Here is a 115,343-nt window from a genome sequence, read left to right as displayed (position 1 = left end):
TCGACCGGTAGGAGATCTGCCAGGCGTCGACGTTGATCGGGATGACCGAGAGCGCCGCGAGGTGGACGCGTCGGGCGGCGATCAGCTCGCCGGGTTCCTTGTCCGCGAACTTCGACGCCGGCGGCTGGTAGAAGTTCTTGTCGAACTCGGGGATCGCCGGCGGTACCGGGAACGGGAGCGCGGGCGCCACCGGGACGGCGCCCGCCGAACCGATACCGACCACGGTGCCCGCCAGCGTGGTGATCACGGACGTCACCGCGACCGCCACGGTCAGCAGGCGCACCGGCCACCGCGTGCTCGTCGGTCCTGACATGGCACCCCCTCTAATAGTGAGACGCCTGTGTCTCACACTTCGGGCGAACATACACGGGTGTGGGGCAGCGCACAACGGTGCACCGGGGTTCGGCGGAATCTCTACAGGTCGGCGAAGGCGACCAGGATGTCGGCGAGGACCGACACGATCTCGGGGATGGGAGCCGGCTGCGGCGAGACGCTCCAGCGGTGGACGATGCTGGTCAGGGCGCCCACGTAGGCGATCGCGAGGTGTTTGCGGCGCTCGTCGCGTGGCCGTCCGGCGAACTCCGCCATGGCCGCGACGAAGAAGTCGACCCACTCCTCGCGCCCGTCGAGCCGATGCTGCTCCACCCGCGGACTCACGCCCACGATCTGGACGAAGGACACCTCGGCGCGGCGGGGATCGGTGCCCACCGACTCCATGTACGCCGTCATCGCCGCCGTCGCGAGCTCACGCCGGTCGGTCGCCTCGACCCGTGAGAGGGCTTCGACGACGGCGTCACGCGCCGCGTGCTGGATCTCGTCGTACAGCGCGATCAGCAGTTCCTCGCGGTCGCTGAACTCCTCGTAGAACTGGCGGCGCGACAGTCCCGCGGCCCGGCAGATCGACGTCACCGAGGACTTCGAGTAGCCGGGACCGCTGAACTCGGCGAGGGCGGCGTCGAGGAACCTGCGCCTGCGTTCGGCCGCACGGTCGCTCACCGGCCGCCCGGCGTAGGTCCGCTCGGCCGTCATCGGGTGTCAGTCGGCCTTGGTCGCGCGCAACTCGTGGCCCTTCGACGTCAGGCAACGGCCCGACGCGAGGTCCCACTGCCAGCCGTGCAGGTTGCAGGTCAGCTTCTCGCCCTCGATCACGCCGAACTTGTCGAGATCGGCCTTCAGGTGCGGGCAGCGCCGCTGGATCTCCCAGCCGTCCTTGGTGATCGACGCAGAGTCGTCGTGTGCCTCGGCGAACCAACCGTCGGCGTAGGCGATGCGCTCGTCGGTCAGGCACTTGAAGAACGTGTAGAGGAACTCGTTGTAGCCGCCGATGCGCCACGTCGTGAAGCGCGTGGACAGGAAGATGGTGTTCACCCAGTCCGGCTCGTTGTCGCGCAGCACGGTGCGCACGAGCTCGGTGGCGATGCGGAAACCGTAGCGGTACTTGCCCTCGCCCTCCTTCGGCTCGCGCACGATGCGGTTGGGGAAGTCGAGTACCACGGTCTCGGTGTGCTCGCCGACCGGGCCGCCGCCCGGGGTCATCAGCAGGCCGACGGGATAGCCGATGCCGTCGCAGATCAGATCCGACTGCGCCATGATCGGCTCGAACAGCTCCTTGAGCTGCGGCAACAGCGGGTCGCCCGCGGCCGGCGCCCAGGTGGCCTTCTCCGCGGCGATGACCGGCGCGAACTTCTCCTTCATCCGCTCGAGGTAGGCGCGCTTGTTCTCGCCGAACACCTGCTCCGGCGGGAACGGATGGGTGACGCCGTCTAGCTGCGAACCGGTGAACTCGGCCACCGACCCGGAGATCATCATCAGGCCGCGGTGCTTCTCGCCGTCGTCGGTGCCGTGGATGCGCATCTGCTCCAGGAACGTCGCCTGATCCGGGAAGATCGACGTCTCGTCGGCGGTGTCGCACGACCCGAAGTCGTTGAGCCCGAACAGCTCCTCGTCGAGGAACATCGGCGGGCCGGCCGACGGGATGACCCAGGTGGCGCCGACCTGCTCGATGTAGGAGCGGGCGCGGTCCATGCCGCGCTGACGCTTCTGCGCGGCGAAGTTCGCCTTCGACCTGCGCGGGATGTCGTAGACCATCGGGTACCAGATGGCGCCCGAATACTGCAGCATGTGCACGTCGACGTGCCCGAAGTTCTCCTTCACGACGTCGAGGTCGATCGGGCGGGCGTCGTTCATGTTGAACGCGACGGTCTCACCGTCGTCGACGACGAGGGCGCTGTCGCCGAGCGGGCCGTCGGCCGGGGCGCGCAGCGCGATGATCATGATGTCGAGCGAGCCCTTCTCGTTCGACACCGTGGTCTTCACCGAGTCGGTCGTCTCGACGAACTTGGTGAAACCGAGCTTCTCGAGCTCGCGGCGCAGGTCCGGCACGGGGTAGTCCGGCAGCAGCACCGTCGCGTCCTTGTTGACGTTGTCGCGCAGGTTGCGCTCGTCGAAGTGATCGAGGTGCAGGTGCGACACGTACAGGTAGTCGCAGTCACCGAGCTTCTTCCAGTCGAGCTCGGAGTTGTCCGGGAACGGCACCCACGAGGCGAAGTAGGTCGGGTTGACCCACGGGTCGCAGAGGATCGATCCGGCGGCCGTCTGGATGTGGAAACCGGCATGACCGATGCTGGTGATCTGCACGAAAAGGGCCTTTCCTGGTGTGCGCGGGGCTGCGCGGCAAAGCACTACAGTCCTCCAATGTATCGATCCGCGCGCACCGGCCGCGTGGGCCATGAGTCCCGCCGGCCGCCGCGGGTGACGCCTCTCACCGTCCGGTGGATCGGACGGGGATCGGGCGGTTCAAGTTGAATCACCTGATGTCAACGGCTGCGACGCCCCGTGGTGCGACCATGACCACATGAGCTCTCCCAGGCTGTGGCGCGGGCAGACACTGGCCGACCGGTCCTCGGACCGGCGCGAACAGATGCTCGCCGTCGCCGAGGAGCTGCTCGGCACCGGTGGCACGGCCGCGGTCACGATGCGCGCAGTGGTACGCGAGGCCAACCTGAGCCCGCGGTACTTCTACGAGAGCTTCGAATCCACCCGCCAGCTCGTCACCGCCGTCTACGACCGGGTGACGCAGCAGCTCCTCGCCGAGATCGCGACCGTCGACCGTCCCGCCGACCCGCGGGGGAGCGTGCGTGCCCTGCTCGACGCGATGCGGCGGTTCTTCGCCGACGACCCGGGCCGCGCCCGCATCCTCCTGCGCGAACCCCTTGCCGACGACGTGCTGCGCGCCCACCGCGCCGCGACCGTGCCCGGGTTCGTCAAGGCGGTCCTCGCGATGGTCGCCGACGAGGACGCCTACGGCGCCAAGCGCCTCGCCGTGGTGTCGTCGGCCCTGACAGGTGCTCTCGTCGCGCTGTACCTCGACTTCGTCGACGGCCGTCTCGATCTGTCGCCGGACGAGCTCGCCGACGCGGCGGTGGACCTCGTGTTCGCCGTCACGGGAACGGCCGGGCCCGACGCCGACCGCTCCGGTACCGCTCATGGCTAAGCTCTTCGGCATGGAACCCGTCTACGACTCCGTGATCACCGCTGCCCGGTTGCTCTGGCTGGCCGAGGGTCTGAAGTTCAAGGTGTCCGGCGTCGAGCACGTCCCCGCCGACGGACCCGGCGTCGTGGCGATCAACCACACCGGGTACCTCGACTTCACCTACGCCGGCATCCCCGCCTTCCTGCAGGGCCGCCGCAAGGTGCGTTTCATGGCGAAGAAGGAGGTCTTCGACCACAAGATCTCCGGCCCGATCATGCGTGCGCTCAAGCACATCCCCGTCGACCGGGCCGCGGGCGCGGAGAGCTACCGGGCCGCGGTGGAGTACCTCGAGCGCGGCGAGCTCGTCGGTGTCTACCCGGAGGCGACGATCAGTCGCAGCTTCGAGCTCAAGGAGTTCAAGACCGGCGCCGCGCGCATGGCCCTCGAGTCGGGCGCGCCGATCATCCCGCACGTCATCTGGGGCGCTCAGCGGGTCTGGACGAAGGGGCATCCCAAGCGGCTCGGCCGCACCGGCTACAAGATCATGATCGGCGTCTGCGAGCCGCTGGAGCCGACCGGCGACCCCGAGACCCTCACCGCGCGGCTCCACGACGTCATGGAGGCCAAGCTCCACGAACTCCAGGACGCCTACGGCGAACACCCGAAGGGTGAGTTCTGGGTGCCCGCGCGCCTCGGCGGGTCGGCACCGACGCTGGAGGAGGCCAACCGCATGGACGCCGAGGAGCAGGCGGCGCGCGCCGCGAAGCGGGCCAAGGGCGAGGCGTCGAAGCCGAACGAGTAGCCGGTTGGCACTGTCCCGAGAGCCAGATCACCCGCCCCCGGGGTGGCCGTTAACCTGGTGCCATGAGTTCTGGGACGCGACGACGCAGGGAGCCGGTCTATCGCGCCCTGGAGATCATCGCGAACGGACTCGTCCGCGCGCAGGGTGTGGACCTGCGCTACACCGGGGTCCAGAACATCCCGGAGACCGGTGGCGCCGTGCTGGCGGTCAACCACACCAGCTACGTCGACTTCATCCCGGTGGGACTGGGCGCACACCGCGCCGGGCGCCGTGCCCGCTTCCTCATCAAGTCCGAGGTCATGGACCTCGCGATCATGCGGTTCCTGGTCAACCACACCGGCACCGTGCCGGTGAACCGTTCCCACGGCACCGACGCCTACCGGATCGCGGTCGCCCGGCTCCGTGAGGGCCGGCTCGTCGCGGTCTACCCCGAGGCGACGATCAGCCGCAGCTTCGAGCTCAAGGAGTTCAAGAGCGGCGCGGTCCGCATGGCGTCGGAGGCCGGCGTGCCGATAATCCCGACCATCGTGTGGGGCTCGCAGCGGCAGTGGACCAAGGGCGGCAAGCGCAACATGGGTCGCAGCCGCATCCCGATCCTCGTCCGGTTCGGCCTCCCGTTCACCGTCGAACCCGACGGGTCCCCGGAACGGGAGACGCTGCGTCTGCGCGACACGATGAACGCCATGCTGCACGAGGTCCAGGACGCCTACGGCGCCCACCCGGCCGGGGAGTTCTGGGTTCCCTCGCGGCTCGGGGGGTCGGCTCCCACCCCGCAGGAGGCCGCGGTGATCGAGGCCGAAGAAGCACTCCGCAAGGCCGAGGCCCGTGCCCGAAGGGCGGCCGAGATCCGCGCCCGCAGGGCCTCGTGAAGCACAGCTCGAACCGAAGGAAGCAGATGACATTCGGACCCCCCACCCTCATCGCGAGCGACGTGGACGGCACGCTGATCGACGATGAGAACCGGGTGACGCCGCGCACGCTGGCGGCGCTGGCGGGCGCGCGTGACGCAGGGGTCGAGTTCGTGCTCGCGACCGGACGTCCGCCGCGGTGGATCGCCGAGATCACCGACCAGTTCGCCGGCACCGACGCCCACGTCCGGTACGCGGTCTGCGCCAATGGCGCCATCCTCTACGACGCCGAGCACGACCGCGTGCTGTGGTCGGCGAACCTCGAACCCGACATCATGGTCAAGCTCGGCGAGATCGCCTACCGCGAGATCCCGGGTTGCGGTATCGCCGCCGAACGGGCCGGCCGGTCGGCACACGATGCCGCCACCCCGCCCTTCGTGGCGAGCGCCGGCTACGAGCACGCCTGGCTGAATCCCGACCACATCGAGGTCGGCGACGACGAGGTCTTCGGTGAGCCCGCGGTGAAACTCCTTGTGCGCAAACCCGACATGCCCAGCGGCGAGATGGCCGAGCGCCTGCGGCCGCATGTCGGCGACCTCGCGCAGGTGACCTTCTCGACCGACAACGGACTCATCGAGTTGTCGGTGCCGGGCACGCACAAGGCCTCCGGACTCGCACGGTTGTGTGCCGAGACCGGCCTGCCCGCCGACGGTCTGATCGCCTTCGGTGACATGCCCAACGACGTCGAGATGCTCACCTGGGCGAGCCACGGCGTCGCGATGGCCCACGGTCATCGGGCCGCGCTCGACGCCGCGGACGAGATCACGGTCGGTAACAACGACGACGGCGTCGCACGGGTCCTCGAGCGCTGGTTCTCCTGATCTGATCGGCTTCAGACCGGAGCGGGATCTCGGACCGCAGGCGATCTCAGGTCACAGGTGATCTCAGGCCGCGGGCGGTGCGGCCTCCGGGGCGGGGGCGTTCTCCGGCGGCGGCGCGCCCTCGGGCGCCCCGGGTTCTGTCGGCGCGGGTGCACCGGGCCCTGCCGGTGGTGTCGACTCCTGTTGCGGCACAGCGCCTCCCGCGAGCGCGCGGACCTGTGCCAGCGCGGCGTACCCGTGGACACCCGGACACGTGGTGCTGTTGTAGTCGCGGTGCCCGGAGATCATCGGCAGGTTCGACTCCGTTCCGGCCGGGAACTTGGTGCCCTCGAATCCCTCCGACCTCAACGTCGCGGTGCCCGCCGGGTTGAGGCCGGCCTTCGACAGGCGCCAGCGTAGGAAGCGCCCGGCCGACGCCAGTGCCGCGGCGGTGGGCGGGACCTCCTCGAGGTTGCCGATGAACGCCAGGCCGACGGTGTCCTTGTTGAATCCGCCGGTGTGCGTGCCCTCCACGTTGCGGTCGAGGCCGCCGAACGCGCCCTCGAAGATCTGTCCGTACTTGTCGACGAGCACGTTGTAGCCGATGTCGCACCAGTTGAGGCTCTGCGCGTGATACGCGTAGATGCCGCGCACGATCTCGATCGACTGCTGCGGGGTGTAGTCGTTGCTTCCCGCGGTGTGGTGCACGATCGCACCCTTCAGCTGCGGGGAGTAGACCGGCTGCGAGCAGCGGATGCCCTCGTCGGCGCCCCACTGCTGGCGCGCGATCACCTGCGGTCCGCCGGTGAGGCCGGTGAGCAGCGACGAGCCGAGCGACAGCAGGCCCTCCGGGCTGATCAGCGTCGCCTTGAGTGCGTTGAGCACGGTGTCGGCGAGTTTGGTCACGACCTCGCTGCCGGTACCGATCGCGAGTTGTGCGAGGTCGCCGCCCTGGGTCTCGGCCGCCGGGATCGCCAGACCGTCCTTGCTCGCCGCGACCTGGACCTCCTTCGCGTCACCGACCCACACCGGTTCGGTGCCGGACGGCTTGTCCGCGCTCGGTGCCGCGACGTCGACCTTCTCCAGCGGCGTCCATGGGCCCCACGTGCCGTCGGGGTTGCGCGCCCGCAGCCTGAGGTCGACGTCGACCGGCCGGTCCCAGGTGAAGGCGACCATCTTCAGCGGCCTGTCGCGGGCGAGGGGGGTGACCGCCGCGCCGACCTCTCGGCCGTCGCGCATCGTCGTGACCGGCGGGGTGGAGGCCGGGAGGTCGGCGCGCGGGGACGGCGACGAGGCCGTCGGCTCCGTGGGCGCCCCGGTGGTGGATGTCGGGATGGCCGGCGCCGTGCTGGTGGGCGCCGTGCTGGTGCGTGTGCTCGTGCCGGGCCCGGACGTCGCGCCCGGCGCCGGTGAGGTGTTCTCCGGGATCAGTCCCTTCGGCAGCGGCACCGTCAGGTCCGGCAGCGGGAACGCATCCGGCTCGATCGGCGGCAGCGTCATGCCCGCGGCCGCCAGGCCCGACGAGGCGAGGTCGACGATCGCGGCCGGCAGTTCACGCAGCGGCACCTGTTCGATCTCGGTGCGGGCCACCTTCTCTTTGCTGTCAACCTTGTGGCTGTCGACCTTGCTGCTGTCGACCTTGCTGCTGTCGACCTTGTTGTCGACGAGACGCGGGTTCGCGGCGTCGTCGCTGACGGCGATGACCGCGAACGGGCTCGCCACGACCGCGGCGGCGACGGCCGCCAGCGCGATCGACATCTTGGGTCTCGGGTAACGCACAGGTCTCCTCGCGGGGCTCGGTGTCGTCGTCATGGTGGAGGCCGAGTGATCTCCGGCCGAGAGCACATGCCGGGACATTGGGCACTCGTGATGCCATTGTTACCAATGGGGTAGTTGTTGCTGTTGGTGCTTATGAGGTCACAATCCGGCGCTCAACTCGTGATCGGGTTGTGATCGCCTCCGCTTGGTGATCGCAAGGAGTGTTCACTAATGTCACTCAAGTCCCAATCGTCACATCAGTCACGGAAGAGCGGGAACAGCGGTGTCGCCGCGGTTCCCGGACTGGTGTCGTCGCGACCGAAGGATGTGTTCAGTGGTGACCAAAGCCCGACCCAGGCGGCTCCTGCCGAGACGGCCGGCGACCGGTCAGCGCCCCGGGAGAACGCGTGATCGCGCGTTGACCTGGGCCGCGGCGGGGCTCGCTCCCGCACTGCTGGCAGGCGGACTCGTCGCCGCGAGTTCGCTCGACTCGGCCTCCGAGGTCGAGCTTTCGGTCGGGTCGACGGTGACGCTCATTGGGCACGGTCATGGCCACGGCCGCGGAATGGGGCAGTGGGGCGCGTACGGCTATGCCCGCAAGGGCTGGTCGGCGCAGCAGATCCTCCGCCACTTCTACGGTGGAACCACCGCGGGGAAGGTGGACAGGCCCGAGATCGATGTGACCCTCACGGGTCAGAGCTCGGTGAATGTGCACGCGGACGCCGGCATGCGAGTCGGTGGTCAGACGGTGGCTCCCGGACAGGCGGTCAGCCTGTCCGGGGGCACGGCATCGATCCGGAACGGATGCGGCGGCGCGGTGGTGCGCACGGTCCCGGCGACCTTCGTCGAGCCGTTGAGCATGGCCCCGAACCGTCCGCCCGCGGAGTTCCTCAAGTTCTGCGGCTCGGAGAAGGCCTACCGCGGTGCGCTCGGCGTCGAGGGCGGCCGGGTGGTCAATCGCATCCACATAGACGACTACGTCAAGGGCGTGATCCCGCGCGAGAGCCTGCCCGCATGGGCGGATTCCGGCGGCGCGGCCGCCCTGCAGGCCCAGGCCGTCGCGGCCCGGACCTACGCGCTCGCGGCCATCGCGGGCGGCAAGAAGATCGACGACACCCAGAACTCCCAGGTCTACGGCGGCGTCTCGGGCGAGGACCGGCGCACCAATGCCGCAGCCGACGCCACCGCCGGCCAGATCCTGCTCCAGAACGGGCAGCCGGCGTTCACCGAGTTCTCCGCCTCGACGGGCGGCTACTCGGCGGGTGGCCGCTTCCCGGCGGTCGTCGACGAGGGCGACACGGTCTCGCCCAACCACAACTGGACCGCCACCGTCTCGGCGGCGAGCATCGGCTCCGCCTTCGGCGTGGGCGCCCTGCGCAGCTTCGAGGTGATCGAGGCCAACGGTCTCGGCCCCGAACACGGACGCGCGCTGAAGGTGCGCGCGATCGGCTCCGGCGGCACGGCCGAGGTCTCCGGCGAGGAGGCCCGCACCAAGCTGCAACTCAAGTCCTCGTGGTTCTCGGTGCAGGGGCAGGCGAACCCGCCGCGCATCGTGAAGCCGCCGACCGGCCCCGCCGGCCCCGGCTTCGGCCTGGACTTCGGCAGCCTCAACCAGCTCGCCGAACAACTCGTGCCCGGCTCGTCGAAGCTCCTGGAGCTCGCAGCCCAGGCGATGAACGGCCGGTTCACCGAGCTCGGCGGCGTCACCGGTCCGCTCGGTGCCGCGCTCGGCGTCCCCACCCTGACGCCCGACGCGGCCGGTGTCACCCAGCTGTTCGAGAAGGGGATGATGTTCTTCACCCCGGCGACCGGCGCCAAGGTGTTGGTCGGGAAGGGCCTCGAGCGGTTCCAGCAGCGCGGCGGCATCCCGGTGCTCGGGTTCCCGAAGCGCGATTCGTTCCGTTGAGCCGGAGATCGGCGACGGGGTCTCCGCGGTCGCGGCGCGCGCTGACCGGAACGCGCTGAGCGAACCCGGGCATCCGGACCGCGGCGACGGTGCGGCACGTGCCGGACCAGGCCACCGTTCGTCGACCGGACTACCGACATGGCGCCCGCGACCGGAGCGGTCCGGCCGAGGCGGTCAGGTTTCGGGGCCGGCCTCGACGATCTGCCCCGCGACGTCGACCAGCTTCGTGTTGGTGTCCTGCGACAGCCGCGCCAGCAGCGCGAACGCTTCCGCGGCGTCGAGCTTGTAGCGCTCCATGATCATGCCCTTGGCCTGACCGATGAGGTCGCGCGAGTTCAGTGCGGCCCGCAGCTGCTGCTTCTCCTGCACCGCGCCGAACGCGGTGGCCGCGTGTGCGGCGAACAGCTCGCCGATGAGCCGGGCCTCGGTGGTGAATGCGCGCGGGCGCGTGCTGTGCAGGTTGAGCGCGCCGAACTCGTCTCCGTCGATGTAGAGACAGAAGCACGCCATCGATCGGATCCCGAGCCGCGCGGCCTGCTCGGCGAACCGCGGCCAGCGGGTTTCGAGGCGCATGTCGTCGACCCACACCGTCACGTCGTCGACGGCCGCCCGGATGCACGGGCCCTCGCCGAGTTCCTGCTGAAGCCGGTCGGCCTCGCCGCCGAGGTCACCGACCATCACCGGCGTCTCGATCCGTCCGTTCGCGACCAGTGTCACGGTCGCGAACTCGGCCTCGTCGATGGCGTCGACCGCGTACTTGGTCATCGCCCGGAGCACCGCTTCGGTGTCTTCGCTCTGCTTGCGCATCTCGCCGGCGATCCGCGTCATTTGTGCGCCGAAATCCGCCAACCCGGTCACTCCTGCCTCCTCGTGAGTACACGCCCGCACGACCCGGCAGCCCCGAGAGCGCAGAGTTCCTCGAGAGCGCAGAGAGCAGAGTGCAGGGAGATCACTCGTTCCAGTCGTCCAGTATGCCGGAGGTCATGTCTTCGGGGAGCCGACCAGACCCTCCCGTTGGGCCACGGACCGGCCGGGCCGGGCACGGAGCAGGTCGAGCCGGAAGTCGGTGTCGGAGTACGACGCCGAGACGACGAGGGACGACGACCGCAGGGCCTCGTGGACGGCGTCACCGGTCTGCGGGTACTCGTCCACAGGCCATCTCCAGTGCACCGCGACGATCTCTCCGTCCGGGGTCAGCGACCCCGGCAGCCTCCGGATGAGCTCGTGCAGCGCCTCGGCGTCGAGGTAGTAGAGCACCTCGCTGAGCACGATCAGGTCGAAGCGCTCGCCGTCGGGCCAGTCGTCGACGATGTCGCCCGGGCGCACCTCGGCGTGCGGGGCCGAAGCGAGCCGGCGGCGGGCCGAGACCACGGCGCGGGGACTGACATCGATGCAGAGCAACCGCTCACAGCGGGCGGCGAGTGCGGCGCTGAGGACGCCGATCGAGCAGCCCGGCTCGAAGACCGAGCCGTATCGGGGTGAGGGGAGGGCTGCGAGCGTCAGCGCGTATTTGCGCTGCTCGTACCAGCGGGAGGTGAAGCCCCACGGATCGTCGACTGCTTCGTACATCGCGTGGAAGTAACCGTCCGGCAGTCGTTTTCCGCTCATGTGAAGACGAACTCCCGATCCCGGAGCAACCGCTGGAGGATGTGGGGTCCGAGGACCACCGCGTCCTGGGGTGCGTCGGAGAGGGGATGGATCTGGGTGGTGAACTCCTCCACTGCGGCGCGCTTGCGCTGCAGGGCGTCGGCGTCGAGCCCGAACGTCCGGATGCGCTGCCACGGAACCGCCGGATCGTCTGGTACGGCCCAGTGCCACATCCAGATCGGGAACATCCACACCGGCACACCGCGCGCGTCGCCGACCCGCTGCGCACACCGACCCACCGCCTCGTGGTCCGGATGGCCGTCGTGCGACCACACGGCCGGCATCCCGGTCCGGGACCGCGGCGCCTCGTCCAGAATCCCGACGAGGATCGCCTCGATCTCCGGCTCCCGATCGGCCCGCCCGCCGTCGGGCAGACCGCACCACCGCGACGGTTCGAGGCCCAGAACCGCACTCGCGGCGTCCAATTCGCATCGACGACACGCGGCCAGCTCGCTCGGCGCGAGGGTCGGCGAATCGGGATGCGATGCCGACCCGTCGGAGATGCAGACGGCCACCACCTCGGTTCCCGCGCGCGCGGCCGCCGTCATCAGGGCTCCCGCGCCGAGTACCTCGTCGTCAGGATGTGCCGACACCACGACGAGGCGCTCGACGGGCAGGGGCAGGTCCACCTCCGGCCAGCCGCCCCGCCGGTCGAACCACTCCTGCCACCGGGTCTCCGACGTCCCGGTGTCGGCGGTCGGCGTCGCGGCGAACCGCGCCGACGAGCCGGTCGGGCATCCCCCGGCGGTCATCCGGGTTCCCCTGGTCCGGGGATGTCGTCGGCCAACGAGCCGAGGGTGACGAGGTCGGCGTCGGCGTGTGACTGACGGATGTACACGGTGAGGTCGGCGACCGCCTGCGCGTGATCGGGATCGGCGACCAGCGGCCGGGGGCCGAGCGCCCGCCCGACGCGGTCGACGACGGCGGTGGCGACCTGCTCGACGAACCATCGGACGGAGAAGGCCAGGCGGGCGGCCGGGGCGGTGGGGTCGGCGTCGACCTGCCGCGCCGCGGACTCGAGCTGTGCCCACCCGGCCGTCAACTGGGCGTCGACCGCACCCGCGTGCATGCGCAGGATAGGGTCGTCGGACGCGGCGACGGCGCGGTAGAGGGGCGCGCGACGCGCCGCGCCCCGCCGAACCAGCAGGCGGCCACCCCGATCCCGCCGTGCCAGAAGCCCGGGCGGTCGAGGTATGCGCCCACCTCACCGACGGGGTCGGCGGGTACCGCGTCGAACGTGACGGCGCCGGTGTCGGTGTCGCGCATGCCCCGGTGGTGCCAGCCCGAGGTGTCGGCGGAGATCCCGGGCCGGGTCAGGTCGACGGCGAACAGACGGATGCCGGCGCCGGTGTGTGCGGTGACCAGGGCATGGGTGCAGGTCGTGGACCCCGAACACCACGGCTTCACCCCGGACAGCTCCCATCGGCCACCGAGCTGCACGGCGTCCACCCTCGGGTGGGGCGACTCGGACGCCCACACGCCCCAGAACTCTCCGGGGTCGACCCCGCCGCCGGTGATCTCACCGAGGATCGCGTCGGCATCCACGTGGGCCTCGACGAGACGGCCGGTGGCGATGTCCTCGGAGCACAGCCGGGTCAGCGCGGCGAAACGCTCGAGGTCCGTCCCGAACCGGGCCGGGGCAGCGGGTACGCCGGGGACGCGACGATCTCGCGTGCGAGCGCACCGCTCATCCGGTCACCTCGGGGGTCTGGTCGGCGAGTCGGCGCAGGTAGGCGGCGAATCCCTGCTCGGCCCGCCCGATCCGACGGGTCGACGTGCGCACCGGCGCGTGCGCACCCCACACGATCGGCCTGCCCGAGGCCTCGAGGCGGGTGACCAGGTCCACGTCCTCGTGTGCGTCGAGTGCGCGGAATCCGCCTACGGCGGCGTAGGCGTCGGCGCGGACGCCCAGGTTGGCGCCGTGGACGTGCCGGTGTCCGGCGCGTGGGTCGTAGCCGCGGGCGAACCGTGCCCCGGTCCCCGGCGGCCATCCGGCGAAGTCGTCGGGCGTGATGGTTCCCACATATCCGTCTGCTCCCGACGCGCGCGGCCCCCACGTGGGTGACGAGCCACTCGGGCGGGACGGTCGAATCGGCATCGGTGGTCGCCAACCACGTCGACCGCGGCGCGCGCGGGGCGGCGGCGGCGAATCCCGCCCGGCGGGCCGCGCCCACGCAGCGCTCGGCGACGTGCAGAGTCCGGAACCGCGCGGGGATCGCCGCGGCCGAGGAATCGTCGCAGGAGTCGAGGACCACGATGACCTCCACCGGCAGCCCGACCTGGTCGATCGCCACGGTGAGGGCGTGGAGGCACGCCGGCAACAGAGCACCCTCGTTGTGGGCGGGCACCACCACCACGACGTGGGTGATGGCGGCAACCACGTCTCCGGGCCTCGCAGGCATCGCACGCTCCCCGAACCGACTGGACACGACAGATCGAACGGGCCCGACGTCGTCAGACCGGATGGGCCGAACATTACCCGCCGGCGGGCGTGGGAAACCCTGGCTCGGGGAATACTCAGGAAGGGTCCGTTACCCTGAGGACCCGTGGCAACCAGTAGCAGCAGCTTTGACCTGATCGTCGTCGGCTCCGGATTCTTCGGTCTCACCGTCGCCGAGCGGGCCGCGACGCAGCTGGGCAAACGAGTCCTCGTCGTCGAACGGCGTGATCACATCGGCGGCAACGCCTACTCCGAGCCCGAGCCGACGACCGGAATCGAGATCCACAAGTACGGCGCCCACCTGTTCCACACCTCCAACGACCGTGTCTGGGAGTACGTGAACCGGTTCACCGAGTTCACCAACTACCAGCACCGTGTCTTCGCGCTGCACAACGGCCAGGCCTACCAGTTCCCGATGGGCCTCGGACTGATCAGCCAGTTCTTCGGTCGCTACTTCACCCCGGACGAGGCGCGCAAGCTCATCGCCGAGCAGGCCGGCGAGATCGACACCGCCGAGGCGCGCAACCTCGAGGAGAAGGCGATCAGCCTGATCGGGCGTCCGCTGTACGAGGCGTTCATCAAGCACTACACCGCCAAGCAGTGGCAGACCGATCCGAAGGACCTGCCGGCGAGCAACATCACCCGCCTGCCGGTGCGCTACACCTTCGACAACCGCTACTTCAACGACAAGTACGAGGGTCTGCCGGTCAACGGCTACACCGCGTGGCTGGAGAACATGGCCGCCGACGAGAAGATCGAGGTGCGGCTGTCGACGGACTGGTTCGCCGTCCGTGACGAGATCCGGGCCGCCAATCCCGACGCGCCGGTCGTCTACACCGGCCCGCTGGATCGATACTTCGACTACTCGGAAGGCCGACTCGGCTGGCGCACACTCGATTTCGAGACCGAGGTGCTGGACACGGGTGACTTCCAGGGCACCCCGGTGATGAACTACAACGACGCCGACGTGCCGTTCACCCGGATCCACGAGTTCCGGCACTTCCACCCCGAACGTGACTCGTACCCGACCGACAAGACGGTCATCATGCGCGAGTACAGCCGGTTCGCCGACGAGACCGACGAGCCGTACTACCCGATCAACACCCCGGAGGACCGTGCCAAGCTGCAGCGGTACCGGGAGCTCGCCAAGGCCGAGACCGCCTCCGCCAAGGTGCTTTTCGGCGGTCGCCTGGGCACCTACCAGTACCTGGACATGCACATGGCGATCGCGAGCGCGCTCACCATGTTCGACAACACCCTGGCGCCGCATCTGGCAGACGGTGCGCCGTTGGTGGCCGACCCCGCAGGAGCCGAATAGATGACGGTGACCCCCGTGAACCAGTCCGACATCCCCGAGGCGGGTACCGGGCCGTCGAAGGCGAAATCCCTTCTGCAGCGCGTGATCTTCCCGCGCGCGGGGGAGCCGCTCGACGTCCGCTCGCTGTACCTGCTCGAATCGGGGTCCAATCACCGGCGCGCCCATGCCCCGAGCCGCACCTCGGTGCTGCTGGGCGCGGAGTCCGAGGTCAGCTTCGAGACCTACTTCAACGCCTTCGCCGCCGCGTACTGGCGCCGCTGGAGCATCCTGAAGTCGGTCGTGCTGCGCGTCGAGGTCGTCGGCACGTGTCGCGTCGACCTGTACCGCTCCAAGATCGACGGCTCGCGCATCGGCATCGGCGGTGACCTGATCGCCACCGACGAAAACGGCCGCGGTGTGGCCGAATTCGAGCTCGACCTCGGCCCGTTCGAGGACGGCGGCTGGATCTGGTTCGACGTGACCACCGACACCGACACCGAGATCGTCTCCGCCGGTTGGTATGCGCCCATCGAGACGCCGACCCCCGACGCCGAGACCAAGCGCGTCACCGTCGGCATCCCGACCTTCAACCGTCCCACCGACGCGGTGAACGCGTTGGCCGCCTTGACCTCCGACCCGCTCGTCGACGAGGTCATCGACGCGGTGATGATGCCCGACCAGGGCACCAAGAAGGTCGTCGACGAGCCCGGTTACGCCGAGGCCGCGGCCGCGCTCGGGGACCGCCTGCACATCTTCGACCAGAGCAACCTCGGTGGCTCGGGCGGTTACGCGCGGATCATGTACGAGGCGCTGCGCCTGACTGATTCGCCGTACATCCTCTACATGGACGACGACATCGCGATCGAGCCGGACTCGATCCTGCGCGCACTCGCCATGTCGCGATTCGCCAAGTCCCCCATGCTCGTCGGCGGGCAGATGCTCAACCTGCAGGACCGCAGCCATCTGCACTGCATGGGCGAGGTGATCCGCCGTGACACCTTCATGTGGACCGCGGCGCCGTTCGTCGAGTACGACCACAACTTCGCCGAGTACCCGCTGCGCGACCGGGAGCACTCCAAGAACCTGCACCGTCGCATCGACGTGGAGGGCAACGGCTGGTGGATGTGCATGATCCCCCGCGAGTGCGCGGAGAAGATCGGCCTGCCGATGCCGCTGTTCATCAAGTGGGACGACTGGGAGTTCGCGCTGCGCGCGGCCAAGGCAGGCTATCCCACCGCCACCATCCCGGGCATCGCGATCTGGCACATGGCGTGGAGTGACAAGGACGACGCCATCGACTGGCAGGCGTACTTCCACCTCCGCAACCGCCTCGTGGTCGCGGCCATCCACCACGACGGCCCGATCAAGGGCATCCTCCGGTCGATGACCAAGGCCACCGCGAAACACCTGCTGTGCCTCGAGTACTCGACGGTGGCGATCCAGAACGAGGCGATCCGGGACTTCCTGCGCGGACCCGACCACATCCGGGAACTGCTGCCGACCGCGTTGCCGAAGATCGCCGAGATGCGCAAGCAGTTCCCCGACGCGGTGGTGTTGCCGTCGGCGACCGTGCTGCCCAAGGCGAGCGGTGAGGCGACACACCTGGGCACGCAGATCCCGGCGAACCCGATCAGCAAGGTGAAGGCGCTGGCCGCCGCGGTGGTCAACAACGTCCGCCCGGCCGATCCCCGGCATCACGAGGTCCCGCAGGCGAACTATCCGCCGATCGAGGCGCGCTGGTTCTCCCTCGGCCGGGTCGACGGTGTCACCGTCACCACCGCCGACGGCCGCGGCGTGGTGTACCGCCAACGTGACCGCGACAAGATGATCGCCCTGGCCCGTGAGCACTTCGCGCTGGTCAAGGAGCTGCAGGAGAAGTTCGACGACATGCGGCAGGCCTACCGGGCCAAGCATCGCGAGTTGACCAGTAAGGAGAGCTGGGCCGGTGTCTTCGGAATCGAGTAGTCCGGCCGCCGGGGCAGCGGTCACCGGTGAGGCGACGCCGGCCGGCGACGAGACGCGGCGACCGCTGAAGGCGGAGGAGAAGGTCCTCGTCGCGGTCCAGCACGGGATGGGCGGCCGCCCGGGTGTCCGGGAGACCGCGCGGGGGTTGTCGCACTTCGGCGAACACTCACTCGGCTGGCTCGGCATCGCCGGCGCCGGCTGGGCGCTGGCGCGTGCGCGCGGCGACGAGCGCTCGCAGCAGCTGTGGATCGAGGCCGGTGTCGGCGCATTCGGAGCGCACGCCGCGTCGGTGATCATCAAGCGCATCGTCCGGCGTCCCCGTCCGGCGCATCCGGCGATCGAGGTCGGGGTGTCGACCCCGAGCAAGCTGAGCTTCCCGTCGTCGCACGCGACGTCGACGACCGCCGCCGCGATCCTCATCGGCCGTGCGGCCGGCTGGGACCCGAGGGTGCTGCCCGCGGTGCTGGTCCCGCCGATGCTGCTGAGCCGGCTCGTCCTCGGCGTCCATTACCCGACCGACGTCACCGCCGGCGCCGCGATCGGTGCGGCGGGCGCAGCCGCCGTGATCGCGGGCGATAAGGTGCTGCTCGAACCCACCCGCGATCAACCGGCACCCGGACGCGCCCGCCGAGCGGCGCGCGTCCTGACCCGGCTCGGCCTGACGGCCGCGGTACCCGGCGGTCCGCTGCGACTCGCCGCGTCCCCCGTCATCGCGCGGGTGACACGACACAGGGAGAGTGCATGAGCGAGGAGCCGATCGAGCACGGGAAGGTCGCCGGGCCGCCGAAGAACCTGGCCACCGGGCTGATCAAGGCGATCCGTCCACGTCAGTGGGTGAAGAACGTCCTGGTGCTCGCCGCGCCGCTGGCGGCGGGCAACATCACCGAGGCATCGGTGCTGGCCCATGCCGGGATCGCCTTCATCGCGTTCTGCCTCGCGGCGTCGAGCATCTACCTCGTCAACGACGCGATGGACGTCGAGTCCGACCGCAACCACCCGACCAAGCGATTCCGCCCGATCGCCGCCGGCGTCGTGCCCGTGCCGCTGGCCTACGCGCTGGCCGCGGTGCTGCTCGCCGGGTCCGTCGCCATCGCCTTCCTGGCGAACTGGGAGACCGCCGTCGTCATCGCGATCTACCTGGTCATCCAACTCGGCTACTGCTTCGGGCTCAAGAACCAGGCGGTCATCGACATCTGCATCGTGTCGTCGGGCTTCCTGCTGCGCGCGATCGCCGGCGGTGTCGCAGCCGAGATCGACCTCTCGCAGTGGTTCCTGCTGGTCATGGCCTTCGGCTCGCTGTTCATGGCGGCCGGCAAACGCTACGCCGAGCTCCAGCTCGCCGAGCGCACCGGCGCCAAGATCCGCAAGGCGCTGCGCTACTACACGACCACCTACCTGCGGTTCGTGTGGACGCTGTCGGCCACCGCGGTCGTCGTGTTCTACGGGCTCTGGGCATTCGACAAGGGCGCGGACAACAACCACGACACCAACGTCGCGTATGCGGTGTCGATGGTGCCGTTCACGATCGCCATCCTGCGCTACGCCGTGGACGTCGACGGCGGGGCGGCGGGTGAACCCGAGGAGATCGCCCTCGGCGACCGTGTGCTGCAGCTGCTCGCCGTCGCATGGATTGTCTGCGTGGGTGTCGCGGTCTATGCGGTCAATTGACGATCTGCAGAACCCCGGGGGAGTAGCCGCCGACACGGTCGGCGGCGGGCCGGGACGAGACGCCGCCACCGGTTCGTCGGGCGCCGACCGCGCCCGCCGCCGGCTCGCCGCGGGCAGCTGGTTCGTCGGCGCGGTTCTGGTCACCACCTTCTTCGCCATCGGCGCCTGGCAGCGCCGGTGGATCGCCGACGACGGTCTGATCGTGCTGCGCACCCTGCGCAACCTCTTCGCCGGCAACGGGCCGGTGTTCAACGCCGGTGAGCGCGTGGAGGCCAACACCTCGACCGCCTGGACCTACCTGCTGTGGTTCTGGGCGTGGGTCACCGACGGGCGGCTCGAGTACGTCGCCCTGTGGGTGGCCATCGTCTGCTCGGTGGCGGCCATCCCGATCGCGATGTACGCGACCGCGCGCCTGTACGCCGGGCGCATCGGCGGACTGACCGGCGACGGCTGGACGCTGTTGCTGCCGTTCACCGCGATCGTCTACATCGCGCTGCCGCCCGCCCGCGACTTCGCGACCAGCGGCCTGGAGAACGGGCTCTGCATCTTCTGGGCCGCCGTGCTGTGGGCCCAGCTCGTCGCGTGGGTGCGCCGGGGCCCGAAGACGGGTGGTCGCGCCGCGACCGCGACCCTGCTGCTCGCGTTCACCGCGGGCCTCGCGCCGCTGATCCGTCCGGAGCTCTCCGTCCTCGGCGGCCTGGTGCTGCTCGTCGTCTTCTTCGCGCCGCTCGGCTGGAAGATGCGCCTGGGCGTCGTCGCCGTCGCAGGTGCGCTGCCGGTCGGCTACCAGATCTTCCGGATGGGCTACTACGGTCTGCTCGTCCCGAACCCCGCCGTCGCGAAGGACGCCAGCGGCGCCAAGTGGGAGCAGGGCTTCACCTACCTCACCAACCTGTTCGGCCCGTACGTCCTGCTGCTGCCGGTCGTGTTGGCCGTCGTCGCCGGGGTGTTGCTGATCGTCGGCGGGCGCCTGCGCGCGGTCCGGGTCGACACCGACGAGGCCGGCGCCGACGCCCCGGCATCGCGGTGGGCCCGGTTCTCGGCAGGCCTGCAGACGTCCCCCGCGGCGGTGTCCGTCGTGGTACTCGCGGGCCTGATCCTCGTCGTCTACTGGGTGCGTCAGGGCGGCGACTTCATGCACGGTCGCGTGCTGCTGGTGCCGCTGTTCGTCACCTTCCTGCCGCTGATGGTCGTGCCGGTGACGATCCCCGCCCATGTGAAGGCGGTGTTCGGCCGCCGGGGCCCCGCTGCCGACACCGAGTCCCCTGCCGACGCCGCCGACATCACCCGCCGTCGGCGCGCGCGCCTCGGCCTGGCCGGTTCGGTCGCGATGGGCGCCATGTGGGTCACTGTCCTCGTCTGGGCGATCGCCACCCACTCCACCGTGCTGCCCAACGCCGGCATCGACATCGGCCGCAGCGGGATCGTCGACGAGCGTCGCTTCTACGTCACCAACATGGGCAACGAGAACCCGGTGACCGCCGAGGACTACCTCGACTACCCGCGCATGAAGGCGATGGTCGAGAAGATCGAGAAGTACCACGAGGAGGGCGGCGTCATCCTGCCGTCCTTCAACTACGACGAGTGGTACGTCGCGAAGCTGCCCGGGGAGATGCCGAAGGGCGCCAAGCGGCAGGTGACCGTCTACTTCCTCAACCTCGGCATGACGAGCATGAACGCGCCGCTCGACGTGCGGGTGATCGACCAGATGGGCCTCGCGTACCCGCTGGCCGCACACACCGAGCGCCTCGAGGACGGCCGTATCGGCCACGACAAGATCCTCCCGAGCGAATGGGTGATCGCCGAGTCCGGCGCCTTCCCGCGCCGTCCGGTCCTGCCCGGCTATCTCGACGAGGATCTGGTCCGCCAGGCCCAGGTCGCGCTGCAGTGCCCGGAGACCAAGGACCGCTTCGCCTCCTTCGAGGGCCCGTGGTCGTTCGCCCGGTTCAAGCACAACCTGAAGCAGGCGTTCTCGTTCAACAGCTATCGCATCCAGCGGGAGCCGGAGTACGAGATCCTGCGGTGCGGCCTCGAGATGCCGCCCCCGGTGAACCCCGGGAACTGAGCCCGTCGGGCATCGGCCGACTTGTCCGACCTGCCGGAAATCCCAGGTCGAAAACCGTCGGAGATTTTGCGAGAGCATCTCGGATCGGTAACGTCGCGGCTCATCGGGTCGATTGTCCGGGTGTGACCGATGTGTCTTGGAAGTGTCCGGGGCCGCGTCGGTCCCGGGCTGTGACCGCGGTCACAAGGTTTGTCACGCTGGGGGGCATCGAATAGGCTCCCCACGGCGAATCGCATGCGAGATCGGCTCGCTGAACCATCGTCGCGTCGGGGTGAAACGGCCGCGATCGACGAGATGTGAGACGCACAAGGACCGGCCGGGGTCCGCGGGGGCGAGAGCCCGCGAACCGGGCGGCGGAAGAGGGAGATTCTGTACATGCGTGAAGCTGCCACACAGGCGAGCAGGCCTGCGCGCAGCCGGAAGACAAACCGGCTGATCGCCGCACTCGTCGCCGTGCTGACAGTTGTCGGGTTGACCGGAGTGGTCGCCGGCCAGGCGAACGCCCGGATCGGGGGCACGCAGGTCGGCAAGCAGGAGTTCTGGGTCAACGGCTGCGGCATGCCGAAGGTCAAGGTCCGCGCCTGGAAGAAGCCCGGCAACTACAAGACCGTCATCCTCCTGGACGGCATGCGCGCCCAGTACGACTACAGCGGCTGGGAGATCAACACCAACGTCCAGGAGATGGTGAAGTCCGGCGTCAACGTCGTCGAGCCCATCGGTGGACCCGCCAGCTTCTACACCGACTGGGATGCGCCCAGCAACTTCAACCGCCAGCCGTACCGTTACCGCTGGAACTGTGTCATCACCAAGACCCTGATCAGCGAGCTCGACCGCCGCGGCTTCCGCGTCGGACCGTCGAAGCGCTACGCGATCATGGGCCTGTCGATGGGTGGCAACGCCGCCCTGGTGATCGGCGCGCAGAATCGCCAGCACTTCGACCGTGCCGGCTCGCTGTCGGGCTACAACTTCCTGAGCGCCCCGGGCATGCGCACCGCGCTGCGCCTGGCGATGTTCGACGTCGACCCGAAGCCGTGGAACATCGACGCGATGTGGGGCCCGCCGTGGAGCATCCGCTGGTTCCAGAACGATCCCTTCTGGAACATCGGCCTGATGCGCGGCATGAAGATCTTCGTCGGTTCGGGCAACGGCCTCTTCGGCAAGTACAACGCGCTGCCGAACGTCTTCGACGACCTGTTCAAGGGGTCGACGCTGGAGCTGCTGGCGTTCACCCAGTCGAAGGCCTTCGAGGCGGCCGCGTTCGTCCAGGGCGTCCCGCTCATGACCTACTACGCCAACGGCACCCACGCGTGGGGGTACTGGCAGGACATGATGTGGAACGCCAAGAACCGCGGATTCTTCCACTGATCGCCTGACGCGACCGCTCACGACGCCCCGCCCGGGACTCCCGGGCGGGGCGTCGTCGTCGCGTGTGCGGCAGCACCGACCTCCCACGGGTCGTATCAACTGTCACATGAATCTCACGTGTCACAGCGTGGCGTTCGGACAGACCACCCCGCTTCCGTGTATGAAACTCCTGAGACTTTTGGTAGTGATGATGCAGATGTGGCCACTGGGGAATGGTTGCACTGCGCGAACCCCGGTCCTCCGGGGCGAAGGAGTTCTTTGTGATGCGGCGAATCAGTGGTGCACGACCGTTCGGTGACCGAATGGCGGGTGGACGTGCGCGGCGCTCGGTGGCGGCCGCGGGAGTCGCCCTCGTGGCGGTGACGGGTCTCGTCGTCGGACAGGGCCTCGCAGGCGCAGAACCGCAGCCGGCGCCCCCGGCTCCCGCAGCGCCGCCCGCGCCCGGGGCGCCGGCCCCGGCCGCTCCCGACGCTCCTGCCGCTCCTGCCGCGCCGGCCCCGGGCGCGCCCGCGTCACCGGCGGCCCCGCGTCCGGCGGCGCCCGCCCCTGCGGCGGCGCCGGTGCAACCCGGCAAGGTGGTCAACACCTACTGGTACACCGACCGGCGTGTGGCCCTGTGGGTCTACTCGCCGTCGATGAACACCAACATCCAGGTGCAGATCCTGCTGGCGCGCGACTGGCACGCCAAGCCCAAGCAGAAGTTCCCCCAGTTGACGATGCTGGACGGCCTGCGCGCGCGCGACGACCAGAGCGGCTGGGTCCTCAACACCAAGATCGTCGACTTCTACAAGGACAAGAACGTTAACGTCATCCTGCCGATCGGCGGCGAGTCGAGTTTCTACACCGACTGGAAGGAACCCGACCGCGGCAAGAACTACAAGTGGGAGACGTTCCTCATCCGGGAGCTGCCCCCGATCCTCGAGAACGAGTGGCGCTCGACCGACGTCCGCGGCATCGAGGGCCTGTCGATGGGCGGTTCGGCGGCGATGATGCTCGCCGCGCGCAACCCCGGCTTCTACAAGTTCGCCGCCTCGTTCTCCGGCATCCTGCAGCTCAGCTCGTTCGGAATGCCGCAGGCCATCCAGTTCGCGGTGCGTGACGGCGGCGGCTACGACTCGATGAAGATGTTCGGCCCGCCGAGCGATCCGGCATGGAAGGAGCACGACCCGTACGTGCTCGCCGACAAGCTGCAGGGCACCAGCCTCTACATCTCGTCGGGCAACGGCATGGTCGGGCCGCACGACAAGCCGTCGGACATCCCGCTGCTGGCGACCAACTACTCCGGCGTCGGCCTGGAGATGCTGTCGCGCGTGACCTCGCAGCAGTTCGCCATCCAGCTCAACCGCAAGGGTATCCCCGGGCAGGCCGTGTACCGGCCCTCCGGCACCCACACCTGGCCGTACTGGGAGTTCGAGATGATCCAGGCATGGCCGCAGGCCGCGGCAGCGCTCGGCATCTCCAACGACGCGGTCGCCTGCCGTGTGGACAACGCCTTCCGCAAGCTCTGGGACGCCAACAAGGGTGACCTGGGCGGCTGCCTCACCCCGTCGTACCCGGTGCCGGGCGGCAAGGCGCAGGACTTCACCAACGGCCGCATCTTCACCGGCCCCAAGGGCCCGAAGATCGTGACCGGGGCGATCGGCGGCGCCTACGTCGCCGCCGGCGGCCCCGGCGGACGCCTGGGCAGGCCGGTGAGCAACGAGGAGCCGACCCGCGACGGCAAGGGCCGGGTGAACCACTTCGAGCACGGACGGATCACCTGGACCGCGAAGGACGGAACCAAGGTCCTCAGGTGAGCGCGCCGGATCACCGCGGTCGGCGGGGGCGGGCCCAAACTCGGTCCCGGGTGTGCAAGCCCTGAGACTTCGCTGAGGAATCGAAGGGTTTGCGCAGGTGGCGTCCGTCGGGGGGATCGAGGGCCCCGTCCGGGACGGTAGCCTGGGCACGACTCACGACAAGGTTCGACAGGAAGTGGCGATGACATCGAAGTGTGCTCGGCTGGTGCCCGCGGCGACGGGCCTCGCTCTCGCACTGATTGCCGTTTCGGCATGCTCGGACGACTCGACCGCCAGCGCACCGATCACCAACAACCCGGTCACCACCACGTCGCTGTACTCGGCTGCTCCCTCGGCCACCCCGGCGTCGTCGTCGAAGTCGACCGAGGCGATCGGCAGCTCGTCGGCCGCGGCGTCGGCGGCCGACCCGTCGAAGCTGCCCGACACCGGGCCCAATCCGAGCACCAAGGTGCCGGAGAGCTTTCCCGGGCCGTCCGGTGAGCCGCTCGACGACAAGGCGAAGGCCTACCTGGCGGCGCTGAAGGCGCAGAAGGTCGAGTTCATGGGTGACAACGACAACTCGGTCGCCCTGACCATGGCCAAGTACGTGTGCGGCGCCCGGCAGAAGGGCACCGACCCGAGCATGGTGAAGGCCTTCGTGACCGCGTCCGTCGGACCGGGCACCGAGACCGTCGAAGAAGCGAACGCCAAGGCGGACAAGGTGATCCGCGCGGCAGAACAGCACTACTGCTGACGTGGCGGCCCGACGCAGGTCCGCCCGCACTCGCAAGAGTCCCGCTCGGCGGCTGGTGAAACTCTCGTTCCTCGCGCTCGCGGCCCTCGCAATCGTGCTGGTCGTCGTGCTCGTGATCGTTCTCACGCGGCCCGGGCCGCCCCCGATCGGGCCCGAGCGGCCGCCGACCACCACGCCGGGCGAACGGCCCGAGGCCCAGCCGGCCGACTGTCCCGACGTGCTGACCGTGGTCATCCCGGGCACCTGGGAGTCCAGTCCCGACGACGACCCGTACTCGCCGTCGGCGAACCCGAACTCGCTGATGCTGCGCGTCTCCAAGGCGCTCGCCGGGCAGTTCGACCGCTCGCGCACCGAGGTTTACACCGTTCCGTACACCGCGCAGTTCCGGAACCCGACGAATCTCGCCGACCGTCAGGCCGACTACAACGTGTCCCGTACCCAGGGCTACAAGCGCGCCGCCGGCAAGATCATCTCGACCAACAAGCGCTGCCCGCTCACGAGCTACGTGATCATGGGCTTCAGCCAGGGTGCGGTGATCGCCGGCGACCTCGCGAGCAACATCGGCAACGGCCGGGGCGTGCTGGCCGACGGTGATCAGGATCTCGTCCTCGGGGTCGGGCTCATCGCCGACGGCCGGCGCCAGCCCGGCAAGCAGAACGACATCGATCCGAGCCCCGACGGCGTCGGCGCCGAGATCGCGCTCGGGGGCATGGGCAACATCGTCCCGGGCATCACCATGACCGGTCCCCGCAACGGCGGTTTCGGCGAGCTCGCCGACCGTGTTCAGTCCATCTGCGCGCCAGGCGATCTCATCTGTGATTCGCCGACGGTCCTCAACCCCCTCCAGGCCGTCGCGAAACTGGCGAATGCCGCCAACAACCCGGTGCATGCGATGTACGCCACCACCCGCTACTGGGAGCACGACGGGCGGACCGCGACCCAGTGGATGTACTCCTGGGCGAAGGATCTGATCGACGACGCGCCCCGCCCGGCACACAGTTGAGCGGTACATCACTGTGAACTCGCTGTAACCCTGTGGCGGAGACGGCCGATTCGTTTTGCGAGGCAGACGCGCTGCGTTAACGTGTTGGGCTGGCCCGGACATCATCCGGGTGACCGACACCCAGAGACGCCGTGTGACACGAAATCGCCCACGGCCGGACACGAGGAGAGGACAGCGATGACGCAACCCCCGAACGATGCGGGTGGCAGCTCCTCCGGTCTGCGCAAGTTCCGCTTCGGTGCGGGTGGTGAGGGCAACAAGGACGAGGGCGGCGCCCGCAAGTTCGTCAAGCTTGCCCAGAATGCCGAGGAACTCGGCTACGACACCTTCGCGGTCCCCGACCACCTGGGTAATCAGGTCGGTCCCCTCGCGGCGCTCGGCGCGCTGACCCAGGCGACGAGCACCATCCGGCTCGCGACGTCGGTGCTGGCCAACGGCTGGCGTCACCCGGCGCTGCTGGCCAAGGAGGCCAACACCATCGACGTGCTGAGCAAGGGGCGACTCGAGCTTGGCATCGGCGCGGGCTGGATGAAAGAGGAGTTCGACAAGGCCGGGATCGAATTCGAGTCCCCGGGCACCCGGATCCGTCGTCTCGACGAGGCGCTCACCGTCCTGGATGGGCTGATGCGCGGCGAGACGGTGGACTTCGAGGGCGAGTTCTACCGGATCCGCGGTCTCGAGGGCAGCCCTCGACCGCGCCAGGGCCCCCGCCCGCCGATCGCGGTCGGCGGCGGCGGACCCAAGATGCTGGCCCTCGCGGCCAAGCATGCCGACATCATCTCCGTCGCCCCGGGCACCACGCCCGACGGCAAGATGAAGCTCTCGGACATGACCATCGAGAAGACCGCCGAGCGCGTCGATCGCATCCGCCAGGCGGCGGGCGACCGCTTCGACGAGATCGAGCTGAACTGGACCATCGCGGTGATCGTCATCACCGACGACCGGGTCGCGACCGCGGAGATGGCGCTGAAGGCCCTCGAGCAGGGTTACCCGCCGAATATCGCGCACGACACCGAGTTCACCGTGGAAGACGTGCTGTCGTCGCCGTACATCGCGATCGGCAGCTTCGAGGAGATCGCGGATCAGATCCGCGAGGTCCGGCGCCGTACGACCATGTCCTACGTCGGGGTGTTCCCGACCCAGATGGATGCCTTCGCGCCCGTCTTGGCCCAGCTGAAGGGGGAGTAGGATGGCCGTCGGTCTCGCGAGGGAAATGCGAGGTGACGGGTCACGAACTCAAGGGCGCGCGTTGCGGGGGCGACGTACGCTTTCACGAAGCCGAGCATGACGATCGCAAGTTTTTCGTTGTGTCAATGGACGTGCGCTACCGTATCCCGCGGTCGGCACAGGACGTGGATGGCAGGACTGCCTGGCGGTGTCGCCGAAGGACAGCGCCACCGAGGACCTGCACCCGCGTGGGGGAGTCCACGAGGGGGCCACAGGAGTAATGAATGCTGAAGACTGAACTCGAAGACTTTCTCGACGAGAGCGGATACCTCCGTTTCACCGAGGAAGCGACCCTGGTCGACTACGTCGAGCAGAACGTACGCGAGCACGGCGACACGCTGGCCTACCGCTTCATCGACTACAGCCGCGAGCGCGACGGCGAACCGCAGGACCTGACCTGGGCGCAGTTCGGCAAGCGCCTGCGCGCGGTGGCCGCTCGCCTGCAGCAGGTGACCAAGCCCGGGGACCGGGTGGCGATTCTCGCTCCGCAGTCGCTGGAGTACGTCATCGGTTTCTTCTCCGCGCTGTACGCCAGCACCGTGGCCGTGCCGCTGTTCTCCCCGGATGAACCCGGCCACACCGACCGCCTGCACGCGGTGCTCAACGACTGCAAGCCGACCGCCATCCTGACCTCGACCAAGTCGGCCGAGGCGGTCCGCGACTTCTTCTCCCCGCTGCCCGCCAAGGAGCGCCCGCGCGTCATCGCCGTCGACGCGGTGCCCGACTCCGTCGGCGCGAGCTGGGTCGCCCCGGTCGCCGGCAAGGACCACAACAAGGACACCGTCGCGTACCTGCAGTACACCTCGGGTTCCACCCGCGTGCCCGCCGGCGTCGAGATCACCTACGAGGCGGTCGCCGCCAACGTCCTGCAGATCTCGGAGACCATCCAGATCGACCGCAACGCCCGCGGTGTGACCTGGCTGCCGATGTTCCACGACATGGGCCTGCTGACGGTCATCCTGCCCGCGCTCGGCGGCCGCTACATCACGATCATGAGCCCGCAGGCGTTCGTGCGCCGTCCGGGCCGCTGGATCAAGGAGCTCGCCGCGGCCGCCGACGGCGCGGAGACCTACGCCGCGGCCCCGAACTTCGCCTTCGAGCACGCCGCCACCCGCGGCCTGCCCAAGGAGGGCGAGAAGCTCGACCTGTCGAACGTCATCGGCCTGATCAACGGCTCCGAGCCGGTCACCGTCAGCTCGATGAAGAAGTTCAACGAGGCCTTCGGCCCGTACGGCCTGCCGAAGACCGCCATCAAGCCGTGCTACGGCATGGCCGAGGCGACCCTTTTCGTCTCCGCGACGCAGCGTGAGAACGAGGCCAAGGTCATCTACGTCGACCGCACCGACCTCAACAACGGCAAGATGACCATCGTCGACCAGGATTCGCCGAACGCGGTCGCCCAGGTCTCGTGCGGCCAGGTCGCGGTGAGCCAGTGGGCCGTCATCGTCGACCCGGAGACCGCCGAGGAGCGCCCCGACGGCTACGTCGGCGAGATCTGGCTGCACGGTCCCAACATCGGCGCCGGCTACTGGAACAAGCCGAAGGAGACCGAGGAGACCTTCCACAACAAGCTGGCCAAGACCCTCCCCGAGGGCAGCCACTCCGAGGGTGCCCCGGCCGACGCCATGTGGATGCGCACCGGTGACTTCGGCGTGTGGCTCGACGGTGAGCTCTACATCACCGGCCGCGTGAAGGACCTCGTCATCGTCGACGGCCGCAACCACTACCCGCAGGACCTCGAGTACAGCGCCCAGGAGGCCAGCGACGCGCTGCGCCCGGGCTTCGTCGCCGCCTTCTCGGTGCCGGCGAACCAGCTCCCGGCCGTGGTCTTCGAGTTCGCGGGCAGCGGTCTGACCGCCGACCCCGACGACGCCTCCGAGCAGCTCGTCATCGTCGCCGAGCGCGGCCCGGGTCGCAAGGCCGACCCGCAGGAGGTCGCCGACACCGTCCGCGCCGCCATCGCGCAGCGTCACGGCGTCATGGCCCGCGACGTCCTGCTGGTCCCCGCCGGCTCGATCCCGCGCACATCGTCGGGCAAGATCGCCCGTCGCGCGACCCGTCAGGCCTACATCGACGGCACGCTGCGCGGCGGATACAAGCAGACGGCGTTCCCGGACGCGGCAGCGGAGTAACCAGTCGGGCACCGTCGCACCCCGCGGTGTCGGTGATCGACCACATCAGTCACCCGGCACCCGGTCTCGGGTGCCGACGAGAGCAGTAGTCTGGAAGCGATGTCTGAACTGAATACCGACGGGTCACGCAGCACCGATCTGCCCGATGACCCGTCCCTCGAGACCCCCGGCTCGGAAGCAGCAGAGACCGCCGACACGAGCACTGCGTCGACGCACGGTGAGGCCACCCCCGGCGAAACCGCCGGGGACCTCACCGTCGATGAACTGCGGGACTGGCTGCGCGACTGGGTGTCGCAGGCCACCGGCGTGCCCGCCGCCCAGATCGATGTCGATCGCCCGATGGAGGAGCTCGGCCTGTCCTCGCGCGACGCGGTGGCCCTGGCCGCCGACGTCGAGGACAAGACCGGCGTCATCCTGACCGCGACGGTGGTCTACAACCACCCGACGATCGCGACGCTGGCGCAGCGCATCATCGACGGCGATCCCGACGAGCAGGCCGGCGACGGTTCGGACGAGTTCTGGGTCCGCGAGCGCAGCTCGGACGACGACATCGCGATCGTCGGCCTGTCGACGCGTTTCCCCAAGTCCGGCTCCACCCCGGAGTCGACCTGGGAGGCCCTGATCAACGGGGTCGACGGCATCTCCGATCTCCCCGAGGACCGGTGGACGGAGTTCAGGTCCGATCCGCGCTTCCGGGAGGTCCTGGAGTCGTCGAATGTCAAGGGCGGCTACCTCGACGACGTGCGCTCCTTCGACGCCGACTTCTTCCAGATGAGCCCGCGCGAGGTCGAGATGGTCGACCCGCAGCAGCGGCTCGCGCTGGAACTCACCTGGGAGGCGCTCGAGCACGCGCACATCCCGCCGAGCGACCTCAAGGGCGCGCCGGTGGGTGTGTTCATCGGCACCTCCACGAACGACTATCAGCTGCTCGCGACCATGGGTCTCGGCGAGGGCGCCGAGGACACCGCGGCGTACGCGCTGACCGGCACCTCCACGGCCATCGTCGCCAACCGCGTCTCCTACTTCTACGACTTCCGCGGCCCGTCGATCGCGATCGACACCGCGTGCTCGTCGTCGCTGGTGGCCGTCCACCAGGCGGTGCGCAGCCTGCGGTCGGGCGAGTCCGAGGTCGCGATTGCCGGCGGCGTCAACATGCTCATCACCCCGGCCGGAACGCTCGGGTTCGACCGGATCGGCGCGCAGGCCAAGGACGGCCACATCAAGGCGTTCTCGGCCGATGCCGACGGCATGATCCGCGCCGAGGGTGGCGGTCTGGTCGTCCTCAAGCGTCTCGCCGACGCCCGCCGCGACGGCGACGACATCCTCGCGGTCATCGCCGGTTCGGCGGTCAACTCCGACGGCCGGTCCAACGGTCTGCCCGCCCCCAACCCGGAGGCCCAGGTCGACGTGCTGCGCGCGGCCTACCGCGACGCGGCCATCGACCCGCGGACCGTGGACTACGTCGAGGCGCACGGCACCGGCACCATCCTCGGCGACCCGATCGAGGCCGATGCGCTCGGCCGTGTGGTCGGCCGTGGCCGCACCCCCGACCAACCGATGCTGCTCGGCTCGGTCAAGACGAACTTCGGGCACATGGAGTCCGCGGCCGGCGCGGGTGCGCTGGCCAAGGTCGTCCTGGCGCTGCAACACGGGGTGATCCCGGGCTCGCGCAACTACACCGGGCCCAACCCGTACATCCAGTTCGACGCGAACAACCTCAAGGTCATCCCGGAGAACACCGAGTGGCCGCGCTACTCCGGTCATGCCGTCGCCGGCATCTCCGGCTTCGGCTTCGGCGGCACCAACGCGCATGTCGTCGTCCGCGAGGTCCTGCCCAGCGATCTGAAGCCGGCGCCCGAGTCGACCGAGTCCGTTGCGGCGCAGGCGCCTCAGGCCGACGCGGTGGACGTCGACGACGATGACGACGACGAGTACCTCACCGAGGCAGAGCGCGCCGTGCTGGCCGCGCAGGCCACGAAGGCCGAGACGGTCGTCGAAGAGGTCGAGGCCGACCCGGCCGAGGGCTTCGCCCCGTGCGCGGTCGAGGGATCGGTCGTGCCGCTGGTGCTCTCCGGCTTCCTGCCGTCACGTCGCCGCAAGGCGGCCGCCGACCTGCTGGAGTGGCTCGAGTCCGACGAGGGCCGGGCGACCCCGCTCGCCGACATCGGACGCGCGCTCGCGCACCGCAACCACGGCCGTTCGCGTGCCGTGGTCATGGCGCGCACCCACGAGGACGCGATCAAGGGCGTCCGCGCGATCGCCGAGGGCAAGGCGAATCCACTGGTCTACTCGGCGGATTCGCCGGACTCGGCGTCGGCGGTGTGGCTGCTGTCGGGCTTCGGATCGCAGCACCGCAAGATGGCCAAGCAGCTCTACACCGAGAACCCGGTCTTCGCCAAGTACGTCGACCGCGTCGATGCGTACGTGCAGAACGAGCTCGGCTACTCGATCGCGGAGATGTTCCTCGACGACGAGCAGACCTACGGCATCGAGACCAGCCAGGTCGGCATCTACACGATCCAGGTCGCGCTCGCCGACACACTGCGTCACCACGGCGCCGAACCCGGTGTGCTGGTTCCGCATTCGATGGGCGAGGCGTCGGCGGCCTACATCAGCGGCGGCCTGTCGCTGGAGGACGCGACCCGTGTCATCTGCCAGCGCTCGCGGCTGATGGGCGAGGGCGAGGCCATGCTGACCGGCGACGACATCCGCCTGATGGCACTCGTCGGGTACAGCGCAGAGGACATCAACGAGGTCCTCGTCGACTACCCCGACCTCGAGATCTGCGTGTACGCCGCGCCGACCCACACCGTCATCGGCGGACCGGAGGCCCAGGTCGACGCGATCGTCGCGCGCGCCGAGTCGGAGGGCAAGCTCGGTCGCAAGCTCGCGACCAAGGGCGCCAGCCACACCTCGCAGATGGATCCGATCCTCGGCGAACTCGCCTACGAGCTCACCGGTATCGAGCCGCTGCGTCCGACCGTCGGCTTCTACAGCTCCGTCGACCGCGAGGTCTTCTATCGCGCGGGTCACGAGCCGGTCCACACGATCGACTACTTCCTCAAGGGCCTGCGCCACTCGGTGTGGTTCAGCCAGGCGATCCAGAAGGCGGTCGAGAACGGCCACCGCACCTTCATCGAGCTGTCGCCGAACCCGGCCGTCCTGATCTCCGTTGCCGCCGTGACCTTCTCGGCCGGCGTCCACGACGCCGAGCTCATCGAGACCCTGCGTCGCAAGGAGGACGAGAGCTACGGCCTCGTCAACGCCCTGATGAAGCTGTACGTGCACGGCCACCCCGTCGACGTCGGGTCGCTCTTCGGTGCAGGCGCGTACGCGGCGATCCCGCGAACCCGCTTCGAGCGCAAGGAGTTCTGGCTCAAGGCGCAGTTCTCCTCGGGCGGTTCGGCCGGCCGCGTGCCGGGTTCGCACGTGGCCCTTCCCGACGGCCGTCACGCGTGGGAGGTCGACGCGGCGGCGGTCACCGACCCGCGGGCCCTGGTCCATGCGGCCGCAGCCCAGGTGCTGTCGAATGCGACCGTCGGAGCGGCCGTCTCGCACGGGCAGATCCCGTCGTCGGGCACCATCACCACCACGCTGACCCCGCATCCGGGTGGCGCGTCGGTGAGCCTGCACGTCAAGGAGGACAAGAACTTCCGCCTGGTCTTCGAGGCCGCCGTCACCGGTGATCTCGACGCCTCCGCCGAGGCCGCGCCGTCGGCCCCGGCCGCGCAGTCGGGCGCCGAGGCCTTCGCAGACGACAAGGTGATCGTCGAGGACGAGGTCGTCGACGTGATCGGCAACAAGTGGGATCCGGAATCCGGTGAGAGCGTTGGCGATCGCCTCGCGATCATCGTCGGCGAGTCGATGGGTTACGACCCGGAGGACCTGCCGCGCGAGATCCCGCTCATCGAGCTGGGCCTGGACTCCCTGATGGCGGTGCGCATCAAGAATCGCGTCGAGTACGAGTTCGACATCCCGCAGCTGCAGCTGACGGCCATGCGTCAGGCGAACCTCGCCGACGTCGAGAAGTTCGTCGCCTACGCGGTCACCCACCGCGACCAGCTCGACGACCTGGCCAACGTCGGCGGTGAGGGCGAGCTCGACACCGCGGCGCTCAACGCCTACATCGACGAGCAGCTGGCCAAGGAGGCCCAGCAGGCCCCCGGGGCAGCGGACGCGGGTTCGGGCTCCGCCTCGCCGGAGCCGAAGCTCGAGGTCGCCCAGGACGTCGCCGATGTCGAGGCGGCCGTGGCGGAGTCGCCGGGCACCGAGCCGGAGCCGGTGACGCCCGAGGCCGAGAATGCTCCTGCGGCGGAGAAACCCGCCGAGCCGACCGAGACCGCTGAGCCGACCAAGACCGACATCACCTCGCAGAAGGCCGTCGCCGAGGCGGCCGGGTCCGACGTGCCGCCGCGTGACGCGGCCGAGCGCCTGACCTTCGGCACCTACGCGGTGGTGACCAAGAAGTCGCCGGGCGGCATCTTCAACAAGTTGCCGGTGCTCTCCGAGGACGTCGCGCAGCAGCTGACCGACCGGCTGAACGAGCGGACCGGCGGCGACATCGACGTCGAGGACATCTTGGACGCCGAGACCATCGAGGAGATGGCGAACTACGTCCGCGAGCACCTCGACGCCGGCGCCGCGACCGACGGGTTCCTGCGTTACCTGCGTCTGGTCCCGGCTGACAAGAAGGTCTACGACCCCGCTGCGGGTGACCCGACGCCGATCCTGCTGTTCCACCCGGCCGGTGGCAACACCTCGGCCTACGAGGCGCTGCTGAAGCGCCTGCCGGAGGATCAGCCGGTCATCGGCTTCGACCGCGGCGTCGAGGGAACCATCGAGGAGCGTGTGCGCGAATACATCCCGCGCCTGCGCGAGCTCCAGCCGCACGGTCCGTACGTGCTCGTCGGCTGGTCGTTCGGCGGTGCTCTCGCCTACGGCGTGGCGCAGGTCCTGCGCGAGCAGGGCGAGGACGTCGCGTTCGTCGGCCTGATCGACGTCGTGCGGCCCCGCGAGGACATGACCGAGACCCCCGAGACCAAGCGTGCGCGGCTCGAGCGGTGGAAGGACTTCGCGATCCGCAACTACGACCTCGACCCCGATGTGCCGATCCCCATGGACCGGCTGGTCGAGGCCGACGACGAGGGTCAGTTCGCGATCATCATGGAGATGCTGTCGATGTCGGGCACCAAGATCCCCGGTGGCATCATCGAGCACCAGCGGACCTCGTTCATCGAGAACCGTGTGCTGAGCAACATCGAGCCGGCCCCGTACGACGGCAAGGTGGTGCTCTACCGCGCGGACAAGATGCACAAGGGCGCCATCGAACTCGAGCCGCAGTGGGCCGAGATCGACGAGGACGGACGCTGGGGCGAGGTGGTCGACGACCTGGAGATCATCCACATCGGCGGTGATCACCTCTCGATCGTCGACGAGCCCTACATCGCGAAGATCGGCGCGGACCTGACGAACCGTCTGCGAGAGCTTGATAAGAAGTAGCTTCGACGAGACATCGTGGTCGCGTAGAAAGTGAAGGACCGTGACTGACACCACCGCAGGCAAGCTCGCCGACCTCCGGCAGAAGCTGGAGGCCGCTCGGGAACCGGGAGGCGAGAAGGCGATCGCCAAACGCGCCGCGAAGGGGATCTGCTCCCCGCGCGAGCGTCTGGAGATGCTGTTCGATCCCGGGACCTTCGTGGAGATCGGCGCGCTGGCGAAGATGCCGGGCGCGGCCGACACCGGCTACGGCGACGGCGTGGTCACCGGCCACGGTCTGGTGCACGGCCGTCCGGTCGCGGCGTTCTCGCACGACCAGACGGTCTTCGGCGGAACCGTCGGCGAGATGTTCGGCCGCAAGGTCGCATCGCTGATGGAGTGGGCCGCCAAGGTCGGTTGTCCGATGGTCGGCATCAACGACTCAGCGGGCGCCCGCATCCAGGACGCGGTCACCTCGTTGGCCTGGTACGCGGAGATGGGTCGTCGCAACGACCTGCTCTCCGGCCTGGCGCCGCAGGTGTCGGTCATCCTCGGCAAGTGCGCCGGCGGTGCCGTGTACACGCCGGCCAACACCGACATCCTGGTGGCGGTCGAGGACAAGTCGTACATGTTCGTCACCGGCCCGGACGTGCTCAAGCAGGTCAACGGCGAGGAGATCTCTGCCGAGGACCTCGGCAGCGCCCACAACCAGGCGCGCTGGGGCAACATCCACCACATCGCGCCCGACGAGAAGGCCGCCTTCGAGTGGGTCCGCGAGTACCTGCAGTACATGCCGTCGACGGCCTACGAGGAGCCGCCGATCGTCAATCCCGGCCTGGAGCCGGAGATCACCGAGTCGGACCTGTCGCTGAACGATTTCATGCCGGACAACGACAACGCCGGCTACGACATGCACGACATCATCATCCGGTTGTTCGACGACGGCGCCTTCCACGAGGTGGCGGAGCTGTTCGCGCCCAACATCATCACCGGTTTCGCGCGTGTCGACGGCCGGTCGGTGGGCGTGGTCGCCAATCAGCCGAGCGTGATGTCCGGTGTGCTGGACACCGATTCGTCGGAGAAGGCCACCCGCTTCGTGCGGATCTGCAACGCCTACAACATCCCGCTGGTCTTCCTGGTCGACACACCCGGCATCCTCCCAGGCCTCGCCGAGGAGCAGAAGGGCACCATCCGACGTTCCGGACGCTTCCTCTACGCCTACGTCGAGGCCGACGTCCCGAAGGTCACCGTGGTGCTGCGCAAGGCCTACGGCGGCGCGTACGCGGTGATGGGCTCCAAGCACCTGGGCGCCGACATCAACTTCGCCTGGCCGACCGCCAAGATCGCCGTGATGGGCGCGGAGTCGGCCGCCGCGGTCCTGACCCGCAAGCAGACCGAGGGCATGTCCGCCGCAGAGGCCGACAAGGTCCGTCGCGACTTCATCAGCTTCTACAACACGATGATGGCGACGCCGTACCTCGCGGCCGAGCGAGGTTACGTCGACGCGGTCATCGAGCCCGCCGAGACCCGCCTGCAGATCCGCAAGGCCCTGGCGCAGCTGCGCGACAAGCAGGTCCTCAAGACCCCGCGCAAGCACTTCCTGATGCCGATCTAGCGCAGACCCTCCACTTCTGGACAAACCCAGCACCCGTTCGAGTGCTGGGTTTGTCCTTTTGTGCCGGGTTCACGGTTGCGTCGGGTGGTTGCCCGCGATCAGTTGGGGATCGCCCGCATCGGTCCCGGCGTCCAGAGCCCACTGTGGGTCTGGGTCGACAGCGTCAGCTCGGCGGTCTTCTGCGGGAGGATCGGGGTCAGGCCCTGGAGCATGCCCCAGTCCTTGGCCCAGTCGTTGCGCAGATACGACGGGTAGACGCGCGGGCGCAGCTCGTTCTCGATGATGCCCAGCGGGCCACCGGAATCGCCGGCCATCCAGCGCTGCGAGTTCACCCGCTCGCCCTCGCGGTCCGGGGAGATACGCCACTTGGGCGTCTCCAGCACGCCGTACTTGACCTGAGCCGGACGCTGGCACGGGAACGCCAGACCGGCCTCCCAGTCGATGAGCACCGGCTCCTCGCTGCCCACGAGCTCGTTCAGCGTCACCATCTCCGACACGCGCGGCGGGGTCACCGCCAGCCACTGGTCGCGCAGCGGCGAGTTGTCCTCGGCCAGGACGCGGACCACACTGGCACCCGGCGGTGCCTGGTCGAGCGGGAACCGCAGGTTGCGCCACTCGGGGGCGCCGCCGATGTCGAGCGGCACCATCTGGCCCGCCGGGGTCACGGTGCCGTCCGGCTCCACGCGGCCGAACTCCAGCCGCACCTTCTGGCCCGGGCGGGTGACCGCGAGATCGTCGACGTACTCGACGTAGCCGGCGACCGACATGGTGACCAGCGGCTGGTTCTCGCCGCGACGCTCCGGCAGCTGGTACCAGTCCGAGGTGAGACGGCCGGTGCCGGTGGGGGAGTTGTAGGTGCCCAGGACCGGGGTCTTCGACGGGGACAGACCGAACGGCAGCTTCACCGTCGAACCGTTGACGCCGGCCTGTGCCGTCCGGCCGCCGGAGGTGTCGCTGGAACCGCTGGAGCCGCTGTCGGAGTCGCCGGTGTCCTCGGTCGGATCCGACTGCGAGCGATCGACTTCCGCGGTCGACGTGCTCGACTCGTCGGACTCCTCCTCGGTGTCCTCGGACAGGTCCGACGCGACGCCGTTCGGATCGAAACCGACCATGTCGGATCCGGCGAGCGCCGCACCCGGCGACGGATCGTCCTGGCCGGCCACCTTCGCCGGCGCGAGCAGGCCCTCGGTCGGGTCTGCCTCCACCAGCACCGCGTCGGCGAGCGCGCACGGCTCGCCCTTGACGGCATTCACGTTCGAACTCAGCCACGACCACGAATGCCGTTGTGTCCAATCCGCTTTCGCGAACGACACCAACGTGAAGAGCAGCATGAACGTCGACACCACGATGATCGACGGGCTGCGCAGGCGGGAGAACGCCGTGCGCTGCGAACCCGTGCGGACCGACTCGTCGACGTAGTCGTCGCGGAAGTGCTGCCAGAGGCCGAGCAGTGTCAGGGCGATGGCCACGGCGAGGATGCCGACCCAGATCGGGATGCCCTTGACGTCCGGAGTGGCGTCACGCCACGGGATTCCGTAGCTGCCGACGTACCACCACTGGTTCCGGCCGGAGAAGGCCAGCGCCAGGATGTAGGCGCAGGCAGCGGCGAACAGCGTCCGGTTGCGCCTGCGACGCATGATCGACCGGTCCGCACAGGCCGTCGCGACGGCCGCGAGTGCACCGCCGATACCGGCGTACACGCCCATCTGGTGGGTCCACTTGGTCGGCAGGAACGCCATCAGCACGACCGAGCCCGCGACCATCGCGAGCAGGCGCCACGTCGGCGCGGTCGCGATGCCCGGCAGGCGTCGCCGGTTGAGCAGCATGACGACGACCAGGATGAAGCAGGTGAACACGATCAGGATGCCGAAGCGGCGGGCGATGCCGCCGTCTGCGGTCGGGTTCATCAGCATGTAGTAGCGCATCGGCTCTTCCCACCACTTGTTGGTGGGGCCGACCTGGCCGTTGACCGACACCGCCTCCAGGATCGGGGCGAGTGGTTGGTCGGCGAAGATCTCGAAGAGCACCGCGAGACCTGCCGCGAGGATCGGCAGCAGCAGCGGCCACACGCCGTCGCGCTTGCGCCGCACCATGAACCGCTTGAGCAGCGGGCGGATGCCGGCGACCAGCGCGATCGCCGCGATGACGCCGGTCGGGTGCACGGTGAGTGTGAACGCCGCGGAGATGATCGCGACCGCCAGCGGGAAGAACCGGCCCGTCGCGATGGCGCGCTCGACGCAGACCCAGGTGAACAGGGCACCGAGCGCGATCAGCGGTTCGACACGCAGGCCGTTGTTGTACGGCATCCACACCGCGAGGAACACCAGCGCCGCCGCCCAGATGGCCGGGGTGGACTCGCGCACCGCACGACCCAGACGCGGGATGGCCGCGCGCGAGATCAGCCACCACGACGCCAGTGCGAACCCGAACGGCAGCAGACGCAGCCACGGGGTCGCGGTGCTGACGTCCATCCACAGCGACAGGTACTGGTAGTGCCAGCCGAACGGGTCCTGCGGCACACCGAAATAGCGGTAGTAGTTGTCCAGGTAGCCGGCCTCACGGGCGACCCGGCCGACCGTCACCTGGTAGCCGTCGTCGGCCGTGTTGCCGCCCACGAACAGCCAGATCAGCAGGATCAGCGTGACGAACCCGTCGACGGGCCGTACCCGCCACCAGCCCGCCGGGAAGATCTTGTGGTGGCCGCGGGCATCGCGCGCGTCGAGGACCGCGAGCGCGATGAGCGACACGATGGTCGAGACCACGCCCAGCACGAGCAGCCAGAACTTCAGCGTCGTCGGGGTGGAGACGAACCGGGTGTCGATGACCGACCGGAACGACAACCCCTCGGTGGACACATCCGACGGCAGGCCGGTGTAGACGCCGATGATCTGCGGACGCGCGTTCGGGTCCTTCAGATCGAAGGAGTGGTCGGCGCCCTCGGTCTGCGGGAGACCCTCGATCGCGCCGCGGCTGCCGTCGGTGTCGGCCTCCACGACGATCCGGCAGCCCGGCGTGTTCTGCGCCGCCTCACGAGGGGTGCTGAGCAGCACGACGTTTCGTTGCACCACCTGCAGCGAGTCGGCGGTGGCGCGGATGAACAGGCCCACCTTGCCGGCGTCGGCGCCGCCCTCGGGCACCGTCGACAGCAGCACGCCGCCGTTGCGGGGCAACGACCTGCCGAGTTCGCACGGCACCGACACGTCCATGGCCACCGGGACGAACGACACGTTCGGCGCGGCGACATTGGACACCGAACCCTGTTGCGGCCACTGCAGTTCCGACTTGGTGTAGTCCACCGGCAGGAACGGGCTCAACAGCGCGAGCAGGATGCCGACGGCGCCGGCGACCATCGCGACGATGCGGGCCGTGCCGGCGTGTCGGTCGGAGAAGCTCTGTGCGGGAACGTCCCCGCCGGTGGCGGCGGGCGCGTCCACGGCAGCGGCGTCGGTACGGTCAGTCATCTTCGGGCACCACCCTGATCGGGCCGGGTCGCGACCAACCCCAGGTGGTCGTCGAACCGGTCATCACGTCCGCCGGCCGCGCCTGTGGCACCAGCGGGTTGAGTCGCTGCAGGTTCCCCCACTCGCGATACCAGTCGTTGTCGAGATAGGTCGCCATGGTCGACGGCCGGGTCAGCGCCTCGACCGTCGTGAGCAGACCGCCGTCCTCGGTGGCCATCCACGTCTTGGACTGCGAGTTGGCGATCCAGGACTCGGGCAGGATGCGCCACTCGGGGATGTCGTAGATGCCGTCGTGCGCGGTCATCGGCTTCTGGCACGGGAACCACGCCCCGGCCGCGAAGTCGATGAGCACCGGGTCGGTGGATCCGACGACCGACTGCAGCGTCTGTAGTTCCGGTGCGCGCGGCGGGGTGATCGCCAGCCACTGGTCGGGGTCGAGGTTGTTGTCCTTGGCGACGATCCGCATCACGGTCGCATCCGCGGGCACCCGGTCCATCGGTATGCGCAGGTTGCGCCACGGGCGGTTGGAACGCTCCGGGTCGATCGGGATCGTCGGCGCGCCGACCTGCACGAACCCGCCCTCCTCCGCGCGGCCGAACTCCACCTGCAGCGACTGGCCGAAGACCGGGACCCCGTCACGGTCCAAGGTGAACACCGCGCCGGCGGCGGTGATGACGATCAGCGGCGACGCGTCCCGCTCCGGCAGGCGGTACCAGCCGGTGGTCAGCGACGCCTGGCCGTCGGTGGTCTCGAAGCTGCCCATCACCGGCGTCGTCTTCGGGTCGAGTCCGTACGGCAGCGCCGCGGTGGAACCGTTGACGCCCTCCGGGCCCACGCCGCCGGCGGTGCCGGGGTTGGAGCCGTAGACGATGAACGTCTTGGACAGGTCCGCGGACGTGTTCATCACGCCCGGCTTCTGTGCGCCGGCCTGCGGCGTCAGGTCCGGCTTCACACCGTTCGGACTGAAGCCGTGCGAGTCGCCCGCGAGGGTCTTCGACGCCGAGCCGTTCACCGGGGCGAGCATGCCCTTGTTGGGGTCCGGCTCGACGAGGACCTCGTCGGCCATCGCGCAGGTGTCGCCCGTCGCCGACTTCAGGTTGCTCGACAGGACCGTGAACGTGTCGGCGCGGCTGACCGCGGCCTTGGCGAACACCGCCAGCTCGCACACGACGATGAGCACGGCGATCACCGCGATCGGCGCCGAGGCGACACCCACCCGCCAGCCGGCGGGCGCGGCGCCCTCGGCGTGCGACAGACCCGTCTCGGCGACGTAGTCCATGCGCAGGTGCTGCCAGATCGCGAACACCAGCGCGACGACGGCGAGCGCCAGCAGGATCGTCGACGCCTGCATGCCGGCGACCACCGGGGCCTTGTCGAACCAGGCGATGCCGAAGTTGTACGGCCACGGCCACGCGTTCTTGCCCGCGGCCGCGGCGGCGCACGCCACCAGTAGACCGGCGATGAGGATCGACAGGTTGCGCAGTGTGCGGCGGGCGGCCTGCCCGATCGCCACACACGCGACCGCGGCCAGCGCGGCGCCGAGGCCGGCGAAGATGCCGAACTGGATGGTCCACTTGGTGGGCGTGAACGACAGCAGCAGGATGGTCAGCAGCGATGCACCGAGCGCACGCCACACCGCACCCGGGTCGACACCGTCGATCCGCTTGCGGCGCAACATGATCGCGAGAACCAGGAACAGCGAGACGGCGAACAGCAGCACCGGGATGCGGCGCGCGAGTGCGCCGTCGGCGGTGTTCACCGCGAGGAAGTAGTAGCGCAGCAGTTCCTGATACCAGGCGAGGGTCGGACCGACCGTGTACCGGATGCGCAGCGCCTCGAAGACGGTTGCCAGGGTCTGGTCCCGGAACACGAGGATGACCACCGCGGCGCAGGCCCCGAGCACCGGGGCCAGCAGCGGGAGCAGGCCGTTCTCGCGACGACGACGCACCAGGATGCGCAACATCGGCCGGGCGCTCGCGATGAGCAGCGCCAGCGCGACGAGGCCGTGCGGCGCCAGCGCGAAGGTGAGCAGGGCCGTGAACGCGGCCACCGCGGCGGGCAGCATGCGGCGCGTGGAGACGGTCAGCTCGACCGCCCACCAGGTCAACAGCGTGCCGAGCACGATGATCCCCTCGCTACGCAGGCCCGAACACATCGGCAGCCAGAAGGCCAGGAACACTGCGGCGCCGGTGAGCATCGCCCACTGCGACCGCCGGACCGCGCCACCGAGACGCGGCAGCAGCACCCGGCTCAGGATGAACCACGACGCCAGGCCCGCCACGAGCGACGGCAGTCGCATCCACAGGCCGGTGGTCGAGATCGTCGACCAGTGGGCGAGGAAGTCGTAGTACCAGTCGAACGGCGCCTCGGGGATCCCGTAGTAGCGGTAGTAGTTCGCCAGGTATCCCGCGTCGCCGGCGTTGCGGCCCATGTTGAGGATGTAGCCGTCGTCGGGTGATCCGGCGCCCAGGAAGTGCCAGACGACCAGCGTCAGCGTCACGCCGATGTCGGTGGGCGTCGGGCGCAGCACCCTGCCCCAGCGCGGCCGGCCGCCGACTCGGCGGTGGTAGCCGTGGATGCGGTCGAGGCGGGCGACGGCCACCAGCGCCACGATCGCGGCCAGGACGCCGACGATCATGGCCAGGCGCTTGACGATCGACGGCGACGAGTCGAAGCGGTCGTCGATCTCGATTCGCACCTCGATGCCCGAGGCGGCGACCTGCTCGGGACTCAGGTCGGTGAACACGCCCGCGATCTGCGGGTTCTGCGCCGGCTCGGCCCGGCCGACGTCGCCGCCGCCGGAGGCCGCGGGGCCCGGCGGGAGGCCGACGAACCGCGCGCCGGTGGTGGTGGCGTCGGAGAAGATCCGCAGCGCCGCGCAGCCGCCCAGGCCATCACGCGGAGCAGCGGCCAGGGTCTTGTTGCGGTTGGTGACCGTCACGTTCGACGCATCGGCCACGACGAACAGGCCGTTCTCGCGGGCCTTGACGGCGCCGGCAGGCATCGTCGACAGCACCGTGGTGGCCTTGTCGGCGGGCGTGGACGCCAGGACGCGGCACGGGATCGTGACCTGCAGGTCCTGCGCGGTCTGCGCGACCAGCGGTGCGGTGACCGACGCCGATTCCGCGTCCCGTCCCGACCCCTGCGGCCACGTGATCGTCGCCGTCGACGTGCTGACCGGCAGGAACGGGGTCAGGAGACCGGCGACGACCGCGACCAGTCCGGCGACCGCGGCGATGATCGCCACGGTGCGGGACGAGGGGGCGGAGGACTGCTCCGGAGAGGGTTCGGCGCCGACGGTGGGTTCGTCTGATTCGGACACTCCAGGCGACTTCGGCACAGGCGCATCGTAGTCAGCCAAGCTGTGACAATCCCAAACCGTGCTCCGACGGCACCCTTATGCGAAGCGCGCCAGGATCGAGTGGACGGCCTGGGTGACGGTCATCCGGTCATAGGTCTGCACGAACTCGAACGTGCGCTCCAGGTCGGGGCCGGCGTCGTGCTGGTCCCGCGCGGACAGCAGCGCCGCGAAGTGCGGACCCAGTACCGCGACGTTCCACTCGTTGATCAGGTCGTCGGCGGGGTCGAGGGGTGCGCGGTGCACGTTGCCGTCGCGGACGTCGGGGAGACCGACGCCGTACACACCGGCCAGTCCGGTCTTCTCGCTCATCGCCCGCCACCGTTTGGCCGTCCGGGGGGTGAAGTGCTCGGCGAACTGGAAGGTGCCCAGCACGATCGACGCACCGCCGATGGCGGCCTGGTGCTCGAGGGCCTTGCTCATCTCGATGAGCAGGCGCTTGTTGCCCATCCGCGGCTCGATGGAGGTGGACGCGATGCGGTACGGGGTCGACTTGTCCGGGTCGGGCGTGGTCCACACCGGCATGTCCGGCAGCGGCACCACGGCCCGGTCGGCCAGGGTCCCGGGATCGGACACCGGCGGATAGAGATCGCCGATCCCGAAGACCGCGCCCATCGTCAGCGCGGTGACGCGGCTCGCCTCGTCGTCGACGCCCTCGGCGATCACGACGGCATGGCTGCGTTCGGTGTGGGCGGCGAGCGCGTGCGCGAGTTGCGCGGCGTCGGCGGAGGCCTGCTGCCGCAACAGTTCGGCGCCGGTGACGATGATGTCGGGTTCGACCAGCGACAGGAGGGTCGCGGCGTGCTCGGCGCGGACGAGGCCGTCGACGCAGATGATCTTGCCCGCCTTGCGGGCCCGGGCGACGCGCGCGAGCACCCGCTGCGGGCTGCGTTCGACCGCGTCCGGGAGCACGACCATGACGTGGCGCTCCAGCGTGCGTGCCGTGTCGGCGTCGAGGTTGTCGATGAGGTCGAGGTCGAGATTCACCAGCAGCGGCAGGATCTCGGCGGCCGACTGCGCGCGGGGACTCGACGCCATCTTGCGCTTGCGTTCGTCGAGAACGCGATGTTCCTCGACGAGGCGCGCCGCGCGCTTGAGGGCGGCGGTGGTGGCGAGCCGGGTCCCGGCGGGGCCGCGGAGCTGCAGTTCGACGGCGGCGAGCGCTCCGTCGGACAGCCGGCAGACCGGCGCGAACTGCATGGAGAGCTCCAGATCGTCGAACAGAGTGAATGTCCGTGCCTCGGCGTCGGCCACACGTACCTCCCGTTCGAGGCGCGTCCCCTGACTGCGAGCGCCCCGATAGATTCGGCGGACGCGACTGTCTTCACATCCTGTTCACGGCGAAATGCCTGTGCTCAGCGTACACAGGCATTTCGCGGGAGGGCAGGGTGTCGGAGGCGGCGACGCCGATCAGCGGGCGGCGTCGGCGGCCTCCTGCTCACCGGAGCGCCGGCGTGCTTCAGCTCGCCGGTGTAGCTCTCCAGATGGGCGCGCACGAACCACTGGAACTTCTCCAGCTCGGCGGTCTGCCCGATCAGGACGTCCTCGGTGATCGGGTCGAGCTCGCCGATCTTCTCGATGGCGTCGCGATGGGAGGTGACGAAACCGTCGTAGACGAGGTCGAGAGCGCCCAGGTGGGCTTGTGCGGTGTCGCGGCCGATGGAGTAGTCGCTCCAGCTGCGGTCGTCCTCGATCGCCTTGGCCGTGCCCTTGGGCGAGGACCCGAGCGTCGCGATGCGTTCGGCGACGGTGTCGGCGTAGCCGCGGACGAGCTCGACCTGCGGGTCGATCATCTCGTGCACGCCGATGAAGTTGGCGCCCACCACATTCCAGTGGATGTGCTTGAGCGTGAGGTGGAGGTCGTTGAGGGCACTGAGGCGCTCCTGCAGAATCCCGGCCACCTCGTCGGCTGCTTCGTTGGTGAGTCCCGGTGCCGTGAATTTGGTCATGGAGTCGACGCTAGGTGCGTCGAGTCGCGACGACGAGGTCGGCCGGAGATGAGAGACGCAACCGAGACGCCGGGTCACGGTGCCGTCACGAAGCGGGTCCGCGGGGTTTCGACGGGGGTGTGCGGGGTATCCGCGGGCACCCCCGTCGTGCCGGGCCGGGGCGCCGGTCGGTCCTACGCGTAACCGCTCGAACGCATCGGCGCCGGGTCGTAGAGGCCCGAACGCTCGGTCTCGCCGAGGTCGATGTGCGCCGGCGGTGCCGGGATGATCTCGGTGAACCTCTGCAGGCCGCCCCAGTCGCGTCCCCAGTTGTTTCGCAGGTACGTCGGCAGCAGCGTCGGACGCAGCATCGCCTCGGTGATGCCGAGCGGACCGCCCGCGGTGCCCGACATCCAGGTCTGGCTGTTCTTCCGGGTCGCCTCCGCGTCGGGCATGATGCGCCACTTCGGCACCTCGAGGACGCCGTTGCGGACCTTCATGGGTTGCTGGCACGGGAACACGAAGCCGGGCAGCCAGTCGATGAACACCGGATCGGTCCGGCCCACCACCTCCTCGAGCGTCTCGAGCCTGCTGACGCGCGGCGGGGTGATCGCCACCCACTCCGCCGCCGAGGAGTCGGCGACCTGTATGCGCACCACGTCGGCCTCCGGGGCGTCGGCGAGCGGGAAGCGCAGGTTGCGCCAGGTCGGTGCCTCGCCGATGTCGATCGGGAACATCGTGCCGACGGGCGCGACGCGTCCGTCCGGTCCGGTGCGGCCGAACTGCGCGATCACCTTTTGTCCCGGGTGCACGACGCCGATCCCGTCGACGGCCTCGACCTGTCCGGCGACCGCGATCGTCAGCAGCGGGGCGTCGTCGGAACGCGGCGGCAACCGGTACCAGTCGGTGGTCAGCGACGCGGTGCCCGATGGTGAGCCGTAGCTTCCGAGAACCGGTGTGACGGCGGGGTTCAGGCCGAACGGCAGACGCACCGTGGAGCCGTTGATGCCGCGCACGCCGCGACCGCCCTCGGTGCCGCCCTGCGCCGACGACGAGTCGGCCGACTCGTCCGCACCGGCGCCGGACTGGGCGGTGTTCTGCGCGCTGGAGGTGGTCGAGTCGTCCTCCACGGTCGCGTCCACCGACAGCTTGTTCGGCACCCCGTTCGGGGTGAAGCCCACGGCGTCCGGGCCGGCCAGCGCCGCCGCGATCGCCGGGGCGGGCCGCCCGTCGACGGCCGCCGGTTCGAGCAGGCCGGCATTCGGGTCCGCCTCGACGAGCACGTCGTTGGCCAGGCCACACGAATTGCCGGTCAGTGCACGGGCATTCGACTTCGCCCACGACCACGAGTCCCGCTGCTCATAGGCGCCCTTCGCGAACGACGCCACCATGAACAGCACCATCAGGCCCGAGATCACCGGCAGCGGTGAGAACTTCAGCTTCGAGTACCAACGGTCCCCGCCACGGGTGCGGGTCTGCTCGTCGACGAAGTCGTCGCGGAAGTGGAAGAACAGCCCGGCCAGGGCGGTGGCGACGGCCGCGGCCAGGATCAGCCACGCGATCTCGACGCCGGCCAGCGTCGGCGGACGGTCCCACCACGGCACGCCGAAGCTGCCGACGAACCACCAGCCGTTGGTGCCGGCGAACGAGATGCCGGTGATCGCCAGCACGGCGGCCGCGAAGAACGTTCGGTTGCGCCGCGAGCGCAGGACCGCGGGTGCCATCATCGCACCGGCCGCGGCCGCGAGACCCGCGGCGATGCCGGCGTACACACCGAAGTGATGGGTCCACTTCGTCGGGGTGAACGCGATGAAGAACATGGTGCCGAAGGTGACCGCGATCAAGCGCCAGATCGGAGCGCGCGCCACCCCGTTCGGATGTTCGCGTCGAAGCAACCGGAGCAGCACGACGACCAGGCACAGGATCATCGCCAGCACGCCGAAGCGGCGCGACAGCGTGCCGTCGGCGGTCGGCAGGATCAGGTAGTAGTACCGGATCGGCTCCTGCCACCACTCCAGCGTCGGACCGACGTCGGAGGCCACCTTGTTGCCCGCGATGAGCGGGGCGAGCGGCTGGTCGAAGAAGATCTGGTAGAGCACCGCGGTGCCCGCGGCGAGGATCGGCGCCAGCATCGGCAGCAGGCCGTCGCGGGACCGGCGCGACACCACCGTCTTCACGATCGGGCGGATGCCGGCGAGCAGCGCCGCCACCGCCATCAGGCCGCCCGGGGCGAGTGCCAGGGTGAACGCGGCGGTCACCACCGCCACCGCGTACGGCAGCAGGCGACGCGTCGCGATCGAACGCTCCACGGAGCACCAGGTGAGCAGCGCGCCCACGGCCTCGGCCGGCTCGGGGCGCAGGCCGTTGTTGAACGGAAGCCAGATGGCCAGGAACACGAACGCCGCCGACCACACCGCCGGGGTGCTGTTGCGGACCGTGCGGCCCAGGCGCGGGATCACCTCGCGGCTGATCAGCCGCCAGCCGAGCAGGCCCAGCAGGAACGCGGGCAGGCGCATCCACGGGGCTGCGACGCTGACCTGCGACATCCACGAGATCACCTGGAAGTGCCAGCCGAACGGATCCTGCGGCACACCGAAGTAGCGGAAGTAGTTGTCGGCGTAGCCGGCATCCCCGGTGATGCGGCCGACGGTGAAGTTGTACCCGTCGTCGGAGGTGTTGGCGCCGGCGAACCACCAGAACGCGAGGATGAGCGCAACCGCGACGTCCGGCGGGCGGATCGTCCACCAGCCCGCGGGCAGGAACCGCTTGTGGCGGCGGCCGTCCCGGTGGTCGAGGACGCCGAGCGCGATCAGCGACAGGATCGTCATCGCGATGCCGAGCGCGATCACCGTGAGCTTCAGCGGCGTGGGTGAGGAGACATAGCGGGTGTCGATGGTCGCGTGCAGCGACAGGCCGTCACGCGAGACGTCGGCGGGCAGATCGCTGTAGATGCCGACGATCTGCGGACGCATCTCGTGGTCGGGCAGGTCGAACGAGTAGAGGCCGCCGGTTCGCTCGTCGGGCGCCGGCATCCCGTCGATGCTACCGCTGACGCCGTCACCGTCGGCGTGGAAGGTGATGCGGCAGTTGGGATTCGACTGCGCTGCGGCACGATCGACGTTGAGCAGCACCACGTTGCGGTCGATCATCGTCAGCGCATCGGACGTCGCGCGCACGAACAGGCCGCGCGCCGAGGCGTCCTGGCCGCCCTCGGGGATCGTCGACAGCAACACGCCGCCCTGCGCGGGCAGGCGCGACGCCAGCGCGCACGGCACCGACATGTCCATGTCGACGGGCACGAACGCGACCAGCGGCGCCGCCACGTCCGACACCGACTCGCCCTGCGGCCAGGACAGTTCGGCGGTCGTCTGGCTCACCGGCAGGATCGGCGTCACCACGGCCAGCAGGAAGCCCAGCAGACCGGCGACGACGGCGACGATCTTCGCGGTGCGGTGGGAGCCGCCGCTCTGCTCTCCGGGCCGCCCCGGGCCGGACGGCGCGGCGTCCGTGCTCGGCGTGGTGCTCGTGGGGTCGGTGTCAGTCATCGGATTCGGGCTCCACCCTGATCGAGCCGGCGCGTGACCAGCCCCATTCCGTCGTAGATGAGGTGTCGATGTGTGCGTTGGGTGCGTCGGGCACCAGCGGGGTCAACTTCTCCAGCGCGCCCCACTCGCGGACCCAGTCGTCCTTCAGATAGGTCGACACGGCGCGCGCCGACGTCGTCGCCTCCGAGATGCCGAGCAGGCCGCCGTCGACGCCCGCCTGCCAGGTCTTGGACTGGCTGTTGGTCAGCGGGTAGTCACCGAGGATGCGCCACTGTGGCACCTGCGCGACGCCGTGGCTGACGCCCATCGGCTTCTGGCACGGGAAGTGTGCGGCCACACCGAAGTCGATCAGCGTCGGGGCGGTCGTGCCGACCACCTCCTGCAACGTCTGCAGCCTGGGCGCGCGCGGCGGGGTGATCGCGATGAACTGCTTGTCACCGAGGTTGTTGTCCTGCAACACGAGTCGCATCACGGTCGCGGCCGGCGGCGCCGCCGACATCGGCACCCGCATGTTGCGCCACGGCCGGTTGAGGATCACCGGGCCGGGATCGATCGGCAGCACGTCGGGGCCGACCTGCTCGAACGAGCCGTCCGGGCCGGGCCTACCGAACTGGACCACCATCTTCTGCCCGAAGTTGCGGACCCCGAAGACGTCGATCGTGGAGACCGCGCCGGCGGTCGAGAAGACCAGCAGTGGGGACGCGGACCGATCGGCGGGCAGCTCGTACCAGCCGGTGGTCAGGCGTGCCTCGCCGTTGTAGCCGTAGCTGCCGAGGACGGGAGTCGTCGCGGGGTCGAGGCCGAACGGGAGCTTGGCGGTCGAACCGTTGACCGTCTCCGGTCCGCGGCCGCCGGTGGTGCCCGCGCCCAGTCCGCCGGTGATGGCGAACGGACGCGCCATCGACGCGGAGACGTTCATCTGCCCGGGACGCTGACTGCCCGGTTCGGGTTGCAGGTCGTCGGGGATGCCGTTGGGGGAGAAGCCGACCGGGTCCTCGCCGGCGAGGGCCCGGCTCGCCGACTCCCCGTTCGCGGGCGTCAGCACGCCGACGTTCGGATCGAGTTCGACGAGCACCTCGTCGGCGAGGCCGCAGGGGTTGCCGCGCAGGGTGTTCAGATTCTCGGTGAGCACGGTCGGCGCGGGGTACCGGGTGACGGCGGCCTTCACGAACAGCAGCATCTCCACGACGACGAGCAGGCCGGCGATGACCGCGATCGGCGACGACGCCAGGAACAGCCGCACCTTGTCGCCACGGGTCGCCTCCTCGGCGGAACGGCCGTGGGCCAGGCCACGATTGGTGACATAGTCCTGGCGGAGGTGCTGCCACACCGCGATCGCCGCGGCCAGCACGGCGAGGATCAGGAAGAGCGTCGACGCCTGGTAGCCGGCGATGACCGGGGCGCGGTCGAACCAGGAGATGTTGTATTCGTAGGCGAACGACCATGAGTTGTAGCCCGCCATCGCCGCGGCCATCGCGAAGAGCAGGCCGGAGACGAAGACGGTGAGGTTGCGGGCGGAGCGGGCGGCCGACTGGGCGACCGCGACGGTCGCGGCCGCGGCGATGGCCGCGGCGAGACCGCCGAGCACGCCGAACTGGATGGTCCACTTGGTGGGCGTGAACGCGAACAGCAGCAGCGTGACGCCGACCGCGCCGACCAGACGCCAGACGGGGCCGGGGTCGACGCCCCGAATCCTGGTGCGGCGCAACATGACCGCCACGACCACGAACAGTCCGGCGAGCAGCAGCAGGAGCGGCACGCGACGGGTCAGCGAGCCGTCGTCGGTGACCACCGAGATGAAGTAGTAGCGCAGGAACTCCTGGTACCAGTGGATGACCGGGCCCACGGTGTAGCGCAGCTTGACCGCCTCGTACACCGTCGCGAGGGTCTGGTCGCGGAAGACGACGAGCAACACCGACGCCCCGGCGGCCGCGATCGGCGCCAGGAGTGCGACGGTCGCAGCCCATTTCGCGCCGCCGAGCGCGGTGCGGCGGTCGAGCAGGATGTGCAGCAGCGCGCGGGCGGCGACCAGCAGGATCGCCACGCCGACCACTCCGTGCGGGGCGACGGCCAGCGTGAACGCGGCGGTCGCCGCGGCGAGGGCAGCGGGCAGGAGGCGTCGTGTCGCGATGGCGTATTCGGCCGCCCACCAGGTGAGCAGCGAACCGAGCACGATGATGCCCTCGCTACGCAGGCCGCTGCAGAACGGGAGCCAGAACGCGGTGAACGTCAACGCCGCGGCCCACATCGCCCATCCGCTGCGGCGTACCGCCGGCCCGAGTCGGGGCAGCAGCACACGGCTGAGCACGAACCACGACACCAGACCGGCGACCATCGCCGGGATGTGCATCCACAGGATCGACGGCGAGACCGACGACCACACCGACAGGAAGCCGTAGTACCAGTCGAAGGGTGCCTCCGGGATGCCGTGGAAGCGGTAGTAGTTCGCCAGGTAGCCGAAGCCGTCGGCGGTACGGCCCATGTTCAGGATGTATCCGTCGTCGGGAGACCCGGCGCCGAGGAACAGCCAGACGACGAGGATCGCGGTCACCACGAGATCGGCGGCGCGCGGCCGGAACGCCTGCCACCAGCGTCGGGTCCGCGCGCCGATGCGACGGTGATGGCCCTGGATGCGGTCGAGGAACGCGAGGGCGATCACGGAGACGACCACGGCGATCGCGGCCAGGATCATCACGGCCAGCTTGAGGGCCGTGGGTGACGTCTCGTAGCGGTTGTCGATGCGGATCGAGACCTCGAGTCCCCGGTCGGCGGCGGTGCGGGCCTGCTCGGGGGTGAGCGAGCTGAACACCCCCATGGTCTCGGGACGCTTCGCCGGCGGGAGGACGGTCGCCTCGCCGAGGCCCACGAACTGCGCGCCCGGCCCGGTCGGTGCGGAGAAGATGTGCAGCTCACGGCACCGGTCGAGGTCTCCGGTCGCGGCGGTCGCGGCGACGGTGTTGCGGAAGGTGACGGTCACCGCGGCGTCGGACCTGGTCACCCACAGCGCCGACCCCTTCGACTTCGGTGCGTTGACCGGCATCGTCGACAGCACCACGCCGTTGGGCGCCTCGGCGAGCGTCGCGCACGGGATCCGGGCGTCGAGGGTCTGAGGAGTCTGCGCGATGAGCGGCGCCATCACCGACGACGTCTCGGCGCCGAGCTCCTGCCCGGCGGGCCAGGTGACATCGGCGTCGACGGTCTTCACCGGCAGCAGCGGGGTGATCGCGCACAGGACGAGCCCGAGGACGCCGGAGGCGGCTGCCACGAGGGCCGCCGTACGTGCGGAGACGCGGGGGTTCGACGTCCCGGAGCTCGCTGCCCCAGACGGATCTGCCGAGGGGCCGGCGGGATCTTCTGCGGGCGTCGGAGCTGTCACAGGCACGGTGTTTGATCGTATGCGACGGGCACCGGCCCACCTAGCGCCCACCCTGACCAGCCCGATCCCGTACTCGGCCCGAAACCTCGATCGGCCCGAAACCTCGATCGGCCCGAAACCTCGATCGGCCCGAAACCTCGATCGGCCCGAAACCTCGATCAGCTCGGTGCCGCCATCAGCCCGGTGCCGTGATCAGCCCGGTGCCGTGATCGACCCGGTGCTGCCATGACTCAGCCAGGATTCGGTGCTGCCATGACTCAGTGCCGGATCGGCGCCGGGCTCCACAGTCCGCTGCGGGTCTCCGTGCCCGTCTCGATCTCGGCCTGCTCCTCGACCCCGCCGTACGGTTCGTACCGCTCCAGCGCGCCCCAGTCCCGGCCGATGTCGGCCATCAGATAGGTCGGCAGCGCGGTTGCCTGCTGCGACACCTCGAGCCAGCCGAGGGGGCCGCCGCCGAACCGGTTCTGCCACGCCGACACCGCGGCGGCCAGATCCGAGCCCGGCTTGATGCGCCACTCGGGGATCTCGGCGATGCCCACGTCGTGGAGGAACGGTCGCTGGCACGGGAACGCCAGGCCCGACGTCCAGTCGACGTGCACCGGATCACTGCTGCCGACGACCTCTTGCAGGGTCTTCATCCTCGGCACCCGCGGTGGGGTGAGCACGATGAACCGGTCCTCGTTGAGGTTGTCGTCGGTCGCGACGATCCGCACCGCGGTGGTGTCGGCGGGCAGTTCGCTGGTGTTGTAGCGCAGGTTTCGCCAGGCCGGGCGCGGACCGGGATCGATGAGTTCGGTCTCGCCGTCGGGTTCGAGGTCGCCATCCGCGGTGCCCGGGCCGATGGGCTGCGAGGTGTACTCGAGCATCACGTTCGGGTTGTCGTACTCGCCGGCCACCGACATCGTGAGCAGGGGACGGTCACGCCAGTCCTTCGGGAGCGCGTACCAGCCGGAGGTGAGGCGCGCCGGGACCTGCTCGAGCTTGGAGTAGCTGCCCATCACCGGGGTGGTCTTCGGGTCGAGGAAGAACGGCAACGCCGCGGTGCTGCCGTTGACGCCGGGTTCGGCGATCTCGCCGCCACCCGTGCCGCCGGGATTGGAGTTGAGCAGACTGGGGTCGGCCCAGACGTTGCCGGACAGGACTCCCAGGGAACCCTCGCTGGCCGTGGACGACAGGTCGAGCGGGACGCCGTTCGGGGAGAAGCCTGCGGTCTTCGGGGAGGTGCCGGGCTCGGGTGCGGGCCCGCCGAGCGGGTTGGCCAGCGACGGGTCCACCGGGCGCAGCATGTCTCGGTTGGGGTCCTCCTCGACCCATACCTTGTCGGCCATGCCGCACTGCTTGCCGGCGAGCGCGGCGAGGTTCGACCGTGGCACCGAGAACGACTTCGACTGGTGGATGCCGGCGAACACCGCGGTGATGATCTCGAAGACGACGATCGCCAACGCCAGATACGCCAGCGGTGCGGCCGCCACCGAAGCGAGCACCCGGCGGTACCAGGGGCGGCCGGAGAGGTCGGCGGGTTGGGTCGGGCCGCCGTCCGGCGAGTGCGGATCGGCTCCGGTGAACGGTTCACGGAAGTGGAACCACAGCGCCAGCAGGAGCAGGGCGAGCGCCGCATACAGGAAGACGCTGCCCAGCATGATGCCGCCGACCTTGACCTGCTCATACGCCCAGGGCATGCCCCACGCGGAGTAGTAGTAATACGAGTTCGGGGCGGTGAAGGCGAGGCCGCCGACGAACAGCACCAGCGCGCAGAACAGGGTGCGGTTGCGGCGCGAGTGCATCGATTGCTGGCCGGCCGCGATCGCAGCGATGGCGGCCAGGGCCGCCGCGATCCCGGCGAACACGCCGAAGTGGTGCGTCCACTTGGTGGGCGTGAACATGAGGAACACCAGCGACGCGAAGGTGATCGCGACGATGCGCCGGGTGGGTCCGATCGCGGTGCCGGGGATGCGGTTCTTGCGGATCAGGACCGCCGCGGACACGACGAGGCCGAGGATCATGGCGAGCACCGCGAAGCGCCGGGCGATGTCGCCGTCGGCGGAGAACGCGAACAGCGCCGAGTAGCGGCCCATCTCGTTGTACCAGTTCAGCGACGGCCCCAGCGCGGTCTTCATGCTCGACGCCTCGGAGAACGAACGCAGCGTCAGATTCGAGAACACCACGAAGACCACGAACACGCCGGCCGCCAGGATCGGTGCGATAAGCGCGACGAACGACCACCGCAGGGAGCGCTTGGAACGCCTGTCCGCCGGCACCGCCTCGTCGGTGACCACCCGGGCCCGCTTGATGAGGGCCATGATCATCGGACGTGCCCCGGCGATCAGCGCGGCGACGGCCAGCAGCCCGGTCGGACCGGCGGCCAGGCTGAACGCGCCGACCGTGCAGGCCACCGCCGCGGGCAGCAGTCGGCCGGTGGCGATCGCACGCTCCACCGAGCACCAGGTCAGCAGCGCGCCGAGACAGATGATCGGCTCGGGACGGAGACCGTTGTTGAACGGGAACCAGCACGCCAGGAAGATGAACGCGGCCGTCCAGGCGACCATGGGGCGGGTGATCGCGGCGCGGCCCAGCCGCGGGATCACCTCGTGACTCACGATGAGCCACACCAGGATTCCGCACGCGAGGGCGGGCAGGCGCATCCATGGGCTGGCCACCGACACGTGGCTGAGCAGACCGAAGACCTGGTAGTACCAGCCGAACGGGGCCTCCGGCGCGCCGTACCAGCGGAAGTAGTTCGCGGTGTAGTCGGTGTCCTGCGCGACCCGCGACATCGTCAGCAGGTAGCCGTCGTCGGAGGTGTTGGGTCCGATGAAATGCCACAGGATCAGCGCGCCGATCACCACGTGGTCGCGGGCGTTGAGGCGCCACCAGCGGGCGGGGAAGAACCGGCGGTGCTTGCGGCCGTCGGTGGAGTCGAGGACTGCGAGTGCGGCCAGCGACAGCAGGGTGCAGGCGATGCCGACGACGATGACCAGCCACTTGGCAATGGTCGGCGCGGTGTTGTAGCGGGAGTCGACGGTGATGTGCGCGTCGAGCCCGGTGAGGTCGGCGGACGGCCCGGTGAGGTCGGTGAAGATGCCGGTGACCTGGGGGCGCTGGTCCGGCCAGTACTTGAACGCCTCTTTGTCCTCCGTCGAACCCGAGAGCGGTTCACCGGAATCGTCGGTCATCCCGGTGAATTCGGCTGTGACGGTATCGGAGTCGGCATGCACGACGATCTCGCGGCAGTTCTGGTCGCGCATGTCGGCGACGCTGGCCGACACCAGCGGGACGTTGCGGATCACCACCTCGACGCCGCGGCGTTCGGCGGGGGCGTCGGCGGCGCCGGTCGTGCGGACGAACAGCCCGCGTTCCGCGGACTTCTCGGCCTGCTTGGGGGTGGTGGAGAACAGGACCGATCCCCCCGGCGGAAGATCGTCGACGGCGGTGCACGGGATCGTCACGTCGAGATCGACCGGGGTGTACCCGATGAGCGGGGCCGTGACGGAGCCGATCTGCCCGTTCTGGGGCCAGGAGATCTCGGCGGTCTTCTGCTCCACCGGCATCAGCGGGGTGGCCAGCGCGAGCAGGAAGCCCAGCATGCCGGTGACTATGGCGACGATCCTCGCTCGTCGAACGGTCTGCGCTGGCACAAAGAGAGATGGTAGCCGTTGGGTGGTGTCGCCCCGCCCGGCGGCGTTGCGCCCACTCCATGCGCAGGTCGCGGCGACTAAGGTGTCGTCCATGTCCGACGCCACGTCCGATCCGACCGCGCAACGCCTGCCGATCCTGCTCCTCAACGGCCCCAACCTGAACACGCTGGGCACCCGGGAGCCGGAGATCTACGGCTCGGACACGCTCGCCGACGTCGTGGAGCTCGCCGAGCGCACCGCCGCCGAACTCGGCTTCGGCTTGCGCGCCGCGCAGACCAACCACGAGGGCCAGATGATCGACTGGATCCACGAGTCCGTCGGCAAGGTCAGCGGCATCGTCATCAACCCGGCGGGGTGGACGCACACCTCGGTCGCCCTCGCCGATGCCCTGGTCGTGCCCGGTGTGCCGATCCTCGAGGTGCACATCAGCAATGTGCACAGGCGCGAGGCGTTCCGGCACCACTCCTACGTGTCGCCGATCGCCGAGGGCGTCATCGCCGGTTGCGGCATCCGGGGCTACGAGTTCGCCATCCGGCGGCTCGCCGAGCTCGTCGGATGATCCGGCATCGTCGGCAGGCCCGGCGTTCGTCGGAGTTCGTCGGCTCAGCCCATGCGTCGGCTCGGGCTCGCTGATTCCCGCTCGATGACGCGGTCGAGCGCCTTGGCCGTCGTCGCCGCGAACGGCGGCCGGATCATCGAGATGTGTTCGCCCTCGATCTCGACGATCTCGATCTTCCCCGTGGTGAAGTACCGCCACATCGCCGGGTCGTCGGGGTTGGAGCGGGTCCGCAGGACCGTGATCGGGCCCGAGTACGGGGTCGGCCGGTGCCGCCGGATCATCCGGGTGCCGAGACGGAAGAAGACCAGCCATTGCACCGGTGTCGGCAGCGACACGAGGCCCGCGGTCAGCATCAGGGCGTTGATCGCGAGTTCCTGCACCGCGTTCTGCAGCGGCGGGCCCGTGGGCTTCTCCTCGTCGGAGCCGGTGCGGTCGGGCAGCATGCCACCGGGGGCGGTCAGGCTCTTCAGCGCGGACCGGACCCGTTCGACAGGTCCCGGTCCGTTGCCCGAGAGGCGTTGCGCCAGAACCGGATCGATCGAAGAGTCGAGCACCGCGACGGTGTCACAGGTCTCGCCCGCGCGGGACAGGCGCGCCGCCACCTCGACCGCGACGAACCCGCCGAGCGAGTAACCGGCGAGCTGATACGGCCCGTGTGGTTGCACCGAGCGGATGTCGGAGATCGCCCGGCGCGCCATCGCGCGGATGGAATGGTCTGCGAGAGCGCGCTTCTCGATGCCCCGGGACTGGATGACGTACACCGGGCGCCCGGTCGAGAGGCTGCGCACCACCTGGGTGAGGCTGCTCGCGAGGCTGCCCGCCCCGCAGATCAGGAAGATCGGGGTCCCGGTGCCCTTCCGCAACCGGATGAGTGTGGCGCCCGTGGCGTTCTTCGACCGCTCCTTGGCGGCGGCCTCGATTCGTTGGGCGAACTCGGCGATGGTGGGCGCTTCGGCCAGCATCGCGGTGGTCAGGTCCAGCTGCAGGTGATGGCGGACCTCGGTGATCATCTTCGACGCGGCCAGCGAGTCGCCGCCGAGCTCGACGAAGTCGTCGTGGCGGCCCACGGCCTGTGGCTCGAGCCCGAGGATCTCGCACCAGTAGTGGTGGAGCGCCATCTCGGTGAACCCGCGCGGCGGTTCCGGTTCGGGCCGCGGCGGCGTCGGCGGCAGCGCGGCACGGTCGACCTTGCCGCGCTCGTTGCGCGGGATGCTCGCCACCACGACGATGTCGCGGGGGATCATCCACGGCGCCAAGGTCTTTGCCAGCTCCTGTCGGATCTCGGCGGGAGACGGCTGCCATTTGTTCGGGTCCACCGCGACGTGTGCGGTGAGCCGCGACTCCTCACGATTGGCCGTGACGGCCGCGTCGGTGGTCCACGGCAGCGACCGGATCGCCGACTCGACCTCGAGCGGTTCGACGAGATAACCGCGGATCTTGACCGCGTCGTCGCCACGCCCGATGAGGGTGAGCCGACCGTTGTCGTCGAATCGGCCGAGATCGCCGCTGCGATAGCGTCGTCGTCCGTCGGGAAGGGTCTCGAAGCGGGCCGCGGTCATCTCCGGATTCTCGTGATATCCGGTTGCCACATAGGCGGATTCGACGACGACCTCGCCGGTGCTCCCGGCCGGGACGTCGGCACCGTTCTCGTCGACGATCCGCACCGTCTTCGCCGGCGTGCCGACCGGGATCGCGCCCTCGGGGATCTCCACGTCGGGCGGGAACAGGTTGAACGCGAGGTTGCCGATCTCGGAGGCGCCGGCCCAGCAGCAGAACGTCGCCCGCGGCCCGATGGTCTCGCGCATGCGCCGGATGTCGTCCCGGTGCGACGGCTCGCCACACGCCGACAGCAGGCGCAGCGTGTCGATGGCATCGTCCGGCCCGAGGTCGGTCAGCCACGCGCGCAGCAGGGACGGGGTGCAGTGAGCGGTGGTGACGCCCTGTGTGTCGAGCCATTCGCGCAGGTCCGCGGTGGTGCGGCGCCGCACGTCCCACAGCAGCAGGGTCGCGCCGTTGAACAGGCTCATCGTCAGCGTGTCCATGCCGCCGCCGAACGTGAGCGGCAGCAGGACGGCGACCCGGTCGTCGGGGCCGAACCCCATGAAGCGGCGACCGTCGCGGGTGTTGTTGGTGAACAGGTCGTGGGGGAGGACCACGCCCTTGGGCACGCCCGTCGACCCGGAGGTGAAGAGCAGGATCGCGGGGTCGGTCGGTGCGGGCTCGGGGAGCTCGGCGACCGGTGTCACCCGGTGTTCCTCGTCGGCGGTGTAGCACTTCGCCCCGGACCGCCCGAGCAGGGCGGTGCGGCGCTCGGCGGGCAGCAATGGGTCCAACACCACCAGCGGACGGCCCGAGCACCAGACGGCGAGCATGGTGATCACCGAGTCGATGTCGGACTCGACCTCGACCGCCACCGGCTGTCCGGGGGCTGTCATGGCGGCGATCCGACGGGCGCGCTCCTCGACGCGGACCGCCGCGTCGGCATAGGAGATGTCCTCCTCGGGGGTGCGCAGGGCGATCGCGTCACCGCGTGCGGCCGCGACCGTCCGCCAGCGTGCCGACATCGAACCCGGCGTCTCGTCGGCGGGGATCTCGCGTGTGGGCGTCTCGGTCATGTCCTGGCGCTTTCGTACGGCCCCGTCGGGGCAGGGAATCCGCGTTGCGGGATCAGCGGTTCGGCGGTGATGCGGGCCGCGACGGCCACCCCGACGGGGCCACCCCGTCGACCGCGCCGATGCAGGAGTGCGATTTGCTGCCGGGGGTCCGATCGGGATCGGTTGCCATCGCAGACGGTCGATCTCAGCGCTCGTCGCAGAACTCGGTGATCGGCAGCCCGACGTGGCGGGCCTCGCTGGGCACGTACGCGAGCAGCTTGTCGCCGGGCTGTAGCTCGGTGACGTTGTTGACACTGCCGCCGGGGCCGAGCAGGCGCACATGCCAGTCGTCCTGGGCGATCAGGTTCATCGTCCGGCCGTTCGGGGCGACGGCGTTGATGGAGATCAGCGGCCGCTTCTCGATCTTGACCCGGCCGATGCGGACCTCGCGCACCGATCCGTCGGTGCGCACGGCGAGGACGGGCATCCCGGCCTGCAGTTCGCTGACGTAGCGGGTGCGGTTCTCCGGCCCGAGGACGTAGCTGTGCACGGCGCCGGCGTTCCAGCGGAACGGACGGGTCGGCATGTACGGAAGCGGGTGGGTCTCGCTGCAGGACAAGAACATTCCGGTCGAGAACGAGCCGATCAGGCAGCCCTCGTCCTTCTCCAGCAGCGAGCAGGTGTCGATGCAGGCGCGGTCGCCCATGCCGATGTGCTCGACCTTGCTCACCACGACCTCGGTCAGCTCCATGCGATCGGCCTGCGGGCGGACGATCTCGGCGAGCTTGAGCACGTCGTCGGCGTTGCGGGGGGCCAGCAGCAGGCCGTCGGAGCCGTGCTCGAGGACGAGCTTCACGATCTCGGCGTCCTCGATGTCCTCGACGGTGGTGACGATGCGGTTGCCGGTGTTCTCGGCTGCCGCGATCACGATCTCGAGCGGGATCTTGGTCGGGTCGGTGAAGGTCAGGGTCGTCCAACCGACCTCGCGGACGACCTCGCAGGCGGTCTGCAGGGTGGGGGCGTCGGAGACGGTGACGTGGATGCCGCGCTCGGGCTCGACGTCGGTCGGCAGGGTGGCCAGAACGTCGCGATCGGGGGCGATGACCAGATCCACCGCGGTGAGGTCGGCGTCCTCGGGGAGCTCGCCGCGCAGGGCGAGGACGCGACGGATCGTCGGCGGAAGGGCGACGAGTTGGTCGACGTCGTCGCTGATGATGGCGTCGACGCCCTGGTGGATGGCGGCGTCGACCACGGCCTCGCGTTGGGTGTCGGAGACGGTGCGGATGTCGACCCAGGCGAAGTGGCCCGCGCGGCTCTGGGGCGTGCGGCGGCCGTCGGTGCCGGCGCCCTGCGCCGGGACGATGTGGTCGGTGACGATTGCGTTGTCCATGGATACCTTCTGCTTATCTGATGTCGAAAGTCTCGGGGGTCAGGCGGATTCGAGGGTGCCGGCGCGGTCGACCGCCATCGGGGACGGGTCGCCGTGCACGATCCGGGAGAGGCGCTTGGTCACCCCGTACGGGTCGGTCGCGCCGAAGACGTTGCGCCCGAACGCGAGTCCGGAGACCCCGGCGGACATGATCTCGGCGCCCAGGGCGACCGCGTCGGAGTCGGACGACGCCTGCGAGCCGCCGGCCACGTAGAGGGGGAGCGGGCAGCTGTCGACCACGGTCCTCATCTCGTCCGGGTTGCCGCAGTAGTCGACCTTGACGACGTCGGCCCCGAGGTCGGTCGCGATGGCGGCCATGTGTGCGACCTCGTCGGCGGTGACGGGGCCGGCCGGGCGATGCGGGCCGCGCGAGTAGACCATGGCCAGCAGGGGGACGCCGAGGGTGTCGCATTCGCGGGAGACGGCCCAGAAGTCCTCGAGTTGGCGGCTTTCCGTGGGCGACCCGATGTTGACGTGGATACTCACCGCGTCGGCGCCGACGCGCAGGGCGTCCTCGACCCCGCCGACGAGGACCTTTGCGTCGCTGTCCATGCTGCGACTGGTGCCCGCGGAGAGGTGGACGATCAGACCCACCCGCGCGAATGCGTCCTCGGGGACGGTGCGGACGCGGCCGCGATGCAGGACGAGGGCGTCGGCGCCGCCGTCGGCGACGGCCTGCATGACGTTCCGCATGCGCTGGACCGAGCCCAGCGGGCCCAGGGTCACCGAGTGGTCCATGGCGACGATCAGACCGCGCCCGGTGCGCGGGTCCGATATGCGCGACAACCGGATTCTCTTGCCTCCGTGGTCGCGGCCACGCGCGGCGCGCACATCAGACATGCGAAGTTCTCCATCTCCGGCGGTTCGGCGCCACAGAGGATCCGGGCGTCGACTGGACCCTTTGCACACACGGTTAGCGAAGGGAAGCTTTAGTTAGCATAGGGTAACCTCTATTTTCATGCGAATCGACGGGTCTGTGACGTTCGCGGACCTGCGCCCGCGGTACCTGGAGCGGATCGGGGTGTCCGGGGAGATCGCGGAATCGTGCGAGTCGGACTCCGCGCTGCTCGAGACCGTCCTGGCCGCGCAGGTCGCCACGGTCCCGTTCGAGAACCTCGACATCCACGCCCGGCGGCGCACCGACATCGACCCCGAGGCGGTCGTGGCCAAGATCCTCGGCCGTCGGCGCGGCGGCATCTGTTACGAGGTCAACGGCATCCTCGCGCTGGGACTCGCCGCCCTGGGCTTCGACGTCAGGCTGCTCGGCGCCGCGGTGTACCGGCCCGACGGGGGCCTGGGCCTCCCGTTGGGTCACATGGCCGTCCTCGCTTCGAACGGGACGATGGCGTGGTTGGTCGACGCGGGTTTCGGCGGGTCGTCGGTGATCCTGCCGCTCGGCGAGTCCTGGGAACCCGAACCCCTCGACGTCACGACGTCGACCGGGCGCTACCGCACCGAGGCCGTCACCCGCAGCATCGACGAGTTCGCCCCGATGGCGCACTGGCACAGCACGAACCCGGCGGCCCGCTTCACACGGTCGATCATCGTCTCGCTCACCACGGCACGGCAGCGCATCACGCTGTCGTTGTCGCCGGCGGCGCCCGGCGCGCCGAACGGCTTCGTCCTGGGCGAGACCGACCTCGACACCGGCGCCGCCACACGCACCCCGGTCGCCGACGACGAGGTGTGCGACGTGCTGCGGTCGCGTTTCGGGATCGACGTGCCGGAGGTTCCGGCCCTCGGCGTATTCGGTTGAGTCCGCTGCGTCAGGCCGACACCGGTGACGCGCCGGCGTACTGCCAGCCGATCGGGAACGGCAGGCCGAAGTACACCGAGCCGAGTGCCCGGCGCTGATCTTCGCTGTCGACCCAGCTCTGCAGTGTGGCCCGGTTGAGGTGCCATTCCATCGGATCGTCGGAGAACCGGTGCAGGGTCATGGTCAGGCGCGCCGAGAACAGCTCCGCCTGCCAGACACGCGGCAGTGCCGTGTCCGAATAGGTCTCCAGCCAGCGGTCCTCGCCGCCGAGCACGTGCGCGGCCAGGGCGTGTGCGAGGACGACGGCGTCGGAGACCGCGAGATTGAGTCCCTTGGCGCCGGTCGGCGGGACGATGTGAGCGGAATCGCCCAGGAGGAAGACCCGGCGGTAGTGCATCGTCCGGTTGACGTAGCTGCGCAGGGGCGCCAGCGACCGGTCGAAGATCTCGCCGCGCTCGAGTCCGTCCGCGCAGGCGCCCTCGCAGCGGATGGAGAGTTCGTCCCAGATCCGCTCGTCGGACCAGTCGTCGAGGTCGGTGTCGGGCGGGACCTGCAGATACTGCCGGGTGATCCGCGGGCCGCGCATGCTGTGCAACGACATGCCGTTGGGGTGCGGGCAGTACATGCCCTCGTCGGTGATCGGCGCGGTGCGGGCGAGGATGCCCAGCCACGCGGCCGGGTACGTGCGGGTGATCTCGTCGAGCGCGCCGGCCGGGATGGATGCGCGGCCGACGCCGTGGAAGCCGTCGCAGCACGCCACGAAGTCCGCCTCGATCTCGTGCGCGGTCCCGTCACGCTCCACGGTGACCGTGGCGCCGTCGAGCCGGTTGTCGATCGCGGTGACGTTCGCCTCGAACTCGATGTGACCGCCCGACGAGATGCGGTCGGCGACCAGGTCTTTCACCAGCTCCTGCTGCGGGTATACGGTGGCGTGGCCGCCGACGAGGGAGTGGAAGTCCAGATGATGCCGGACGCCGTCGAAAGTGAGGTAGAAGCCGTCGTGCGTGATCCCCTCCGCGGCGATCCGATCGCCCAGGCCGACCTCGGTCATCAGGTCGACGGTGGGCTGCTCGAGAATACCGGCGCGCGTGCGCTGTTCTATGTACTCGCGGCTGCGTTGTTCGAACAGCATCGTGTCGATACCCTGTAGCGACAACAGCTTTGCCAAGGTCAACCCGGCGGGCCCGGCCCCGACGATCACGATTCGGGTCATGTGACGTCTCCCTGGAACAGATGGTTGGGCCAGCCTACTGTTCCGCAGTCGCGTGGACGCCATGGGGCCGGTCCTCAGGAGGTCTCGAGCGCTCGTCGCGCGGCGTCGGCCACGCTGCCCCGGTGGATCGCGCCGTGGCCGGGGAGCAGGATATCCGCGTCGAGCGCGGTGAACTGTTCGACGCTGCGCCGCGCGGTCGGCTCGTCGTGCTGGAACGGCGACGGGATGCACTGCGGTCCGACGATCGGCGACACCTCGTGCCCGGTCACCAGCGCGTCACCGGAGACCAGTGCGCGACCGTCGGCGACGAGGTAGGCGCTGTGGCCGTCGGTGTGACCGGGACTGGCCACCGGCACGGGCGAGCCCGGAAGGTCCAGCGCCGCACCGTCACCCGCGACCTCCCCATGCGGCGACGCCGACGACAGTCCCGCCCGGCTCAGCACCCCGAGCGGGGTGACCTTGGCCAACCAGGACCACAAGCCCAGATGTGTGGCGAGCGGGGCGAGGTCGATGGCGTTGGCCTGTTGGAGACGGTGGCGCAGTGCGTGATCCACCTCGGCCGCGTCCATGTGGACATCGAACCCGTGGCGGGACTGCAGCTTTGCCAGTCCACCGAGATGGTCGACGTGTGCGTGCGTCAGCAGCGCGCCTGCGATGTCCTCCGGGCGGCGCCCGATCCGGGTGATCGACTCGACGACCTGCGCGGCCTGTCCAGGGTATCCGCCGTCGATCAGGGTGAGCGCGCCCTGCTCCTCGAGCAACACCCAGTTCACCACATCGGTGTGTACGAAATGCGTTGTCGACGACTCGCCTTCGACGGACGTGATCTCCATCGGCCGGGCGAAGGTGAGTGTCGGTCGCATGGTCACCTCCGGACGACGAGGACGAACGGGCCGATCTCGGTGACCTCGAAGCGCGGGTCGTCGAACACCGCCGGATCGAAGGTGACCGTGTAGCGCTTCACGTTCGGGTCGTTCGGGTACACGTCCTCGGCCAGGCGCAGCGAGTACCCGTCCGAGCTGTACCGGAACAGGAAGACGTTCGGCGGCCGCCACGGCGACGCGTCGAGATCGGCGATCAGCTGGTCGCTGCTCTCGGACTTCGCCCACTGTCGAATCGCCGCGGCGCGCTTGTCGAATTCGGCGAGCGGGTTCGCGTAGTGCGAGGTCAGACCCTGGAATCCCCAGTACGGGTAGATCGACAGGAAACCGTAGTCCGCGGTGAGGACGACGTTGTCGGTCGGCGGCGCGCCGGTCTGCTCCCGGATGAGCCGGTCGATCTCGACGTAGTACGACTCGGCTCCGGCCGGCCGTTCGTCGGCGCGTTCGCCGTACCCGTCGGTGTCGGTGTAGGCGGTGGTGATCTCCATGCCGAGGTGGCCGGGGATACCCTGCGCCACCGCGATCGCCGCCAGCACCGCCACCGCTCCGATGGCGGTGCGCACGTCGCCGAAACGGTCGACGGCCAACCGGGCGAGGTCGACGACCCCGAGCACACCGGCGGCGGCGAGCACCGACACCAGGATCGGCTCAAGGCGGAACGACAGCAGAGTGGTGCCGAGTGCGGTCACCAGCATCGACAGCAGGCAGAACAGGTACACCGCGAGCACCGTGACGCCGAGCGCCAGTGCGGCGGTGCGGGTGCGGAAGCGCAGCAGGATCCAGACGAGGCCGATGAGCGTGATCGCCCCGATGAGGCCCACCTGGAACATCGGCAGCGGCAGGTACGCGCCGCGTTCGGGCAGATAGTGCTCCGCGGTGCCACCGCTCGCCGGTGCGCTCGACAGGCGCTTGAGCAGGTACGGCGCCCACACCAGCAACGCGATGAGACCGGAGATGACGCCGACCGCGACCAGACGCCCGACGACGGCGGCGAGGACCCGGCGACGCCGTGCGGCCAGCGCCGAGTCCGGGACCGCCTTGTTGGCGGCCGCCCTCCAGCCCTGCACGAGGAGCCAGAGGGTGATCAGCACCGCGGTGAGGGCGAACAGCCCGGTGTAGAGCGTGTACGTCGCGGCCGAGATCCCGAAGAAGAGCCCCGACGCGAGCACCGAGGGCCAGCTGGTGCCGCGGCCCAGCGAACCGACCGGCCCCTGCGCGGCCCGGCTCTTGCCGCGCAGCGCGTAGGTGAGGGTGATGAGCATCGGCACGCCGACCACGACGAGGATCGCCGCATAGGGTTCCGGCGCCGCATACAGCAACGCTGTCGTGGTGACCGCGAGTGCCAGTGCCACACCGCGATCCGCCCCGAACATGCGGTTGAACAGGATCACGCAGACCGCGGCGGCGATCGACATCGACACGATCGCCCACGGCTTGTAGGCCTCCCAGCCCGGCTGGCCGAGCAGGTTCGCGAATCGGCCACCCCACCAGAACCATCCGGCCGGGTAGTACGGCGGGAGGTCGGGGTAGGTCATGTCCGCGAGCCGCGGGCTGGAGGTCATCCGGGTCAGGTACTCGGTCCGGAACTCCTGGTCGACCGAGAGCCCGAACAGATAGAGACGCGTTGCGCCCAGCGGCATCCCGATGGTGACCGTCACGAACGCGCTCATCGCGGCCGTAGACAGGACCGGGATCAGCACCCGGCCCCGGCGGTACCGGTACAGCAGCGCGACGACCACGAGCACCGCGATCGCGATGACCTGGCCCGCGGTGGTCAGCGACCGGGTGACGTTGCTGGAGTTGAACGCCGGCCAGTTGACCGAGTCGATCGCCTTCAGTCCCACGTAGGACACGATCCCGCCGACCACCAGTGCGGTCAGCAGTGCGAGGGCCGTGCGGGCGTACCGCCGGACGGCGGTGCCGGTTCCCTCGGCCGGTGATCCGAGCGGAGTGGGGTCAGCGGTCACAGGGGTCGTCATTGCGTCGCAATCTCGGTCGGCGCGGGCAGTGCTCGGGGAACGGCGATCAGATCGGCAGCTTGCGGAAGACCGGCCGCGGGATGTGGCGCAGGACCATCATGATGTAGCGGAAGGTGTTCGGCACCCAGACGATCTCCTTGCCCTTGATCGCGGCGGACACCACGAGGCGTGCGACGTCTTCCTTCTCGACGGTCAGCGGCGCTTCCTCGACATGCGCCGACAGGCGGGTGCGGACCTGCCCGGGACGGACGACGAGCACGCGGACGCCGAAGGGGCGCAGGGCCTCACCGAGGCCGAGGTAGAAGCCGTCGAGACCGGCCTTGGTGGAGCCGTACACGAAGTTGCTGCGCCGGACGCGCTCACCGGCGACCGAACTCATCGCGATGATCTGCCCGTGGCCCTGGGCGCGCAGCTTCTCCCCGAGCAGCACACCGACGGAAACCGCTGCGGTGTAGTTGATCTCGGCCTCGGCGACGGCGAGGGAGTGATCCTGCCACGCCTGCTCGTCGTCGCCCTGGATGCCGAAGGCCACGATCGTGACATCGACGTCGCCGTCGGCGAACGCCTTGTCGATCACCTCGCGGTGGGTGTCGGTGGCGCGGGCGTCGAAGTCGATGACCTTGACGTCGGTCGCGCCGGCCTTCTTCGCCTTCTCCACGGCGGCCTCGACGGTCGGGTCGCCGGGCAGGGCGGCCAGGATGACCCGTGCCGGGCCCTTGCTCAGGTATTCGGCGGTGATGGCGAGCCCGATCTCCGAGCTCCCGCCCAGGACCAGGATGGACTGGGGGACGCCGACGGCGTTGATCATCGTGTGCTCTCGCTTTCTGTCTCCCCGGCGAGGGGGCAGTGGGTCTGGTGGAGGTCTCGAAGCGTTTGTGGGTCAGGCGAGTTCGAGGCGACGGCCCATGTCGGACATGAACACGCGGTGCGGGTCGATGCGGCGGCGCACCGCGATCCACTCGTCGATCCGCGGGTACATCGCGTGGAAGTTCGCCGCCGACGTCCGCGAGTCCTTCGCGGTGTAGAGGCGTCCGCCCATCGCCATCACACGACGGTCGAGGTCGTTGAGGAACTCCGCGAGCCCCGCCTTGACCGGGAAGTCCAGGCAGACGTTCCAGCCCTTGAACGGGAAGCTGAGGGGTGCCCGGTTGCCGTCGCCGAACAGCTTGATCACGTTGAGGAAGCTGACATGGCCCGAGGCCTGGATGTGCTCGATGAGCTTGGTGAACTCGCCCTCGTTGCCGGTCGGCACGATGAACTGGTACTGGCAGAAACCGCCACCGCGGCCGTAGGCGTTGTTCCAGTCACCGAACACGTCGAGCATGTGGTAGAACTGCGCGAGATTCTTGACCTTGCCCTGGCTGGGCGGGCCCATCCGGTAGTACGCCTCGCCGACCGCGGCGAAACTGAGCTTGTTGGCCAGCCCGCGCGGGAAGATGTCCGGGAACCGCAGCAGCGGCTTGTTGTTGAACGACAGCGGATCCTTGCGGTACTTCTCCGGCAGCTCGTCGAGCCGGGCCAGGTTGCCGCGCGAGAACGTTCCGCGCCCGAGCTTCGGCGGGGCGCTGATGGTGTCGAACCAGCCCGACGCGTACTCGTAGCCGTCCTCGAACCCGTCCTGCAGGTGCAGGTCCAGGGTCTCCTGCAGCGACGCGGTCTGCGCGGTGTCGGCGATGAAGTAGGCGCTCTCGGTGCGCTTCATCTGGATCTTCGCGCGCAGGATGATGCCGGTGAGGCCGATGCCGCCGACCGTCGCCCAGAACAGCTCACCGTTCGGGTCGTCGCCGGAGCCGTCCGGGGTCAGGGTGAGGATGCGGCCGTCGGCCACCAGCAGCTGCATCTCGACGACGTGGTTGCCGAAGCTGCCCTGGCTGTGGTGGTTCTTGCCGTGGATGTCGTGCGCGATCGCCCCGCCCACGGTGACCTGGCGGGTGCCCGGCAGGACCGGGACCCACAGGCCGTGGGGGAGTGCCGCCTGCATCAGGGTGTCCAGGGAGACGCCGGCGTCGAGATCGACCGTCGCGGTCTCGTCGTCGATGGCGTAGATCCTGGTCAGCGGCGTCATGTCGATGGTCAGACCACCGCTGTTCTGCGCCGACTCGTTGTACGAGCGGCCCAGTCCACGGGCGATGACGCCGCGCTTGAGGTAGTCCGGCTTGTCTGCGTTGTCGTCGGCGACCCGCGCTACCGCCTCGGCGATGACCTCGGGGTACGGGGTGGACAGGACGTGACCCTCGATCGGGGTGGTGCGGGACCAGCCCACCAGCTTGCGGGTGGTGATCGGCAGCAACTCTTCAGTAGACATCGGTGAAGAGAGTACTCGGCCGCATCTGAACACCGATGAGAGACGAGGTGCGCGGGTTGTCGCACCCGGGTGCGGCTGTGGTGTCGGGCTAACCCGTGGGCCGGAGTGCGTCGGCCCCGAGGACCTTGGCCGCGGCGTTGCGGCCGGGGATGCCGCTCACCCCGCCGCCGCGCCGGGCGCCGGCCCCGGCCAGCAGCAACCGCGGGTGCGGCGTCTCCACGCCCCAGGTGCCGACCTCGGACGCGGTCTCCGCCCACGGCCACCGCAGCGGCTGGTGGAAGATGTTGCCGCCCGGCAGGCCGACGGCCTCCTCGAGGTCCTGCGGCGTCTTCACCTCGATGCACGGCCGGGCGTCCACGTCGTGGGCGATGACGTTCTGGACGGGTTCGGCGAGTACGGAGTTGAGCGAGGCGAAGGTCGCCGACACCGCGTGCTCGACCGCGCCCGGTTCGTCGAACACCTCCGGCGGCATGTGTAGCCCGAACAAGGTCAGCGTGTGTTTGCCGGCGAGTTCGGGTCCCAGGATCGACGGGTCGGACAGGGTGTGGCAGTAGATCTCGCAGGGCGGCACGTCCGGGACCTCGCCGCGAGATGCCTGCCGCCACGCCTCGTGGAGCTGCGAGGCGGACTCGTTGACGTGGAGGGTGCCGGAGAACGCGGCCGCCGGGGACACGGTCGGATCCCGCAGCGCGGGCAGCCGGTCGAGCAGGAGGTTGATCTTGAGCTGTGCGCCCCTGGGGTCCGGATCGCAGGGGATCGGATCGTCGAGCAGCAGGTTGACCGCCTGCGGGGCGCACGCGGCGTGGATCACCGACCCGCGCAGGGTGCGCGGTCCGCGCACCTGGTCGACGACCTCGACCGTGCCGTCGTGGGGGTCGATGCCGATCACCTTCGCCGACGTGCAGATCTCCGCGCCGGCCATCGCCGCCGACTGGTACAGCGACCCGGAGACGGCGCCCATCCCGCCCACCGGGACGTCCCAGTCGCCGGTCCCGCCGCCGATCACGTGATAGAGGAAGCAGATGTTCTGCCGCAGCGACGTCTCGTCGAGGTCGGCGAACGTGCCGATGAGGCCGTCGGTCGCGACGATGCCGCGCACCACGTCGTCGTCGAAGTACTGACTCAGCAGGGTGCCCAGCGGCAGGGTGGTCAGCGCCTCCCACAACTCGGCGTCGGAGGTGTCGGTGCCGACCGCGAGCTCGTGCATGTCGGCGGCGGTGCGCAGCGGCTCGATCATCGTCGGGAAGACCCGGCGCGCGATGTTGGCGACGTGCCGGTGGAACGACTGCCAGGCCACGAACGCCGCGGGCGTGAATCCGACTGCGCCGGCCCCGACGCGGTCGCCGTGCAACGCCCGGCGGAACGACGAGGCGGTTGCCTCCTCGTCCTCGTTGTCGACGAGGATGCCGCGGGACGGATCACTCGGCAGCGGCGTGTAGGAGGAGTAGCGGCGCCGGACCAGGGTGACGTCGAGGTCGAGTTCGGCGATGATCTCGCGCGGCATCAGCGAGACGAGATAGGAGTAGCGCGACAGTTTCGCGTCGAGTCCGGCGAAGGGCATCGCGGACACGGTGGCGCCGCCGATGTGATCGGCCTTCTCGAGCACCGCGACGCGGCGGCCGGCGCGTGCGAGGTAGGCGGCCGCGGTCAGACCGTTGTGTCCCGCGCCGATCACGATGTCGTCGTAGAAAGCAACTGCGGTGCCCATCGATCCAAGGTTCTCAGATCGACGGGCACCGCAGTGGCGTCCGGGAAAACTCAGGTCGGCACCGGATTCCCGGCACCGGAGCCCCGGTGACCGGTTGCCCGGTCACCGGCAGCTCAGCGCAGGATGCGCGCCACGAACGGCGTCGAGTCCTTCATCGACGCCAGCACCGCGCTGGAGTGGTCGTCCTCGGGGTAGACGAACAGCGTGACAGGCTGGTTGTTGGCCTTCATCTGTGCGTACAGCGAGAGCGCGGACGGCGCCGGGACGTCGACGTCCCGCAGACCCTGGCCGAGGAAGATCGGGCGGTCGTAGCCCTTGTACGGCGTGGCCATGTACTCGTGCAGCGCCGGGCCCAGACCCGGGATCGACATCAGCGGGGCCTTGAACCAGGTGCGGACGTCGTCACCGGCGAGGGCCTTCTTCAGGATCGGGTAGCAGGTGGTGCGACCCTGCTGCAGACGCTGCAGGCCCTTCTGGTTCATCACCTTGGTGATATTCAGGTCGGGACGGGTGTCGTTGAACCCGGCCAGGATGTAGGCGGTGTAGGCGTTCAGGCTGCCGGGCAGGGTGAACGGCGGGATCGCCGGGCCCAGGTTCTGGTACAGGTACTCCAGATTCGCCGGGATGCCGGTCGCGACCACACCGCGGTAGTCCAGGCCCGAGCCGCGGCTGAACTCGGTGGCGTACCGGGCGCCGTTGAGCGCCGCGGCCGCACCCTGCGACTGGCCGATGATCGCCCAGCGCTTGGCCAGCGGAAGATCCATCTGTTGCGACGCGACGACGATGTCGACGATGGCGTGCGCGGCGGTCTTGCCGTTGAGGTAGGCCATCAGGCCGGGGGTGCCGAGACCGACGTAGTCGGCGGCGACGACGGCATAACCCTGGTCGAGCCAGTGGCCGAGGTACACCTGGTCGCGCTCGCTGCGCGGGAAGGCCGACGGCGTGCAGTCGTCGTTCATGCCGACGGTGCCGTGCGCCCACGAGATCACCGGCCAGCCGCCGGCCGGCGCCTTGCCCTTGGGCAGGAACACCGCGCCGGTGCTGGTCGCCATCTTGCCGTGCTGGTTCAGCGACGAGTACTGGATGCGGTAGGCCTCCCCGGCCGCCGGCAGCCACAGGGGCTTGGCGAGCGGGACCTGCGCGATGAGGGTGCCCGCCTTGGCCGGGATGGGGCCGGAGTAGTCGGTGACGTCCAGTCCGGACCAATTCGGAACGCCCACGGACACCTCGTCATCCGCACGCGCGGGCGCGGCGGTGCCGAGGGCGAGCACGACCATGCCGAGACCGAGGAGAACGGAGAGGAGGGTGCGCGTCGACCGCGACACGGGGGAACGGGACATGAGGGCAGACATGTCTTCAGACCCTAAAGGGCCGACGGCGGGCCGCAAACCCGCTGCGGGCACCGATTCGTGCCATACCTCCGATGTTTTCCGTGCCGCTGCCCGGCGATCGGGTCCGCCGGGCGCCGAGACGTCGTGACATCCGCCGATCTCCACGCGATCTCCTCGTGACGCCGCGGTGACCGGCGCGGACATATCCTTGATGCGTGGACATCCCAACGGTCGCGCTCAGCAACGGTCGATCGATCCCGCTGGTCGGGCTCGGAACCTACAACATGATGGGGCGTCCGTGCATCGGTGCCGTCGGCACCGCGCTCAAAACCGGGTATCGCCTGATCGACACCGCCCCGCGCTACTGCAACGAACTCAGCGTCGGCATGGGCGTGGTGAGTTCGGGGGTGCGCCGGGACGAGGTCATCATCCAGACCAAACTCAGTGGCGGTGACCAGGGTTTCGACGAGGCCATCAACGCGGCCAAGGAGAGCGCGCGGCGGCTCGGCGTAGGGTACATCGACGTCTATCTGATCCACTGGCCGTGCCCGAGTCTCGGACGCACGGTCGACTCGTGGAAGGCGCTGCTCACCCTCGCCGACGAGGGATACGTGCGTACCCCGGGCGTCTCGAACTTCAAGCAGCACCACCTGCAGATGCTCTACGACGAGACCGGTCGGTGGCCGGTCCTCAACCAGATCCAATGCTCACCGGCTCTCCAGCGCACCGAGTTGCGGGAGTTCATGGCCGAGCGGGGAATCCACGCGCAGGCCTGGCATCCCACCGGCCGCAAACAGGGACTCCTCGCCGATCCGGTCATCCTGCGGATCGCCCGCAAGTACGGCAAGTCGCCGACCCAGATCGCCCTGCGCTGGGCGGTGCAGCACGGCATCAGCGTCGTGCCGAAGTCGTCGCACGCCGGCCGGCAGATGGAGAACGCCGATCTGTTCGACTTCACGCTCGACGACGCCGACCTGGCCGATCTCGCCACCCTCGACCACGGTGAGCGGGCCGCCAAGGACTCGGACGTGGAAGAGGAGTTCTGACCGCTGGCGTAGGGTGTCAGCGTGTCTCGACCCGACCCCGGCAGCCAGGATGATCTCGCAGGTGACGTGCCTCACCACCACGAGGACTTCAAGACCCGGCATGCGCCGGTGCCGATCGAGCTGCCCCTCGACGACGAGGAGGCGTCGACCGATGTCGACCTCAGGACCCAGCTGATCCGCTTCGTCGTCACCGGAGCGGGCTCGGCGGTGCTCGACTTCGGGCTGACGCTGTTCCTGCAGTACATCGTCGGCACGCCCGACTGGGTCGCCAAGGCCGGCGGTTTCATCCTCGGCACCACCGTCGCCTACCTGATCAACCGACGCTGGACGTTCCGCGCCGAACCGAGCGTCGCCCGCTTCATCGCGGTGGTCGTCCTCTACCTCGTCACGTTCGCGGTGAACGTCGGCCTGTACAGCTGGTTGTCCGGACTGTGGCCGGAGACCGCGCTCTATTCGGCGATCGCCTTCGTGATCGCGCAGGGCACCGCGACCGCCATCAACTTCGTGGTCCAGCGGGCGGTCATCTTCAGGATCCGCTAGGCCCGCACCGGCACCTCCGGCGGAATCGCCGCCAACAGCGTTCGCGTGTACTCGGTTTCGGGGTCGTGCAGGATCGCCGACGCCGGCCCGCTCTCCACGACCCTGCCGTGCTGCATCACCGCGACGGTGTCGCTGATCTGCTCGACGACCGCGAGGTCGTGCGCGATGAACAGGTAGGTCAGCTCCTTCTCGCGCTGGAGTTCGGCGAGCAGGTCGAGCACCCCGGCCTGGACCGAGACGTCGAGGGACGCGGTCGATTCGTCGAGGATGAGGATCTCCGGCTCCGATGCCAGCGCGCGTGCGATGCAGACGCGTTGCCGCTGACCGCCGGACATCTCGTGCGGATAGCGGTCGAGGAACGACGCGTCGAGGCTCACATCGGCGAGCAATCCCTCGGCGCGTCCGCGGATCTCGTCGCGGCCCCGGGCGAGGCGGTGTGTGCGCAGGGGTTCGGCGATCGACGCGGCGACCGTCATCCGTGGGTCCAACGAGGCCGCCGGGTCCTGGAAGACCATCGCGACGCGGCGCCGCAGCAGCGCCTCGTCGGAACCGCGGACGCCGATCGCCGCGACGTCACGTCCGTCGACACGCACCCGGACGTCACCGGTGACCGTGGTGCCCCGGCCCGAGGTGATCAGCCCGGTGATGACCCCGGCGACCGTCGACTTGCCGGAACCGGATTCGCCGACGATGCCGAGGGTCCGTCCGCGCGCGACCTCGAGGTCGACCCCGTCGGCGGCGTGCACGCCGCTGCGGCCGGTCGGTCCGCGCACCGTGTACTCGACGCCGAGACGCTCGACCCTGAGCGCGGTGTCGGTCTTCGCGGGTACCGGGGCGGCGCCGCGTCCTCCGCCGCGACGCTGTTCGACCTTGCTCAGCAGCGGCCGGGAGTCGAGGAGCTTGCGGGTGTGGTCGTCATGCGGATCGGCGAAGAGCTCTGCCACTGCGCGGCTCTCGACGATGCGACCGTCGCGCATCACCATGACCCGGTCGGCGATGCGGCCGATCACGCCGAGGTCGTGGCTGATCCACAACACCGCCATCCCGCGTTCGCGCTGGAGTTCGGCGACGAGATCGACGATCTGGGCCTGGGTGGTGACGTCGAGGGCGGTGGTCGCCTCGTCGGCGACGAGCAGGTCGGGGTCGCAGGCGAGGGCGATCGCGATCATGACCCGCTGCCGCTGACCACCGGACAGTTGATGCGGGTAGGCGCGCAGACGGCTCTCGGGGTCGGGGAGGTGCACGTCGCGGAGCAACCGCAGCGCACGATCGCGCGCCTGATCGCGGGACAGTCCGAGGTGCCGGCGCGGGCCCTCGGTGAGCTGCTGTTCGACGGTGAGCAGCGGGTTCAGGCTCGACGAAGGGTCCTGGAACACGAATCCCACGCGCGTGCCGTGCAGGGCGCGCAGCGTCGACGGGCGGGCACCGACGATCTCGGTGCCGGCGAGGACCGCCGATCCGGTCACGTAGGCGCTCGGGGCGTCGAACAGGCCGGTCGCCGACAGCACGCTCAGCGACTTGCCCGACCCACTCTCGCCGACGATGCCGAGGGTCTCGCCGCGGGAGACCTCGAAGTCGGTGCCGTGCACGATCTCGCGCGGTCCTACCCCGACGACGAGGTCGGCGACGCTCAGGACGGTGTCCTCGTCGACGACGCGTCCGCGGGCCGTCGGGCTGGTGGCGACCGTCGGCTTCCGTTCGTATCCGCGATTGCGCAGCAGGGTGCGCCGGCGGGGGTCGAGCACGTCGCGGACGCCGTCGCCGACGAGGTTGAACGCGAACACGGTCAGCAGGATCGCCAGGCCGGGGAACACGCCCATCCACCACGCGGTGGTGATGAATCCCTGTGCGTCGAACAGCATCCGGCCCCACGACGGGTCGGGCGGTTGCACGCCGAGGCCGAGGAACGACAGCGCCGCCTCGGACAGGATCGCGAAGGCCAGCGAGATCGAGGTCTGCACGATGACGGGACCCGAGATGTTCGGCAGCACATGCCGGAACAGGATGTGCGAGGTGCGGACTCCGGTGGTGCGCGCGGCCTGTACGTACTGGGTCTGCCGTACCCGCAACGTGTCCGCGCGGGCGACGCGCGCGAAGATCGGGATGTAGACGACCCCGATCGCGATCATCGCCGACGTGACGCCGGGACCGAGGATCGCGACGATGGCCAGCGCGAGCAGTAGCACCGGAAACGAGAACACCACGTCGACGATCCGCATGAGCGCGGTGTCGAGGACGCCACCCGCGAAACCCGCGACCATGCCGAGGATGACGCCGACCGCCAGCGAGATCGCCACCGCGATGACGGCCACGCGCAGACTCACCGACGCCGCGAGCACGACCCGCGAGAAGACGTCGCGGCCGAGGTCGTCGGTGCCGAACAGGTGCGACCAGCTCGGCGCCTGCAAAGCACCCGGGACGTCGATCTCGTTGGCGCCGTACGGCGCGATCAGCGGCCCGAATACCGCGCACACCACGACCACCGTGATGACCAGCAGCCCGACCACCGATGCGCGGTTGCGCAGAAAGAGCCGCCAGGCGGAGTCGGTGGAGGCCGCCGGTGTCCCGCCCGGGGTCGCCGCGCACACGGGTTCGGGGCTGCTCATGACAGGCGGATCCTCGGGTCGATGGCCGCGTAGAGGATGTCGACGACCAGGTTGACGAGCAGGAAGATCACCGCGATGAGCAGGATCGCGCCCTGCAGCACGGGATAGTCGCGCGCGGCCACCGTGTCGTAGACCAGCAGCCCGAGCCCGGGCCACGCGAACACGACCTCGACGACGATGACGCCGCCGAGCAGCCCGGCGAACTGGATGCCGGAGATGGTCAGGACCGGGACCAGCGCGTTGCGGCCGACGTGGTCGAGCATGATCCGTTTGCGGTTCAGCCCTTTCGATTCGGCGGTGGTCACGTACGGTGCGTTGACGACCTCGAGGACCGAGGAGCGCACGTAGCGCGTCATGATCGCGCCGGTAACCACGCCCACCGTGACGGCGGGCAGGATGAGGTGTTCGAGCCAGCCGACCGGGCTCTCGGCGAAGGACTCGAACCCGGCCGACGGCAGCCACCCGAGGGCCGTGGAGAACAGGCCGATCAGCAGGATGCCCATCCAGAAATCGGGAACGGAGATGCCGAATTGGCTGACCACGCGGATGACGTTGTCGGCCCAGCGTCCTTCCCGCAGCGCCGCGATGAATCCGAGCGGCACGGCGATGACGAGCGCGACCACGATCGCCGCCAGCGCGAGAGTGATGGTCGCGGGCAGTCGGTCGAACAGCATCGTCGTGACCGGTTCGCTGTTGCGGAAGCTCACGCCGAGGTCGCCGGTGAAGGCGTTGCCGACGTACGAGAACAACTGCGACGCAAGGGATTGGTCGAGGCCGGACGCGCTGCGCAGCGCCTCGTAGGACTCCGGCGTGTAGCGCGTGCCGAGGGCGATGCGCACCGGATCGCCGGGGACGATCTGGATCAGGAAGAACACCGCGACGATCACCCCGAGCAGCACGGCCGCCGTGTAGACGAGGCGGATCACGATGAACCGCACCAGGGGCGAGCGCAACGCGGTCATCAGGTGTTCCTCTCCAGTCGGACCGAACGGAACCGGACCGCCTTGTCGGAGCGGACGGTGTAGTCGCGCACCTCGCGCGAGTACGCCTGTGTCGCCGACGGGTTGTACAGGTACAGATAACTGACGTCGTCGGCGATCTGCCGGGCCGCATCCGCGTAGAGCTGTCTGCGGGCGGTGACGTCGAGTTCGGTGCGTCCGCGGTCGAGCAGGTCGTCGACCCTGCGGTTGGAGTACTTCTGCGCGTTCGACGTCCCCTTCGAATGATGTTGGGCGTAGTAGAAGTCGTCGGGATCGATGTTGCCCAGCCAGCCGAGCATCAGTGCGTCGAAGTCGCCGGCGGCCTGACGATCCAGCCAGGCGCCGAAGTCCAGTTGCTCGATCTCGACGGCGATCCCGATGCGCTCCAGGTTGGAGGCCACCACCTGCGCCGCGGTCACCGTCTCGGGATATTCGGTGGTGACCATCAGCCGCATCGGGATGGTGCGAATGCCCGCGTCGCGCAGGAGTTGTCGTGCCCGCTCGAGTGCGCCGTCGGGTGAGGGGCCCGCGGTGTAGCGGTCGTACCGGGCGTACCAGGGGCTGGTCGGCGGGATGGCCAGCTGGTTCGGGGTCGAGGTGCCGTACCCGACGACCTGCGCGATCGAGTCCCGGTCCACGGCATGGGCGATGGCCTGCCGGACACGAGGATCGTCGAACGGCTTCGCCTCGTAGTTCATGGTGAGGTACCAGTAGTCGTTGGACACCACGGTCCCGACCACGAGCTCATCGTCGCGGGAGAGGATCGACAACTGTTGCGCGGGAACGGCATCGGTCCAGTCGATCTCACCCGACCGCAACGCCGACGCCGCGGTGGTGCCCTGCGAGATGAAGCTGTAGCGGACCCCGTCGATGGCCGGTCGACCGCCCCAGTGGTCGGGGTTGGCGGTGAGGTCGATGTGGGCGCCGGGGGAGCGGGAGGTGAACGAGAACGGGCCGGTCCCCACGGGCCTTCTCGCGATCTCACCGGATTCGACGTTGCGGCGGTTGACGATCGCGAGTCCCTTGAAACCGCCGATGTTGGTGAGCAGATTGGGGGTGGGCTCGGCCACGATGAAGCGCACGCGCCGGTCGTCGAGAGCGGTGACGGACTCGACGGCCTGGAGTTTCCAGGCGTTGGAGAGCTCCTCGTCGATGATGCGGCGGAAGGAGTACTCGACGTCGGCTGCGGTGAGCGGATCGCCGTTGTGGAAGGTGACGCCGGGCCGGAGGGTGAAGGTCCAGTGCCGCGCATCGGGGCTGACCTCCCAGCTCTCGGCCAGGGCCGGTCGCATCTCGAGCTTCTCGTCGGGTTCGACCAGGGTGTCGAAGACGTTCTCGAGGACCTCGAAGGTGAAGTAGGAGCTGGACTTCTGTGGGTCGAGCTGGTCGGGTTCGCCGGCGATCGCCGCCCGCAACGTGTTGGGGGAGACCGACGACCCGCTGCACGCGGTGAGCGCGGACACGCCGAGCAGCGATGCGCCGGTGAGGCCTGCCGCGGCGAAGAACCCGCGCCTGCTCAGCGGCGGAGCGTGGGCTCGCTCGTCACGCCGACGAGGCCCTTCGCCCGGTGACGACCACGGCGCCGACCTACCGGGCGAATCGGTCATCGCTGTCCTCCCCACCGATGTCGGCGACGCACGTGGTGTGGCCCGCAGTCTGCCCGAGCCGGAAGGGCCGTGCAACCACGCTCCGGTCGGCGCTTACCCCCGACCGGTGGGGACGAAACCCGGTATTCCGCCGAGACGTCAGCCGTTCACCTTGGCGATCACGTTGTCCGCGTACCAGTTGAGATGGTCGATCTTCTTCTGCAGCGGTTCGGTGTCCTCACCCATGATGTAGGGCAACCGGAATCCGACGATCACGTCGGTGACCCCCCTGTCCTCCAAGCGTTTACACCCGTCGACGGTGTAGGCGTCCATGGATATCACGTGGATCTCGAACGGATCGTCGGTCTTGCCCTCCGCCTTGCGGATCTCGTTGATCCGATCGAGCAGGGTGTCGAGTTCCTCGGGTGTCCCGCCCCCGTGCATCCAACCGTCGCCGCGGATCACCGCGCGCTTCAGCGCGGCATCGGCGTGTCCGCCCACGAGCAGGGGGATCGGTTCGGTGGGCGCCGGTGTCATCTTGATCCGCGGGATGTCGTAGAACTCGCCGTGGAACTCGAAGTATTCGCCGGTCGTCAGCCCGCGGATGATGTCCATGCACTCGTCCATCCGCTTGCCGCGGCGCCGGAAGTCCACGCCCATGAACTCGTAGTCCTCCGGCCACGGGCTGGTTCCGACGCCGAGCGCGAGTCGGTTGTTCGTCAGGTAGGCGACCGAGCTGGCCTGCTTGGCGACCAGCACCGGCGGGCGCACGGGCAGCTTCAGCACGAACGGAGTGAACCGGATCGTCGAGGTGACCGCGCCGAGTGCCGCCGCCTGGATGAAGGTCTCGATGAACGCCTTGCCGTCGAGGAACTCGCGGTTCCCGTCGGGCGTGTACGGGTACTTGGAGTCCGATTCCTCGGGGTAGGCGATCGAATCGGGGATGGTGAATCCCGCGAACCCCGCCTTCTCCGCGGCCTGCGCCAGCGGCGCGTAGTACGACGGGTCGGTCATCGCCTCGGCGAAGGTGAACCGCATGGTGCTCCTCGGGACTGTGTCGGACTACAACACCGCCCACACTAGAACACGTTCTAGTTCATGCGGGAGGGGTTCGGTGTCTGTGCAGGTCTACGCGCCGCGATGAGGGCGTGGTAGGCCGACGAGCGGGTTGTCGCCACGTGCTCCCGGTCCGGGGCGCACGCGGATCTCGTCGACGGTCACCCGCTCGCGGCATGCCGAGCAGTGGGGTTCGACGGTCATCACGTTCCCGCAGGAGTGCGTGGCCTCGACGGGCGCGCCCTCCTCGGTCGTCCACTTGTCGCCCCACTGCCGGATCGCGGTGATCACCGTCCATAGGTCGCGGCCCTTCTCGGTGAGGAGGTAGTCGTAGCGGACGGGATGGTGTTGGTACGGCTCCTTGGTCATCACCCCGTGTGCGACGAGTGAGTCGAGTCGCTGCGTCAGGACGTTGCGTGCGATCCCCAGGCGCGCCGAGAAGTCGTCGAAGCGCGTCACGCCGAACAGGGCGTCTCTGATGATCAGCAACGTCCACCACTCTCCGACGATCTCGAGGCTCTGGGCTACCGAACAGTTCATGGCGGCGAAGGAAGCGCGGCGCATGACCCGACACTAGTGGGTTGCGTCAAACAACTCAACCGTGTTTGCATGAGTTGCATGAAACAACTCACTGCGCAGCGAGTGGCTGCAGACGGATTGACGGAAGCATTCGGCGTGGCCCGGGTCGGTGACGCGCGATGGGTGGCGACGATCGACGAGAGTTGGTTCGGCTGGTCCGGGCCGTTCGGCGGGGCGATCGTCGCGCTGGCCGTACGGGTGGCGGCAGAGGCGGTGCCGGCGACTTCGGTCCGGGCGGTCGACCTGCGGTTCGTCGGCAAACCCGCGGGTGGTGAGCTGTTGTTCGTGCCGTCGGTGCGCGAGGCCGGACGGCGCCCCCGCATCGTCGCCGTCGCGGTGAGCCAGGCCGGCCGCGACGTCGCGGCCGCGTCGGTCACCGTCGGGCACGTCTCCGACGCCGGGCCCGGCGACATCCTCGATCTCGGCGACCCGGTGCCCGGCCCGGACGGGCTGGCGCAGTACGGCATTCCGGCGGAGATCGTTCCCATTGGTGCCCACCTCGACCTCCGGCCGGTGGACGGCCCGCTGCCGCTGACCGGCGCCGGCGAGGCGTGGATGCGTGCCTGGATCTCCACGCGGGAACCGATGGCGCTCGATGCCGCCTACCTCGGCCTGCTCGCCGATTGCCTTCCGCCGGCGATGTTCCCGACACTGACCGCCCCGCTGGCCGTGCCCACGGTCACCTTCTCGATGAACATCACCGCGCCGCTCGACGACCCTGCTCCTGCGCCGGTTCTCGTGCACACCCGCAACATCTCGACCTCGGGAGGCTGGTCGGTGGACGACACCACGCTCCGGGACCGGTCGGGACGCCTGCTGGCCTCCGCCCGCCAGAGCCGCCGAGTGGTGGGGTGGTCGGCACGATGACGACGACCCGCACCGAAACCGGCTCGGCCGCAGCGTCGTCGGAGTTCGTGCGACCGGGACTCACGCTGCTCATCCTGTCCGGCGCGGCCTTCATGGCAAGCCTGGACGTGTTCATCGTCAACGTCGCCTTCGACGACATCGCCGCCGACTTCACCGGGGCCACGCTCTCCGAGATGTCGTGGATCCTGACCGCCTACGCGATCCTCTACGCGGCGCTGCTCGTACCGGCCGGTCGGATCGTCGACCGGTACGGCCGCAAGGGCGGCTTCCTGTTCGGGCTCGCGCTGTTCACCGTCGCGAGCGCGGCATGCGCGGCTGCGCAAGGGATCTGGTGGCTGGTCGCCTTCCGGTCGGTGCAGGCGATCGGCGCCGCGATCCTCACGCCCGCGAGCCTGGGTCTCGTGGTCTCGACACTGCCGCCGGACCGTCGGGCGCGGGGCGTGAAGATCTGGGCGGCCACCGGCGCGCTCGCCGCCGCGTTCGGTCCGGCCGTGGGCGGCGTGCTGGTTGAGACGTCGTGGCGCTGGGTGTTCCTGGTGAACATTCCGGTGGGTGTCGCGGCCTTGGTCGCGGGTGCGCTCGTCCTCGCTCGTGCGCGACACGAGGTCACCACGCCGTTCCCCGACGCGGTGGGCGCCGCACTGCTCGTCGTGGCCGTCGGTGCGTTGACCTTGGGTCTGGTGCAGGGCAGTGAGTGGGGATGGTCCGACGGTCGGATCATCGGCGCGTGGGTCGTTGCGCTGGTGGCGTTCGCGGCGTTCGTCGTGTGCTCCCGGCGCCACGCGGAGCCGGTCATCGCCCCGGCGTTGCTGCGGGTCCGGACATTCTGCTTCGCCAACGCCACGATGTTCCTGTTCTCGATCCCATTTGCCGGCGCACTGCTCGCGAACATCCTGTGGTTGCAACAGGTCTGGGGATTCTCGCCGATCGCCACCGGCCTCGCGGTGTCCACCGGTCCGCTCACGGTCCTGATCTTCGCCGCCGTCGCCGATCGCCTCTGCGCGCTGATCCCGGTCGGGATCGTCTCGGGATCGGGTGCGGGCTGTTCGGCGCGGGTACCGCCTTGATCGCGCTGTCGGTCGATGTCACACCGGATTTCGCGACCGATATGCTGCCCGGCTGGCTCATCGGGGGAGTCGGGGGCGGGTTCGCCATGCCGTCGATCCTGTCCATCGCGACCGCGGAGTTGCCCGCCCAGCAGTCCGCGACCGGTAGCGCCGTCGTCAACATGAGCCGTCAGATCGGGATGTCACTGGGGGTCGCGCTGCTGGTCGCGGTCGTCGGCACGGCCGTCCTCCACGACGACGTGCACGACGCCTTCGTCACGGCCTGGTGGGTGATGTCCGGCGTCGCGGTCCTCGGTGCGGTGAGTGCGCTGGGGATGACGCCGAAAACCCGTCTCGCCAGTGAGGTCGGGGGCGAGTGAGATCGGGGCGGGGCGGTTCGGTGTGCGGATCGAAGTGCCCTGTCTGCGAATTCCCTATGGCCGCCGGAACCTCTCCCTGCGGCCCAGCCCGCGCAGCCGGACCCACTCGGCGAATCCCTTCGGATCACGCTGCTGCACGAGGAAGAACCAGCCGAAACGGGCGTACTCCTGCGGCAGCAGTTTGCGCATCCCGGGCTGGCTCATCAGGTAGCCGCGGTTGCGGTAGGTGAAGTAGCGCTTGACCTCGTTGTCCGGGTACTGCGTGTGCATGCGGCCACCGAGGATCGGACGGAACTCCGCGGAGCCGTCCGGATGCAGGTAGCCGGTGCGCAGGCAGGTCCCGAACCTCACCCCGGAACGCACCAGGCGGCGGTGGATCTCGACCTCGTCACCGCGGAAGAACAGCCGGAGGTCGGGGACGCCGACCTGCTCCAGGCACTCCGCTGAGAACAGCGCACCGTTGAACAGTGACGCGATGCCCGGCAGCAGGTCATCTGACTGCGCCTCGCCGTCGGCAAAGAGCTCGGATCGCTTGCGGCGCCAGACAAGTCCGCGTCGCAGCGGAAATGCGAGAGTGTCCGGGTCGTCGAGGTTGGCGACGACCGGCGACACCTCGTCGAGGTCGTGCCGCTTGGCGCAGTCGAGCAGCGTGGAGAGCACCGTCGGTCCGTCGGGGCGGCCGTCGTCGTCGGCGCACCACACCCAATCGGCGCCGAGCGCCAGCGCGTGGAGCATGCCCAGCGCGAAGCCGCCCGCACCACCCAGGTTGCGCTGCGATCCGATGTATGTGGTCGGAACAGGCTGCGCGGCAACCAGTTCGGCGACCTCCGGCTCGTCGGCGTTGTCGACGACGACGAGGTGATCGACGGGACGGTCCTGCCCGGACACCACCTTCAGCGATTCGGCGAGCAATTCGACGCGCCGGTGGGTGACCACCACCGCGATCACCTTCACGGCCGGGGGCTTCGCCCCGCCGGGGTGCTCGGCGCCTCGACGATCCGGGCTCACTCGGGCGCCTTCTCGGAGTCCGCCCTGACCTCGGCCATGATCTTGCGGACGTGGGCGGCCGCGGCCGGGCCCTCGTAGGCCTCGACGACCTCGTCGATCTCGCCGTCCATGCGGACCTCGCCCTTGTCGATCCACAGCGCGCGGTCGCAGAGTTGGGCGAGGAACTCGTTGGAGTGGCTGGCGAAGACCAGGATGCCGGAGCGCTCGACGAGCGCCTGCAGGCGACCGCGGGCCTTCTTCATGAACTCCGCGTCGACCGCGCCGATGCCCTCGTCGAGGATCAGGATCTCCGGGTCGATCGAAGTCACGACGCCGAGCGCGATACGCACCCGCATGCCGGTGGAGTAGGTCCGCAGCGGCATCTGCAGGTAGTCGCCGAGCTCGGTGAACTCCGCGATGTCATCGATCTTCTTGAGCATCTCCCTGCGGGTCATGCCCAGGAACATGCCGCGGATGATGATGTTCTCGTAGCCGGAGATCTCCGGGTCCATGCCGACGCCGAGGTCGAAGACCGGCGCCACCCGGCCCTGCACCCGGCAGGCGCCGCGGGTGGGTTCGTAGATGCCCGACAGCAGGCGCAGCAGCGTCGACTTGCCGGCGCCGTTGTGGCCGACGAGGCCGACGCGGTCGCCGTGCTTGAGATGGATGTTGATGTTCTTGAGCGCCTCGACGACCACGACGTTGGACGCGTTGGCGCCGATGACGCCACCGGCCGCGCCGATGACCGACTTCTTCAGCGACCGGGTCTTGGCGTCGAAGATCGGGAAGTCGACGCACGCGTCCCAGGTGTCGACGCGGACCCGCGTATCGGGGGCGATGTTCTTCTTGGCCATCAGTACAGTCCCTACACCCAGTACGCCACGCGGGCCCGGTAGTTGCGCATCACCAGCATGCCCAGAATCCAGCCGAACGCGGTGCATCCGAGGACGACGGCCCAGTGGTAGAACTCCACCGGCTGGCCCAGCAGCGGGCCGCGGGCGATCTCCAGGTAGTGGAACATCGGGTTGAGCTCGACGAGCTTCAGCCGCGACGACGTCTCACCGGTGGCGTTGGACAGGCTGGTGGTGGTCCAGATGATCGGCGTCATGAAGAACACCAGGCGAACCGCGGTGGTCAGCAGCTGGCCGATGTCGCGGAACCGGGTCGACAGGATGCCGAACACGATCGTCACCCACACCGCGTTGAGCATGTACAGGAGCAGCGCCGGGACCACCAGGAACGCGCTGAAGTTGATCGGCGGCGGGAAGATCAGGAAGACGATCACGATGATCGCCACGTTGTGGGCGAAGATGATCAGCGCTCGCCACACGACCCGGTAGACGTGCACGCTCACCGGCGCGGGCAACTGCTTGATCAGGCCCTCGTTCTTGGAGAAGACCTCGGCACCGTCGAGGATCGACGACTCGATGAAGTTCCAGAAGATGAAGCCGAGCGTGACGTAGGGCAGGAACGTCTTGATGTCCATGCCGAACAGCTCGCCATAGAGGAGCCCCATCGCGGTCGCGGTGACGGCGGTGGCGATGGTGATCCAGAACGGACCCAACGCCGACCGCCGATACCGCTGCTTGATGTCCTGCCAACCCAGGTGGAACCAGAGTTCGCGGCTGGCGAGACCGTCGCGGAGATCCTTGACCGCACGCGCGAAGGTGCGTGACTCAGAACTCTCGGGACGCGCGGGAATCGCGTCGTCGTCTACTACCGCTGACACGAGGAGTCAGCGTACCCGCGTCGGGGGCCGTCCCACCTCAGAGGTACTGGCCGGTGCTGTGCCCGGGGTTGTGCTGCGCGGCCTGCATCCCGGCGGGCAGCGCGCCCTGGCGCATCTGCTCGAGCTGGGCACGCGCCGCCATCTGCTGTGCGAACAGCGCCGTCTGGATGCCGTGGAACAGGCCCTCCAGCCAGCCCACGAGCTGGGCCTGGGCGATGCGCAGCTCGGCGTCCGACGGGGTCTCCTCGTCGGTGAACGGGAGGGCGAGACGCTCGAGCTCCTCACGCAGCTCTGGGGCCAGTCCGTCCTCGAGCTCACGGATCGACGACTGGTGGATCTCCCGCAGCCGGTTCCGCGACGCCTCGTCGAGAGGAGCGGCGCGCACCTCTTCGAGGAGCTGCTTGATCATGGTGCCGATCCGCATCACCTTCGCCGGCTGCTCCACCATGTCCGCGACGCTGGTCGACTCGTCCGATGCCTTTTCTTCGTCGGACTTGCCCTGCTGCTCTCCGTGTGACCCGACGATGATCACGTTGTCACCGGGCCGCATGACGCCGGGGTTGGGACCGTGTCCTGGAGTGCCATCGATAGCCATGTCCTCCATTGTGCCCGTCTCGCTTCTCCGGCATGGCCCGGGCCGTGAGACGAGTACCGGCACAGGACCATTCGAGCGACCGCGTGCAGCCGTTCTCCGGCGGCCTCATCCTGTGGGGATACGGCGTCTATCCTCGTGCCATGGCATTCGACGTCGCCTACGTGCGTGGATTGATTCCATCGCTCGGCGACGGCTGGATCCACCTCGATCCACAGGCCGGGATGCAGGTCCCGGACTCCGTCGCCACGGCGGTGACCACGAGTTTCCGGCATCTCGCGACCGCGCCCGGCGGCGTGTACCCCTCGGCGCGCGCCGCGGCCGAGGTCACCGACAGCGCCCGGCGCGCGGTCGCCGACCTGGTCGGCGGTGACGCGGCCGGCGTCGTGCTGGGGCCGTCGCGCTACGCGCTGCTGTCCGGCCTGGCCGAGGCGCTCTCGCCGCACGCGTTCGTCCGCGGCGACGTGGTGGTGACCCGGCAGGACGACGAACCGAACATCGTGCCGTGGCTGCGTACCGCGGAACGCTATGCCGGTCGCATCCGCTGGGCCGAGGTCGACGTGGAGACCGGGGCGCTGCCGGCCTGGCAGTTCGGCGACCTCATCACCCCGGAGACGGAGGTCGTCGCGGTGACCTTGGCGTCGTCGACAACCGGGGCGGTCACCGACATCGGGGAGATCACGCCGCTGGTCCGGGAGGCCGGGGCGTTGCTCGTGGTCGACGCCACGAATGCCGCGCCGTATCTGAGCCTGGACATCCACGAGCTCGGCGCCGACGTCCTGGTGGTGTCCGCGGAGCGGTGGGGCGGTCCGCGCGTCGCGGCGATGGTGTTCCGGGAACCGCACGTCATCGAGCGGCTGAAGCTGATGTCGATGGACCCGACCGCCAAGGGGCCCGCGCGGCTCGAACCCGAACCGTTGCAGCCATCGCTCCTGGCCGGGCTGGTCGCGTCCGTCGAACACCTCGCCGGGCTCGACGAGGACTGCATCGGCAAACGGCGGCGTCGCCTGCTGACCTCGATGGACGGCGTCTACGAGTACCTGCAGCGTCTCGGCTTCTATCTCGTCACGACCTTGACGCAGCTCAACCACGTGAACGTCGTCGGCACCGAGGAGAACCGGGTCCCCCTGGTGAGTTTCACGGTCGACGACGTCAGCGCCGACAAGGTGGTCCGGCGCCTCGCCGACAACGGCGTCTGCGCGCTCGCCGACGTGCCCAACCGGGCCCTCGTGCGGATGGGTGCGCCCGACTTCGGGGGTGCCGTCACGGTGGGTCTGGCGCCGTACTCGACGCCGTACGAGGTCGACCATCTCGTCCGGACACTGGGTTCCCTGGCCTGACCTGCGGCGGCCCGCAAGCCAGGATTCACTGATCTGCGCACCCGATTAACGACAATGTATGTTGGCTCGCTGTGTCGGGAAAAAACGATCCAGCACAAGGTCCTCCACGCTCGCTGACCGCATCCGAGGCCGAGAGTTGGCTCAGCCTGGTGGACGGGGGATGGGCGCTGTTCGCCCGCGTCAACGACGAGTTCGTCAAGCGCGGGCTCTCGCTGTCCGACCTGCGCATCCTCGAGGCCATCGGACAGGCGCACGAGCAGTTGGTCAGCGAGGTCGCCGAGGTGATGCACATGCGGGTGAGCACGGTCTCGCGAATGATCGGCCGCCTGAGCGACGTCGGTGACGTGGAACGCCTGGAGTCCAAGGCCGACGGCAGGCACCGCCTCGTCCGGCTCACCGAGCAGGGCCGCGCCAGCCTCGCCGAGCATGTCGGTCTCCGCGATCGGGTCATCCGCCGGTTCGTCGTCGACGCGATGACACCCGAGGAGTTCACGGCCCTCGGGGTCGCGTTCGCCAAGATCAAGGCCACCGTCGACGAGGCCGACGCCGAGGAGGCCGCTGCGGCACAGTGAGTCCGGTCGTGGGCGGTGACGGCCGGCAGTGCGTCCTGCCGCGAGCGAAATGACGCGATCGACTCCGCGCCGACCTCACCGGGCGGACAATGGGCCCATGTCCGTGGCCGTCTGGATCGTCATCGCGGTGTTCGCCGTCGGGTTGATCGCCGCCGGGCTGGTGCGTATGCGGGATTGGCTGAAGAAGCCGGTCCCGCCCGAGGTGATCGAAGCGGCACGGCGCGAGCGCGAGCGAGACGCCGAAGACGAGGAGTGACCGGCCGGGTCAGCCCACCGTCAGCAACACCTTTCCGATCGCGTCTCCGCTGTCGAGGTGGTCGTGTGCGGCTGCCGCCTCGGCGAGCGGGAAGGTGCGGTCGACGACCGGCTTGACCTTGCCGGACTCGATCAGCGGCCAGGTCCGGCCGACCGTTGCGGCGACGATCTCGGCCTTGCCGCCGGGACCGTGCACGGGGCGGGAGCGCAGTGTCGTGCCCATCACCGATGCCCGCTTGGCGAGCAACAGCCCGATGGGCAGCTCCGCCTTGGTGCCGCCCTGCATGCCGATGATCACCAGGCGGCCGCCGGTGGCCAGGGCCTTGACGTTCGACGCCAGGTATTTGGCACCCATGATGTCGAGGATGACGTCGGCGCCGCCCTGGTCTCGCAGGACCGCGGCGAAGTCCTCGCTCATGTAGTCGATGAGGATCTCCGCGCCGAATTCGCGGCATCTCGCCAACTTCTCCCGGGTACGCGCCGTCACCGCGACCCGCGCGCCCATCGCGTGCGCGACCTGCGTGGCGTGGGTGCCGATGCCGCTCGACCCGCCGTGGATCAGCAGCAGCTCGCCGGTGGACAGCCCGGCGGTGTCGAAGACGTTCGAGGACACGGTGCATGCCACCTCAGGCAGCGCGGCCGCGGAGATGAGGTCGACGCCACGGGGCACCTGCATCACCTGCTCGGACGGCACCGCGACCTTCGTCGCGTAACCGCCGCCGGCGAGCAGCGCGCAGACCTCGTCGCCCACCCGCCAGCCGGACACGCCCTCGCCGAGCTCGGAGATCCGGCCGGACACCTCGAGGCCCATGATCTCCGACGCCCCGGGCGGTGGCGGATAGTTGCCCGCGCGCTGAAGTAGGTCGGCGCGATTCACGCCCGCCGCGACCACGTCGATGACCACCTCGCCGGCGGCCGGCGACGGGTCGGGAACATCCTGCAGGGACAGATTCTCGGCTTCGACGACGATGGCTTTCACGGTGTCGATGGTTCCACAGCGGCGTGTGGGCCCGGGGGCCTTCGACCCGCCCGGTCAGAACCGGTCAGGAACCGGCCAGCACGGTGACGTGGTTGGCGACGGCCAGGCCGCCCATGTTGTGGACCAGCGCGTGGTGCGCGTCGGGCAGCTGCATGTCCCCGGCGCGACCGGCCAGCTGGAGTGCGCCGATCACGTGCTGGGACACGCCGGTGGCGCCGACCGGATGCCCCTTCGCCTTGAGTCCGCCGGAGACGTTGACCGGCAACCGGCCGTCGCGGGCGGTCCACCCCTCCTCGATCGCGCGGCGTCCCTGCCCCGGTTCGGTCAGGCCGAGCATCTCGTAGACGATGAGCTCGGCGATGGTGAAACAGTCGTGCACCTCGGCGAGGGACATGTCGGCGAGGGACAGCTTCGCCATCTCCAGGGCGCGCTGGGTGGCCAGCCGGCCGGCGGCGAAGTCGGTGATGTCGCGGCGGTCGGGGTCGAGGTGGTCGTTGGCGTGGGCGAACCCCTCGACCCAAGCCAGTGCCGACGACGGGCTCCGTTGCAGGACGAGCGCGGCGGCGCCGTCGCTGACGAGTGAGCAGTCGGTGCGGCGCAGCTGCCCGGCCACCACCGGATTGCGCTCGGAGACGGTCGAACAGAACTCGACGCCGAGATCCTTGCGGACCTGCGCCCAGGGGTTGGCGCACCCGTTCGCATGATTCTTCGCCGCGATCCGGCCGAGCACGTCGCCGAGGTCGTCGATGTCATGGCGTCGGGCGTACTGATCTGCCACCTCGGCGAAGACGCCCACGAAGCCGCCCGGGAAATCGGTCCCGGCGCGCTGCGGGTCGGCGCCGAGCAGGGCACGCGCGACGGTGGCGTTGTCGACGTGCGTCATCTTCTCCACGCCGACCACGAGCACGGTGTCGGCCGTCCCGGACAGGAGGGCCTTGACGCCCTGGTGGACCGCGGCCGTGCCCGAGGCGCAGGCGTTCTCGACCCGGGTCATGGGCTTGCCCCAGAGGCCGGGTGCGGCTCGCATCGGCAAGGAGGACGGGAAGGCGAAATCGGTGAGGCCGCTGTTGAACTGGGCGACGAAGACCTCGTCGACCTCGCGGGCGTCGACCTGCGCGTCGGACAGGGCCTCGGTGGTGACCGCGGACACCAGTGAGGACAGGTCGTCGTCGACGAGTTTGCCGAAGCGGGTGTGGCCCACCCCGGTGATGCCGATGCGTGTGCTGGTCATGCTCTCTCCTGTGCTGCGAGTTGGAAACGGCGGATCTTGCCCACCGAGGTGCGCGGCAACTCGTCGATGACGGTCCACCGGCGCGGCCGCGCCGCGGGTTGCAGGTTCTGTTCGGCCCACTGCCGCAGCTGTTCCGGCGACGGCGGCACGTCCTTGTCGGCCGGCACGATCCAGGCGGCGGGAACGTGGTCCCGGATCGGGTCGTCGATCGCGAGGACCGCGGCCTCGAGGACGCCGGGCGCTTCGGCGAGTGCGGCCTCGATCTCGGTCAGCGAGACGTTCTCGCCAGACACCTTGACCACGTCGTCGACTCGTCCGACGAACGCCAATTGGCCGTCGTCGCAACGCCGTACGAGGTCACCCGTGCTGAACCACACATGGTCGGCGTCGGGCGTCGGCACGTCGAGGTCGACGAAGGCGCGGGCGTCGGCGGTGGGATTGTCGAGGTAACCGGCGAACAGGTCGCGACCCCGCACCCCGGCCACGGTGAGGATGCCGGGCTCCCCGTCGGCGGCCGGTCGGCCGGTGTTCGGATCGATCAGAGTGATTGCGCGACCGTCGATCTCTGGTCCTATCCGGTCATGGGTGGGACGATCGGGGTCGCTGGCGGTGACCACGGCGACGGTCTCGGTCATGCCGTAGATCTGCCGCGGGGCGGCGCCGCACAGCCTCGCCATCTCCGACCAGTGGCCCAGGGCCAGGTTCTGGGCGAACCAGAGATGGTGCAGGCTCAGCCGTGGCGCGTCGTCGCGGCGTCGGGCGAGGATCATCCTGATCGGCGCGGCGAACAGGCTGGCATGGGTGGCCTGCAGTTCGTCGACCTCGTGCGGCCAGCGACTCGCGGTGAACCGTGCGGTGAGGGCCACCGACGCGCCGGTCGCGATCGCCGAGGCGAAGCAGTAGTACTGCGCGTTGGCGTGGAACAGCGGCAGGCACACGTACCAGCGATGATGCGGGCGGAGTTGTGCCAGGTCGGCCATGGTCCGTCCGACGTGGGCGTAGTTCGCCTGGGTGAGCACCACGCCCTTGGGCTCGGAGGTGGTGCCGGAGGTGAACATGACCGCGAGCCGGTCGTCCGGTGCCGCGCTCGCAGGTTCCTGCCACATGTCGGAACCGACCAGCGGCGAACCGTCCCGGAGGTCGGCGGCGGTCTCGGCGAGGGCGATCGCCTGCTCGGCGCCGCCGGCGGCGACCGTCTCCTCGAACTCCTCGGCGCAGATCGTCACCGCGGGACGGATGCGGCGCAGCTGACGGGCGACGTCGCGCGGGGTCGAACCGGGATCGACCGGGACGAACCAGGCGCCGAGCCGAGCGGTGGCCAGCCAGATCGCGATGAACGCTGGACAGTTGCGCAGCATCACGTGGACGGGAGCGTCGGCATCGACGCCGCGCTCGGCCAGGGTGGCCGCGACCCGGCCCACGACGTCGTCGAAGCGGTCGTAGGTCCAGGAGGAGACGGTGCCGTCGAGATCCCGGAACACCAGGAACTCGCGCGCACCGTGGTCGCGGACCGCTCGGTTCCACAGGGCAGCAAAGGTCTCGGCCATGGCTGTGACGGTAGTCACCTGTCCCGGGGGTCGCCGTGTCCCAACTTGGGACGGTCTCGGGCCGTGGACAGCACGTAACCACTCCCGAGACGCCTGGACGACGAGTCCCGGAAGGGCCGTCGCCCAGGATATTTCGAGGCGACATGGCCGTTTGGCGCGTCGCAGAGGGGAGGAGGGTCAGGCGGTGATCCCGTACGTGCGGAGCTTGCGGTAGAGGCTGGAACGGGCCATCCCGAGGTGGGCCGCCGCCGCCACCCGGTTGCCGTCGAACTCGCGCAGGGCGGCCACGATCGCGTCGCGTTCGGCCTGCTCGAGCGGGGTCAGGTTGTGCGAGACCGTGGTCTGGCAGTACCCGGGGAGGTCCTGCTCCTGGATCTCGCCCACCGGGCGCCGGCGCAGTGCGTGCTGCAGGGCCTCGGTCAGCTGGGTGACGTTGCGCGGCCACGAGTATCGCGAGACGACACGCATCGCCGCCGGGCTCAGGCGAACACGACGCTCGGGAGCGATCTGCCGGAGGACCGAGGCCACGATCTTGGGCAGGTCGTCGGTGCGCAACCGCAGGGGTGGGACGGTGATCGCGACCTCGAAGTGCGACAGCAGCATCTGGAACGGCAGGTCCGAATCGAGCGACGAGTCCGACAGCGTCGCCACGCACCACGTCGGCTCCTCATGCTCGGCCAGCGCCCTGAGGATGTTCGAGATCTGTTCGGCGCCTTCGGTACTCGCCTGATCGATGTTGCGGATGATGAACAGGGTCGGTCCGGCCTGGCCGGCGAGCATGGTGTCCAGATCCACGTCGGTGTCACCCTCGTCGACGATCTGGCAGGCGTCGATGCTGACGCTGCGGGCGTCGGGGAAGGCGTCGTGGAAGATCTCGGCGACCAGGGTGAACTTGCCCGAGCCGCTCTCGCCGATGACCACGGCGGGTTGGTTCTCGGTCAGCACCTGACGCACCTGTTCGCAGGCCCTGACCCAGGCCGGGGTCGAGCCCACCGCGACGCTCTGGTGCTGCTGACGCGTCAGGTCCCCGACCACGCGCGACGACGAATGTCCTGCAATGGCGATCTGCGGCAGCACGTGCTCGTCGAAGTCGCCGGGGAGGCCGAAACGCGGGGCGGAGGCGATCTCGGCGATCACCACCAGTCCGGCCACCTCCGAGCCCACCAGGATGCGGGTTCCCCGCAGGGTCACCAGCCGGTCGTCGGGCAGGGCGATGGTGTCGCTGGCCTTGTCCCGCCGGCCCATCATGAAGATCGCGTGGTCGCGCAACAGTTGCTGCTCGGCGCTGGAGAACAGGGCCTGAGCTGCGGCGTTGGCCATGAACACCGAATCTCCGAAGGCGAGCACCGCCTGGCGTCCGGCCTTGGCGTCGATCTGGATGTAGGTGTCGAAGATCGCCTGTTGGGACTGGCTGCGGTCCAGGAGCAGGTTGCGCGCGATGTCCTTGGCGGCCGCCTTGACCAGGGTGTGCATCAGCGGGCTCCAGCCCGTGCTCAGCGTGGAGATGTCCAGGACGCCCTCGATGCGGCGGGTCACCGGGTCGATGATCGGGGCGCCGGTGCAGGCGAAGGTCTGCAGGTTCTCGGCGAAGTGTTCGGGTCCGACGACGCTGATGGGCTGGCCCGCCTCGAAGACGGTGCCGACCCCGTTCGTGCCCATCGAGTCCTCCGAGTAGCGGAAGCCGGGGGCGAAGTTCACCCGGTCCAGGAGGCGTCCGACCGCGCCCGAGGTGTCGATCCGCTGGATCACGCGGGCGCGGCTGTCGGTCAGCGCGATGACCATCGGGGTGTCGCCGACATCGGTGCCCAGCTGGCGCAGGACCGGGCGGGCGCAGCGCATCAGCAGGGAGCCGGTGTCGATCTCGTCGCTGAAGTCGGTGCACGGCTGGGAGTGGTCGACGCCGGCCGCCTGGCTGCGCTCCCACGAGGCGGCCACGATGTCGGGTACGCCCGCTGCGCCTGATCTGCCCGATTCGAGGAAATCCGCCCTGGCCGCGGCGGTTCGCAGCATTCGATTCGTGGCGTTGGGCACGCTCGTCTCCTCACTCCTCGGAAGATGACCGAACCATCATCCCTGTGATGCGGGACACAACCAACCCCCGAAAGTGTCCGAACTTGGGACAGATCGAGGGTATGAGACACGCGTCACAGTGGTCTGCGTCACTTCCCGAACCCGACGACGACGCCGGGTCCACACCAACCGAGTTCCGTCGAGAACTCCCGGACCAAGGAGTGCGCCCCAGTGACCACACTCATCAACATCGACAACGGGGGAACCCTGACCGACATCTGTGTCTGGGACGGCCAGGGCTTCACCTTCACCAAGACCCTGACCACGCCACACGACCTGTCCGAGTGCCTGTTCAGCGGCATCGAGAAGGTGTCGGAGTCCCTCTACGGGCAGGCCGACCTCGAGAAGATCCTGCACGCCACCGACCACATCCGGTACTCGACGACCCAGGGCACCAACGCTCTGGTCGAGCGTCGTGGACCGATGATCGGCATCCTGACCACGCTGTCGAACCTCGACACGGTGATGCGCAAGTCCGACGCCGAGAACGACCTGTGGGACGGCCTGATCGCCGACCGCTACCTGACCGTCGACGTCGAGGACGAGAACCTCGAATTCGAGCTGGTGCAGTCGGTCAACCGGCTCACCACGCTGGGCGCGGCGCGCGTCGTCGTCACCGCGGCCGATCCCGAGGACGAGCGCCGCCTGCGCAACGTCCTGCTCCGCAAGTTCCCCCGCCAGCTGCTGGGTTCGATCCCGGTGATCTACAGCTGGGACCTCGCCGGCGACCGCGACGACGCCCGCCGCACCTGGTCGTGCGTGATCAACTCGTTCCTGCACCCGACCATGGAGCGTTTCCTCTACGGCGCCGAACGCCGACTCAAGGACTTCAAGGTCGCCAACCCGCTGCTGGTCTACCGCAACGACGGCGCCTCCTCCCGCGTCGCCAAGTCCGTGGCACTCAAGACCTACTCGTCCGGTCCGCGCGGCGGCCTCGAGGGCACCGCTGCCCTGGCCCGGGTCTACGGACTCAACCGCGTCGTGATGATGGACATCGGCGGCACCACCACCGACGTCGGGGTGGTCGAGGGCGAGCAGGTCGCCACCCGCGAGCGCGGCTCCATCAAGGGCGTGCCGATCTCCTACCCGATGAGCGAGGTCCACTCCAAGGGCGTCGGCGGCTCGTCGGTGATCCAGGTGGTCGACGGCGAGATCCAGGTCGGCCCGCAGTCGGTCGGCGCGGCACCCGGTCCCGCCTGTTTCGGTTTCGGCGGCAAGCAGGCGACCATCACCGACGTCAACCTCCTGCTGGGCGTGCTCGACGCGGACACCTACCTGGACGGCACCTTCAAGCTCGACGCCGAGCGTTCCAAGGCGGTCATCACCGAGACCATCGCCGAGCCGCTCGGGGTCGGCCTCGAAGAAGCCCTCGTCCGGATGGAGCAGGCGTACTTCGAAGCCGTCGCCGGTTCCTTCTCCCACCTGGTCGACGCCGACACCACCCTCGCCGCCTTCGGCGGGGCCGGCCCGATGAGCGCCGCGGGCGCGGCGCGCGTCGCGGGCGTCAAGCGGGTGCTGATCCCGCGCACCGCCGCGGTGTTCTCCGCACTGGGCATCTCGTTCTCGAACGTGGGCAAGACCTACGAGGTCACGGTCCCCGTCGCCACCACCGAGGCAGCTGCGGCCACCCACGCCGAGCTGGTCGAGCGGGCCGAGCGCGACATGTTCCAGGAGGGGTACGCCCTCGCCGACTGCACGGTCTCCAGCGAACTGATCATCGAGGGGATCGACGGCAACATCGCCGAGCGGCGGCCATACATCCCCGGCGACGCGGTCGACTACCCCGAGCAGCTCGCGACCCTGCGGTTCACCGTCACCGCCGAACTGTCCCAGCCGGAACTGACCGCCGACACCGAGGTCACCCCGACCCCGGCGCCGAGCATCGGGACCCGCCGGGTGCGCAGTGGCGCCGACCAGGTCGACGAGGTGCCGGTGCACGTGCTCGACGAGCTCTCGCCCGGCAACTCCGGCGAAGGGCCGGCCATCGTCGAGGGCCCGTTCTTCACCGCCCGCGTGCTGCCCGGCTGGCAGTTCCGCGTCACCTCCGCCGGCGACCTGCTCCTCACCGACACCCTCTGACATCCCTGCCCTGAAAGACACCGATATCTGAGAGGAGGACTCGAGATGCGAGTCCCCATGACCGAGTACCTCGTGATCGATCTGGACACCGAACGCTGGGTGTGCCGGGTCTGTGAACACGACATGGGCTCCGCCCACGACAACTACAAGCCGGGAACGCTTGTGTACGACCGCGATCCGCGTGAGATCCACCAGCCGATCATCGACCCGGAGCGCTACGAGTACACCTTCAGCCCCGACCCCACCTACTGCCGGATCCTGGAGTACTACTGCCCCGGATGCGGCACCCAGATCGAGGTCGAGTACCTGCCGCCGGGCCATCCGCCGACCGTCGACATGGTCATCGACGTCGCCGCGCTGCGCAAGCAGTGGGAGGAACGCGGCGTCGATCCCGAAGAGGTCTTCAACTACGGACCCGGCGAGGACGCCCAGAAGTACACCGCCGCACTGAAGGCCATCGGCCACATCCGCTGACCCACCACATAGGAGCTGCACCATGAAGCGCATATCCGTCGACATTGGCGGTACCTTCACCGATTGTTTCTTCGTCTGGGACGACATCTACGTCGACGCCAAGGCCCTGACGACCCACCACAACCTGGCCCTCGGCTTCAACGAGGCCCTCGACCTGGCCTGCAAGCGGGCCGGCCTCGACCGCGACACCGTGCTCAGCGAGGTCGACTCCGTCCGCTACGCAACGACTCTCGGAACCAACGCACTGATCGAGCGCAAGGGACCGAAGGTGGCGGCCATCGTCACCCACGGCTTCGAGGACACCATCCCGCTGTCTCGAGGTCGCGGCTACGGCGAGGGCCTCGACTACACCATGCAGCAGAACCTGCCGGCCGCCGAGCGTCCCGACCCGATCGTGCCCCGTCAGCTGATCCGCTCGGTCAAGGAGCGCATCAACTCCGCCGGCAAGATCGTCGCGCCGCTCGACCCGGAGGACGTGCGCAAGACGGTGCGCGAACTGGTCAACGAGGGTGCCGAGGCCATCGTCGTCTCGCTGGTCAACGCCACCGAGAATCCGGTGCACGAGTTGGCGATCCAGGAGATCATCCTCGACGAGTTCCCGCCGCACGAGCTCGGCGCCATCCCGGTTCTGCTGGGCCATCAGGTGTCCGGCCGCAAGGGCGAGTACGTGCGGTCCACGTCGACCATCATCGACGGCTTCCTGCACGAGATCATGTTCCACGCGCTCTCGCAGCTGTCGAACAACCTGCGCGACTCCGGATACGACAAGCCGATGCTGGTCATCCACAACTCGGGCGGCATGGCGCAGATGAACTCCACCGACGCGCTGCAGACCATCCACTCCGGTCCGATCGCGGGTGTCGGTGCGGCCGAGCACCTTTCCGCCGAGACCGGGCTCGGCCACGTCATCTCCACCGACATGGGCGGCACCTCCTTCGACATCGGCCTGGTGCCGGAGGGCGGCGTCAAGCACTACGACTTCCTGCCGACCATCGATCGGTGGCTGGTCAGCGTGCCGATGGTCCACCTCGACACCCTCGGTGCCGGCGGCGGGTCGATCGCCAGCTACGACCGCATCCACAACTCGATCAAGATCGGGCCGGAGTCGGCGGGCTCGAACCCGGGGCCGGCGTGCTACGACCGGGGCGGCCTGCGGCCGACCGTCACCGACGCCGACCTGCTGCTCGGCTACCTCGACCCCGAGAACTACGCCAACGGGTACATCAAGCTCAACCCCAAGCGTTCGGTCCAGGCGATCGAGGACACCCTGTGCGATCCGCTGGACATGGACGTCATCGACATCGCCCGGGTGATCAAGGACAGCGTCGACGAGCAGATGGCGATCGGGATCGGGAAGGAGCTGCGCGTGCGCGGCTACCTCCCCGAGGACTTCACCATGCTCGCCTACGGCGGCAACGGCCCGCTGCACGCCTGCGGCATCGCCCGCCACGCCGGCATCCGCCGGGTCCTGGCCCCGCCGTTCTCCTCGGTGTTCTCCGCCTGCGGCGCCGGCAACATGAAGCAGCTGCACTTCCACGAGCGCGGCGTCCACGTCACCTTCTACAACGCCACCACCCGGACGCTGTACGACAAGTACGACGAGTTCAACGCGGTGGTCGAGGAGCTGGAGGCCCGCGGCCGAGAAGACCTGGTGCGCCAGGGATTCGACGGCGATGAGGTGAAGTACCGCCTCGAGGTGGACATGCGTTACGGCAATCAGCTGCTCACCCAGGCGGTGGCGCTCGACGGCATCAGCCGCATCAACGGCGTCGGTGACGTGCTGGAGATCATCAAGACCTTCGGCGACGTCTACAGCCACCGCTTCGGCGCGTCCTCGGCCGCACCGGAGGCCGGAATCCGGTGCAACACCATCCGGGTGGCGTCCTACGTCGACGGCGACGTGGTCAACTTCGACTCCCTCGACGCCGGCGGCGACCGCACGGAGCCGACCCCGGTGGCCCGGCGCAACGTCCACTTCATCGGCCACGACAAGGCGCTCGACACCCCGGTCTACGACCAGGGCGCACTCACCCACGAGCACGTCATCCACGGCCCGGCGATCGTCACCACCGAGAACACCACGTTCCTCGTCGAACCGGAGTGGCGCCTCGAGCCCACCCGCCAGGGTGCCGTCTGGTTCCTGCAGGACTGAGCCACAAACCATTCCAAGCGAGAGAAGAGTTCATCATGACCGCAGTTCACGACCATGACAGCCGCGTCCTGACCCCGCAGGAACAGGAGTGGGTCGACAAGTTCATGGACGAGACCACGCTGTTCCTCGGGCCCGACCCGGAGATCATGCGCAGCCATGCGATCGCGCCCCGCACCGACCACGAAGAGGTGGCCATCGCCGTCGGCGTCGACCGCCTCGAGGTCGAGCGCATCCGCAAGCGCATCGCCGGCGCCCTCGACGAGGGTTACGAGATGTGCGAGGCCCAGGGCGCCGCACCCGGCGCGAAGTGGGGCGACCTCACCACCGCGATCTACACCGCGAGCGGTGACGTCTCCTACCTGTCGTGCCACGGCGTGATCGCGTTCAGCGCGATCCTGCACCACCCGATCCGGTACATCATGAAGTACTGGAAGGACGAGCCCACGGTGGGCGTTCACGAGGGTGACGGCTTCATCCACAACGACGCCCGTTTCGGGAACGTGCACAACACCGATCAGTCGATGATCATGCCGATCATCCGCGACGGCGAGATCATCGCCTGGGTGGCCGCCACCATCCACGAGGGTGAGAACGGCGCCTGCGAGCCCGGCGGCATGCCGTCCGGTTCGGAGACCCCGTTCGACGACGGCCTGCGGATGAGCCCGTTCAAGATCGTCGAGCGCGGCGAGCTGCGCCGGGACCTGCTGACCTTCCTGCAGCACTCGGTGCGCGACCCCAAGCTGCAGCTGGCCGACCTGAAGGTCAAGATCACCGCGGTCCGCAAGATCATGGAGCGCATCGACAAGGTGATCGACGAGGTCGGTGTCGACACCTTCGTCGCGGCCCTGCGCGTCACGGTCGAGGACGTCGACGCCGAGGTGCGCCGGCGGATCAGCGAATTGCCCGACGGCACCTACCGCTTCGACCAGTTCATGGACTCGACGCTGAAGGAGAACATCCTCATCAAGTTCGCCTGCAAGATCACGATCAAGGGCGACAAGATGATCGTGGACCTGCGCGGGACCGGGCCGGAGATCCTCAACCGGGCCATCAACTCCCCGCTGTGTTCGGTGAAATCGATGTTCATGCAGGCGATCCTGGCGTTCTGGTGGCCGGACCTGCCGCGCTGCACCTCGGCGATGAGCTGCATCGAGATCATCTCCGACGAGGGGACCTGGGCCGACGCGTCGTACGACGCCCCGATGGGCCAGTCGTTGCAGGCGTCGTTCCGCGGGTTCTCGGCCTTCCAGGCGCTCTACAGCCGGATGAGCTTCTCGACGCCGAACAAGTACTCCAACGTGGTGGCCAACTGGTTCAACCAGATCAACACCTTCCTGTGGGGCGGCATCACCCAGCACGGCGACATGGTGGGCAACCTGTGTGCCGACCTGAACGGCATGCCCGGCGGCGCAAAGCCTTTCCGCGACGGTGAGGACGCGGTCTCGCCGCTGTTCTGCGCGATGGCCGACACCGCCGAGCAGGAGGTCATGGAGGAAGAGGTCCCGTTCATGCAGCTGGTCTCCAAGCGGCTGGTGCGTGACAACATGGGCTTCGGCAAGTTCACCGGCGGCATGGGCTACGAGATGATCGTCGCCGCCGAGGGCACCCCGCAGTGGGGCTTCATGACGGTCACCTCCGGCGCCAAGTTCTCCTCGATCTACGGCATGTACGGCGGATACGGTTGCGGCACATACCCGCTGTGCATGGTCAAGGGCACGAACGTCTACGAGCACATCCGCAAGGACCCGAAGAAGTTCGACCTGTCGATCGAGAAGGTCATGAACGAGCAGCCCTTCGAGGACGGTCGCTACTCGACCTACCACATGGGCCTGCAGTTCGACCTGGCCAAGGACGGCGAGCTGTACATGATCAGCCAGGGCGCCGGCGGCGGCTACGGCGATCCGCTGGAGCGTCTGCCCGAATCGGTGGTCCACGACGCCGAACTGGGCCGCATCACCCAGAAGGTGGCCGAGGACATCTTCGGCGTGGTCTACGACCCGGTGAACTTCCGCCTGGACGTCGAGGCGACGAACGCCAAGCGCGATGCCGCCCGCAAGGCGCGCCTGGAGCGCGGCAAGCCCTTCGACGAGTTCTGCAAGGAGTTCGTCCAGGACGAGCCGCCGGCCGACGTCCACTACTACGGCTCGTGGGGAGACGTCGAGGAGCTGACCGCCACGGTCTTCACCATCGACGGCCCCGAGCGCGTGGTCGCCCCGCTGGCCGAGCTGCCGCCGATCATGATCCCGGACCGCCGTGAGGTCAAGATCGGACAGTTGGAGGCCCGGATCGCCGAGCTCGAGTCGAAGTACGGCGAGAACGTCCGACGACTGGCCTGATCCGGTCGGCCGGGTGCACCCGTGACCCCGCGCGGGTGCACCCGGCCTTCCGGTCGACACCGATTCTGGAGAAACCAATGTCATCGCTGAAGTCTCTGATCGCCTCGCCGGCCAGTGGGCGCACCCGTCCGGTCCTGATCGATCACACCGATTACGCCACCGCGGTCATCCGCCAGGGTCAGCCGATCCCGTGGGCCGACCTGGCCGCACTCACCGGGCACCAGGGCCAGGTGCATGCCCTACTCGATCCCGACGCCACCTGGCTCGACGTCGGCGCGGTCCAGGGCGCGCACCTCGTGGCCGATCCGGAACTGGTCGCCGCGATGGGCGCGCGCTCCCGCACGGGGTATGCGCTCCGTACCCTGCTGGCCGACGAGGACGGCGTCGCGGGTGTGCAACGCACCGCCAAGACGCTGGCCGACGCGGCCCGTCGTCCGCTGGTCCTCTCGCTCCCGTCGCCGGCGCGCTGGCTCGGTCGTGCGCACGGCGTCGCCGGTACCGGGCTGGACGAGATCGACCCGGATCGCGCCGACATGGCGTCGACCTACATCGCCGAATGGCTCGGCAAACTCTCGGAACTCCCGGTGGCGCTGGTCCTCCTCGACGCCCGGGCCCGCGTCGGCGATCCCATCGCCCAGCCCGAGTCGGTGTCGGACTACAGCGCGATCACCAACATCGCCTCGCACCTGGACTGGGTGGTCGCCCTGCGCACCGACGACCAGGTGGAGACGAGCGACGGCACCACGATCTCGCTTCTGCCGGAGGGGTTCTGGTCCGACGACGACGAGATCCCCGCCGGTGACGCGCTGCTCACCGGCATCCCGGCCTCCGCACAGCCCGAGCGGGTGCTCGAGAAGCTGGCGCGACTCGCCTGAAGGGGGACACATGGACAAGACCGCACCCTCCGCCGACGCCGCGGTGTCGGCGGTATCGGACTCGATGATGGTGGCCTCCGGTGGCTTCGGTATCTGCGGCATCCCCGCCGTGTTGCTGGAGGCGTTGTCACGCACCGGCGTTCGCGACCTCACCGTGGTCTCGAACAACTGCGGGATCCCGGGCATCGGCAACTCGCTGCTGCTGGAGAACCGACAGATCCGCAGGCTGATCGCCTCGTACGTGGGGGAGAACAAGGAGCTCGAACGCCAGTACCTCACCGGCGAGGTCGAGATCGAGCTGACGCCGCAGGGAACCCTCGCCGAACGGCTGCGTGCCGGCGGGGCGGGCATCGCCGCCTTCTACACCCAGACCGGCGTCGGGACCCAGGTGGCCGACGGCGGCCTGCCGCTGCGGCACGACGCCGACGGCGCGGTGGCGGTGGCGTCGGCCCCGAAACCACAGGCGGAGTTCGTCTGGGACGGAGCGCCGCGGACGTTCGTGCTCGAGGAGGCGCTGCGCCCGGACGTCGCGCTCGTGCGGGCCTGGAAGGGCGATCGCCACGGAAACCTGGTGTTCCGCAAGGCATCGCGCAACTTCAACCCACTCTGTGCGATGGCGGCGAAGTACACCGTCGCCGAGGTCGAGAACATCCTCGATCCCGGTGACCTCGACCCGGACGAGATCCATCTCCCGGGCATCTACGTCGACGCCGTGCTGCCGTTGACCGTGGCCCAGGCGGCCGACAAGGGCATCGAGCGTCGCACGGTCCGCGAGCTGGAGGAGGTCTCCGCATGAGCTGGACCCGCGATCAGATGGCCGCGCGCGCCGCGGCCGAACTCTCCGACGGCGACTACGTGAACCTCGGCATCGGCCTGCCGACCCTGGTCCCGGGGCATGTGGCGCCCGGGGTGGAGATCGTCATGCAGTCCGAGAACGGCATCCTCGGCCTCGGCCCATACCCGTTCGCCGGCGACGAGGACCCGGACCTGATCAACGCCGGCAAGGAGACGGTGACGGTGATCCCGGGCGCCAGCTTCTTCGACTCGGCGACGAGCTTCGGGATGATCCGCTCCGGCAAGGTCGACGTCGCGATCCTGGGCGGCATGCAGGTCAGCGAGCGCGGCGACCTGAGCAACTGGGTGGTGCCCGGAAAGCTGGTCAAGGGCATGGGTGGTGCGATGGATCTGGTGCACGGCGCGCGTCGGGTGATCGTCGTGATGGAGCACTGTGCCAAGGACGGTTCCCCGAAGATCCTGGTGGAGAACACCCTGCCCCTGACCGGTGCCGGCGTGGTGGATCGCATCATCACCGACCTGGCGGTGATCGACGTGACCGACGACGGCCTGCAGCTGGCGGAGTTGGCTCCCGACGTATCCGCCGGGGAGGTGGTTTCCGCCACGGGTGCGCCGCTGCGGGTGTCCGTCCCGGTGGCGGGGTAGTGCCGCCATCTCAGTCTCGTGCGAACCCGTCCCTGCCACAGCGGCCTGCTGCGGCAGGGACGGGAGCTCATACGGGTCGCACGAGGGACTTCAGGGGTACCTCGATGTCGGCCGCGGCCTCGCGGTCGATGGTCTGGCCGTTCGCGAGAGCGCGTTTTGCAGCGTTGTGGTCGCGCGGGTTGTCGACGGTGTCGGCGGCGATGAGCACACCGTCGCGGTAGTAGAGAACGGTGATCCGGTCCTCGCTGCGGCGCACCACGAGGTCGTCGTGCCCGTCGGAGACCCCGACGATCTGAATCCGCAGGTCGCCCTGGTTCGACCAGAACCACGGCACGCCACGGGGCCCCGGGTCGGTTCCGGCCGCGATCCGGCCGGCCGCCCGGCCCTGTTCGGCCGCGTTGTTCACCGACTCAAGTCCGAGCAGCCGGCCCGCCAGGTGCGGATGGGGTTGCACGGTGCAGTCACCGGCCGCGACGACCGCGGGATGATCGGTGCGGCCGTGCTCGTCGGTCACGATGCCGCCCTCGCATCGGAGGCCGAGATCGCGGGCGAGATCCACGGTGGGGACGGCGCCGATGCCGACGACGACCAGATCCGCGGGGAGCTCGGTGCCGTCGGCGAGAACCGCGGCGCCGACTCGCCCGGCATCGTTCGCGCGCAAACCCGCCACCGTCGTGCCGAGCCGGAACCGGATGCCCTGGGCCTCATGACGTTCGGTCACGAAGTCCGACAGCGGAGCGGCGACGACGCGGGCGAGGATGCGGTCGGCCGCCTCGACGACGGTGACCGCCGCTCCCCGTTTCGCCGCGGCGGTGGCGACCTCGAGGCCGACGAATCCGCCGCCGATCACCACCACGTGACCGGCCCGGTCGAGTTCTGCTCGGATCGCCGCAGCGTCGTCGATCGTGCGCAGCGACAACACCCCGGGTAGGTCGGCGCCGGGAGCCGGCAGCGCCCGCGGCACCGACCCGGTCGCCAGGGCGAGCCTCGCGAAGCCGATCTCGGTGCCGTCGTCCAGAACCGCCGTACCGCCGGTCTCGGCCAGGTCGACCTTGTGCACCCGCCGTCCCGGGCGCAGGGCGATGTCGTGGTCCGCGTAGAACTCTGCTGCCCTCAGTTCCAGTTCGACGGGATCGAGGTCATCGCCGTCGGCCGCGAGGTACTCCTTCGACAGCGGCGGGCGCTGATACGGTCCGAGCGATTCGCCGCCGACGAGGATCACCGGTCCGGTGTGCCCGGCCTCCCGCGCACCGATCGCGATGTTCAGGCCGGCCTCGCCGGCCCCGACGATGAGCAGCGTCTCACCCATGGCCCTCGTCCCGGTCACTGCTCGGGGGCGATGGTCAGGATGAGGCCGTCGAGTTCGTCGGTCATCCGGATCTGGCAGGACAGGCGGCTGCACTCGGTGGCCGGGGTGACCGCGTCCTCGAGCATCTCCTCTTCGAAATCGTCTGCGCGACCAGTCAGTTCGATCTGGTCGGGTTCGACGAAGACGTGACAGGTGGCGCACGACAGACCACCACCGCATTCCCCGACGATGCCGGGCACGCCGAGCTTGACCGCGGTCTCCATCGCCGACGCCCCGACCTTCGCCTCGACCTCGTGTTTGGTGCCGTCCGGGCTGATGAACGTGATGGTGGGCATGTCGCCTCCTCCTCGATGTGCCGGTCCGCCGACCGGCGCTCACAACAGGGTCAGAAGATCTCGAAGTACTCGCGGTGTTCCCAGTCGGTCACGCCGTTGACGTAGGTCGATTCGTCGGGGTTCTCCGCGAGCCAGGCCTCGTACCGGGTGACCTCGCTGCGCTTCATGGTGACCATGTAGTCGATGAAGCCGTCACCGAAGGTCTTGCGGTAGAAGGCATCCTGCTCGAGCTCGTCGATCGCCTCGCGCAGCGTGGCGGGCAGCTGCGGCACCTCAGCGCTGTACGGATCCTCGCTCGGCGCACCGGGATCGGTCTGATTGAGGATGCCGTCGAGTCCCGCGGCGGCCTGTGCGGCGATGTACAGGTACGGGTTGGCCGCCGAGTCGCCGACCCGGTTCTCGACATGCGAGGCCGGATCATTGGGGGCGCTGATGACGCGCATCATCGCGGCGCGATTGTCCTGGCCCCACGCGAGACGGTCGGGCGCGAGCGAGTACGGGCGACGACGGCGGTATCCGTTGACCGTCGGGGTGGTGAACACCGAGGCGGCCGCGCCGTGCTCGAGGGTGCCGCCGATGTAGTGCAGGCCGATGTCGGACAGCGGAGCATCGCCGGTCGGGGTCATGAGGTTCTCACCCGAGTTCACGTCCGCGATCGAGGTGTGCAGGTGCCAGCCGTTGGCGTAGAAGCCCTCGATCGCAGGTGTGCACATGAACGATGCGAGATGGCCGTTGCGCTTGGCGATCTGCTTGGCCGTGGTGCGGAACAGCGCCGCCGAGTCGGCGGCGGCGAGGCCGGGCAGGATGTCGAAGGTGGTCTCCATCTGGCTCGGCGCCCACTCGTCGTCGAAGGACCGGATGGGCAGCCCCATGGCGTCGAGCGCGTTGCGGATCGGGCGGAGGATGTCGTCGACCTCGTCGAGGTGATCGACCAGCAGGTAGTTGTAGCCGCGCGATACCGGGGCCACGGTCGGCGGATCGGCGGGGGAGCCCGGCGCGCCCAGCGAGGAGGTTCCGAGGCCGCTGTCGACGACGCGGGTCAGGTACCACTCCATCTCGATGCCGGCCACCAGCTGGCAGCCGTTGTCCTCCATCGCCTTCAGGGTCTCCTTGAGGATGGTGCGCGGCGCCAGCGGGAACGGACGACCGTCGTTCATGTACAGGTCGCAGAACACCAGTGCGGTCTTCTCCGCCCACGGCAGGACGGTGAAGGTCGACGGGTCCGGGATCATCTTGATGTTCGGGCTGCCGCCCAGGCCCTCGATCGTGAAACCGCCGTCGGGGGTGAAGGGGTTGAGCACGATCGCATTGGCGGTGTCGAAGAAGAACGGCGCCATGGTGATCTCGTTGCCCGCGGCCAGGGCCGACGTGAACGCCGGCACGGTCAGCGCCTTACCGCGGAGGAGGCCGTGCTGGTCGGGCCAGGCCACACGGACGATCTCGATCCCCTCGCGGCCGATGGTCTCGAGTGCGCGCTCGGCGGCGCGGTGGTCCTCGGGACCGTAGAGGTCGTACTTCTCGACGAACTTCGCACTGGACATGGCATCTCCTCGGGATGTGGGGCCGGACGGGGTGGAGGTCGAGGCGGCCGGCGGCCTCTCGACGGGCGGGACGGTGACGGCGCCGTCGGCTGCGGGCAGCGTGGCGAACCAGGCGTCGAGCAGGACTCGACCCGGATTCGGTTCCGCCAGTTCGTCGTCGACGGACCGTCGCAGGGCAGCGACGTCGATGCCGTGGTCGGTGAGTTTGCGGTCTTCGATGGCCAGCAGGGCGTCGATGCCGGCGGCGTCCAGCTCCGGATGGAACTGGATGGCCAGCGACGAGTCGACGCGCCAGCTCTGCACGTATCGGTTGGAGAAGGCGAGTTCGGTTGCCTCCGGGGGCAACACGACGGTGTCGGTGTGGAACGAGAAGAACCGGCCGCCGAGCGGCAGATCGGTGGCGTTCTCGGTCGCGTGGACGTCGATGAACCCGCACTCGAGCCCGTTGTCGCCGGCGATGCACCGCCCGCCCAGCGCCTGGGCCAGCAGGTGCGAGCCCAGGCAGAGGGCGAGGATCGGGACCCCGCGCTCATGGGCGGCCCGCAGGTGGTCGGCCTCCGTCGCGAGATAGGGATGGGCCTCCACGTCGTAGGCGCTCTGCGGGCCGCCGAGCACGATCAGCGCGTCGATGTCCTCGACGTGCGGCAGGGCCTCACCTGCGAAGACGCGGTAGACCTCGAGGGTCCGTCCCGCACGTGCGGCGCAGCGTGCGAGGGTGCCGTACGACGGGTCGTCGACGTGACAGATCACGGGGATCGCGGGGGCCACGGTCTCTCCTCGGGTCGGGCTCGACAGGGGTGGTCCACTGGGGACCGGGAGGTGCGGTTGCCGGGAGGCGGTCACTGGGGGCGTGGCTCGAGGGGCGTCTGCCACGGCGCCCAGTGGTCGACGCCGGCGAGGGCCGTCAGGAGTTCGGTGATGCGGGTGCGGTCGACGGCGACCCAGTCGTCGCCCGGGCTGACGCCGTAGGGAATGTGATCCCAGATCGTCAGTGCCCGAACCGCTGCCACGACCGGCCGGGTCGACGCCAGGTCGCGGTCGACGCGCCGCAGCCTCGTCTCGAGCAGATTCACCTGCCGGCGCAGGGCGGCGATCTCTGCGGTGAGCTCCGCGATCTGCGACTCGGGGGTGACCTCGGTGGACGGCCTCGTCATCAGAACACCAGGGTCAGGTTCTCGTGGTACTGATCGGAATCGATGAGGTTGACCATCTTCATCCGAATCCGCCACCCTCCGGAGCCGTTCCCGTCGGCGGTGTCACGGTCGGCGGTGTCGCGGTCGGCGCCGACACCGCTGCCGAGGTCACGGACGACGTGGCCGTACCAGCCGACGTAGGTCTTGGCGATGCCGGCGCGGAACTCGTGGATCACGAAGTTGGACCGGATGAGTCGCGTGCCGTCGAGGTCTTCGAAGGTCTCGACGTTGCCGATCAGCCGACGGGTCCGGGACGGCGGGAGCTGACTGTAGGCGAGTCCGGTGCGCAGCCAGTACACGCGGTCGGTCAGTCGACGATGGTCGTCGAAGGCGTGGCTGACCTCGCGGCGGGGATCGCCGCCGCCCGCGGTGACCGGAATCCAGTACAGACCGTCACCGGCGAACAGCTCGAGCCAGTCGTTGAACCGGCCGTCGTCGATCAAACGTGCCTCACGGGTCAGGAACGAGTGTGCCGCGTGGACGTCGGTGATCGGGGCGGCGGGCCAGTCCTCGGCGAACAGTGAGCGGAAGTGGTCGAGCTCGGCGTACCAGTCGTCGTCGACGTGGTACGAGAACGACGACGTGTCGGCGTAGGCCTCGGGAATCTGTTCGATCTTCATCAGTTGTCTCCTCGCATCCGCTTGCGCCACTCGTCGTAGTAACCCCGCATGTGGATCTCGTCGGTCACCGGGGCGACGACCACCCCGTTCTCGTCGATGGACTGCCAGCCGCCGATGTCCAGGCCGCGGTTCATGTAGACCCATTCCGATTCGGCCGCGGCCAGACCCCGCTGTGCCTCTTCGAAATTGGCCTGGTCGTCGGGCTCGCCGAAGGCGGGGAAGTCCTCCTGGGTCCGCATCCTCATGGTGTTGACCTCGTCGGGGACGCCGCCGATCGAGGTGGCATGCCAGACCAGCTGGGTGCGGTCCACCGCGAGGGGCTCGACGACCTGGATCTGGTTGCCGATGACCAGCAGGTTGGGGAAGATGCTCAGGTTGATCTGCGAACCGATCGTCAGGTCGAGCAGCCGGTCGGCGTCCTCGCCGTAGGTGGCGCGGATGTGCTCCTCGAACCGCTCCCGGCCGGGTTGTGGGCGCTGGTTGGCCCAGAAGCTGCCGGGGCCGTCGTAGTTGGGCCGCTGGTCGATGACACTGTGGCCGTTGCCGAGCGAGTAGACCCGCATCGGGCCGTCGTCGGGGGTCTTGCCGAAGTATGCCATGTCCTTCGAATCGCCCATGCGCGAGGCCATCTCGAGCAACGAGCGATGTGAGAAGGCGGGGTGGTAGCCGTCGCCGGCGTTGTCGTAGGCGAGCTTCCAGTTACCGCGGAAACCCATCCGGTACGAGGCCGACCGAACGAGGACCTCCCCGGTGGGGGAGCGGTCGATCCAGTAGTCGAGCCACGGGCGTGCGTGGCCGAGGAAGTCCTCGAGCTCCGGCGCGTCGGGGTTCATCGTGCCGAAGATGAAGCCGCGGTAGCTCGCGACCTTCGCGGCCACGGTCAGACCGAAGCGGCTCTTGTCGAAGTCGTCGCCGTACGCACCGGGCCACGGTGCGCCGACGAGCTCGCCCGTGTTGCGGAATGTCCACCCGTGGTAAGGGCACTGGAAGCTCTTCGCGGTACCCGATTCCTCGCGGCAGATCGTCGCCGCGCGGTGGGTGCAGCGGTTGAAGATCATGTGCAGCGCGCCCTTGCGGTCGCGCGTCACGATCACCGGGCGCAGGCCCATCCTGGCGGTGATGAACGAGTTCGGCTCGGGCAGTTGGGATTCGTGCGCGAGGTAAACCCACGACTCGCCGCCGAAGACCTTGGTCATCTCCTCGTCGAAGATCGCCGGATCGGTGTAGAGGGTGCGATGCACACGGTCGTGCTGGATCAGGCCCGACCAGCGGTCGCCGTTCGGCGACGCGGCATCGGAGGCGGTCGGCGCCCACTCCCGGGTCGGGTTGTCGTGAAGTGTCATCGATTCATTCCTCGCAGGCTGTATGGACGAGAAGCCCGGCGTTTCACGCCGCCGGGTCGCACCGCACCGTGCGACGTGCGCGCGACGAGGGGGAGGTGTCCTCGCGGCGCATCGCGTGATCTTCTGGAGCACCGAGCACGACGCCCGTCAGTTGTTCACTGCCGCTTGACTTTCGATGCGGCTGTACGGCTCGGTGAGCCGGTGCGATGGGGACACGTTAAGACGGCCCGCGAGAGATGGGCCACCGGACGGAACGGGATTCTGCTGTGGCGAATTCCGTCGCGTCCGGGCCGGTCAGCGGCCTGCGGAACGGCCGAGTGCCTCCTCGGTGCGCTCCACGGCGACGCGCAGCGAGTCGACGTAGGTCGGCAGTGCCGCACGATCGAAGCGCGAGCTCGGGATGGCCAACGAGATGGCGAACACCGGCCGTCCCAGCGAGTCCTTGGCGCACACCGCGACACCGTCGACGCCCTGAGCCGACTCCTCGATGCTGATCGCGTAACCACGACTGCGCACCGCCGTGAGATGCCGCTTCAGCGAGCGCAGGTCGTGGATGCGCGACGACCGGGCCGGCGGCAGGCCCGCTGCGAAGACGTCCTCGAGTTGCTTGTTGGTCAGCTCCGACAGCAAGGCCTTGCCCGCCGCAGAGGCGTAGGCGGGCACGCGATCCCACCCGGAGGGCTTGACGTGAGCGGGCGCGGTGCCCTCGACCCCGTCGACCCAATACAGCAACGGCCCCTGGCGAATCCACACGTGTACGGTCTCTCCGATCTGCGCGCTCAGGTCTTCGATCGCGGGGCGCACCGCGGCGCGGAGGTCGGAGATGCTCAGCGGCCGGGTCTCGTCGGGCCGGAACTCGGGTCCCAGGCGGTAGCGCCGCTCGCGGCCCTGCACGGCGAAACCGTCGTAGCAGAGGGCGTTGAGCAGTCGGTGCGCCGTCGACGGTGCGACGCCGAGCATCTCCGCGGCATCCTTGACCCCCAGTGTCCGGTCGTCGCGCAGCGCCTTCAGCAGGACGAGCGCGCGATGCACCGAGTCGATCGGCGGATCGCCCGCCTGCTCGGTGACGCTCCGGGGGTTGGTGTCGGAATTCGCCACAACGAAAAAATAGCGCTCATCCGTTGTGAACGTGGCGGTACGGCAATACGTTCAGCGCACATCGTGACGTATCCGACGGACTCCGATGCCGCCGGATACCCGTCCGAGTTCTCCGCGATCGGTCGGCGCCGTGCCTCGCGCCGCGATCGGCAATCTCCCAGATGAGAGGTGTGCAGATGTCTCAATCGTTGTCCGAGCGGGACCGGCGCTGGGCCCTGTTGAACAAGGCCATGGCCGACCACGGGCTCGACGCGCTGATCTTCGCCGCCAACGACTACCGCGGCCACAAGGGATCGCTGCGATACGTCGCCGACTACAACCTCTGCCACAAGTCGGGCAACGCGGTCATGTTCCGCGACGCGGAGCCGATCCTGGTGCTCTCCGGCAGCCTGATCGGCGCGCGCAAGCCGACGACCGGGTGGGTCACCGACTACCGCTTCCCCGGCACCACCGCCGAGGGCCTCGTGGATGTCTTCCGGCGTCGTCCCCGCTTCCACCGGGTCGGCATCGTGGGTCGCGACCAGGTGATGAAGGTCGGGGAGTACCTGGCCCTCAAGGAGGCGTATCCGCACGTCGCGTTCGTCGACTTCTCCGATGAGTTCGAACGCATCCGCGCGGTCAAGAGCCCCTACGAGATCGCCGGCGCCGAGGAATCGGCGTTCATCCTCGACCAGTGCTTCTCCCGGCTGCTCGAGATCGTGCGGCCCGGCATCACCGAACGCGAGGTCGCGGCCGAGATGTACAAGGTGGCATGTGAGTACGGCGGCGAGGACCCGCTGTTCCTCTCGATGCACACCGATTTCGAGAACGTCCACTCACATTCCACGTTCGACACCCCGCGCGACCGCGTCCTGGGCACCCACGACGTCCACACGTTCTCGTTCGAGATCATCGGACCCCGCGGCTACTGGACCGAGCTGTCGCGCATGGTGACGTTCGCCCGCCCCGACGAGCTCACCGCGCGCATGGGGCGTGCCGTCGCCAAGGGCATCACCGCGGGCGCCGAGGTGCTGCGTGCAGGCGCCCACCCCGGAGACATCCAGCGGCGCGTACTCGCCGCGGTCGGGAGCGAGGGGGCCAAGTCGTCGTACTGGTCCGGGCACTCGCTGGGCCTCGACGTCATCGAGGAGCCGATGATCGGACTCGACGTCGTGGAGGACGGTGAGCAGAGCCTGCAGGAACCCCTGGCCGACAGCATGGTGATCACCCTGCACCCGATGGTCTCCGATCGCACGGAGATCGCCAGCGGGTACATGTCGGACACCTTCGTGGTCGACACGACCGGGAGCCGGAAGCTGTCCGAACACCCCACCGGCCTCTATCGGGTCACCGGAGGTGGGGTCGAGGTCGACCAGTACTAGGGGCGAAGAGGCCCGGCGAGGAGTCCCCTCGCCGGGTCTTTTTGCAGGTCAACACCGATTTCCGGTCGGGTTTCCCCTGTGCCCCGGCCCGACCGGCCCGATCCGCCTACGATGGGCACTCAGATCACAGCTCGACAGGATCCACCGATGCCAAGCGATCTCCTCTCCGGTTACCGTGCCTGTGCGACGACCGATCTCGCCCAGGCGCGTGAGGCCGTCGCCGCCCGTTTCTGTCCGCACCGGCTCAGTCTGACCCGGGGCGGCAAGCTCGACCTGGTCCACAACTCCGCGCCGATCGGCGACTCGGTGTCGCTGAACTACATGCGGTACGGCTCCGAGGTGCACATCACCCCCGGACGTGTGGAGGATTTCTACCTCGTGCAGATACCGACCTCGGGTAAGGCCAATATCCGGGTCGGGGACTCCGCGGTGGTCAGCGACCGCCGCACCGGAACCGTCTCGTCACCGACCAAACCGCTCGACATGATCTGGTCGGACGGTTGCGAGAAGCTCGTCGTCTACATCCGCCGGGACGCCGTCCAGGAGGCCGCCGGCGTGGAGGTGGGCGAGGAGAACGACCGCGGACCGGTCATCTTCGAGCCGCGTTTCGACGTCACCGCGCCGGCCGTCCAAACATGGGTGCGGCTGGTGAAGTTCGCCGTCGACGCGCTGTCGAGCCCGGCCGCCGGCATGCTGTCCTCACCGTTGGTGACCTCGAACTTCGAGCAGACGCTGATCTCCGGGCTGCTGTCGGTCCAGCCGAACACCGCGCACAAGGTGACCCCGTCGTCGGCGCCGGTGTCGCGCACCGTCCGCGCGGCGATCGAGCTGATCGAGGACCGCCCGGACCATCCGTGGAAGGTCAGCGAGCTCGCCCGCGAGGTCGGGGTGTCCACGCGGTCGCTGCAGGAGCTGTTCGCGCGGGAACTGAACACCACGCCGTTGCAACGGCTTCGGCGCACGCGCCTCGATCGCGCCCGGCAGGATCTGCTCGCGTCGTCGCCCGCCGAGACGTCGGTGACCGCGATCGCCACCCGTTGGGGTTTCTTCCATGTCGGCCGGTTCGCCGAGGCGTACCGGACCATCTACTCCGAGTTGCCGTCTGAAACCCTCGGTCGCTGAGTATCTCTCGCACACACCCGGCCACGTCGACGAAGCCACCTCCCGGACGGAGGTGGCTTCGTCGATGATGGCGGAAATGCGTGTCAGAGGTTCAGCCGGTCGAGGACCTCGTCGGCGCGGTCGCGCAGGTACATCACGAACGATCCGGACTTGTCGACGACACAGTCGTACTGGTCCAGCACCACGATGGTCGTGGTGCCCAGCTCGATGATCGCCGGGCCGGTCACCGTGGTGCCCGGCCCCATCGCGGCGCCACGGTAGACGTCGACCTCGACCATCTCCTTGCGCTGCGGCGAGTAGATCTCCCGACGGCCGGCGCCGACCGGCATGTCGACGGCCACCTCGGAACTCAGGTTGATGCGCTCGTCGGAGGTGCGGCCGATCGCCGACAGACGCACGTTGAGGATCTCGATCGGCATGTCCGGGCTGTTGTAGCCGAACAGCGTGTCGTGCTCGGTGTGGAAGTTCTCGGCGATCGTCGCCAGATCCGGGGCAGCCGTGACCCCGGCCGGGTCGACCGGGATGGTGAGCTCGTACCACTGCCCCTTGTAGCGTAGGTCCAGCGACGGCTCGAAGCAGATCGCCTCGTCGGAGACGCCCTCGCCGTGGAGCGTCGCGCGTCCCTCCTCGGCCATCCGCGACCAGATAGCCGCCAGCGTCGCCGGATCGATCATGTCGAGACGGTCGTGGGCGCTCTGCACGTAGTCGTGCTTGAAGTCGCACACCAGCATTCCGGCCGCGCAGAAGATCGACGAGTCGCGCGGGGTGATGAGCACGGGGATCTCGAGCTCGTGCGCGATCGCGGCGGCGTGCACCGGTCCGGCGCCGCCGGCGACGACGATCGGGAAGTCGCGTGGGTCGAGTCCGCGCCGGACGGTGATGTCGCGGACACCGGTCGCCATCGACACGTTGACCATCTCGTAGATGCCGGCGGCGGCCTCGAGGACCGACAGGCCCAGCGGATCGGCCACATCCCGACGGATGGCCTCCTCGGCGGCGGCCTTGTCCAGCGTCATCTGGCCGTTGAGGAAGCTGTCCGGATCGAGGTAGCCGAGCACGACGTCGGCATCGGTGGTGGTGGCCCTGGTGCCGCCGCGCCCGTAGCATGCGGGACCCGGTGCGGCACCGGCACTCTGGGGTCCGACGCTCAGCAGACCGCCCTCGTCGACCGAGGCGATCGAACCGCCGCCGGCGCCGATGGTGTGGATGTCGACGGCCGGCAGGGCGATCGACCAGCGGTCGATCTCGCCGTCGGTCATGATCAGCGGCTTGCCGCCCTTGACGACCGCGGCGTCGAAGCTGGTGCCGCCCATGTCGACGGTTATGCAGTCCTCCCAGCCGTGCTCGCCGACGACGAGCAGGCCCGAGGTGGGGCCGGACGCCGGACCCGAGAGCAGCGACAGCGCAGCACGTTTCGCGAGCTCGGCCGGGGTGGCGACACCACCGTTGGACTGCATCATCAGCAGCAGGCCGCGGAAGGAGATCGAGTCCAGGATCTGCGTCAGGGTGGTCAGATAGCTGCTGATGATCGGGCCGGCGTAGGAGTTGAGGACCGCCGCGCTCGACCGCTCGTAGTACCGGGCCATGCCGAGCAGCTCGGCAGACTCGGTGATGTAGATGTCCCCGAGCTCCTCGCGGAGGATCTCCGCGGCCCGGCGTTCGTGCTCCGGGTTGGCGTGTGAGTGCATGAACGACACCGCGATCGACTCGACGCCGGCGTCGCGCAGCGTGGTCGCGGCGGTGCGGACATCGGCTTCGGCCAGCGGGGTGACCTCCTTGCCCTGGTGGTCGATGCGGCCGGTGATGGGGAGGCGCAGCGCACGAGGGGTGATCGGCTCGGGCTGGGCGAGCCGGTTGTCGTAGGGCTCCTCACGGGTGCCGTGCCGCATGGGCAGCACGTCGCGGAACCCCTCGGTCACCAGCATCGCGGTCCTGGGTCCGCGCCGGGTGAGCAGCGCATTGGTGGTGACGGTGGTGCCGTGCACGATCAGGTCGATGCGCCCCACGAACTCGGTGAGGGACTGCTGCTCGATCTCGGCGAGTTCGGTCAGGCCGTTGAGAACGGCCTGCGGCGGGTCGGACGGGACCGAACTGGTCTTGTGGATACGGCGACGGCCGTCGGGATAGACGACCAGGAAGTCGGTGAAGGTGCCGCCGACGTCGATTCCGATCTTGATGCTCACGGTTTCCTGCCTCGGGAGTGGGCACGACGCTGGTCGGTCGTGCGGGATGGACTGAGGGATTGGCGCGTCAGGCGCGCAGGGATGCGGTCAGGGCTTCGTCGACGGCGCCGTCGGCGGTGATGGCGACGCCGTAGTCCTCGCGGGCGCGTTCGGCCGACAGCAGGCCCGCGGTCACCTCGGCGAGGACCTTCTCGACCGGGCGCTTCTTCGGGTCGCCGTAGCCCGCGCCGCCACCGGCGTTGGAGACGATGCGGGTGCCGGGGACCAGGTCGACGATCTCTTTCGAGCCCCAGTTCTTCACGGTGCCGTCCGGGTACTCGATGACCAGCTCGTTCAGCCCGGAATCGTGACCACCGAACAGACCTCGTGCCGGGTAGGCGCCCTCGGCCTTCATGTTGTCGGCGAGGGTGACGCCGATCTGGCCCTCGCCGTAGGTCCGCCACGCCGAGCGGGTGCCGAGGCCGCCGCGGAACTCACCGGCACCGGCCGAATCCGGCAGGTACTCGTGGTACTCCAGGAAGTGCGGGGTGGTCAGCTCGAACATCTCCGGGTCGGGGGCGCGCATCTGGCCCGCGGTTCCGGTGAATCCCAGTGCGTCCCAGCCATCCTGGCCCGCGACCGCACCCGGTCCGGTGCGCTGGAACACGGTGAACGTGCCGAATGGTTCGCCCGTGCGTGGGTCGACGCCGTTGGTGGCGGTGCACATGTACTTGTTCCAGCCGGCGCAGACGCGGTCGGGCAGGGCGTCGGCCAGGGCGAGCA

Annotated in this window: 80 protein-coding genes and 4 pseudogenes (2 of these 84 only partly in view); 36 read left to right on the top strand and 48 right to left on the bottom strand. The window is 69.2% G+C overall.

Annotated elements, in window-relative coordinates:
• The 3 genes from ABFT43_RS15210 to ABFT43_RS15200 form a co-directional block, all read right to left on the bottom strand.
• Window positions 1–313, bottom strand: the beginning of a protein-coding gene (locus tag ABFT43_RS15210; RefSeq protein WP_347961177.1) for a lipase family protein. It extends 1,121 nt beyond the left edge of the window; the window shows 313 of its 1,434 coding nt (coding positions 1–313); its start codon is at window positions 311–313; its stop codon lies off the left edge, out of view.
• Window positions 314–414: 101 nt separating this feature from the next.
• The gene (locus tag ABFT43_RS15205; RefSeq protein ID WP_347961176.1) at window positions 415–1,029 is read right to left on the bottom strand and encodes a TetR/AcrR family transcriptional regulator; all 615 of its coding nucleotides are present in this window, start codon (window positions 1,027–1,029) and stop codon (window positions 415–417) included.
• Window positions 1,030–1,035: 6 nt separating this feature from the next.
• The gene (locus tag ABFT43_RS15200) at window positions 1,036–2,637 is read right to left on the bottom strand and encodes an MBL fold metallo-hydrolase (RefSeq protein ID WP_347961175.1); all 1,602 of its coding nucleotides are present in this window, start codon (window positions 2,635–2,637) and stop codon (window positions 1,036–1,038) included.
• 217 nt (window positions 2,638–2,854) lie between these two features.
• On the opposite strand from ABFT43_RS15200, the gene ABFT43_RS15195 reads away from it, so the two are divergent.
• The 4 genes from ABFT43_RS15195 (at window position 2,855) to ABFT43_RS15180 (ending at window position 6,003) form a co-directional block, all read left to right on the top strand.
• Window positions 2,855–3,493: a TetR/AcrR family transcriptional regulator gene (locus tag ABFT43_RS15195; RefSeq protein WP_347961174.1), complete on the top strand. Its 639-nt coding sequence runs from the start codon at window positions 2,855–2,857 to the stop codon at window positions 3,491–3,493.
• A 10-nt stretch (window positions 3,494–3,503) separates the two neighbouring features.
• Window positions 3,504–4,274 carry a lysophospholipid acyltransferase family protein gene (locus ABFT43_RS15190; protein ID WP_347961251.1) on the top strand — a complete coding sequence of 257 codons (771 nt, stop codon included), beginning with the start codon at window positions 3,504–3,506 and terminating at the stop codon, window positions 4,272–4,274.
• 62 nt (window positions 4,275–4,336) lie between these two features.
• Entirely contained in the window at window positions 4,337–5,143 is an 807-nt protein-coding gene (locus tag ABFT43_RS15185; RefSeq protein WP_347961173.1) for a lysophospholipid acyltransferase family protein, read from the top strand.
• Between the two features lie 26 nt (window positions 5,144–5,169).
• A complete protein-coding gene (locus tag ABFT43_RS15180) occupies window positions 5,170–6,003 on the top strand; it encodes an HAD family hydrolase (RefSeq protein ID WP_347961172.1) in 834 nt (277 codons plus the stop codon).
• A 63-nt stretch (window positions 6,004–6,066) separates the two neighbouring features.
• Here ABFT43_RS15180 and ABFT43_RS15175 read toward each other — a convergent pair whose 3' ends face one another.
• Window positions 6,067–7,761: a peptidoglycan recognition protein family protein gene (locus ABFT43_RS15175; RefSeq protein WP_347961171.1), complete on the bottom strand. Its 1,695-nt coding sequence runs from the start codon at window positions 7,759–7,761 to the stop codon at window positions 6,067–6,069.
• Between the two features lie 397 nt (window positions 7,762–8,158).
• Between ABFT43_RS15175 and ABFT43_RS15170 the strand changes: the two genes are divergently transcribed.
• On the top strand, window positions 8,159–9,646 hold the full coding sequence (locus ABFT43_RS15170; protein ID WP_347961170.1) for a SpoIID/LytB domain-containing protein: 1,488 nt from the start codon (window positions 8,159–8,161) through the stop codon (window positions 9,644–9,646).
• A gap of 174 nt (window positions 9,647–9,820) precedes the next feature.
• On the opposite strand, the gene ABFT43_RS15165 is transcribed toward ABFT43_RS15170, so the two are convergent.
• The 5 genes and pseudogenes from ABFT43_RS15165 to ABFT43_RS15145 form a co-directional block, all read right to left on the bottom strand.
• A complete protein-coding gene (locus ABFT43_RS15165; protein WP_347961169.1) occupies window positions 9,821–10,504 on the bottom strand; it encodes a GAF and ANTAR domain-containing protein in 684 nt (227 codons plus the stop codon).
• 123 nt (window positions 10,505–10,627) lie between these two features.
• Window positions 10,628–11,254, bottom strand: coding sequence for an SAM-dependent methyltransferase (locus ABFT43_RS15160; RefSeq protein ID WP_347961168.1), 627 nt, complete (start codon window positions 11,252–11,254; stop codon window positions 10,628–10,630).
• Window positions 11,251–12,045, bottom strand: coding sequence for a PIG-L deacetylase family protein (locus ABFT43_RS15155; protein ID WP_347961167.1), 795 nt, complete (start codon window positions 12,043–12,045; stop codon window positions 11,251–11,253). Before ABFT43_RS15155 ends, ABFT43_RS15160 begins: the two co-directional genes overlap by 4 nt.
• Window positions 12,042–12,984, bottom strand: a pseudogene (locus ABFT43_RS15150) (acyl-CoA dehydrogenase family protein). The gene ABFT43_RS15155 and the pseudogene ABFT43_RS15150 overlap by 4 nt, the downstream one beginning before the upstream one ends.
• A pseudogene (locus ABFT43_RS15145) lies at window positions 12,981–13,695 on the bottom strand (glycosyltransferase). The pseudogenes ABFT43_RS15150 and ABFT43_RS15145 overlap by 4 nt, the downstream one beginning before the upstream one ends.
• 144 nt (window positions 13,696–13,839) lie before the next feature.
• Here ABFT43_RS15145 and glf point away from each other — a divergent pair.
• The 13 genes from glf to ABFT43_RS15080 all read left to right on the top strand — a co-directional run bounded on the left by glf (window position 13,840) and on the right by ABFT43_RS15080 (window position 36,074).
• Window positions 13,840–15,051 (top strand): UDP-galactopyranose mutase, encoded by a 1,212-nt coding sequence (glf, locus tag ABFT43_RS15140; RefSeq protein WP_347961166.1) that lies wholly within the window; start codon window positions 13,840–13,842, stop codon window positions 15,049–15,051.
• Entirely contained in the window at window positions 15,052–16,995 is a 1,944-nt protein-coding gene (locus ABFT43_RS15135) for a glycosyltransferase (protein ID WP_347961165.1), read from the top strand.
• Entirely contained in the window at window positions 16,976–17,740 is a 765-nt protein-coding gene (locus tag ABFT43_RS15130) for a phosphatase PAP2 family protein (RefSeq protein ID WP_457590161.1), read from the top strand. Before ABFT43_RS15135 ends, ABFT43_RS15130 begins: the two co-directional genes overlap by 20 nt.
• On the top strand, window positions 17,737–18,663 hold the full coding sequence (locus tag ABFT43_RS15125) for a decaprenyl-phosphate phosphoribosyltransferase (protein WP_347961164.1): 927 nt from the start codon (window positions 17,737–17,739) through the stop codon (window positions 18,661–18,663). Before ABFT43_RS15130 ends, ABFT43_RS15125 begins: the two co-directional genes overlap by 4 nt.
• Window positions 18,650–20,728: a flagellar motor control protein ZomB gene (gene zomB, locus ABFT43_RS15120; RefSeq protein ID WP_347961163.1), complete on the top strand. Its 2,079-nt coding sequence runs from the start codon at window positions 18,650–18,652 to the stop codon at window positions 20,726–20,728. The genes ABFT43_RS15125 and zomB overlap by 14 nt, the downstream gene beginning before the upstream one ends.
• A 375-nt stretch (window positions 20,729–21,103) precedes the next feature.
• On the top strand, window positions 21,104–22,093 hold the full coding sequence (locus tag ABFT43_RS15115; RefSeq protein ID WP_347961162.1) for an alpha/beta hydrolase: 990 nt from the start codon (window positions 21,104–21,106) through the stop codon (window positions 22,091–22,093).
• 263 nt (window positions 22,094–22,356) lie between these two features.
• Window positions 22,357–23,889, top strand: coding sequence for an alpha/beta hydrolase-fold protein (locus tag ABFT43_RS15110; protein ID WP_457590160.1), 1,533 nt, complete (start codon window positions 22,357–22,359; stop codon window positions 23,887–23,889).
• 181 nt (window positions 23,890–24,070) lie between these two features.
• Window positions 24,071–24,622, top strand: a complete 552-nt coding sequence (locus tag ABFT43_RS15105; RefSeq protein WP_347961160.1) for a DUF732 domain-containing protein — start codon at window positions 24,071–24,073, stop codon at window positions 24,620–24,622.
• 1 nt (window position 24,623) lies between these two features.
• Window positions 24,624–25,625, top strand: a complete 1,002-nt coding sequence (locus ABFT43_RS15100; RefSeq protein ID WP_347961159.1) for a cutinase family protein — start codon at window positions 24,624–24,626, stop codon at window positions 25,623–25,625.
• A 177-nt stretch (window positions 25,626–25,802) separates the two neighbouring features.
• Window positions 25,803–26,813, top strand: a complete 1,011-nt coding sequence (locus ABFT43_RS15095) for an LLM class F420-dependent oxidoreductase (RefSeq protein ID WP_347961158.1) — start codon at window positions 25,803–25,805, stop codon at window positions 26,811–26,813.
• A 263-nt stretch (window positions 26,814–27,076) separates the two neighbouring features.
• On the top strand, window positions 27,077–28,984 hold the full coding sequence (gene fadD32 / locus ABFT43_RS15090) for a long-chain-fatty-acid--AMP ligase FadD32 (RefSeq protein WP_347961157.1): 1,908 nt from the start codon (window positions 27,077–27,079) through the stop codon (window positions 28,982–28,984).
• A gap of 99 nt (window positions 28,985–29,083) precedes the next feature.
• Window positions 29,084–34,483, top strand: a complete 5,400-nt coding sequence (gene pks13, locus ABFT43_RS15085) for a polyketide synthase Pks13 (protein WP_347961156.1) — start codon at window positions 29,084–29,086, stop codon at window positions 34,481–34,483.
• A 40-nt stretch (window positions 34,484–34,523) separates the two neighbouring features.
• Window positions 34,524–36,074, top strand: coding sequence for an acyl-CoA carboxylase subunit beta (locus ABFT43_RS15080; protein ID WP_347961155.1), 1,551 nt, complete (start codon window positions 34,524–34,526; stop codon window positions 36,072–36,074).
• Between the two features lie 98 nt (window positions 36,075–36,172).
• Here ABFT43_RS15080 and ABFT43_RS15075 read toward each other — a convergent pair whose 3' ends face one another.
• The 7 genes and pseudogenes from ABFT43_RS15075 to ABFT43_RS15045 all read right to left on the bottom strand — a co-directional run bounded on the left by ABFT43_RS15075 (window position 36,173) and on the right by ABFT43_RS15045 (window position 55,377).
• Window positions 36,173–39,535 (bottom strand): arabinosyltransferase domain-containing protein, encoded by a 3,363-nt coding sequence (locus tag ABFT43_RS15075; protein ID WP_457590159.1) that lies wholly within the window; start codon window positions 39,533–39,535, stop codon window positions 36,173–36,175.
• On the bottom strand, window positions 39,528–42,782 hold the full coding sequence (locus ABFT43_RS15070) for an arabinosyltransferase domain-containing protein (protein ID WP_347961248.1): 3,255 nt from the start codon (window positions 42,780–42,782) through the stop codon (window positions 39,528–39,530). The genes ABFT43_RS15075 and ABFT43_RS15070 overlap by 8 nt, the downstream gene beginning before the upstream one ends.
• A gap of 150 nt (window positions 42,783–42,932) precedes the next feature.
• On the bottom strand, window positions 42,933–44,093 hold the full coding sequence (locus ABFT43_RS15065; protein ID WP_347961247.1) for a DICT sensory domain-containing protein: 1,161 nt from the start codon (window positions 44,091–44,093) through the stop codon (window positions 42,933–42,935).
• 210 nt (window positions 44,094–44,303) lie between these two features.
• Window positions 44,304–44,842, bottom strand: a pseudogene (locus ABFT43_RS15060) (Dps family protein).
• Between the two features lie 173 nt (window positions 44,843–45,015).
• Window positions 45,016–48,366 carry an arabinosyltransferase domain-containing protein gene (locus ABFT43_RS15055; protein WP_347961154.1) on the bottom strand — a complete coding sequence of 1,117 codons (3,351 nt, stop codon included), beginning with the start codon at window positions 48,364–48,366 and terminating at the stop codon, window positions 45,016–45,018.
• A complete protein-coding gene (locus tag ABFT43_RS15050) occupies window positions 48,359–51,748 on the bottom strand; it encodes an arabinosyltransferase domain-containing protein (protein WP_457590158.1) in 3,390 nt (1,129 codons plus the stop codon). Before ABFT43_RS15050 ends, ABFT43_RS15055 begins: the two co-directional genes overlap by 8 nt.
• 251 nt (window positions 51,749–51,999) lie before the next feature.
• A complete protein-coding gene (locus tag ABFT43_RS15045; protein WP_347961152.1) occupies window positions 52,000–55,377 on the bottom strand; it encodes an arabinosyltransferase domain-containing protein in 3,378 nt (1,125 codons plus the stop codon).
• Window positions 55,378–55,468: 91 nt separating this feature from the next.
• Here ABFT43_RS15045 and aroQ point away from each other — a divergent pair, with 91 nt between their 5' ends.
• Window positions 55,469–55,936: a type II 3-dehydroquinate dehydratase gene (gene aroQ, locus ABFT43_RS15040; RefSeq protein ID WP_347961151.1), complete on the top strand. Its 468-nt coding sequence runs from the start codon at window positions 55,469–55,471 to the stop codon at window positions 55,934–55,936.
• Window positions 55,937–55,980: 44 nt separating this feature from the next.
• Here the strand turns inward: aroQ and ABFT43_RS15035 are convergent, their stop codons facing one another.
• From ABFT43_RS15035 to ABFT43_RS15025, 3 genes are all read right to left on the bottom strand, one after another.
• The gene (locus ABFT43_RS15035; protein ID WP_347961150.1) at window positions 55,981–58,551 is read right to left on the bottom strand and encodes a non-ribosomal peptide synthetase; all 2,571 of its coding nucleotides are present in this window, start codon (window positions 58,549–58,551) and stop codon (window positions 55,981–55,983) included.
• Window positions 58,552–58,735: 184 nt separating this feature from the next.
• Window positions 58,736–59,920, bottom strand: coding sequence for a 3-dehydroquinate synthase II family protein (locus ABFT43_RS15030; RefSeq protein ID WP_347961149.1), 1,185 nt, complete (start codon window positions 59,918–59,920; stop codon window positions 58,736–58,738).
• A 39-nt stretch (window positions 59,921–59,959) separates the two neighbouring features.
• Complete coding sequence (locus ABFT43_RS15025; protein WP_347961148.1) at window positions 59,960–60,799, bottom strand: 2-amino-3,7-dideoxy-D-threo-hept-6-ulosonate synthase; 840 nt, start codon at window positions 60,797–60,799, stop codon at window positions 59,960–59,962.
• 118 nt (window positions 60,800–60,917) lie between these two features.
• On the opposite strand from ABFT43_RS15025, the gene ABFT43_RS15020 reads away from it, so the two are divergent.
• Complete coding sequence (locus ABFT43_RS15020; protein WP_347961147.1) at window positions 60,918–61,715, top strand: arylamine N-acetyltransferase family protein; 798 nt, start codon at window positions 60,918–60,920, stop codon at window positions 61,713–61,715.
• Between the two features lie 10 nt (window positions 61,716–61,725).
• Here ABFT43_RS15020 and ABFT43_RS15015 read toward each other — a convergent pair whose 3' ends face one another.
• From ABFT43_RS15015 to ABFT43_RS14985, 7 genes are all read right to left on the bottom strand, one after another.
• The gene (locus ABFT43_RS15015) at window positions 61,726–62,928 is read right to left on the bottom strand and encodes a 4-hydroxybenzoate 3-monooxygenase (RefSeq protein ID WP_347961146.1); all 1,203 of its coding nucleotides are present in this window, start codon (window positions 62,926–62,928) and stop codon (window positions 61,726–61,728) included.
• Window positions 62,929–63,002: 74 nt separating this feature from the next.
• Window positions 63,003–63,791: an MBL fold metallo-hydrolase gene (locus ABFT43_RS15010; RefSeq protein WP_347961145.1), complete on the bottom strand. Its 789-nt coding sequence runs from the start codon at window positions 63,789–63,791 to the stop codon at window positions 63,003–63,005.
• A gap of 2 nt (window positions 63,792–63,793) precedes the next feature.
• A complete protein-coding gene (locus ABFT43_RS15005; protein ID WP_347961144.1) occupies window positions 63,794–65,788 on the bottom strand; it encodes a galactan 5-O-arabinofuranosyltransferase in 1,995 nt (664 codons plus the stop codon).
• A gap of 46 nt (window positions 65,789–65,834) precedes the next feature.
• Window positions 65,835–66,596, bottom strand: coding sequence for a decaprenylphospho-beta-D-erythro-pentofuranosid-2-ulose 2-reductase (locus ABFT43_RS15000; protein ID WP_347961143.1), 762 nt, complete (start codon window positions 66,594–66,596; stop codon window positions 65,835–65,837).
• A 72-nt stretch (window positions 66,597–66,668) separates the two neighbouring features.
• Window positions 66,669–68,093, bottom strand: a complete 1,425-nt coding sequence (locus tag ABFT43_RS14995; RefSeq protein ID WP_347961142.1) for an FAD-binding oxidoreductase — start codon at window positions 68,091–68,093, stop codon at window positions 66,669–66,671.
• Between the two features lie 88 nt (window positions 68,094–68,181).
• A complete protein-coding gene (locus tag ABFT43_RS14990; RefSeq protein WP_347961141.1) occupies window positions 68,182–69,801 on the bottom strand; it encodes a phytoene desaturase family protein in 1,620 nt (539 codons plus the stop codon).
• Window positions 69,802–69,914: 113 nt separating this feature from the next.
• Window positions 69,915–71,141, bottom strand: a complete 1,227-nt coding sequence (locus ABFT43_RS14985) for an alpha/beta hydrolase family protein (protein ID WP_347961140.1) — start codon at window positions 71,139–71,141, stop codon at window positions 69,915–69,917.
• Window positions 71,142–71,347: 206 nt separating this feature from the next.
• On the opposite strand from ABFT43_RS14985, the gene ABFT43_RS14980 reads away from it, so the two are divergent.
• Window positions 71,348–72,178 (top strand): aldo/keto reductase, encoded by an 831-nt coding sequence (locus ABFT43_RS14980; RefSeq protein WP_347961139.1) that lies wholly within the window; start codon window positions 71,348–71,350, stop codon window positions 72,176–72,178.
• A 21-nt stretch (window positions 72,179–72,199) separates the two neighbouring features.
• The gene (locus ABFT43_RS14975) at window positions 72,200–72,718 is read left to right on the top strand and encodes a GtrA family protein (RefSeq protein WP_347961138.1); all 519 of its coding nucleotides are present in this window, start codon (window positions 72,200–72,202) and stop codon (window positions 72,716–72,718) included.
• Here the strand turns inward: ABFT43_RS14975 and ABFT43_RS14970 are convergent.
• From ABFT43_RS14970 to ABFT43_RS14950, 5 genes are all read right to left on the bottom strand, one after another.
• Window positions 72,715–75,324, bottom strand: a complete 2,610-nt coding sequence (locus ABFT43_RS14970) for a dipeptide ABC transporter ATP-binding protein (RefSeq protein WP_347961137.1) — start codon at window positions 75,322–75,324, stop codon at window positions 72,715–72,717. The two genes, ABFT43_RS14975 and ABFT43_RS14970, sit on opposite strands and share 4 nt — an antisense overlap.
• The gene (locus ABFT43_RS14965; RefSeq protein ID WP_347961136.1) at window positions 75,321–76,286 is read right to left on the bottom strand and encodes an ABC transporter permease; all 966 of its coding nucleotides are present in this window, start codon (window positions 76,284–76,286) and stop codon (window positions 75,321–75,323) included. The genes ABFT43_RS14970 and ABFT43_RS14965 overlap by 4 nt, the downstream gene beginning before the upstream one ends.
• On the bottom strand, window positions 76,286–77,911 hold the full coding sequence (locus ABFT43_RS14960; RefSeq protein ID WP_347961135.1) for an ABC transporter substrate-binding protein: 1,626 nt from the start codon (window positions 77,909–77,911) through the stop codon (window positions 76,286–76,288). The genes ABFT43_RS14965 and ABFT43_RS14960 overlap by 1 nt, the downstream gene beginning before the upstream one ends.
• A gap of 138 nt (window positions 77,912–78,049) precedes the next feature.
• The gene (locus ABFT43_RS14955; RefSeq protein ID WP_347961134.1) at window positions 78,050–78,928 is read right to left on the bottom strand and encodes a TIGR03619 family F420-dependent LLM class oxidoreductase; all 879 of its coding nucleotides are present in this window, start codon (window positions 78,926–78,928) and stop codon (window positions 78,050–78,052) included.
• Between the two features lie 90 nt (window positions 78,929–79,018).
• Window positions 79,019–79,510, bottom strand: coding sequence for a winged helix-turn-helix transcriptional regulator (locus ABFT43_RS14950; RefSeq protein ID WP_347961133.1), 492 nt, complete (start codon window positions 79,508–79,510; stop codon window positions 79,019–79,021).
• Window positions 79,511–79,564: 54 nt separating this feature from the next.
• On the opposite strand from ABFT43_RS14950, the gene ABFT43_RS14945 reads away from it, so the two are divergent.
• The gene (locus ABFT43_RS14945; protein ID WP_347961132.1) at window positions 79,565–80,392 is read left to right on the top strand and encodes an acyl-CoA thioesterase; all 828 of its coding nucleotides are present in this window, start codon (window positions 79,565–79,567) and stop codon (window positions 80,390–80,392) included.
• Window positions 80,389–81,818, top strand: a pseudogene (locus ABFT43_RS14940) (DHA2 family efflux MFS transporter permease subunit). The gene ABFT43_RS14945 and the pseudogene ABFT43_RS14940 overlap by 4 nt, the downstream one beginning before the upstream one ends.
• A gap of 54 nt (window positions 81,819–81,872) precedes the next feature.
• Here ABFT43_RS14940 and glfT1 read toward each other — a convergent pair.
• Genes glfT1 through ABFT43_RS14920 form a run of 4 tightly spaced genes read right to left on the bottom strand, consistent with a single transcriptional unit; the run spans window position 81,873 to window position 85,129 of the window.
• Window positions 81,873–82,826, bottom strand: coding sequence for a galactofuranosyltransferase GlfT1 (glfT1, locus tag ABFT43_RS14935; protein ID WP_347961131.1), 954 nt, complete (start codon window positions 82,824–82,826; stop codon window positions 81,873–81,875).
• On the bottom strand, window positions 82,823–83,659 hold the full coding sequence (wzt, locus tag ABFT43_RS14930) for a galactan export ABC transporter ATP-binding subunit Wzt/RfbE (RefSeq protein ID WP_347961130.1): 837 nt from the start codon (window positions 83,657–83,659) through the stop codon (window positions 82,823–82,825). The genes glfT1 and wzt overlap by 4 nt, the downstream gene beginning before the upstream one ends.
• 11 nt (window positions 83,660–83,670) lie before the next feature.
• On the bottom strand, window positions 83,671–84,534 hold the full coding sequence (gene wzm / locus ABFT43_RS14925) for a galactan export ABC transporter permease subunit Wzm/RfbD (protein WP_347961129.1): 864 nt from the start codon (window positions 84,532–84,534) through the stop codon (window positions 83,671–83,673).
• Window positions 84,535–84,571: 37 nt separating this feature from the next.
• On the bottom strand, window positions 84,572–85,129 hold the full coding sequence (locus tag ABFT43_RS14920; RefSeq protein WP_347961128.1) for a bacterial proteasome activator family protein: 558 nt from the start codon (window positions 85,127–85,129) through the stop codon (window positions 84,572–84,574).
• Window positions 85,130–85,269: 140 nt separating this feature from the next.
• On the opposite strand from ABFT43_RS14920, the gene ABFT43_RS14915 reads away from it, so the two are divergent.
• The 3 genes from ABFT43_RS14915 to ABFT43_RS14905 all read left to right on the top strand — a co-directional run bounded on the left by ABFT43_RS14915 (window position 85,270) and on the right by ABFT43_RS14905 (window position 87,294).
• Window positions 85,270–86,466: a cysteine desulfurase-like protein gene (locus ABFT43_RS14915; protein WP_347961127.1), complete on the top strand. Its 1,197-nt coding sequence runs from the start codon at window positions 85,270–85,272 to the stop codon at window positions 86,464–86,466.
• Between the two features lie 71 nt (window positions 86,467–86,537).
• A complete protein-coding gene (locus ABFT43_RS14910; RefSeq protein ID WP_347961126.1) occupies window positions 86,538–87,038 on the top strand; it encodes a MarR family winged helix-turn-helix transcriptional regulator in 501 nt (166 codons plus the stop codon).
• Between the two features lie 97 nt (window positions 87,039–87,135).
• Complete coding sequence (locus ABFT43_RS14905; protein ID WP_347961125.1) at window positions 87,136–87,294, top strand: hypothetical protein; 159 nt, start codon at window positions 87,136–87,138, stop codon at window positions 87,292–87,294.
• A gap of 9 nt (window positions 87,295–87,303) precedes the next feature.
• Here the strand turns inward: ABFT43_RS14905 and ABFT43_RS14900 are convergent, their stop codons facing one another.
• The 4 genes from ABFT43_RS14900 to ABFT43_RS14885 form a co-directional block, all read right to left on the bottom strand.
• A complete protein-coding gene (locus ABFT43_RS14900; protein WP_347961124.1) occupies window positions 87,304–88,272 on the bottom strand; it encodes an NAD(P)H-quinone oxidoreductase in 969 nt (322 codons plus the stop codon).
• Between the two features lie 64 nt (window positions 88,273–88,336).
• Complete coding sequence (locus ABFT43_RS14895) at window positions 88,337–89,503, bottom strand: thiolase domain-containing protein (protein ID WP_347961123.1); 1,167 nt, start codon at window positions 89,501–89,503, stop codon at window positions 88,337–88,339.
• Window positions 89,500–91,050: a class I adenylate-forming enzyme family protein gene (locus tag ABFT43_RS14890; protein WP_347961122.1), complete on the bottom strand. Its 1,551-nt coding sequence runs from the start codon at window positions 91,048–91,050 to the stop codon at window positions 89,500–89,502. Before ABFT43_RS14890 ends, ABFT43_RS14895 begins: the two co-directional genes overlap by 4 nt.
• 177 nt (window positions 91,051–91,227) lie before the next feature.
• Window positions 91,228–93,081, bottom strand: coding sequence for a sigma-54-dependent Fis family transcriptional regulator (locus ABFT43_RS14885; protein WP_347961121.1), 1,854 nt, complete (start codon window positions 93,079–93,081; stop codon window positions 91,228–91,230).
• A 210-nt stretch (window positions 93,082–93,291) separates the two neighbouring features.
• Between ABFT43_RS14885 and ABFT43_RS14880 the strand changes: the two genes are divergently transcribed.
• The 7 genes from ABFT43_RS14880 to ABFT43_RS14850 all read left to right on the top strand — a co-directional run bounded on the left by ABFT43_RS14880 (window position 93,292) and on the right by ABFT43_RS14850 (window position 102,476).
• On the top strand, window positions 93,292–95,199 hold the full coding sequence (locus ABFT43_RS14880) for a hydantoinase/oxoprolinase family protein (protein ID WP_347961120.1): 1,908 nt from the start codon (window positions 93,292–93,294) through the stop codon (window positions 95,197–95,199).
• 45 nt (window positions 95,200–95,244) lie between these two features.
• Window positions 95,245–95,673, top strand: coding sequence for an acetone carboxylase subunit gamma (locus tag ABFT43_RS14875; protein WP_006900985.1), 429 nt, complete (start codon window positions 95,245–95,247; stop codon window positions 95,671–95,673).
• 22 nt (window positions 95,674–95,695) lie between these two features.
• Window positions 95,696–97,825, top strand: coding sequence for a hydantoinase/oxoprolinase family protein (locus ABFT43_RS14870; protein WP_064077064.1), 2,130 nt, complete (start codon window positions 95,696–95,698; stop codon window positions 97,823–97,825).
• 35 nt (window positions 97,826–97,860) lie between these two features.
• Window positions 97,861–100,161, top strand: a complete 2,301-nt coding sequence (locus ABFT43_RS14865; protein WP_045538155.1) for a hydantoinase B/oxoprolinase family protein — start codon at window positions 97,861–97,863, stop codon at window positions 100,159–100,161.
• Between the two features lie 77 nt (window positions 100,162–100,238).
• Window positions 100,239–101,036 carry a hypothetical protein gene (locus tag ABFT43_RS14860; protein ID WP_064077062.1) on the top strand — a complete coding sequence of 266 codons (798 nt, stop codon included), beginning with the start codon at window positions 100,239–100,241 and terminating at the stop codon, window positions 101,034–101,036.
• 10 nt (window positions 101,037–101,046) lie between these two features.
• Window positions 101,047–101,832 carry a CoA transferase subunit A gene (locus ABFT43_RS14855; RefSeq protein ID WP_045538153.1) on the top strand — a complete coding sequence of 262 codons (786 nt, stop codon included), beginning with the start codon at window positions 101,047–101,049 and terminating at the stop codon, window positions 101,830–101,832.
• Window positions 101,829–102,476 (top strand): 3-oxoacid CoA-transferase subunit B, encoded by a 648-nt coding sequence (locus tag ABFT43_RS14850; RefSeq protein WP_347961119.1) that lies wholly within the window; start codon window positions 101,829–101,831, stop codon window positions 102,474–102,476. The genes ABFT43_RS14855 and ABFT43_RS14850 overlap by 4 nt, the downstream gene beginning before the upstream one ends.
• A gap of 67 nt (window positions 102,477–102,543) precedes the next feature.
• On the opposite strand, the gene ABFT43_RS14845 is transcribed toward ABFT43_RS14850, so the two are convergent.
• From ABFT43_RS14845 to ABFT43_RS14815, 7 genes are all read right to left on the bottom strand, one after another.
• The gene (locus ABFT43_RS14845) at window positions 102,544–103,785 is read right to left on the bottom strand and encodes an NAD(P)/FAD-dependent oxidoreductase (RefSeq protein WP_347961118.1); all 1,242 of its coding nucleotides are present in this window, start codon (window positions 103,783–103,785) and stop codon (window positions 102,544–102,546) included.
• A gap of 14 nt (window positions 103,786–103,799) precedes the next feature.
• Window positions 103,800–104,120: a 2Fe-2S iron-sulfur cluster-binding protein gene (locus ABFT43_RS14840; RefSeq protein ID WP_347961117.1), complete on the bottom strand. Its 321-nt coding sequence runs from the start codon at window positions 104,118–104,120 to the stop codon at window positions 103,800–103,802.
• 50 nt (window positions 104,121–104,170) lie between these two features.
• A complete protein-coding gene (locus ABFT43_RS14835; RefSeq protein WP_347961116.1) occupies window positions 104,171–106,429 on the bottom strand; it encodes a glutamine amidotransferase-related protein in 2,259 nt (752 codons plus the stop codon).
• 71 nt (window positions 106,430–106,500) lie between these two features.
• Window positions 106,501–106,815, bottom strand: a complete 315-nt coding sequence (locus ABFT43_RS14830; protein WP_347961115.1) for a hypothetical protein — start codon at window positions 106,813–106,815, stop codon at window positions 106,501–106,503.
• A complete protein-coding gene (locus tag ABFT43_RS14825; RefSeq protein WP_347961114.1) occupies window positions 106,815–107,474 on the bottom strand; it encodes an aromatic-ring-hydroxylating dioxygenase subunit beta in 660 nt (219 codons plus the stop codon). Before ABFT43_RS14825 ends, ABFT43_RS14830 begins: the two co-directional genes overlap by 1 nt.
• Window positions 107,474–108,817, bottom strand: coding sequence for an aromatic ring-hydroxylating oxygenase subunit alpha (locus tag ABFT43_RS14820; protein WP_347961113.1), 1,344 nt, complete (start codon window positions 108,815–108,817; stop codon window positions 107,474–107,476). Before ABFT43_RS14820 ends, ABFT43_RS14825 begins: the two co-directional genes overlap by 1 nt.
• Before the next feature lie 294 nt (window positions 108,818–109,111).
• Entirely contained in the window at window positions 109,112–109,915 is an 804-nt protein-coding gene (locus ABFT43_RS14815) for an IclR family transcriptional regulator (protein ID WP_347961112.1), read from the bottom strand.
• 176 nt (window positions 109,916–110,091) lie between these two features.
• On the opposite strand from ABFT43_RS14815, the gene ABFT43_RS14810 reads away from it, so the two are divergent.
• Both ABFT43_RS14810 and ABFT43_RS14805 read left to right on the top strand, forming a co-directional pair.
• On the top strand, window positions 110,092–111,276 hold the full coding sequence (locus ABFT43_RS14810; protein WP_347961111.1) for a M24 family metallopeptidase: 1,185 nt from the start codon (window positions 110,092–110,094) through the stop codon (window positions 111,274–111,276).
• 147 nt (window positions 111,277–111,423) lie between these two features.
• Window positions 111,424–112,398 carry an AraC family transcriptional regulator gene (locus tag ABFT43_RS14805; protein ID WP_347961110.1) on the top strand — a complete coding sequence of 325 codons (975 nt, stop codon included), beginning with the start codon at window positions 111,424–111,426 and terminating at the stop codon, window positions 112,396–112,398.
• 83 nt (window positions 112,399–112,481) lie between these two features.
• Here the strand turns inward: ABFT43_RS14805 and ABFT43_RS14800 are convergent, their stop codons facing one another.
• Window positions 112,482–114,581, bottom strand: a complete 2,100-nt coding sequence (locus ABFT43_RS14800; RefSeq protein WP_347961109.1) for a hydantoinase/oxoprolinase family protein — start codon at window positions 114,579–114,581, stop codon at window positions 112,482–112,484.
• 67 nt (window positions 114,582–114,648) lie between these two features.
• Window positions 114,649–115,343, bottom strand: partial view of a hydantoinase B/oxoprolinase family protein gene (locus tag ABFT43_RS14795; protein WP_347961108.1) — the 3' end only. Its footprint extends 1,066 nt past the window's final position; the window shows 695 of its 1,761 coding nt (coding positions 1,067–1,761); the start codon falls outside the window, past its right edge; it ends in the stop codon at window positions 114,649–114,651.

Source organism: Gordonia aurantiaca (assembly GCF_039939235.1).
In the GTDB taxonomy this organism is placed as follows: domain Bacteria; phylum Actinomycetota; class Actinomycetes; order Mycobacteriales; family Mycobacteriaceae; genus Gordonia.
The sequence above is the reverse complement of the archived record's forward strand: the minus strand, read 5'-3'. Positions and strand labels throughout refer to the sequence as shown.

Coding starts and splice junctions, on each gene's coding strand:
- ABFT43_RS15205 (WP_347961176.1), bottom strand. CDS start 1,029: ATGACGGCCGAGCGGACCTACGCCGGGCGGCCGGTGAGCGACCGTGCG.
- ABFT43_RS15195 (WP_347961174.1), top strand. CDS start 2,855: ATGAGCTCTCCCAGGCTGTGGCGCGGGCAGACACTGGCCGACCGGTCC.
- ABFT43_RS15190 (WP_347961251.1), top strand. CDS start 3,504: ATGGAACCCGTCTACGACTCCGTGATCACCGCTGCCCGGTTGCTCTGG.
- ABFT43_RS15185 (WP_347961173.1), top strand. CDS start 4,337: ATGAGTTCTGGGACGCGACGACGCAGGGAGCCGGTCTATCGCGCCCTG.
- ABFT43_RS15180 (WP_347961172.1), top strand. CDS start 5,170: ATGACATTCGGACCCCCCACCCTCATCGCGAGCGACGTGGACGGCACG.
- ABFT43_RS15160 (WP_347961168.1), bottom strand. CDS start 11,254: ATGAGCGGAAAACGACTGCCGGACGGTTACTTCCACGCGATGTACGAA.
- ABFT43_RS15155 (WP_347961167.1), bottom strand. CDS start 12,045: ATGACCGCCGGGGGATGCCCGACCGGCTCGTCGGCGCGGTTCGCCGCG.
- ABFT43_RS15135 (WP_347961165.1), top strand. CDS start 15,052: ATGACGGTGACCCCCGTGAACCAGTCCGACATCCCCGAGGCGGGTACC.
- ABFT43_RS15125 (WP_347961164.1), top strand. CDS start 17,737: ATGAGCGAGGAGCCGATCGAGCACGGGAAGGTCGCCGGGCCGCCGAAG.
- zomB (WP_347961163.1), top strand. CDS start 18,650: ATGCGGTCAATTGACGATCTGCAGAACCCCGGGGGAGTAGCCGCCGAC.
- ABFT43_RS15115 (WP_347961162.1), top strand. CDS start 21,104: ATGCGTGAAGCTGCCACACAGGCGAGCAGGCCTGCGCGCAGCCGGAAG.
- ABFT43_RS15110 (WP_457590160.1), top strand. CDS start 22,357: ATGCGGCGAATCAGTGGTGCACGACCGTTCGGTGACCGAATGGCGGGT.
- ABFT43_RS15105 (WP_347961160.1), top strand. CDS start 24,071: ATGACATCGAAGTGTGCTCGGCTGGTGCCCGCGGCGACGGGCCTCGCT.
- ABFT43_RS15095 (WP_347961158.1), top strand. CDS start 25,803: ATGACGCAACCCCCGAACGATGCGGGTGGCAGCTCCTCCGGTCTGCGC.
- fadD32 (WP_347961157.1), top strand. CDS start 27,077: ATGCTGAAGACTGAACTCGAAGACTTTCTCGACGAGAGCGGATACCTC.
- pks13 (WP_347961156.1), top strand. CDS start 29,084: ATGTCTGAACTGAATACCGACGGGTCACGCAGCACCGATCTGCCCGAT.
- ABFT43_RS15075 (WP_457590159.1), bottom strand. CDS start 39,535: ATGACTGACCGTACCGACGCCGCTGCCGTGGACGCGCCCGCCGCCACC.
- ABFT43_RS15065 (WP_347961247.1), bottom strand. CDS start 44,093: ATGCAGTTCGCGCCGGTCTGCCGGCTGTCCGACGGAGCGCTCGCCGCC.
- ABFT43_RS15055 (WP_347961154.1), bottom strand. CDS start 48,366: ATGACTGACACCGACCCCACGAGCACCACGCCGAGCACGGACGCCGCG.
- aroQ (WP_347961151.1), top strand. CDS start 55,469: ATGTCCGACGCCACGTCCGATCCGACCGCGCAACGCCTGCCGATCCTG.
- ABFT43_RS15035 (WP_347961150.1), bottom strand. CDS start 58,551: ATGACCGAGACGCCCACACGCGAGATCCCCGCCGACGAGACGCCGGGT.
- ABFT43_RS15030 (WP_347961149.1), bottom strand. CDS start 59,920: ATGGACAACGCAATCGTCACCGACCACATCGTCCCGGCGCAGGGCGCC.
- ABFT43_RS15025 (WP_347961148.1), bottom strand. CDS start 60,799: ATGTCTGATGTGCGCGCCGCGCGTGGCCGCGACCACGGAGGCAAGAGA.
- ABFT43_RS15020 (WP_347961147.1), top strand. CDS start 60,918: ATGCGAATCGACGGGTCTGTGACGTTCGCGGACCTGCGCCCGCGGTAC.
- ABFT43_RS15015 (WP_347961146.1), bottom strand. CDS start 62,928: ATGACCCGAATCGTGATCGTCGGGGCCGGGCCCGCCGGGTTGACCTTG.
- ABFT43_RS15010 (WP_347961145.1), bottom strand. CDS start 63,791: ATGCGACCGACACTCACCTTCGCCCGGCCGATGGAGATCACGTCCGTC.
- ABFT43_RS15005 (WP_347961144.1), bottom strand. CDS start 65,788: ATGACGACCCCTGTGACCGCTGACCCCACTCCGCTCGGATCACCGGCC.
- ABFT43_RS15000 (WP_347961143.1), bottom strand. CDS start 66,596: ATGATCAACGCCGTCGGCGTCCCCCAGTCCATCCTGGTCCTGGGCGGG.
- ABFT43_RS14995 (WP_347961142.1), bottom strand. CDS start 68,093: ATGTCTACTGAAGAGTTGCTGCCGATCACCACCCGCAAGCTGGTGGGC.
- ABFT43_RS14990 (WP_347961141.1), bottom strand. CDS start 69,801: ATGGGCACCGCAGTTGCTTTCTACGACGACATCGTGATCGGCGCGGGA.
- ABFT43_RS14985 (WP_347961140.1), bottom strand. CDS start 71,141: ATGTCCCGTTCCCCCGTGTCGCGGTCGACGCGCACCCTCCTCTCCGTT.
- ABFT43_RS14970 (WP_347961137.1), bottom strand. CDS start 75,324: ATGAGCAGCCCCGAACCCGTGTGCGCGGCGACCCCGGGCGGGACACCG.
- ABFT43_RS14965 (WP_347961136.1), bottom strand. CDS start 76,286: ATGACCGCGTTGCGCTCGCCCCTGGTGCGGTTCATCGTGATCCGCCTC.
- ABFT43_RS14960 (WP_347961135.1), bottom strand. CDS start 77,911: ATGACCGATTCGCCCGGTAGGTCGGCGCCGTGGTCGTCACCGGGCGAA.
- ABFT43_RS14955 (WP_347961134.1), bottom strand. CDS start 78,928: ATGCGGTTCACCTTCGCCGAGGCGATGACCGACCCGTCGTACTACGCG.
- ABFT43_RS14950 (WP_347961133.1), bottom strand. CDS start 79,510: ATGCGCCGCGCTTCCTTCGCCGCCATGAACTGTTCGGTAGCCCAGAGC.
- ABFT43_RS14945 (WP_347961132.1), top strand. CDS start 79,565: ATGAAACAACTCACTGCGCAGCGAGTGGCTGCAGACGGATTGACGGAA.
- wzt (WP_347961130.1), bottom strand. CDS start 83,659: ATGGCCAAGAAGAACATCGCCCCCGATACGCGGGTCCGCGTCGACACC.
- ABFT43_RS14920 (WP_347961128.1), bottom strand. CDS start 85,129: ATGGCTATCGATGGCACTCCAGGACACGGTCCCAACCCCGGCGTCATG.
- ABFT43_RS14915 (WP_347961127.1), top strand. CDS start 85,270: ATGGCATTCGACGTCGCCTACGTGCGTGGATTGATTCCATCGCTCGGC.
- ABFT43_RS14905 (WP_347961125.1), top strand. CDS start 87,136: ATGTCCGTGGCCGTCTGGATCGTCATCGCGGTGTTCGCCGTCGGGTTG.
- ABFT43_RS14895 (WP_347961123.1), bottom strand. CDS start 89,503: ATGACCAGCACACGCATCGGCATCACCGGGGTGGGCCACACCCGCTTC.
- ABFT43_RS14890 (WP_347961122.1), bottom strand. CDS start 91,050: ATGGCCGAGACCTTTGCTGCCCTGTGGAACCGAGCGGTCCGCGACCAC.
- ABFT43_RS14875 (WP_006900985.1), top strand. CDS start 95,245: ATGCGAGTCCCCATGACCGAGTACCTCGTGATCGATCTGGACACCGAA.
- ABFT43_RS14870 (WP_064077064.1), top strand. CDS start 95,696: ATGAAGCGCATATCCGTCGACATTGGCGGTACCTTCACCGATTGTTTC.
- ABFT43_RS14865 (WP_045538155.1), top strand. CDS start 97,861: ATGACCGCAGTTCACGACCATGACAGCCGCGTCCTGACCCCGCAGGAA.
- ABFT43_RS14860 (WP_064077062.1), top strand. CDS start 100,239: ATGTCATCGCTGAAGTCTCTGATCGCCTCGCCGGCCAGTGGGCGCACC.
- ABFT43_RS14855 (WP_045538153.1), top strand. CDS start 101,047: ATGGACAAGACCGCACCCTCCGCCGACGCCGCGGTGTCGGCGGTATCG.
- ABFT43_RS14850 (WP_347961119.1), top strand. CDS start 101,829: ATGAGCTGGACCCGCGATCAGATGGCCGCGCGCGCCGCGGCCGAACTC.
- ABFT43_RS14845 (WP_347961118.1), bottom strand. CDS start 103,785: ATGGGTGAGACGCTGCTCATCGTCGGGGCCGGCGAGGCCGGCCTGAAC.
- ABFT43_RS14840 (WP_347961117.1), bottom strand. CDS start 104,120: ATGCCCACCATCACGTTCATCAGCCCGGACGGCACCAAACACGAGGTC.
- ABFT43_RS14830 (WP_347961115.1), bottom strand. CDS start 106,815: ATGACGAGGCCGTCCACCGAGGTCACCCCCGAGTCGCAGATCGCGGAG.
- ABFT43_RS14825 (WP_347961114.1), bottom strand. CDS start 107,474: ATGAAGATCGAACAGATTCCCGAGGCCTACGCCGACACGTCGTCGTTC.
- ABFT43_RS14820 (WP_347961113.1), bottom strand. CDS start 108,817: ATGACACTTCACGACAACCCGACCCGGGAGTGGGCGCCGACCGCCTCC.
- ABFT43_RS14810 (WP_347961111.1), top strand. CDS start 110,092: ATGTCTCAATCGTTGTCCGAGCGGGACCGGCGCTGGGCCCTGTTGAAC.
- ABFT43_RS14805 (WP_347961110.1), top strand. CDS start 111,424: ATGCCAAGCGATCTCCTCTCCGGTTACCGTGCCTGTGCGACGACCGAT.